Here is a 115343-nt window from a genome sequence, read left to right as displayed (position 1 = left end):
TCTTGTCGAGCGGATGGAAGAAAAAGGCATTGTTGGAGCCGCTAATCATGTTGGAAAACGTGAAATTCTACTCAATGAAGGAAAATAAACAAACACATTTAAAAATATGCAATTTTTAAAATATCTGACAGTCATTATTTAAATGTGCTTGTTTTATTTTTTTATATAATATTAAAAATTTAAATGGAGAGTAATAAAGCAAAAGCGATCTTTTGTATTAAGACTTCTGATGAGGTAAACAAGCTGATATCAAAGGAGATTATGAGATGTTTTTAACATTTCTAAATGATCTGGAATATAAAGAAATTAAACAAATCTTTATATGAAAACAGATAATTTGTGTTCTCTTTTTTACAGAGAAATTTTTTAATAAAATAGTGCGGTGGCATATTTTTTGTTTTTTCTTTTGTAGCGATTCTAATGAAAGAAAGATCTTTGGGAGATTATTGAGAGCATCATAAGAAAAATGCCCAATATGCAAGTTCTGTTGCATAGGATACTTTAAAGCGTCACGCTGAATTTATTATCATTTGATATTATTGGCTCAAGAAAGATGTTCTTACGAGAAGCTTTATTTGAAAAAGAGATTTTGATAATGCAGTATATTGATTTATAGTAATTTATCATTATTCACAGTGAATAAAAGTCTCAAACATTGTAAGATTTTCTCATTTCAAATCTGTTTCTGTTGAAACAATTAAAACCGTTTTCTTGCGTATCATAATAATGTAGGAGTAAAAAAGTTAAAAAATAAAAAGGCTGCTTATGAACGCCTTCAAATGCCGAGAACTATTGGTAACATTAGGGGCTGAAATTAGTATAATGATGGTACTAACCAGCTCTTTTATAAGTATAAAAATGGTAATGCACAATGCCTTGATATCCTCTATAGGGACTTTTACATTACACCATTTACAGATGACGTCGTAAAATAAGCTTGGGGATCTTGGGAGATATCTTTTCAAAAAAGGCGCATGAATGTGTAAAATAAGTGTATTCTTTTTGAGTACTATTTATGCGAGGGAGATGTTACCATTATTGTAACAAGATTTATTACATAATGGGTGAATAAGCAACAAGAGCTGGAAGCTTCTTTTTATTCTTGTTTTGTTGATGAAACAGTCAAAATTTTGCTACAGACAATTGATATGAGATATCAAGTTATTTTAACCAGAATAGATAATTGTAAACAAATTAGCATTATTCATTTGAGAGTAAATTCAACACTTTTTAGTTTTAGTTATGCCATTAAAAGCAGATGAGTTAAAGTTAAATACAAATGAATTAAAATGTCAGCAAGAAGCTTTTCGTTTTACACCAGAGCTTTTGCCACGGCCTTTTACGTGGGAAATCGATCACAATGGTTTGTTTTGTGAAGTCTCAAAAGAGCTAGCTGAAGTTGTTGGTCCTCTCTCTTCTTCTATTTTAGGGTGTAGTTTTCATGAGCTTGCTCATCAATTTAATGATGATCGATATCTGGTTCTCAGTCGTTTTATTGAAGCGGCTATGCCTTGGAGTAAAGAGATTGTTCAATGGCCTGTTGATGGTTGCTTACAATGGCTTGATGTTGAATTGTCGGCTTTGCCAATTTTTGATGTTAAAAAGCAGCTTAAGGGGTTTCGTGGCTTTGGTGTTTTAAAAATACAAAAAAAAGTCCAAGAAAAAAGAAATGAAAAGCTAGAAACAGAAATGCCATGTCTTACGGAGATAGAACGCTCAGCTTTTCGTGAAATTGCAGAGCAATTGCGTGATGAATTGAATTCATCGGTAAAAGAAGAAAATTTAGTTGAAGAAACAGCTATTCAGTTACCATATGCACAAACATTGCCGGTAAATGCTATAGAACAAGCTCTCGTAAAAGAGCCCGCTGCAGTTTTATCATTGTTGGATACAGCAACAGATGGTGTTTTATGGTTGGATGAAGAGGGCTTTGTTCAATCAGCGAGTAGGGCAGCCTTAGCATTAATGGGTTATGAAATAAATGAACTACGAGGACAACCATTCTCTTCATTATTTACTTTGCAAAGCCGACTTTTGGTTGAAAAGTATTTTAAATCAATCCGTATGGAGGAAAAAAATCAGGTTTTAAATCGCAGTGAAACCGCTGATTTAATGACAAAAAATCATAAAAATATAACCGTTTTGATAACGATTGTATTTTTGGTAAAGCAAGGCAATTATGCTGTTATGTTGCGTGATAGGACACAAACAGTTCCATCAGGAGAAAAAAAAGCAGAAGAGGATAAAATCGTTGGAGTTGTTCATGAAATACGAACACCTTTGAATGCTCTTATTGGTTTTGCAGAAATTATGAGAGAAGGCCGTTTTGGTTCGATAGAAAATGAGCGCTATCATGGATATTTACGCGATATTATTTCCTCTGGAAAACATATATTATTGCTGATTAATCAATTACTAGAGTGCTCGAAGATAAATTATTCTGGTTCCGATAACCAGATTGATTCTTCCCTTATTTCTGAAACATTTGATGTAATATCTTGTTTACGTGCGACGATAGCTTTTCTTGAAACTCAAGCCAATCAGAACGGCATTATCATGCGTATTGTTGCTCCACCTCACGTTCCATTTATTCCTGTATCACAACAAGTGTTTCGCCAGATTATATGGAATCTTCTTTCCAATGCTATTCGTTTTACACCTTTGGGTGGACAGATTATTGTTCACGTTTCTTATAGAAAAGAACGTGTAAAAATTTCAGTGAGTGATAATGGTATAGGGATGAACGAAGAAGAGATTATACAGGCACTGCAACCTTATGGTCAAGTAGAGCGCAAAGATGGACGATCTGGTGATAGCGCTTTTATGGGAACAGGTTTAGGCCTCCCAATGTGTAAAGCAATGGTGGAAGAAAGAGGGGGACAATTTTTACTGTTCTCAAAACCCAATCATGGAACAACTGTGGAAATGTTTTTTCCTCGTGTTCCATGATGTAAATCTTGCATAAAATTATTTTTTCTTAGCCAAAAGATCTCTAATTTCTGTTAAAAGTTGTTCTTCTGAAGACGTTTTTTTGGGGCTTTCTTCTTCTTTTCTACGAATTTTATTCATAGCCTTAACGAATAAAAAAAGAACCCAAGCAATAATGAGAAAATTGATAAGTAAAGTAATAAAGTGTCCATAGCTAATGGTTGCTCCAGCTGCTTTGGCGGCACTCAATGTTGCTTGTTTTTCGCCAGCAAGTTGAATAAACATATTAGAAAAATCAATCCCACCTGTAATCAGCCCAATGATTGGCATAAAAATATCATTGACAATTGAGTTGACCAAGCTACCAAAAGCACCCCCTATAATCACACCGATAGCAAGATCAATCATATTACCTTTTAGGGCAAATTCTTTGAATTCTTTAAGCATTGCATTTTCCCCTTTATATAAGCGATATACGGTAATTTACTTACCGCTTTTGATGAAAAAGGAAAGGGCAGATTTTATTTTTAGGATTATATTACGATATTAATATTATTTTCAAAGAACTTTATAAGGTTTAATAAAGAGCTTTAGGGCTCTATTTGAATGTACATAGAATATTTCCTAGAAAAAAGCTTTTTTGATAAAAACTATATCTGCTTTTTCAACAGAAAGTAGAAAACTGTAGCTTAATTTATATAATTGCCTCAAGATTTTTATGTTAACATTAAAAAGAGAGGTTTTTACACAATACCACAAAATAAGTAGTGTAGAAAGTTGAGCTATCAGAAAGCTTTTCAAATGAAGTACATATATTAGCATAACATTTTGTCATAAAAAGAGAATTTAGGAATAAAAAATATATTTCAGCACTGATAGAAGAAATAGATAGATGAGACAGGAGTAAAACTTATAATTTAATTCCTCTTAATTTAGTAAGCGATAATAGCAATTAGGAGGGCATTATGGCTTATCTAAAAGCTATTTGTATTGGGTTACATGAGCTAAAATGGCGATAATTCGGATGGAAGAAACACATTTCATCTGCTGGAAGATTGTATCAGTTTATAAATAGCAGAGCTCTAGGGTTTGCAAGATCATTTTGGTTTGGAAGTCGTTGGTATGATGTTTGAGTTCAATAATCAACTGTCATTACTTAAAATATATGTTAGGCAGAGCACTTAATAGATGCAAAATTGTATTTAATACATCAGAAATGGCAAAGAAAACAACGCAGATTATCAATAGAGTACAAATTGATTGAACATTCTGTTGCTCATAAATAGTGCAACAATAGTATGAATTTAGATGATTTTATGAACTATGTATCCTATAAATGCTAGGAAAAAATAGCTTTATAGAACAAGCTTTGTTTCTATTGAAAACAATATTACACAAAGGAACTTTGGGAATAGAGATAATTTGCCTGCATTTTTAAGAAAATTATGAGCGTGCCTGCATAAGGCGTCATAAAACCATGACTATGGTAAGAGCCATTGATGTTCCAATTCATGCTGAATTTTATAAGATTAGGATTCATATTTTAATCTTTAAAAAATGTCGAAAAAGAGAAACATTTTTTAAGAATAAAAAGTTCTTTACATAGTATAACCAATATAAACATGTATGGCTATTATGTGATGAGTTTTCTTCTAGAAGGGGAATATTATTTGGATAATATGCTTGCTTTGATTGGAAATCTTTTGTGTTAAAAGGTAGAGGTGAGGTGCGATGGATCATTTTTATGTTGTGGAGAAGAATTGATGAGTTTTTTTCGTTGTATTGGCCGTTCTGCCTTATTTATGTTGGATCCAGAGCAAGCACACGGTTTAGCGATTCTTGGGCTGAAAAGTGGATTAAATGGTTGTCAAAAGGTTATCGACAAACGTTTGTGTGTAACTGTTGCTGGTCTTGAGTTTGAAAATTTTATTGGTCTTGCAGCGGGGTTTGATAAAAATGCAGAGGTTGTAGATGGTATTTTTCGGTTAGGATTTGGTTTTACTGAAATTGGGACAGTGACACCAAAGCCTCAGATTGGAAATCCTAAACCACGGCTTTTTCGTTTAAAAGAAGATGAAGCGATTATTAATAGAATGGGCTTTAATAATGACGGACATCAAGTTGTTTACAATAGATTGCATGCGTGTAAAAAAACTGGTGTTATAGGAGTCAACATTGGAGCCAATAAGGATACGGTCGATAAGATTGATGATTATACTGTTGGTATTGCTCATTTTTATGATGTTGCTGATTATTTTACGGTTAATATTTCTTCTCCTAATACACCAGGTTTACGTGATTTACAGGCCCGTGACAGTTTGCATCTTTTGTTGAGTGCAATTTCGCAAGCGCGAAATGAGCAAGAGAACAAGCATGGATTCTCCATTCCCATTTTTTTAAAAATTTCTCCTGATTTATCAGAGAAAGAATTAGATGATGTTGCTGAAGAAATAAAACTTTCTGATTTTGATGGACTCATTGTTTCTAACACAACTCTTTCACGCCAAGGTCTTAACAATAGTCACTTCCGTAATGAAGAGGGTGGGCTTTCTGGACGTCCACTCTTTGAGCGTTCTACTATTATGCTTGCAAAAATGCGTCAAAAATTAGGGAAGGAGATTGCAATTATCGGTGTTGGCGGTATAAAGGATGCACAGACTGCTTTGGAAAAAGTAAAAGCTGGTGCAGATTTGATTCAATTATATAGTGGGATGGTTTATGAAGGTCCAAATCTTGTCATAACTATTCTGCAAGAGATTTTGCAGATGATGCAACAAGATGGAGTTGATAACATAAAAGGCTATCGTGATCATAGTCTTGAGCATTGGGCAAAATTTCCTTTGTAAAAAACGCTTTTTTCTTCACAAAAAATTGCGAGATTTTTTTAAAGGGGCTTGCAAACTTTGTTGATCTTCCTTATGTCACATAAGCAAAGAATAAATGTTTACGAAATCGTGAACAGTTATGATACATTTGATTTTATGCGGTTGTAGCTCAGTTGGTTAGAGCGCTGGTTTGTGGCACCAGAGGTCGTAGGTTCAAATCCCACCAACCGTACCAAAAAATTTTATTGAAAATACTGAAAATGGATATACAAGACGAACAAACGGCTCGCTGAGGATCTTTTATCAATGACTGTAGTTGCTTGGGGGCATAATATTGTACAAAAAAAACGCATGGCATAAAGTCCAAAAAACCAATAAAGGGGCATTGCGCTTCTTTTTTAAGAACTGGGCATCTCCTCTTACCTTAATGCGTTCTCATTATGCATCCTTTACACAAGACTTGTGATGGAAAGACTTTACGGAAAAAATCAATGTGTTTTGTTTAAAAGATCCGAGCTTAATATGCCCTTCAATATGGAAGGGTATTTCACAATGTTTGTTGTGATGAAGCAATTGCTCTCTCTTGGCATGCCACTGGCTGTTGGGTTTATCTCTCAGATGATGATTTCCTTCACAGATGCAGCGCTTGTAGCGCATTTAGGCGTGCAAGTCTTGAGTGGTACAATGTTAGCTCTGAGTATATTTAGTTTTGTTATGTTGTTTGGGCTAGGTATTATTACCGCGGTTGCACCAAAACTTGCGGAAAGTTTTCGTAGACAAGATAGATATGCATTGAAGGCATGGTTTGATCAAGGAATATGGCTTTCCCTTGTGATTGGAATGATGAGTGCGATCATTTTACTCAACACGAGAAATATTTTGTGTTTTCTCGGCCAAGATGGGACAATTGCCAATATAGCGCAGGAATATAATAGTGGTGCTGCTATAGGGGTGGTGTTTTTTTATCTTTATGTGAATAGCCGGGGATTACTGTCAGCAATTGGTAATCCAAAGCCGTTAACCTGGGTTATGCTTGCGGCTATCCTTGTGAATTTTCTTATCTCTTGGCCGCTTATTTTTGGTATAGGTTCTGTAAGCGGATTAGGTGTCTTTGGTGCAGGAATTGCGAGCAGTTTGATCCGTATTTTAATTGTTATTGCAGCAGCAATAATTTTGTCCCGCAATTCTGCTTTTCATTCTTTTCGCTTTAATTATTTGAGACCAAAGTTAGAGATTTCACGAATAATAAAATTGCTGCGAGTAGGGCTACCCATTGGTATACGTATTCTTATTGCGGAGGGCTTTCCTTCGTTCATTGCATTCATGATTACGGCTTATGGGGTCGAATCTTTGGCCGCGCATACGATAGGGATGCGTCTCGATATGCTTATTTCTGTGGTGGCTTTGGGGATTTCCAGCGCAGCCGCGACAATAGCAGCGTGGTATAGAGCAGATAGGAATAATATGGCTCTAAAACAGCTGCGTATGAGTGTCACTGTTTTTGCTGTAGCTTATGTCTTGTTTTTATCAGGGATTGTTTATCTCTCTTATGGATTCATCCTTACAACCATCTTTAATATTTCTTCAGAACGCGTTGTTGTTTTCTCTTGGAAGTTGCTTCCGTTCATTTTATTGTCTTTTGCTTTTGGCACTTTAGGTGCTATGCTCAATGGCATACTTGTGGGCTTGCTTGATACGTTTTGGTCAACAATTGTTGTAGCAATAAGTTATTGGGGGTTAGGCCTATTTGGGGGAGCACTAATGGCGCATTTTTTTGAATATGACTTTATTGGCTATTGGCTTGGCATGATTGGTGCAAGCTTAATCGTTTCTCTCTTTAATTATATGCGCGTGGGTTATTTAATAAAATGCAATCCTATATTTGGGGCAGAGTGAGTGTTATAAAAGCGCTTGTAAAGCACTAGCTGTGAAGGCTTAGCTACTCATCGTCCATAGAGGCTGTTTTACTTCTATGGAGATAACAATATAGGTTACAAAACTTGCTTAATATTGAAAAGAAGTGTCTTTGATTGTAGCCTCAATATTATTTGTTGAGTTTTTAAAATAATATGGGTTTATTAAAATCATTCGGCTACAATTTAAGAGTAAGTTCGGTAGATTGGAAGAGTTTAATACCTTAAAAAATGACGAGAAAAAACGTGCTTATATTCATACGCCGTTGAGGAGGCATTTAAAAAAGTTGTTGTTTTTATAAGTCATTACCATTGTGATGCTAAAACGCATGCATTTGTCAAAACAATCGCAGACGCTAACGATGTTATTCTTGCAAGCCCTGTTTATCACGGGTCTTATTCAGGGGGATTGAAGAATGCTCTTGATAATTTAGAGTATAATGCTTTTGGGATAAAGTTTTTGGTCATCTCTCTCATGACAATATAACCCAAAATGCGCACTGCCCTGTGTATATTTGGTACCAGTTGTGCATACGCTTTATAGACAAGCTCTACAATATCAAGTTGCTTCGGCTAAAGATGATTTTGTGTCTGAGAATGCAGGCCGTACATGGAGACTGAACAGCGAAGATGTACGGGCTCGCTGCGCACATCTTGTTGATGAAATGTATAAATTTTAAAATAATAAGGGTGGAGGATATGATCAAAAATGATAAGAAATACCGTTAGTTAGTCGTTGGTGGTACAGGAATATTGGCGCCCTTTTGCCGGTCATGAGGGCTGAACAACGTGATTATCGCAGCGCGTTTTCGTTCTCATCAATCCAGAATTGAGCTATTTCAGACAAGGGCTAAATGTATATTTTGGAGATTATTATAAGCCATAGACACAATTTTTAAAAGGGGTACCACTATGGACGGGCTTGAAATATTGCATATTATGGAGGGCATTCGCCTGCACATGCATTTTCGTGTAGGTTGAGATTGAGCGGTTGGCCTTCTTACCGAAGCCTCTGCGTATTGTTCATGTTTTTGGTTCTAATGCAGAGGATAAAATAATCTCTGGATGTGCGCATCATAATAAGATTGATTCTACATCTGTAAAATTAGGTCGGAAAAGGCGATCATAGGGCCGACGGTGGTCAATGAGAAAAGTATTTATGATCATGAGATTTGTGAGAGCCGTATTGAGAAAGAGTTTGCGCAAAATCTCGATAATGACTCTGATATAAGATTGTTTTTTAAACTGCCAAGAAGTTTTAAAATAGCCACTCCCATTAGTTCTTATACGCTTGATTGGGTGGTTTTTTTAGAGTGAGATGGCGCGCAAAAGCTTTATTTTGTACTGGAAACAAAAGGAACGAATAGCGAGTTTGATTTGCGCCTTAAAGAAATGCTGAAGATTAAATGCGGCAAGGCGCATTTTACCGCTCTTGAAACTGGTGTGGTGTTTAACGAGGCACCGGTGATGAGTTGGCGCGATTCTAAGCGGGGATGGTGGTAGAGAGAGTGGTGGCTGTGGTAAGAGTGGGCGGCACGAATGACGCTGTCTTTAGTTGCGTACCGCCCCAAGCTAATTTTGTGCTTTGCGAAATTCGCTAAGGCTTTTGGACGTACCGCGTTTACCGCGTAATAAAATCTTATGAATATCATGCAGAAGGCACGCAGAAATGGGTGATTGCGTGTCTAGCTTCCCAATGCCGTAATTAGGTACAGCTACATAATGAGATAGCTCTTCAATATCATCAGTTACACTGATACTTTTTCTTTATTTTCAAACAATAATAGGTCAGATGGTAACGATTATGTCCTTTCTATCTAAGAAAAGAGTAGCACCGCTTGCGTATATGTACGAGTAAAAGTCAATCAACATTGGTCTGAGGTAAAAACCGTCAATTATTTCTAATACACCTAAGGATTTCATAGCTTGCTCTAACGGTTTATATAAAGCCGCCCTTTTAAAAGGTGGATTGGGTGGAAAATTTATTGGAATATAGGCTTTATGAATCTCTCGAACTAAGCTTTCTACTATGCAGGCCCTAAGGCGTGATTGCATATATGGTCGCATCTGTTGCTGCGTTGTGTAGGCAGAGATCCTAAATGAGGAAAGGAGTGCTGCTCTTTTAATTACAAAGGAAGAATACGGCGCGTAAGTGCAGCAAAATGTATTTTGAGGAGCAGAGGGGTGAGGCATTTGATGTCCAGCGGGTAACGGATTAACTGGAGTATAAGTGGGTATTGCTAGGGCGGAGTTTTTGGTTAAGAATTGCACTTCGTACGCTATAAGCTCTCTACATCCTTCATATAGGCGTTGGATCATCGCCCAATCAACGTAAAGGGGCTGTTTTGTCTTTAGCGTTTGTTTGGCTGCTTCTATAGTGCCGCTGGCTCTATCAGCCATTATGGTGATAATTTTCTCGTCCAAAGAACAGATCAATCGATTGCGTAATAGGGTATGTGTGCCTTTTTGACCGTGTCTTTTTTTTAAAGCAGCTGTTACCTCGTGGAAGGATTGGGTGTGTCTATATGATCAGCCTGCCAAAGAAAAGGAAGCGTTATTGCGATAGCCACCAATAGTAGTCCAGCGATAAAGGTGGCAGCAAACTGCAATGATATAAAAGAACCAAGGACGCCGACCAAAAAGCTTCCGACCGGCGTTCCAGCATAGCCTATCACTCGAAAAGCAGAATTAGCTCGCCCGAGAAGTTGCTTTGGTGTGAGGCGCTGCCTGAAGGCGGTAACACCAATAAACCATAAGCTTGCTCCAACGCCAGCAATAAAGATGACGCCCCATACGACGACAGCACTTTTTGAAAAGGCTGGAATCAAAAGCAAGACAACAGTTCCTAAACCGTCAGTGAGAACAGCTAGGCGCACCGGTGCATAGCGTATACGCGACGCAAATAGGGCACCTGCCATTGTTCCAAGCGCGTAGGCTGCAAACATCACGCCATATTGGCTGCTATGTAGGCCCAGATACCGACTGTCGGTAACGAAGAAGATGAACGAGGTTAGGAATGCTCCAAATACCACCGATAGAAAGAATGTGAGTAATGTAAGGGAGGTAAGATGCCGATTTGAAAAAATGAAACGAAATCCGGCAATGATATAACGGAAAGTGATGTTTTCTTTATCAGGTGTTGGCGATATCGGAACAGCACGGCGAGCGGTAAAAATCAATGTGATAAAAAGCACGATTAACAGGCCGAGAAATAGCAGTGTGCTATGCGCTAAAATGCTGCTTGTTATGACAGGGGCAAGAAAATAGGAGACTCCGAAATCTAAGAACAAGACAATTGAGTAGAAGGTCATCAATCGCTCTCCCTCCATGATAAGTGGTGGAATCGTCATTATATAAGCTTCGGCAGAAACGACGATGAATCCAGCAATGGTTGCATAGAAGAAAATTTGTTCGGCTGGAGTAATCTGTATCATGAGCAGTATGAACAGGACAATATGCAGTAGCATGAAGATGAAGAGAGCTGAGGTGGCAAGTTTTATTTTGTCGCAGCGATCAAGTAAAACGCCTGCAAGGATGCCGAAAATTGGCCACGCTAATGAGAAGAGACCTTGCGCCCAACTTACTCCGACTACGCCATATCCAGATTGTCTTGCTAATAGCGGGATGGCAGTGCGCAAAGCACCGCTGAGTAAGGCGAGCAGACTAACGGTTAGGCAAAAATAGCGTATGTTCTTGTTGGAAAAAAGCCTGAACATTCTGTTCTCCTTAAGATGCCACACAGGTTTCCACTGTTCCATCAAGTACGGCGGTTGTATTCAGCATGTTTGAGACATAGCCGTCCAAAATATTCCTATCCGCCTGAGGTAGAAGAAAATACATAAGGTTGGAATACCATTGCCAACCACGCTGAGTCAGCTGGAGATTGTTATCACTTTCTGCGATGAGACCTGCATCTATGAGCTGTTGTAGGTTATTGTATACGAAAGAGGGAAGTGCGGTCCAGTCAATTCTTTCTTTTTCGGCATGGCCGTTATAAGGTAGCCGCATACAAAAAGCTTTGGAGGCTTGTTGCTCCGCTGATACCCAATTGTAGTATACTTTGGATTTTCCTTTAAGTTGTATGTCGGTAATGTATCCGCTTCGACTGGGATTGGCTCGTGTGACGAGTGAGCCGAGAATCGACAGTGCTGACGCCCCGAAGCCAACCACATAATCGTCATGATAACCATGCAAATATTTGTGATAGCGGAAATAATTAGCTGAACTCGTTTTAGCGAGCGTTAGAGGAGTGTTATTGGCAATTTTGATATAGGAATGCCCATTACACGGCGCATAGCCGCAGCTGCGCATAACGATGTCGCTAAATAATCGAAGCATCTGTCGATGCTGTAGGCTGGACGGTTTAAGCCCTTTTTGTGCGTAAGACTTATGCAGTTGCGACGTGATAGCCAGATTGTTGATTGCATAGAGGTTGATGGTTTCAGGGTGAAGCTCGCTGGTTTGCTTCAAATCGTATAATAGTTCTTCGGTTTGCTGGCTGTGCATGCCATATAGTAGGTCGAAACCGACATGTCCAATTATCTCTTGTGACCAAGCCACGGTATTGTTGATTTGTTCACGTGTTGAGGTGAGGTTAAACAATGATCGGAAACGCTCAATGAAACTCTGTATACCGAAGCTGATCCGGTTAACGCCGATCTCACGGGCAGCATAAAGTTTATCACGTGTGACGCTCTTCGATTCGCTTTCCAGTGTAAACTCGGCTAAGGAAGAGAGCTCAAATTCGGCATGCAATACTTTTCCGATGTGGCGGATATTATCTGCGGACAAGAGCGACGGTGTGCCGCCCCCTATATAGATGCTGCGGATGGGCCCTCTAAGCGAGCGAATGAAATTTCCTTTGGTTCTGATCTCTGTGGTAAGCGCTGACATATAAGATTCGATTTGCTTAACGTGCTTGTAGGCCCCTTTCTGAAAGGGACAGAAGGAACAGATGGTTTCGCAAAAGGGAATATGCAAATAAAGAGAAATGGTACGCGCTTGTGGAATCTGCTTACTTTGCGCTAGTTTATTAAAGTCTAGGTAATCGTAAAATTCATTTGAAATAGTGCGAAATAACGGATATGTGAAGTTGTAAATCGGCTTGAGTTGATCGAACTTCACAAAAGGATGATCCACGAGTTGCATAGTTTACTCCCCCAATTTCTTAACTCGCACTATATTATTGACGGGCGACTGGTGACCCAATCATCCGAGTGTATTACCAAAGATTTTCACGGAACATAATGAATCCTCCTTTTGTAGAAGTTATATGTATTATACATATAACTCATTATATGAACAGATGAGCTTGTTTAAGAGGCAATGTAAAGATAAAAATATAAAAGAACTTTCTCTTGCAGCCTTATGGTCTGATATTGTAATTGGTATCCTGTTTTACGTGGTCGGGCTATGAATGCCTAGGGCGAGAAAAAGCAGGGTATTTTAATGGACGTGCGGGGCATCTTTGTTATGTTGCTGGGATTTGGAATTTGCGTCTGGTTATGAAATATCATTAGCGCAAAAAGATGGTTTTAAAGGTAGATATATATTTTTTAATATCCCTGTAAAACTTCGAGAAGAGATAGAATTATCCTATTAGAAAACATATAAATGTCCAGTGTGATAATATTATCGAATTACATGACATCATCACTCGTGCACGCCATTTTGACATATTACCTAAAATCTCATTGAGATTGTGCCATGTACTGGAAAACGGGGATAGATCGTGTTTTGGTATGACTGCGGCGAAGTTACGTGCCGCATTATCTTTGCTAGAATCTAATAGGATTAGGCTTAATGGGGTGCATTTGCATGGGGGGCGTGTGCTCGGTCTGCACAGTATCACGAGATCATAAGTCAAAGTATGTGAAAGCAACTGATACAAAAAAGATTTTACGATGGTGGAAGATCGACGATGAAGGACGTTAGTTCAAAGAAAATTGATATTATTGTGTTTTCATATCCTGATTTTTGGGCTTTTGAGATATAAATAACACACCTCTTAGTGGGCTGGAGATTATCAAATGTTGAATCACGCATGGCGCAATTAGCAAAAAATCCTATCTATTGGATTTGGTATGCTCTACTGGATTCTCAGCTCTAAATATTGTGTGCGAAGTGCAATGTCAAGCGGTGGGAATTGATATAAGTGCAGAGTCGTACCATCCGCTCAGAACAAGGTTGATAGCTCTGTTATGCAGGCGATGGTTAAGTTTTATGTCGGAAATGTTGAGCGTATGACTTATCCTGAAAATACATTTACGCATATTATGGCGGGGTGAGTATTTGTAAGCACAGCTGTAAAGGCTACTCACCATCCTAGGGTGTTTACTTCTATGTGGATAACAATAGAGTTACAAAACTTGCTTCATATTAAAAGAAAAGTTTCTTTTCTTTTAATTAAGCATTGCTACAACCAAAAGGAAATTAAATATCTCGCCTTTATTATTCTCGCCAATGTTTGCTTATATATGATTATTTGAATCGGAATTAGGTTACGTACAATATGGTATTTCTCGCTGTTTTATATAAGGAGAAGGTTCGCACCGATGTATCGCGTGCAATATCAATTTTTTCACTATGGTGATAGGATAGCTTTTTGAGCGCAAAGTTCTTTTACCTTGATGGATCTTATAGTATTCTTCAAAAATATCAGTTGATAATTTTTTTTCGTGTCGTTTATGCATGGGCTGATACAATAAGAATAGGACTTGATTGTTTTTAAAGTTGGTATGTTATGGCTGTAAAAAATGGTGAACAAACGAAAAGTAAGAATTTTAAACCTGTCTCTCGTTTTCTCAAAAGTTTACGTGGTGTGTGCAATTGGGAACAAGTTTCACAATGGCTTGCTTCCCGTAAGGTAGAGGATATTGAATGTATTACGCCTGATCAAGCAGGGGTACCACGGGGCAAGATGATGCTTTCTAAAAAATTTACATCGGAAACATCATTGGCATTGCCTTCAGCAGTTTTTATGGCAACAATTTCAGGGGATTATCCGGAAGATGGTCATGGTTTTGAATATCCTAAAGCAGATGGTGATTTACGCCTTGAGCCTGATCTTTCTACGTTAAGCATTGTTCCATGGGAAGATGCTCCTACGGCACAGGTGATTTGTGATCTTGTGTATCAAAATGGTCAGGTTGTGGATTACACACCACGCAATGTTTTACGAACAGTGGTTCATTTTTACACAAAAATGGGTTTAAGCCCTGTTGTTGCACCAGAAATTGAGTTTTATTTGGTACAAAAAAATCCCGATCCTGATTATCCGTTAGTTCCACCAGTTGGTCGTTCTGGGCGTTCAATTGGTGGTGGACAGGGGTATTCCATTGCTGGTGTTAATGAATTTGATGATTTGATTGATGATATTTATCAATTTTCAGAGGCACAAGGATTGGAAATTGATACCCTCATTCATGAAGAAGGAGCAGGTCAGTTTGAAATTAATTTACGTCATGGTGATCCTATTGAGTTAGCGGATCAAGTTTTTATGTTTAAACGAACAATTCGTGAAGCAGCACTAAAACATAATATGTATGCGACATTTATGGCAAAACCCATTCAGGGGCAGCCAGGTTCTGCGATGCATATTCACCAATCGGTCGTTGATAAGAAAACGGGTATGAACATTTTTACACAGGAAAATGGTGAAGAAAGTATCTGTTTTCGCCATTTTATTGGTGGATTGCAAAAACATATGCCAGGGGTTCTTGTGATGCTTGCGCCTTACGTGAATTCTTATCGACGTCTTGTACCTGATAATTCGGCTCCTGTTAATTTGCGGTGGGGATATGATAATCGTACTACAGCTTTTCGTGTTCCTCGTTCTGCTCCTCAAGCGCGGCGTGTCGAGAATAGGCTTCCTTCATCAGATGCGAATCCTTATTTAGCTCTTGCAGCTTCTTTAGCGTGTGGTCTCATTGGTTTACAGCAAAAAATTGAGCCAGATGAGCCAACGACAAATAATGTGAATGCTGATAATATTGAGTTACCGCGTGGACTCATTGAGGCAGTTAATTTGTTTGAACAAGATACAGCAATACATGCTATTTTAGGGGATGTGTTTGTCAGTACTTATGCTGCAATCAAACGACAAGAGTTTGAAACTTTTATGGAAGTAATTAGTCCGTGGGAGCGTGAATATCTCCTGCTGAATGTTTAAATTTTATGACGATGATTGATGATAATTCAATTTCTCCAGGAATTTCTTGGTATGAAGATACTTTAAAAGAGCGCCCCTCTTATCCTTCTTTTTGTGAAAACAGACAGTGTGATGTTGCCATTATTGGAGGCGGATTTACGGGTCTTTCGGCTGCTTATCATTTAGCCAAGGCTGGAGTAGATGTTGTTTTATTTGAAGCATCACGTTTTGGTGATGGTGCTTCAGGGCGCAATGGTGGACAGCTGGGAACAGGGCAACGGCAATGGGTAGAAACATTAGAAAAAAAGTATGGTTTTGAGCGGAGTAAGGCTCTGTTTGATTTGGCAGAAGAAGCTAAAAGAGATATTTTAGCTTTATGCGCAATGCCTAATTGTCCGTGTGATTTGATAGGAGGACAGCTTTCTGTAACTCATAAAAGGCGTGAGCTTCTCTCTTATCAACGGCATATTGAGGCGATGCAGCGTTATGGCTATCACGCGCTTACTTTTATGGATAAGGCTGAAACATTTGAGCGACTTGGATCAACTTTTTATTGTGGTGGTATTTATGATGCGGATACCGGTCATATAAATCCCTTAAAATTGATTATTGGGTTGGCAAAAAGAGCACAAGATGCTGGTGCTAAGCTTTATGAGAAGTCACAAGTAACGACCATAAGGCGCAAGGGAGCACATTGGAAAGTAATAACAGAAAAAGGCAGTGTAACAGCAGAGCATGTTTTACTTGCAACAAATGGGTATAAACTTGGTCTGGAGCGTTTTATTGAGAAAAATATTGTTTCTATTCGCTCTTATATTGGAGCAACGGACCCATTACCAAAGCATAGTTCAATTCTTATAGGGGGGGAATCGGTTGATGATTCCCGTTTTATGGTTCGCTATTTTCGCAAAAGCATTGATAATCGTCTCTTATTTGGTGGTGTAGAAAGTTATGATAATAAGCATCCTCTAAATTTAGATGAACGTATAAAACGGCAAATTGTTGAAATTTATCCTCAATTACATTCTATCAATTTAAGCCATCGGTGGGGAGCAACGGTTGCCATCACAGTTGAACGCATGCCCTATGTTCGCCAACTTTTCTCAAGGATGACTTATTGTGGTGGTTATTCAGGGCATGGCGTTATGCTGGCTCCTTTCGTGGGAAAATTATACGCAGAATGGTTAACTGGAAAATATGAACGTTTTTCCTATTTCCAAGACTTAAAGATTTCATCTTTTCCGGGGGGACGCGTTTTGCGTTATCCGCTTATATTTTTAGCAATGCGTTGGTTTTCTTTATTGGATCGCCTTTAATGTAAACATTGCTTGAAATGAAGAAAATTAATGGCTTATTTAGTATCTGTCTGCTTTAATGATGAAAGCTTTTATAAGTGATATGGGATTTCATAATCGAATAGAAAAATAAACAAGTTCATGGTGCGTAAAATTATTCCAGTTTCTTCCTTTGATTGTATTGTTTTTGGTGGCAATGGTGATCTGGCGTTGCGCAAGCTTTTGCCGGCTTTGTATCATTGTCAGTGTGCTGGGCAATTCAGTGAGCCAACACGTATTATTGGGGTTTCGCGCACTTCCTTAAGTTGTGAAGAATATCAAAATTTTGTCCGCATTTCTTTAGAAAAACATATCCATCCAAAAGATCTCAATTCAACAGAACTCAATCGTTTTCTTGCACGTTTAACTTACATTTCTGTTGATGTTACCTCAAATCGAGGGTGGGAGGATTTAGCCCTCCTTCTGTCACAAGATTCAGCGGATATTCGAGCTTTTTATTTGGCTGTTGGTTCGTCACTTTTTGCTGATATTGCGATGAAGTTGGAAAAAAATGATTTGGTGACACCACAAACACGGATTATCATTGAAAAACCAATTGGTTGCGATGTAAAAACAGCTATTTCACTTAATGATGTATTTGCAAGCGCCTTTAATGAAGAGCAGATCTTTCGTATTGATCATTATCTTGGGAAGGAAACTGTTCAAAATTTAATGGCATTGCGGTTTGTTAATACACTTTATGAACCGCTATGGAACTCCAATTATATTGATCATGTTCAAATAACCGTTGCTGAATCTTTAGGGTTAGAAGGGCGTACAGAATATTATGAAAGCACTGGTGCTTTACGCGATATGGTTCAAAACCATATGCTACAATTACTTTGTTTGGTTGCGATGGAAATACCATTTACCAACAGTGCTAATGCTGTGCGCGATGAAAAACTTAAAGTTTTACATTCTTTAACACCGCTTGATGTCCATAATGTAGGGCAGCATACTGTACGTGGGCAGTATCTTTCTGGTCTATCAAATGGTATATCGGTAGAGTCTTATTTTGATGATCTGGGAAGAGTGAGTAAGAGTGAAACATTTGTAGCACTTAAGGTTAAGATTGATAACTGGCGTTGGGCTAATACGCCTTTTTATTTACGAACAGGTAAGCGCATGTTCACGCGAATGTCTGAAATTGTTGTGGTTTTTAAACCTATTCCTCATAATATTTTTAATGTGGATTTAGATGAAATTTTTTCTAATCGGCTTGTAATTCGTCTCCAACCTGATGAAGGTGTAAAACAATGGTTGATGATTAAGGATCCAAGTTATGGCGGTATGCGGTTTTGTCACATTCCATTAGACATGAGTTTTGCTTCTGCATTTTCTGAACGTAATCCTGATGCTTATGAACGTTTATTAATGGATGTTATTCGTGGAGATCAAACACTGTTTATGCGTCGTGATGAAGTTGAGGCTGCTTGGCGTTGGATTGATCCAATCATTGAGGGATGGGAAGCAATACAACAGCCTGTTCACAGTTATAACGCTGGTTCATGGGGGCCGTCTGCTTCGATGAGCCTCATGGAACGTGATGGGCGTATATGGAACAATTTAGTTTAGAGCAATAAGTATGTATAGAATGAATATTGATCGTTTAGACTTTGAAACCCCTCAGACTTTAGCTTTGGCATTAGCAGATCGAGTAGCCGCAGAGCTTAGTGTATCTGTTCTTGAGCGCAAGAGAGCAGTTTTAGCGGTGTCTGGTGGTAAAACACCAGAATTGTTTTTTCATTATTTGTCAAAAGCGGATATTGATTGGCAAAAGATTATTATCACGTTGGTCGATGAACGTTTTGTCCCTGCACACGATGAACGTTCAAATGAACATATGGTACGGTGTCATTTGTTACAAAATTTTGCCGCAAAAGCACGTTTTGTAGGGCTTTATCATAAAGCAATTACTGCTGAACTTGCTGCTTTTTCAGCGGCGAGTCGTGTTAATACTTTGCCTAAACCCTTTGATGTTGTTGTTTTAGGAATGGGGGAGGATGGACATACGGCTTCTTTTTTTCCTGATTCTGATCGTTTAAAGCAAGCGCTTGATTTACGAACACAAGCACTTGTTTTACCCCTTCATGCTAAGAGTGCTGTTGAGCCAAGACTCTCACTAACTTTGCCAGTTATTATGCAATCTCGTTGTATTATTCTCCATTTCGAAGGTTTTCAGAAACGCGATTGTTTTGAAGAAGCTTGTCAAGACGGGTCTGAAATAGAAATGCCTATTCGGGCAATTCTGCGTAATTCCCCTCATCTCGTTCAGGTTTATTGGTCGCCTGCAGAAAATGAAATAAGTGAATCAAAATATGTGACACAAAGTGAATAAAACGTAATCTCTCTCAATGAATGAGGGGAAGAAACAATGAAAGGGGGAGAGAAATATGGCACTTTCCAAGACAATTGCCACAGTTACACGAAGAATTTATGAACGTTCTCGATCAACACGAGAAATTTACTTAGATCGTATTGCGAAAGCACAAGTTCATCGCCCCAAACGGAGTTTTTTAGGATGTGCCAATCAGGCTCATGGCTTTGCTGCTTGTGGTGCAATAGATAAAGAGCGTTTGAAGGGAAATATCGTTGGGAATATTGGTATTATCACGGCATATAACGATATACTTTCAGCACATCAACCTTTTGAAAAATTTCCTCACTTAATTAAAGAGTCGGCCCGTATGGTTGGTGGTGTTGCACAGGTTGCAGGTGGTGTTCCCGCGATGTGCGATGGTGTTACGCAGGGAAATGCGGGGATGGAGCTTTCCCTTTTTTCGCGTGAAGTAATTGCAATGGCAACAGCTATAAGCTTATCACACGATGTCTTTGATGCAGCATTGTATCTTGGGGTGTGTGATAAAATTGTGCCAGGTTTATTGATTGGTGCCCTAACATTTGGTCATTTACCAGGAATTTTTATAGCTGCTGGTCCTATGACAAGTGGTCAAGGTAATGATGAAAAAGCAAAGATACGTCAACTTTACGCGGAAAATAAAATAGATCGCCAAACACTTCTAGCATCGGAAGCACGTTCTTATCATGGGCCAGGAACATGTACATTTTATGGAACAGCTAACTCTAATCAGGTGATACTGGAGATGATGGGGCTTCATATGCCTGGAGCTTCTTTTATTAATGCGAATACACCGTTGCGTGATGCTTTAACAAAAGAAGCTACGAAACGTGTACTTGAAATGACAGATCTTGGTGATCATTATAGTCCACTTGGTATGATCATTGATGAGCGTTCTTTTGTGAATGCCATTGTAGGATTAAATGCAACAGGAGGTTCTACCAATCATGCGATTCATTTGATTGCTATGGCTGCTGTTTGCGGTATTAAATTGACATGGCATGATATTGCAGAAATTTCATCCGTTGTGCCTCTTTTAGCGCGCATTTATCCTAACGGTTTAGCAGATATTAATCATTTTTACGCTGCGGGGGGAATGGGATTTATTATTCGCGAGCTTATCGAGGCAGGCTTGGTCCATGAAGATGTTTCTACGGTTTTTGGTAAAGATCTCAATGCTTATGCAATTGAAGCAAAGCTTTCTGCTGATGGTCATGTGGTGCGTGAAGCGGCTCTTAAGGAGAGTGGTGATCATAAGGTGTTAGCGGGGTGGAGAAAGCCATTTCAGCTTGATGGTGGTCTTCGTGTTTTATCAGGAGATTTGGGAACAGCTATTATAAAAGTTTCCTCTGTTAAACCAGAGTATTGGCAGATTAAAGCACCAGTCTTTGTTTTTAATGATCAAGAGGAACTACAAAAATCTTTTAAATCTGGAGTGTTGCATAATAAAGACTTTATCGCTGTCATTCGCTATCAAGGACCAAAAGCCAATGGTATGCCAGAGCTTCATAAATTAACAACCATTTTAGGCGTTTTACAAGATCGCGGTCAAAAGGTAGCATTGATAACCGATGGGCGTATGTCAGGAGCGTCAGGAAAAATTCCTGCTGCTCTCCATGTGACACCAGAAGCAGTGGATAATGGCCCCATTGCACGTTTGCAGGATGGTGATATTGTTTTTCTTGATGCTCATGAGGGTAAATTAACTCTTTTGGAGGATTTAGCAAAATTTAACGCGCGAAAAATCATACCTCCGGATCTTTCAAAAAACGAACATGGTGTTGGACGCGAACTTTTTCATGTTTTTCGTCAATCCGTTAATCGTGCAGATCAAGGGGCATCTGTTTTTATGACATGAAAAATGCAAAAATAAATAAGCTGAATCATATACAATGAAACCATATACAAGGAATTGTTACAATTTTTAGAATTTTGGTATCGGCAGATTGTGTGATCGCGCGGCGGCTTTGAGTGTATTAACCATAAGCATGGCAATTGTCATTGGTCCAACGCCTCCTGGAACAGGGGTGATCGCAGCAGCTTTTTCTTTTACGTTTTCAAAATCGACATCACCAACAAGACGTGTTTTCCCTATACCTTTTTCTGGTGCAGCAACGCGGTTAATACCGACATCAATAACAATTGCACCATCTTTTATCCAGTCTTTTTTAATCATTTGTGGGCGGCCTACAGCTGCTACTAGAATATCAGCGCTTCGACACACATCATCAAGGTCACGGGTACGACTATGGGCAATTGTCACAGTAGCATTGGCTGCTGTTAAAAGGGCAGCCATAGGTTTTCCAACAATATTAGAGCGTCCAACAACGACAGCATCAAGTCCAGATAAATCTCGTCCACAGTGTTGTTCAATCATCATCATGGCACCAGCTGGAGTGCAGGGAATAATTGCATCTTCAAGTGCATTTGCCGCGAGTTTTCCTACATTAATATAATGAAAACCATCAACATCTTTTTGGAAAGCAACGGCTTGTGTTATGCGATTTGTATTCATATGAGCAGGGAGAGGCAGCTGTACCAAAATACCATGAATTTTGGGATCAGAATTTAATGTTGCAATAAGTTGAAGGAGTTCTTTTTCTTGCGTTTCTTTGGAAACGACATGTTTGATTGAAAGAAACCCACATTCTTCGGCTTTTTTATTTTTTGAGGTGACATATACTTGACTTGCAGGATCATCTCCAACGATAATAACAGCGATACTAGGTTGTATATTATAGTGATGGCGGAGCTTTGCTGTTTCGGCCTTAACTTTCACAATAATCTCTTCAGCAAGTTTTTTTCCGTCGATAATATTATTCATTCAGAGATCCTTTCGGTAAGGCTGTTTGTTTTTTTTGTAAAGCATTTTCTAATAATACGATAGAGTTTTATAGCAATATTCATATGAGAACAGTAAGAATGGTTTTATAATGTTGTGGATTTATAGTTTTGAAGACTTTTAAATAATTGCTTTATAAAGAAGCAGCAACATTGCTGTTTGAATAAATTTTGGATAAAGAACAAAAATAATGAAGATACAAAGTGGATATAGTGAATTATAGGATTATAAAAACTTTTTATGATCATTTAAGTTTGTTTTTAATCTGTTATAGGGGGATAAGTATAGAGGGATAATGTGCGCATCAGAATAATAAAATTTTTGAGCGGAGTTTTTATTACAATTATCTTTTTATTTGGAGTGGGGATTCTCGTTTTACCTTATCTTATTTCTACAGATGCGATTCGTATTCGTTTAGCGCAGGATTTAAGTGCGTGGACGGGTTACAATGTGCAATTGCGTGATCCACCGCGGTTACATCTTTTTCCTTATCCTAAAGCATTTCTTTCTGGCGTTACTTTAACATCAAAAATGGATGATGTTGCGCCATTAATGGAAGCTGAATCAATAGAAGTTGATCTTTCTGTCGTCGATCTTCTTTGGGGACATATTTCTTTTTCAGAGACGCGGATTATGCGTCCTCAATTTGTTATGGAAAAGCCTGTTAAAACAATAGCAGATTTTTTTGATCGGTTTTCTCGCTCACAAGGTGCATTAGGGGTGGCAATACGTAATACGCGTGAAATATTAAAACATAATCCTGAGCATCCAGAGATAGAGCACCTTTTAAAACAACCTTTTGGACGGATTGTCATTAAAAATGGTGTTCTTGTGTATCACGATAGTTTTTCAGGAGTAGCAGAAAAAATAACAGGATTAAATGCAACTTTAGATTGGCCGGAATCAACTCAGGAAGTACGGTTACGTGCAGATGCGCGTTGGCGCGGAGAGTTTACAAAATTATCACTTGATGCTTCTCAAGCATTACTGCTTCTTGCTGGAGGCAAAAGTCATATTAGGGCAAGTCTCAATTCTGTACGTGGGGGAATAACTTTTACAGGAAAGGCTCGATTATCTGAATATTATATTTTTGACGGAAAAGTGTCAATGCGTTCTCCTGGATGGAATCAGACATTGTCTTGGGTTGGTGGAAATCAGTTTTGGGGACATAAATTAAAAATACCCATTGTATGGGAATCTCATTTTTTAGCGCAGCCAATGCATATCCAAATGAACAATGTTACATTTACGATGGGGAAAGCCAATGCGCGAGGAGCTTTAAAACTCGATTTTCAAGATTATGTACCAAATGTCATGGGCTCTTTAGCCTTTGATAATCTAGACCTTAGCCTCTTGGGTTCAATGTTTTTTTCAGGTAAAAAGAAAAATGCCTGCTTTGACATGAGAACTTTTGATTGTATTGGCGTGGATATACGACTTTCTGCGCCACAAGCTAAAATAGGAAATATTTCACTCACAAATTTAGCTGCTGCAATACAAATAAGAGATGGTCATGGTATTTTTGATCTTGGACATGCGAATATTTTTGGTGGATCTGTGCAAAGTAATATTGAAGTTACCTCAGCTGGACAGAAAGTGCGTATTGGAGGAAATATTTCAGGTGCTTCTATTGATATGCAGGAGACTTTAGAAATCTTGGGATTTATTCCATTTATACAAAGCAAAACGAATTTTACTGCAACGGTACGAACACTTGCTGATTCTTGGCCAGAAATTTTTACGAAAATGCAGGGTGAGTTAACACTGAAGATGTCTTCTGGTCGGCTATTAGGGTATGATCCGAATGAATTACAAACAAGACTTTCAAATAAACAACAATTTCTTTTAATGAATAATGATACTTTTTCAACAACATTTGATCACTGGGATATTCAGATAAGCTTTTCAGAAGGTATGATGAAGGTAACAGAGTCATTAATGCGTACAGCAGACTTGAGCTTATCCATTCAAGGAATCATTGCAACTGCTATTGCGCAAGGGAAGGAAAATGAACTGATATTACAGGCACAACTACGCAAAAACTATAGATCAGAAACTTTATGTAAAGATGTCCAATGTCTTGCTAATAGCCTTGCATGGCCTTTTACATTTTCTCTAAGCTCTAAAGGACAAAATCATGGCGATTTTTGGGTTACAAAAGATATTAACGCAGATTGAGTATCGTTTTTCATCTGTATAATATTCTATCCTATAATGGTAATTCGTCTTTTTGCAACTTAAAATTGTCTTTTAAATTTAAATCAGAGCTCCCATTATCGGAAGATTCTCTCATTTTAAATCCGTTCGTCGTGAAGCAGTAAAAACCATCCTCACCGTCATAATAAGTGAGGTTGGTATAGATAAATGACTGAAGAGAGGAATAAAAAACCTTCTTATGGAATCTTTCAAATACAAGAGATTCATAATATCAGTGCTAATCTTATAAAAATTGCTAAAAAACATTAAAATTTTAAGGAGGATGTTGGCCAGTGCTTATTGAATCGCAGAAGAAATACCATAGCCATCTTTGGTAATTGTATGCTTCCCGTCGGCTCCAACAGAACCAATTCCCACTGTAATCAAAATAAAGGCTAAGAGGGTTGTAATCGTAATAATTGTAGCTTTTTTAGCAGACATATTTTTCCTCCACGGATGCATCAATGACTGAATGCAAAGATGAATGGTGCATTATTTAAACTTTTATGAAAGCAGAATCACTTAAGGATCTATAAGTTCCTATTATTATCTCATAAAGCTAAAAAAACTCTATAATTCTTTAATATATTATAGTTCTATAGATATAATTTTTTCTTTTTGCTATATATTTTTCTTCATTTTCTCGATGACGATAGTGAGCATTGGCAAAATTTTTATGCGCATAAATTATAAACTTAAAAGATTATTTATCCGGCAGACATTGGCTTTGAATGAAGAAATAAAGATAGAGGGGGCACAAGCTTCTTATCTTATGCATGTTTTGCGTATGAAAGAAGGAGCAGAAATTTTACTTTTTAATGGACAGGATGGTGAGTGGCTTGCTAAACTTATCACTGTTAAGAAAAAATTTGTTGTGGTTCAGCTTATCCATCAAGAAAGATTACAAACGACGCATTCCAATCTTATTTATTGCTTTGCTCCACTCAAAAATGCGCGGTTGGATTATATGGTGCAGAAAGCTGTTGAAATGGGGGTATCGATTTTGCAGCCTGTTATAACGCATCATACGCAGGTTACGCGTATCAATATGGCGCGTATGGAAGCCAATGTTATTGAAGCTTCTGAACAGTGTGGAATTTTATCTCTTCCTAAATGCGTATCGGCTCTATCATTAGCAGAACTTTTAGCACAGTGGGATGAGACACAGCCTTTATTCTTTTGTGATGAAGAGCATAAATTGCATAATCCATTACCTTCTTTTAAAAAGCGTGACGTTACAACACCTGGTATTCTTATTGGACCGGAAGGTGGCTTTAGTGAAGAAGAGCGGAGCTTTTTAAAAAAACATCCTTTTGTGGTTCCAATATCACTAGGTCCGCGTATTTTACGCGCTGATACTGCCGCTGTTGCTGCTTTGGCTCTTCTTAATGCTACCGTGGGGGATTGGGCAATGGATTGAGAAATCTGTAAAATCATTCTAAACAATTTATTTAAGATGATGATACCAATTATAGGATACGGTAAGTTATGGCGCTTGATATAACTGATGAAAGTGAAATTTATAACTTAGATTCTTTGGTTAGCTATTTCCAAGGGGGGTATAAAGCAGAAGATGATTGGCGCATTGGTACAGAACATGAAAAATTTCCGTTTTATAGAGATGGTTTTCACCCTGTTCCTTATGAAGGAGAGAGGGGAATCCGAGCGCTTTTAGAGAGGATGCAAAGCGCCTTAGGATGGAAACCTATTTTAGATGAAGAGAATATTATTGGGCTCGTAGGATCAGTTGATCAGGGAGCCATTTCTTTGGAACCTGGGGGACAATTTGAATTATCTGGTGCACCATTAAAATCAGTAAGCCATACATATTACGAGTTGATGGAGCATTTAACTCTTCTCAAAAAAATTGCAGAACCATTAGGTATAGGTTTTCTAGGTCTTGGAGCTAGTCCAAAGTGGACTTTAGCTGAAACGCCGCGAATGCCTAAATCACGTTATCAGATTATGACTGATTATATGCCTAAAGTGGGGTATAATGGTCTTAATATGATGTATCGCACATCAACAGTTCAGGTTAATCTTGATTTTTCATCTGAAAGTGATATGCGGCGAAAAATGCAAGTATCCATGAAGTTACAGTCCATTGCAACGGCATTATTTGCAAGTTCGCCCTTTACAGAAGGGCGCCCAAATGGCTTTTTATCGTGGCGTTCTGAAATTTGGCGTAATACGGATAATCAGAGGACAGGCGTTCTGCCCTTTGTATTTTCTGAGCGTTTTGGTTTTGCTGATTATGTTGAATGGGCCCTTGATGTTCCAATGTATTTTGTTGTGCGTGATGGTCGTTATTATGATTGTACACACATAACGTTTCGTCAGTTTATGAATGGAGCATTAAAAGGACAAGTTGCAAATTCAATTCCAAACATGGGAGATTGGATTAATCACTTATCAACGTTATTTCCTGAAGTCCGCTTAAAAAGATTTTTAGAAATGAGGGGAGCTGATTGTGGTTCTTGGAAGCGCATTTGTGCGTTGTCGGCTTTTTGGGTTGGGCTTCTTTATGATAGGGAAGCACTTAATGAGGCAGAGGCTTTGACAAAAGATTGGTGTTTTGAAGAAGTTTTAGAGTTGCGCCAACGCGTTCCTAAAGAAGGGTTAAGAACTCCTTTTCGTCAAACTATTCTTTTAGAGTTAGCACGTCAAGCTCTCGCTATTGCTCGCAAAGGCTTAAAAAATCGCAAACAGTATGATACGAATGGTTTTGATGAAACAAATTTTCTTAATCCTCTAGAAGAGGTTGTTGCAATGGGACAAACAGATGCTGAAAAATTTTTGTCCCATTACTATTCTATTTGGAATAAGTCTGTAGAACCTTTATTTTTAGAATGTGCCTATTAAATTTGAAGCAAAGATACTTCCTACTTTTTTAAAAATACATATCACCGTGGTGGTTCATTCACTCATTTGCTCTAGAGAGCATATCCTATCTTTCTTTTAACATTTCTCATAACGGAAAGGATACAATACAAAAATTTCTTGGGGAGTGTGATTTTTATACCCAATAATATCACGATATTTCCGTAATCATAATGTTGTCCCTTTGTACAAAAGATAGTTCATAAGAGATAAAGCTTATTATCAAACATTTTTTATTCACTTGGCTAAGCCTACTTATGAATAGGTCTGAAAATTATATTTTTTACTTTTAAAAGGGATAAAAAATATAATTTGCGGTTAATAGTCAATTATTATAATTCAATATACGATGCTTATATGAAAGAGTATTTTATTATACAAAAATTACGATATCAATCTTTCAGTGCGCTAAAAAGACAGTAGAAAAAATACCGATAGATCTATGTATGTATAACTCAATTTTATTTTTATAAAAAAAATAAATATATTATGTAAATAGATAGAAATAAAGATTATTATATATAATGAATGTGTTAATTACATCATTAAATATTGATAAATAAAAAATATTATCTTCATAGAGTTATATGAAATTATAAGCTATTCATAGATAAGAAATAACTATTTGTATGCAAAGGGGTATTATATTAAAATACTATTATTCTTGATAAAGAGGCACGAGATAAAGAGATTGAGCTTGTAACGAATGAGTGTTTGAATACGCACAAAAATTCAAAAAAGCACAACATTTCTATAGCAGAATAATCTTTATCAGTATGAGCGCAACTTATTATAGGCAATTAATCATCCCCATACATTGTAAATCTACTGTAAGACTGCTTTTAATGCTTTAAACTATACTATTCATAAAATTTATAATATTTGTAGACTTAAAGCCTCTCATTTTAATCATATATCCTCAGTCTTTTCCATTGTTTTCATTATCTAGAAATTTGTAATCGTCTTTGTTATGCTCTCACTAGGATAAGCAGCTTTAAAATGTGCTCGTCCTTCATCCGTAATGGTATCACGCCTCTGTAAACCAGATGTTTTTCTTTCCTTTATTGAATTTGCAAACAAATGGGATTGTTTTTCATCATGAACAGTTACAGAGATTCAACGTTTTTATAAAGATACCGTGGAAAGCATTGACCTGTATCTATTGCATCTAGATTAGGCAAATTCTTAGCTATCAATACAGAAAAAACGCTTCGTGCTCCTATGCCTGTAATTTGTATCATCCTATTTTCAACTTTTTGTCCTATCAGGACTATACGAGGCATTTGGTAAATTCCATCGTTGAGATTCCGATTATAATAAAACCACTGTTGCGTAAAAGGATGATATGAACTCTGAGTGAGGCATGCCTCTTCAAATTCAAAAACCTTTCCTCTTATTAGTTCTTGCGTAACATTATAACTCCAACTTATCTTTTTTATATCTAAAGTGACAAAATTATCTATAGCACATGCACGTGTTGTTCGATCAGCATATGAATAGGTATCGTTAAAACGTTTTACTGCGCTATTATAAAAAGCAATCATATTATTTATATTTTCTGCTCAAGCTCCGCCCTCCAATGTTACGGCAACTCTTGCATTAAGATGTTTCATAAGAGGTCTTTCTACTTCTTTCTTATACATTTTTACTCATACGCCAGCCCTGCTTGTGACGTGCAAGCAAATGATTTTGATTGATTCAAGATAAACAGGTTTGAAATGAGAGAATCTTACGTTATTCGGGACTCTCATTTAATATGCAAAACAGTAAATTATGATTATAAATCAACATGTTGTATTTCAAAGCCTTTTTATGACTATAAAAAGAGTTTTGAAAAATAAAAAAGCTTTCATTGAGAGCAAAGAAAGAATGTATAAAAAGTATTTTCAATAAAATAATTATATTTGAAGTGCTGATCAAAGCTATTGAGAGTGCAGTCCATAAAATGAGCAGAAGTAGCTTGTTGGTGTATTTTCTAGAAAAATCATGAATGTTCGATTGTTAATTCATCCTTGCTTGGAAAGCTCGCTTCAGTTCAAATAGAAAAAGAGAGAGGTAAGGAGATTTATAGGATAAGATATGCTGGAATTATTCAATATTAAGATGCAATGAATGTTGTTTATATTTTTCTTATTTAACTATTTTATAAGAGCATAAATTTAAAGAATAAGAAAATAATTTTATTTATTTTCTTTAAACAGTTATTAGTAGATAAAAAATTCTCTTTTAATCTATAAATTAAAAAAATAATGATTTTGTAAAAGCCTTGTAAGCTTTATAGGTTAATTTTAAATATCATGCATTGATTTTGAATTATGCAGATTATTTATGTCAACCATAATAATAGTGAGCATAGACAATGACACTTAATTTTTTCGTCAATTTATTTCTATTTGTTATTTTTTTATTGTTGGTTTTTCAAAGTAAGAAAATGCAATGGAGTCTTTCACTACGTGTTATGCTATGGCTTATCCTTGGCTTGATTTTTGGAAGTGTTTTGCAGTTTATTTATGGAGAGGGTGAAAGCACTTTATTGAAATCCGTTGAATGGTTTAACATTGTCGGTGAGGGCTATATTTTATTGTTGCAAATGATTGTTATGCCATTGGTTTTTATCTCTATCGTTTCAGCAGTTGCTCATTTACATTCTGTTTATGCTGTTGGAAAGATGAGTATAATAACAATTTCAATATTGCTTTTTACAACGGCTCTTTCAGCATTGGTTGGTGTGCTTGTGGTTAATTTTTTTGGATTAACAACCGATGGTTTGGTGCATGAAGGGCAAAATGTTTCTGCTCTTCTTGAAGGTCATATTTCTAAACTTGGAGATATGAATATACCAAAGATGATTTTGTCTATGATTCCTAAAAATCCATTTGCTGAGTTGAGTGGAGCTAAACGTACGTCAATTATTAGTGTTGTGATTTTTGCGTCATTTTTAGGTGCATCGGTTCTTCTTTTAAAGAAAGATGAGCCAGAAAAAGGAGAAAAAGCGCTTTTATTTATTCAAGTGGCACAAGCTTGGATTATGCGGTTAGTCCGTATTGTGATTGCTTTGACGCCTTATGGTATTTTTGCACTTATGACGAAAGTAGGAGCAATATCGCGTATTACAGATATTTTAAATTTACTGGTTTTTATCATTGCCTCTTATGTCGGTATTATTTTAATTTTTGGAATTCATGGTGTATTGCTTGGTATTTCTGGGATTAATCCCTTTCGTTTTTTCAAAAAGGTTTTACCAGTTTTAACATTTGCTTTTAGCAGTCGTTCAAGTGCTGCAAGTATTCCTTTGAATATTGAAGCGCAAACACAGTGGATAGGTGTACCACAATCCATTGCGAGTTTTGCAGCTTCTTTTGGGGCAACAATTGGACAAAATGGTTGTGCTGGTCTTTATCCAGCGATGCTTGCGACCATGATTGCACCCTCTATGGGTATTAATCCTCTTGATCCTACTTGGATTGCTACGCTTATTGGTGTTGTAACGTTGAGTTCTATTGGTGTTGCTGGTGTGGGGGGAGGTGCTATTTTCGCTGCATTGATTGTGTTACCAATTATGGGGCTTCCTGTTACTTTGGTTGCTGTACTTATCTCTATTGAACCGCTAATTGATATGGGACGGACTGCTCTAAACGTGAGCGATTCAATGATAGCTGGAACGGTCACCAGTCAAATATTACGGACAACAGATAAAAGTATTTTTAAAAAATAATTTTAGATTATATTTTTGGGGGCTGTAAAACATCTGTAAGAGATATTTGCGCTGAACTAGGTTGTAGCGGTTTTTGTTGATTGGGATGAGGAGCCCAACCAGAGAGCCAGATGAAAGAAAAATGTGCACGAATACGTCCATCAGGATCACTAAATCGTTGTGCATAGATTTCAGCTGCGCGGAGAAAAAAACGTTTGGATACAGGGCGTCGTGAACGATTGATGAGTGCATTTTGCATTCCCATAGCTTTAAGATCGTGCATAAGGTCAAACATTGTATTATAACGTATTGTGATATCTTCAACGTCTGCTACAGGCAGGGCAAAGCCAACACGCTGTAAAAGAGCGCCTGCATCACGAATGTCGGCAAAAGGGTAGATTCTAGGGCTTGCTCCACCATAAATTTCACTTTCAGCTTGCAGCAGGCTTTCCCGCAATTCTCTTAATGTACCAGCTCCTGCCATAACAGCAAGAAATAAGCCATCTGGTTTAAGAGTATTTTTTATCTGGCTTAGAACACCAGGGGTATCATTGGTCAATTGTAATGAAAGAAGTGAAACAATAAGGTCACAGTAACTTTGAGGTAAATCAAGAAATTCTCGATGACGTAAATGAAATTTTTTATCATGGCTTTGATAAAGCGGATCGGTCTCAATGCGTTCTATGGAACAAACTTTTCCAGATTTCATTAAAGCTTGCGCAGCAAGGTCTGTATGGCTGTGTAAATCGAGAGCTAATGTAAAGAGGCGATCAACAGTGCTAAGGCGTTTATAGAGATCTTCTGCCATGTGAGAGAGTAAAAAGTCACATCCTTTTTTTGCTTTTTGAAAGGCACGTTTTCGGAATTTTTCAATGCGGTTATGATCAAAAATTAAAGGATGCGACATATTGTAGAACACTTTCGATCTATGAAAGAATATATTTTAAAAAGGTTCATTATTTGTGCAAGCTCTGTCAAGTTTATAATATGAAAGAAAATAAATTTATAGAAGGTAAGAGTTTTTAAAGGAATTAAAATTATAAATTGAGGAAATACAAAGGAACTTTTGTTCTGAGGGAAACTTGTAAAAGCCTAAATTTATAATGTTGTATTTTCGAGAAGCGGCGTTAAATAGCGGAGATATACTAAGTAAGTTCGTTGAACGCTTGAAAACGATGCTTTATCCACCAATTTGTCCTGGATGTAAGCAAAATGTTTTTACTTATGGTACGATTTGCTCCGAATGTTGGAAAGATCTTCAATTTATCACAAAACCTTATTGTCCTGTTATGGGGACTCCTTTTGTTTGTGATATGGGGGATGGTTTTCTTAGTGGTGAAGCACTCCGTAATTCCTATCCTTTTTCACGTGTTCGCTCAGTCATTGTTCATAAAGGGCTTGCACGAACTTTAGTAACGCGCTTAAAATATGGTGATCATATAGAATTGGCATCATTTATGGCCAATTGGATGATGTTTGCTGGACGCGAGGTTATTGATGATTGTGATGTTATTATTCCCATTCCATTGCATTTTCGTCGTTTTTGGGAGAGGCGTTATAATCAATCTGCTGAGCTTGCACGTTACATTGCAGCATCACAAAAAAAGCTTTTAAAACCGAGTTGGCTTGTTCGTTGTCGGCATACCCGTCCGCAGGTTAGTCTTTCTTCGAGAGAGAGAAAACTTAACGTAAAAAATGCTTTTAAGGTTTCGCATAAAGTTAAAAAATATCTCAAAGGATGTTCTGTTTTGCTGATTGATGATGTATTTACAACGGGTGCAACAGTTACAGCAGCAGCTGCTGCATTAAAAGATGCAGGTGCACGACAGGTTGATGTGCTAACATTTTCGCGTGTTCTCAAAGAAGATTCTATTTTTCCCTCTTCTTAAGAGGAATTTAAAATGAATATTATTAAAAAATATTGGAGGATAATACTATGAAAGAGGTAATAATTTATACACGCCCTAACTGTCCTTATTGTACAAAAGCACGTGATTTGCTTAATAAAAAAGGCGTAAAGTATACAGATATTGATGCTTCCACATCTCTTCGCCAAGAAATGGTACAGCGTGCAAATGGACGTAATACATTTCCACAAATTTTCATAGGTGATTATCACGTTGGCGGTTGTGATGATCTTTATGCTTTAGAGGCTGAGGGAAAGCTCAATTCTTTATTACAAGGCATATGATATTTGTAAATTACATATTCTTAAGACCGTTTTGCAAGAAGGAGATAGTTAACGCCCATGTCTTTTGAGCGATTCCAGCTGTCGTTTAATGGGTTATAAGTAATACCTATCTCATCAACGACAGTCAGAGCGTTTTTTGATAAGAAATTTTTAAGTTCTAGAGGTTTTAGGAATTTTTTATAATCATGGGTTCCTTTAGGAAGCCAACGTAGAATATATTCAGCGCCTACAATAGCAAGCCCCCATGCTTTCCATGTGCGGTTGAGTGTTGAGACAAACATCACCCCTTGTGGTTTCAGCATTTTTGCTGTAGCTTCTATGAAGAGATTAACGTCAGCGACATGTTCAACAACTTCCATATTAAGGATGATATCAAATTTTTCTCCTTCATTGGCAAGTACTTCTGCTGTCGTCGTGCGGTAATCAATGGAAAGATCATTTTGGGCTGCATGGGTTTTTGCGACTTCAATATTCGTTTGTGAAGCATCAACGCCTACAACTATAGCACCAAGACGTGCCATTGGTTCAGATAACAAGCCTCCTCCACAGCCAATATCAAGAATTTTCAAATTGTGAAAGGGCGTAAGTGAAGAAGGGTCACGATTAAACTCTAAACAGATTTTTTCTCTGATGTAAGCAAGGCGCGTTGGGTTAAATTGGTGAAGAGGTCGAAATTTTCCTTGTGGATTCCACCATTCTGTAGCAATACGTGAAAAATGATCAATTTCACTTTGATCAATAGTTGTTTGTGTTTCATCGATCATGTTGCCTTCCTTTATTTTTAATGATCAGGTCAAGTAGATTTTATACAAAGTCAAGAGAAATTAATATAATCATAATGAAACTTGCACAAATGATAGATATTCGCTATGTCGAGAAAATGGTTAGTTGATACAGCATCTAATTCTCATTACTGTTTGAGATAAGAGATGTAAAGGTAAGAGTGTTATTAATGGCGCGCATTGTCATGAAATTTGGTGGAACGTCTGTAGCAAACATTGAATGTATTCATAATGTTGCAAGGCATGTCAAAAGAGAGGTTGATGCAGGCAATGAGGTTGCCGTTGTCGTATCTGCGATGGCTGGTAAAACGAATGAACTTGTTCAGTGGACAAGTGATGCTTCCTCTATGCATAGAGATGCTCGTGAATATGATGTTGTGGTTGCTTCTGGTGAACAGGTTACGTCAGGTTTGTTGGCTTTGACACTTCAAGAAATGGGGGTGAATGCACGTTCATGGCTTGGTTGGCAAATTCCTATTCATACAGACAATGCGCATGGCCGTGCACGTATTACTAATATTGATGGATCTTTTTTAATCGAGTGTTTTCAGGAAGGTCAGGTTGCCGTTATTGCTGGTTTTCAGGGGTTATCTCCGGATAACCGGATTTCTACCTTAGGGCGTGGGGGATCAGATACAAGTGCTGTTGCTATAGCCGCTGCTGTACAAGCTGATCGCTGTGATATTTATACGGATGTGGATGGTGTTTATACAACGGATCCACGTATAGAGCCGAAAGCGCGTCGTTTACCAAAAGTAGCTTTTGAAGAAATGCTAGAAATGGCTTCTCTTGGTGCAAAGGTTTTACAGGTTCGTTCTGTTGAATTGGCAATGGTTCATAAGGTTCGTACCTTTGTGCGTTCAAGTTTTGAGGATCCTGATGCGTTAGGCATGGAGGATCCAATGAGTTCTTCTGGAACACTTATTTGCGATGAGGATGAAATTGTGGAACAACAAAATGTTACTGGTATTGCTTTTGCTAAGGATGAAGCACAAATTTCCCTTCGTCGGCTTGCCGATCGTCCAGGGATTTCGGCAGCAATTTTTGGTCCCTTGGCTGAAGAAAGCATTAATGTTGATATGATTGTGCAAAATATTTCTGAAGATGGCTCAAAAACTGATATGACTTTTACTGTACCATCATCAGATGTAGAAAAAGCCGTTACACTTCTTGAAAAGAATCGCAAAGAAATTGGATTTGATGTTCTCCAGTTTGAAAGCGATCTCGCCAAGGTATCTGTGATTGGTATTGGAATGCGTAGCCATGCAGGTGTTGCCGCTACAGCATTTAAGGCTTTGGCTGAAAAGGGTATTAACATTCAAGCAATTACGACCTCAGAAATTAAAATTTCTATTTTGATTGATAGTGCTTACACTGAACTTGCGGTTAGAACATTACATGCTGTTTATGCACTTGATAAGGGATAAGTATTTTTTAGTTTCAACAGAGTTTCAATAACGTAAAGCTTTAATATATATTAATAATTTTTGTTAAGGATATTTATATTTTAACTTAAATGGAATATTTAATACAGCAGGACTCTCTCATTTTAAACTTGTTCATGATGAATTTAAAATGGTCACTTATACATTACAAGAGAAAGATGTTTGGGTAAAAAACTGTTTAAGAAGGGATATAAAATATGCCGTCTATAAACGTTTTAGGGCCTATAGAGTGAGATGGAGAAGACTTTACGATAAGCCTTAATAGAACTAAGGAACAATGCACTGCGTTTATTCAAAGAATGCATGTTACATGAGGGACAGCCTCGTGAATACAGATTTAATATTATAAATCTTAGAGAAATGGGAGCTCATTGGATTAGTGACGGAATTACCAAAATAGAATTGATGATGTATTTTCTAGAGATGTTTAGTTTGTCATCAAATGATTGTTTATGACTTTATGTATATCTTGAAAATTTAATTTTTTCCGTATTACGAGGCAATAAAAAATATATCTCTATAGATAATATTTATGTTGCACTATAAGTTATAAAATTACCATGTCTTATGCGTTTATAGCTTCTTCAGAAGTACTTTTCATAAAATAATGATAATGTTACAGTGTGTTTCTTTTATGATTTTATTACTTAAATTTTTTTCATGTCTATTTCTCTTTTTTGAATTATGATTAAGATTTTCAAAGTTTTTGATACCTCCATATGTTCTTTAGGTTAACTTTCTTCCCTTAACTACTCTATTATAAGTATTTTCTGTGTCATACTGCCAATCACACATGAAATACATTCTTTCGTTTTTGCAGTATATTGTGCTAGTTTCTTATCATGTTTACATATTTTGCAAATGGTGGTCTTTGTAAGTAAAGCTCTTCTTGTGAGAAATATAGCCATATTATTTTACCCTTCTTGTATTTTATGTGGCGTTGTACAATTTGAAAGTCTCGGAAATATTGCTTTTTAAATTATCTATGAAGAGTATTTTATGATATCAAGAAATATAGAGCGTGCTCTTTGAACAAAAAGAAAATAAATATCAAATAAGAGCGGAAAAAGGGGAGAACAACGATATATATGCTCTATTTTTCCACCAATCATATGTTTTAGAATAGTCTAAATGACTAGGATTTTCTTTTTTTCCGCGAGTTAATTACGTAAACTAGAGTGCTCCCTATGGAAGCATGCTTCAAGTTTAATTCTTTCATGGAGTGAGACAAGCGATGTGTCGATGATAAAAAACGGGAATATTTTTCCACTCCATTGTCAATTTAATAGTGATGTTATGACGTTGTTATTCCAAATAAATCTTTTGTTTTTTGTTACCTGTATCAATATCTAATGTCAGAGCAGATGCATATTTGATGGTATATTGAGACGGATAAGGGGCCTACGAGCAACTCCTGTTTTTGTATGCCAGATAGGAATAAGGATGTTGCGTATACCTGGTGGGGTAATTTCTGAAATGGAGATAAAACCTAATTGGGTGAGAATATGAAGCCATAAAAGTGAAAACCAACTTCCATTTTACAACTTCCTTTTAATTCTGCTTTACAATTTTCAAAGGTATTGACAGCAATATCTTTTAAATAATGGATATTACACATTGGTTCACGTTTTTGTTTATTGCGTTATTTAAATCGTATATACCTTTCACGTAAAACAAAACGCTATTATAGTGCCAATTTACGTGCTTGTTTTGAAAAAATATCTCTCAAGTCCATTTCACGGCACCGACCATGAATGGTATAACGGTAAAGCCATTGTGCGCCCCATCTCCTTCTTAGATCAAAGGTGTCAGTTGGCCGTCATCATTTAATTTTTAGTTTTTGTGTTGAACAACTCTTGTATGGATATGGTGAAGCAGTCTTCTTTCTTCAAATAATCCATATTTCTCATCGGCTTGTGACGTGTAAGAGAATAGTCTTGATTGATTTATCATGTACAGATTTGAAATGAAGAAATCATACGATATTTGAACTCCATTCAAGATTTATAATGATAAATTAAATATTTTTTATCCAAAAATAATGTGCTTTTAAGCAGATAAAAATTAAAGTTATTTAGAATACCGCAATAAAATCAGTAACGAGGAGGGTGGTTTATTGAAAAAAAATAAACCATGGAATTACTTAACTGATTATTGAATTTTGCTTATTCTTATCTGTTTCGTATGATTAAACATAAGATATTGATTCATAATAATTAATTTTTTTATAGTGAATAATAGTCCTGACGAAAGGCAGCTTTTCTGAAACCACGAAGCCTTTTATATTGAAACAATTAAAATCATTTCTGTGCATATCATGAGTGGAGCTGGTGCATGAGTAAAAGAATATTGAAGAAAGGAATAAAAATATCTCTTATAAGTCTTTTTAAGAGTCAAAGGTGTTGTAACATTAGAGGCTCGTAAATAGTATGATGATGTTAGTTTTCTCCTTCATAAGTGTAAAGATGAGGCGAGACAACAGCTTTTACATTAAATATCGTCCGAACCCAACAAATGAGCGAAATCGCTTTTTAAAAGTTCTGCATAAAAATGTATTTTCAGTTAGTTTGTTAGGAACTATGAGAAATTCCTTTATTGCGCTTAATATAAATAAATCCATATCCCAGACCGATAAGGGCAGATAAACCTGAGCCACAAAGGACCCCAATTTTTGCCGCATCAAGCAGAATAATATCTTTAAAAGCGAGCATTGAAACAAAAATAGACATTGTAAAGCCAATTCCTGCTAAAAAACCAATGAGTAAAACACCTGTCCAAGTCATATGAGGGGGTAGGCGGCATAGACCTGATTTTACAGCTATATAACTGGCAGTGATAATACCAAGAGGCTTACCGATGAAAAGACCAATGACAACACCCAGAACAATCAAGAATGATTTGTCAGAAGAAAGATCAAAGTTTGCAAAACTTACTCCTGCATTTGCGAAGGCAAAAACTGGCATGATACCGTATGCAACCCATGGATGCAATGCTTTTTGAACACGTGTTACTGGGGCAATCATGTCCCGTTGTCCTTTGCGCATCTTTTTCAATGCTGTTGAAATATGATGCAGATCTGTTTTTGTATTTTTTTCTTGAAGAATTTGCATAGCGTTACTGAGCATGGTGAGTGGCGCTACAAGAGTACGGGTAGGAAGAACGGGAGTCATCATCCCTAAGATTACGCCAGCAAGCGATGGGTGAACACCTGTTACCATTAAACCCCACCAAATGATTGCACCAGGTAAAATGTAAAGCCATGCTGATGCAAGCCCGATCCACTGAAAAAATAGTACCAAAGCAATACCTACTCCTGCAATCATTAAACCGCTAGGATCAATGTTTGTTGAGTAGAAAAAAGCAATAATAAGAACAGCGATAATATCGTCAATAATTGCTAATGATAGAAGAATAATATGAAGATTAGAAGGAATTTTTTTTCCTAGAAGAGCAAGAATACCTAGAGCAAAGGCAATATCTGTTGCTGTTGGCACAGCCCAACCGCGGATATGTCCCTCGTTAAAATTGAAGATAAAGTAAATAATTGCAGGAACACAAACGCCCCCTATTGCAGCAACAATTGGTAAGATTGCTTGTTTAAAATCGGCAAGAGCACCTTCATGAATTTCGCGTCGAATTTCCATTCCTGCGACGAGAAAGAAAATAGTCATAAGGGCATCATTAACCCAGAAATGTAAATCCCATGAAAGAGTGAAATGACCCAAATTAAAGCCAAGAGGTGTATGCCAAAAAGATTCATAGAAAGCAGCATATTTAGAATTGGCAAAAATAAGTGCAGCAGCAGCAGCTAATAAAAGAACAACACCACTAAGAGCTTCAATATGGAGAAAACGCTCGATAGCAGAAAGCGCTTGATTGGTGACACGAGAAGCGCGATTAGGCAGGCGATTTGAAGATAAATCAGACATGAACAACTCCAAGAATCGACAATTTTAGATTCTATATTCTCTGTATAAATGACTCTGTGTGATACCTTCTGTATCATATAAAAGAAAAAAGAGGAATAAAGTTCTTAATTTATAGGTAAGATCATCATGTTTAAAGCACAAAATGTTTAAGGTGATGTTTCATTTTTAATAGTGAGATGTACTTTGCTTAAAGCCTTGGATAGATCATTTTGTAGAGCAGATTCGAGATCAACTATTGCGAGACCTTTATTATCGTTTGCTTTAATTTTAACGATCAATGTTTGTGAATTTTTAGCAAATTCTCCTAAGGATTTTGAAATTTTTTCTGCTTCGTCATGATTTTTTATCAGAATTTTTGGGGTCTGCGTCATCATTAGATAGAAATCGTCATAAAGTTCCTTTTTTAGATCATGTTGGCTGTCATTAAGGTTTTGCGCAAGATAAGAAAAAAGCTTATCAATGAAACCTGCATCCGTATATTGTATATTAATTTCATTGATGCCAAGGTCTTGAGACGCAGCAATCATTATATTTTTCTGACCAGAAAAAAGCTTTTCATCAACATCAATAACCTTAGCAGATATGTTCCCAGATCCAACGTTTTTCATATTGAAAGACATTGTATCAAGAAAGAGCATACGTTTTTTTTCATCGTAAGAAATATCAATTTTTCCTGAAACATTAAAGCGCTCAAGATTGATTTTTTTAAGCAAATTTAAGTCTTTTTCATTCATTTTTTTAGGTAAAACGGAAAGGTTATTGAGAGAAAGAAAAAGCTTTTTAGGGATAGGCTGTTTCCACAAACTTGGTTTGAATTGGAATGATTCGAGCGTTGCTTTCAACTGCGGTATATCAACAGTGATATTATCAACTTTGGCATCCGCTGAGGTAATGGCGAGCAGTATGTTTAGAAGAAGACCATTTTGTGCTACTTTTTCAGCGATTTTATTATTCTCTTTTCTTGCATTAAGATAAGCTTTGATTAATTTTTCAGGAGTTTGTTCAAGCGGTTTCATCTTTAAACCAGATGTTTTAAACTGTCCAAGGAAGAAAGAGCTGTTTTTTTCTGCCTCTTCAAAAATATCGACACTTATATTATTCAAAGAAATGGGGCCAGTAACGGTTTTACCTTGATTGAGAGCATTGTTTTTTCCAAAAATGATAGAGTAGGCATAGTTGATATCGATATCATGGGCTTTTATTGTATCACTTTTAGCCATAAGTTGCATCTGTTTGGCACCATTTGCTACGACCGTTTTAAGATCCATATTTTTGATACTAACTGAATGGATATGGTTATTTCTAAAATCAGAAAGCTGGAAATTCTTGATTTCAACCGTTTCTGTTCGGTTATTTTTATTTTCTATAGAAAGTTGTATATTGGGAGCAATAATTGAGGAAAGCTCAATACGCATCATTGATTGTAAAAGACGTGATGTTATCGTTCTATCCTTTTCTTTTAAGGATACATTCCGAAGAGAAATTTGGGGAATTTGCACATGAATATTATTATGCTTTAAATCAACATTATAAAATGTAAAAGTTCCGGGAATAAAGGAAAGAGGAGGACGGGCAGAAATGGCACCAATTTTAAGTGATGTACCAGCTGGAACAGGTAATGTCACATTCTTCAAATTGATTTTACCTAGAATGCTTACTTCAGATGTTTTGGCTTTTATGGAATGACGGGCTATTTCTTTTCTTACAAAACTGTCAAGATAGGGTTTTGCAATATAAAATCCACCAACAATTATAATTGCCAAGATAGCAACAAATCCAATAATGCAAGTGAGCCAATATCTGAGGTTACTTTGATACCCACTATTAAGATTGACCATTCTTTCTTCTTTCATTTTTACCACTCTTTGAATTGAGAGTGAAGATAAATTCTTTTAAGCAACGACAAAGGTTTAAATATAGCGTGTACCAGTTTCAACAATTATCTACTCTCTATATTAGAGTTATTCTCATCTTTTTTACAATATAGCTTTATCAACTTTTATCAATTTTCTTTGGGTTCAGCACTTTATAGAAAAGCACGCATAATAAGGAGAGGCAAGTTTATGCGCATCATAATTTTTTATCACTTTAAAATTATCCTAAAATATTTCGATGTCTGCTTTTATCTTGCTGCTGTTTATAGGAATATTTAAAACATAAAAAATATGTTCTTGTTCATTATAATTTAATGGGGAGAGGTAAGTGTTATGACAGAAAATCAAATAATGGCTTTTTCGATCATTGGTCTCATGATGGTTGTTTTTATTTGGGATCGATTTCGTTATGATCTTGTTGCTATTTGTACTTTATTAATAGCTTGTGCCCTTGGTCTTGTCAGTCCGAAGGAAGCTTTTAGCGGTTTTAGTAATGATATCGTTATTATCGTGGGGAGTGTGTTTGTTGTCAGTACTGCTGTATCTCGCTCTGGTATAATGGAATTTATTATCCAACGGATATGGCCAGACGTGAAATCGGTGCGTCTTCAATTAGCTTTTTTGGTTCTTTCTGTTGTCGTATTATCAATGTTTGTTAAAAACATTGGTGCTTTGGCGATTATGCTTCCGATAGCTTTTCAGTTTGCACGTCGTTCTCAGGTTTCTCCTTCTGTCTTTTTGATGCCCATGGCCTTTGGTTCTTTGTTGGGGGGGCTTATGACACAGATAGGAACATCTCCCAATGTTGTTATTTCAGCGATGCAAGAACGTTTAGTAGGAACACCTTTTACTATGTTTGATTTTACACCAGTTGGTGCGGTTGTTGCGACGGCTGGTGTTGTATATTTGGTCTGTTTTTATTGGCTTTTGCCTGTGCGTGTGCGTTCAGGTGTATCGTTTGATGATGCCATTGATATTCGTAATTATGTTGCAGAAGTACATATTCCAATAAATTCACCGATTGTGGGAAAAAATATTGTTGATTTGGTTAAGCCATCAAGTGGTGATGTTATGGTGATTCAAATCATCAGAAACAAAGTATCTATTTCACCATTACCAGATTTTGTTTTGTCTGAAAATGATATTATTTTGCTGGAAGGATCACATACAGGGTTAGATAGCGTGATGAACTCTGCTCGTTTAGAGTTTTTTAAGGGGGGAACTATTGTTGCAGGTGATAAGGACAGTGATATTATTGAAGCAGTCATTACCCATAATTCACCTCTTATCGGTATTAGTGCGAAAGAGTTTTCTTTATTTGATCGCTATAATGTAAATTTGCTTGCGTTAAGTCGTCAACATGAAAGGGTGCGGGGAAGACTTGATGATATTATTTTCCATCTTGGAGATGTGATTGTTTTGCAAGGACAGGATGCAGTTATTCCAAATTTATTAAGAGAATTGAAATGCTTGCCCCTAGCAAAACGAAATATTGTGTTTGGAAATTTACGACATGGTTTCATCTCTTTAGCTGTTTTATTTATAGCAATTATTTTTACAGCTTTTCATATTGTTCCAGTTGCTTTTTCTTTCTTTTCTGCTGCTGCTGCAATGGTGATCTTTCGTGTTTTGCCCGCGCGTGATCTGTATCAGGCATTAGATGGCCCAATATTAGTGCTATTAGCGGCTCTTATTCCAGTGAGTGAAGCGTTAGAGAAAACAGGATGTACGGATCTCATTGGTCAATGGCTGAGCCAATTGGCAATATTTTTCCCGCCATCCGGTGCTTTAGCGCTTATGTTGGTGACAGCTATGTTGGTTACGCCATTTTTGAATAATGCAGCAACAGTGATGATGGTAGCACCAATTGCGTCAAGTTTTGCTCATTCCCTTCATTATAAGCCTGAAGCTTTTTTGATGGCTGTTGCAATTGGTGCGGGCTGTGAGTTTCTTACACCTATTGGACATCAAAGTAATATGCTCGTGATGGCGCCAGGAGGATATCGTTTTAGTGATTATCCACGTTTAGGTGCTCCATTGGCGGTGTTGATCGTTATTATTGCTGTTCCAATGCTTATGTGGGTTTGGCCTTTACAATAGGATATTTTTAGAAACTTTAAGAATCAATTATAAAAGGTTGTTAATCGTATGAAGATAAGTTGAAGGGATATACTTTATATAAAGAGCTTTAACTGAAGATTTGGAATTATACCACACTGTAATCATGGCGCTTCGGTATTTTTGATACAGATAAAAATTTATCTATTTGGTTTTAGTAGATATTCATGGAAATTTACTGTTTATTCAAGTTTTTTCAAGAATTGGTTTTTCTATTATAATTGTATAATCCAATACAACCAACGATTGCGGTTGAAGACTTTAAAAGATTATTCCTCTATATAATGGAGAGAAAGTTCGCTTGAGATGATAGGCAATCATGATAAATATTAAGGCAGTGAATTTTTCATAATATGTAAAAGCTGTAATGTGAACAAACAGGGTGCTTACATCATTTTCGATTAAGACTGTTGCAAAAATCTGATTGAATTGGCTACATGTTGATTTAAAATAAATAAACGAGCAATTTAAAGATTTTTAGTTAATTAGGGCTACCATCTTTATCCATTTATGCGTAAAAGCACAGGTGAAGTAACTTTTTTCAAGGTATGATATATGTCGTATGATAGTTTTATTGCTGAAGTGAATGCAGAATTTCGTCAGGAAAAGGCGCTTGCTTTTTGGAGACGGTATGGTTTTTCAATTATTGGAGCGGCTGTTCTTTTTATATTCATGATAGTTGCTTATCAAGTTTATCATCATACACAAATAAAGAAAGCTGGTTATATTGGTGATGCATTTGTAAAGAGTCTTGATCTTGCGGATACACGTGATTTTGATAAAGCGATAAAGCAATTAGAAACTGTTAAAACCTCTCATTTTGGGGGGTATCCTTTTCTTGCTCGTTTACGTGAGGCTTCTTTACTCATGGAGAAAGGTGATATTATTAAGTCAGTGGAGATCTTTGATTCTGTTGCAGCGGATGAGAAAGCACCGCAGATTTTGCAGAAAGTTGCAAAAATTCGGGCGGCTTATATTCTGGTTGATACAGGGACATTAGCTGATGTTGAAAAGCGCATCAAAGATATGGCAAGTGATACCGATCCTATGCGTATGTCTGCAAGAGAAGCTTTAGGCTTAGCTGCTTATAAGGCGGATAAAATGGATGAGGCGGTTTATTATTTTAAGAAAATTTCTGAAGAAGGTTCTTTGGGTTTAAAAATAACAGATCGGGCTCGAATGATGCTTGAGCTTATACAAGCTGAGGGCAAGGCAAATAAGGAATAAATCGATGAGCCTTACCATTGCTATCGTTGGTCGTCCCAATGTTGGGAAGTCAACACTATTTAATCGTTTGGTTGGGCAAAAATTGGCTTTGGTTGATGATAAGCCTGGTGTAACACGTGATCGGCGTATTCATGCGGCAAAACTTCAAGATCTACGTTTTGATGTGATTGATACGGCTGGGCTGGAAGAAGCAGGTGATCATACACTTGAGGGGCGTATGCGTTCTCATACAAAAGTTGCAATTGATGAAGCGGATCTTATTTTATTTGTATTTGATGCAAAGAGCGGAATAACACCAAGTGATTTAAATTTTTCTTCATTGGTTCGCAAATCAGGAAAGCCAATTGTGCTTGTTGCCAATAAGTCTGAGTCAAGAGCGGCAACAGGAGGAGAGTATGAGGCGTGGTCATTAGGTTTGGGAGAGCCATGCCCAATATCGGCTGAACATGGTTTGGGACTTAGTGATCTGCGTGATGCAATTATAGATGCTGTTGGGTCAGAGCATGTTTTTGGCAACAACAAAGAAGAAGATAGAATGATACAACCTGCATCTGTTGGTGATGATGTAAAGGATTTGGAAGAAGAAGAGCTTATTTACGATGAAAGTAAGCCCATTAGGATTGCAATTGCGGGGCGTCCCAATACAGGAAAATCCACTCTTATCAATAGTATGTTGAAACAAGAGCGATTGTTAACAGGACCAGAAGCAGGACTCACGCGTGATTCTATTTCTGTAGATTGGGAATGGCGTGGTCGTCATATTAAACTTTTTGATACTGCAGGTTTACGTCGAAAGTCGAGAATTCAAGAAAAATTAGAAAAACTATCTGTTGCAGATACTTTGCGTGCTATTCGTTTTGCAGAAGTGGTGGTCATTGTTTTTGATGCAACGATACCTTTTGAAAAGCAGGATTTACAAATTGCTGATCTTGTGATTCGTGAAGGGCGTGTTCCAGTTATTGCTTTCAATAAGTGGGACCTTATTGAAAACAGTCAGACCACATTGATTGATTTGCATGAAAAATGTGCGCGATTTCTTCCTCAAGTTCGTGGTTTGAGAGCTGTTCCTTTATCAGGACAATATGGTCAAGGGATTGATAAACTGATGGAAAATGTCATGATGATGCACCGTGTATGGAATCGTCGCATTTCGACGGCTAAATTGAACCAATGGCTTGGAACTGTTGTGGCACATCATCCACCTCCTGCGGTTTCTGGACGTCGACTTAAGGTTAAATACATCACACAGGTTAAGACACGTCCTCCTGGATTTATGATTTCCTGCTCGCGCCCCAAAAGTATGCCTCAGTCGTATTTGCGTTATCTTGTCAATGGGTTACGTGAAACATTTGATATGTCTGGTATACCCATTCGCATATCATTACGAGCCTCTGATAATCCTTTTGCGACACGTTCTAAGAAGAAATGATAACTCTTTAATTTTTTAAGTGAATGAAATCTATACTTAAGAATCTTAAAAATAAGTTTTTTCAATGATCTTTCTTTTCATAAAAGAAAAAGTTTTATTTGCTAAAGTTTTAATTTTATTGATAATCATTTCATGAGAAGAGTTTAATAGGGAGTATTTAAGAAAGAGTACATAATCCTCTTAATGGGTCATTAAAGTGCAAGAATAGATGCAATATGAGGGTAGGGGAATGTAATTATGATGCTTGTTTGAAAAGCAGCATTAGATTATCGTTTCATAAAAATAAAGCTTATGAATAAGCGCTTTTGCTTACGATAGTTTGTCTGAATAAAAAGCAAAAATATTTGCTGAATCTACGGATATTCAATTGTAAAGAGCGAAATTCATAAAAGTGGATTAAAATTGTATAAAGTAGTATGGTAATCGTATTTAAATTTTATTGTGTTCTATTGGCTTAATCTATTTGAAATTTTGGATTTATTAATATCTTGTATTTAAAGGACCTTCTCTTAATACCCTCAAGCTCATTTCGTGATGAGGCCTGTAATGGCGGATGTAAAATACTTTGCGAATAGGATCATATAGAAACCATTGATTATTTCATTTTCATAAAATAAAAAGTGCAAGTTTATTCGAATAAAAGGAGAAAACCAACGCTCTCATACTGTTTTTAGCTTTCTATGTTCTCTTTCAAAACTAGGACTGATATAACATTGGGAGTCGGAAAATAAGATGGTATTGGTTTACACCTTTTGTTAAGTGTAAAAATGGTTGTTCTATGAGTTTTATATTATTCACGTGAACTTTTCGTTATACATTCACGGGTGCTGTCGTGAAATCGGTTTAGGTGCTTGGAATATCTTTTTAAGAAAGCATGTAAATTGAAAAATACGTTATTTCTGCAATAAAATTTATACGATAACTTGTGATAGATTTCTTTTAGTATCTTGACGAATAAATTCGGGAACAATATGATGCACACGGTTTTATGAAATGTATTCTTACGTTGCTTTTTAATTAAGGAGCCAATGATGGCGATGGGCGAGAAACCCGTTATGAGCCGTAAGGAGGCTGAAGAGGAAAAGCAAGGAGAGTGTCTTCATTCAGAGGATTTGGAATGTCGTAGTAGGAACTTAAGCGTAGCTTTAGTGCGCAAGCAAGCATTAAAGAAGCGGGAGCATAGGAATAAGCGGGAAAAATCACAAGGAAGGATGGCAGGTGCAATTAAGCTTTCCAGTGAGTTTCTGGCAAGTATTATAGTTGGTATTGTTTTGGGGTTGGGGTTTGATAAGTTAGCAGGTTCATGGCCTTGGGGATTGGTATTTTTTCTCTTCTTTGGATTTGCTGCTGGTGTATTGAGTATTCTTCGGTCTGTGGGGTATGTTTCCTCCAGTCAATTAGGAAAAAAAGGCGTATTGCGCCAAGATAAACAAAATAAAGGGGCCAATGAGAGGTCCGATAAATGAGGTTGAAGTGACAGCGCACGCTCCAGATCCTATTCATCAGTTTGAGGTTTTAAGGCTGATTAAGATTTCCATAGGAAATATGGATTTATCGTTTACAAATGTATCATTGTTTACAGTTCTCACGGTTGTTGTAACTTCTATTTTTCTCTTTATTTCATCATCGAGTCGTGGATTGGTTCCAACGCGGATGCAGTCTCTTTCGGAAATGGCATATGAATTTGTAGCATCGACTCTGCGGGAATCATCTGGTGTGCAGGGAATGCAGTTTTTTCCTTTAGTTTTTTCTCTGTTTACTTTTATTTTGGTTGCTAACTTTATTGGTCTCTTTCCTTATTTTTATACGGTTACGTCTCAAATCATGATCACGTTTTCGTTAGCAATGGTGGTAATTTTGACGGTGATTGGTTATGGCTTTTATAAGCATGGGGTCAGTTTTTTGAAACTGTTCGTTCCCAGTGGAGTTCCTGTTGTGGTTTTACCTCTGGTGACAATGATTGAGGTTATTTCTTTTCTCTCCCGTCCAATTAGTCTTTCTCTTCGTCTTTTTGCGAATATGCTTGCTGGTCATATTACGCTTAAAGTGTTTTCTGGGTTTGTTGTTTCAATGATTGGGGTAGGAATTGTAGGTGTGGGTGGTTCGATTTTACCGCTTATTATGACTGTAGCAATTACTGCTCTTGAGTTTTTGGTCGCATTTCTTCAGGCTTACGTCTTTACGGTTTTAACTTGTATGTATCTTAATGATGCAATTCATCCAGGACATTAATAGAACTGGCGGTTTTCCGTCGAATAATGCAATTTCGCTTTAAAGGAGAATAACATGGAAATGGTGCTTGCAGCAAAATATATTGGCGCTGGTCTTGCTTGCTTTGGTATGGCTGGAACAGCTTTAGGACTTGGTAATATTTTTGGTAGCTATCTTTCTGGTGCATTACGAAATCCATCAGCAGCAGATAGTCAGTTTGGACGTCTCGTCTTTGGTTTTGCTGTAACAGAAGCTTTGGGAATTTTTTCATTGCTCATTGCTTTATTACTTCTTTTTGGGGTTTAATCATTATCAAAAGGGTATATCTGTTCTTGCATGAGGAAAGATTTACCCTTTTAGGCTCTTAACTAGAGAGATGCCAGAGAGATGTTTGTCAGTTATCATCGGTTATAGAGGGCTTTAATAAGCTATTTAAAGGATGAAAGAAGATGTTTGTTTCAAGCGCTTATGCACAGAACACTGAAACGTCGATAGAACATATTAAAAAGGTGGCAGAGCATGCAAATCGTGTGTTTCCGCCTTTTGATTTTGTGCATTTTGGTTCGCATTTTTTCTGGTTGGCAATTTCTTTCGGACTGTTTTATCTTTTTATCTCCCGTGTAATTGTACCACGTATTGGCGGTGTTATTGAAACACGGCGAGATCGAATCGCATCTGATTTAGATCAGGCAATGCGCATGAAGCAAGAAGCAGACATTGTTGTTGAAACTTATGAGCGGAAATTAGCAGAAGCGCGTTTGAACGCGCAGGCTATAGCGCAGGTAGCTAGTGAAGAATTAAAAGAAAAGGCAGAGCTTGAACGGAAAGAAATTGAAGAGAGTTTAGAGAAAAAACTCGCAGATGCTGAAAAACAGATAGCAAAAATTCGGGATAAAGCGATGCAAAATGTTGGTTCTATCGCTGAAGAAGTAGCTCTTGAAATTGTGAAAAAATTGATTGACGTTGATATCAGCAAAGAGGCTGTTCGTTCAGTTGTTAAAACTGCGGATTATTGAGGAAGACAAAGATGACTGATACTTTTTGGGCATTTGTTGGGTTAGTTCTTTTTTTGGCTCTTTTAGTCTATTTCCAAATTCCACAGAGGGTTATACACCATCTTGATGCGCGTGCGAAACGTATCAAAGATGAACTGGATGAGGCTCTGCGTCTTCGTGAAGAAGCACAAGAAATATTGGCTGAATATCAACGCAAACATGCAGAAGCAGAAAAAGATGCGCAAGAAATTATTGCAGCAGCAAAGCATGAAGTTGAATCTGTTATTGCTGAGGCACGTGCAAAGGCAGAAGAATATGTAAAAAACCGCAATAAATTGGCAGAACAAAAAATTGCCCAAGCAGAAGCGGATGCAATACGCATGGTTTCTTCATCAGCGATTGATTTGGCAATTTCTACAGCACGTACCCTTATTGCAAGGGAAATAGATTCTAACAAGGCAGATGAACTTATCAAAGAGTCTCTTGAGAAAGAATCATTTATCAAAATGAAAACATATCTTAATTAATGATATTTGAGAGATAAAGAACAGTCTCTTTGGTTGCATAATTTTCTCAATATTAATTAATAAAAGTCATAAAAAAGAAAAAATTATCTTCATTGTTTTTATCAGTTAATAGGGTATTTTGATTTTAAATGACAAGTTTTGAGAAGTCTGCAACCGATTGTGTAACAATGTGAGTATGTTTGAGAAGAGCAAGACGGTTAGCACGAACATCAGGTTTTTTATCATTCACCAATACTTTTTCAAAAAATATATCAATCAATTTTCCAAGTGGCGCTAGCACACTGAGTGCAAATGATAAATTTGTTGCATTGATGGGAGCAAGAACCTTTCTTTCTACTTCACAGATTGCATGATAGAGCTGCTTTTCTTCTTTCTCGATAAAGAGCTCAGGATTAATTTCATTCGCTATTGTTGTGCTTTTTTGAAATTCATTTTCAAGAATATTGGCAGTACGTTTTACAGAGGCTACAAAGTTCATTCCATCATGGGTATTGATAAAAGCGATAAGCGATTCGACACGACGTGCAACCAATAAAAAATCATCAGAATCTTTATTTAAAACGGCTTCAAGGGCATCGTAACGAGCGCCTTCCTCTTTTAGATGGATTTTCAGACGGTCATGAAAAAAGAATAACAGATCTGATAAAATATATTCTGTTTTTTCTGGAAGCAGATTCTGCAATTGTGAATTTTCTCTTTGAGAGATTTCATATTTATTTTTTTGTTGTAAGAAAAGATTCGTTGCTAACTGGAACAGCGGCATAAGATTGATTTTCCAATCTCGCGAAAGTACAAGCCTAATAATTCCCAATGCTGCTCGTCTTAACGCATAGGGATCTTTTGAGCCCGTTGGTTTTTCATTAATGAGCCAAAAGCCAACGAGCATGTCAATTTTGTCGGAGAGCATAACGGTTATAGCAAGTGGTTCTTGTGGAAGACGATCTGTTGGTCCTTGAGGTCTATAATGGTCTTCGATTGCTACAGCTACGCGAGGATCTTCCCCTTGAAGAAGGGCGTATTTTTGCCCCATAACACCTTGTAGTTCAGGAAATTCTCCGACAATTTCTGTTTGCAAATCAGCTTTTGCAAGGATGGCTGCACGTTTTGCTAAAAGAGGATCTGTTTGTATCAAAGGGGCAATTTCTTGTGCGAGTGCAGCAATGCGTTCTACCCTTGCTCCTTGTGTACCTAATTTAGCATGAAAAGTTACATTCAAATGATCAAGTCGCGCCATTCTTTGATCGAGAGGTTTTTTTATATCAAGTTGAAATTTTTTTATAGAAGATTCCAATTGTTGAAGATCAGGCAAATCACGCTGATCGGTTTGCCAAAAATGAAGTGCATCAGAAAGACGGGCACGGACAACCTTACTATTTCCTTTCGAAATTTCTTTGCCTTCATCATTTGCAAGAATATTAGAAACGAGAATAAAATGATGAGAAAGTTTTACTTTTTCTCCTTGTTTGCGGGTGACAAAACATTTTTGATTGGCTCGAATGGTCAAGCGAATAATTTCTGGAGGAATATCAAGGAATGATTTGTCAAAATCACCCATCAGGATAACAGGCCATTCAACAAGACCAGCAACTTCTTCTAGGAGGGGATTATCTTGAACCAGTTCTAAACCGTTTGCAAAGCAGAGATTTTGGGCATCAGCTAAAATAATATTCTTTCGTCTTTCGGCATCCAGAATGACTTTATGGGTTTCAAGTTGAGTAACATAGTCATCAAAGCGGCGCACTTGAAATGGCTCTCCATCACTTAAGAAACGATGACCATAAGTTAAATTATTGCTTTTAAGAGAACCAATTGTAAACGGAATAACATGTGTTTCACCAATTTCTGGTCCGAAGATGCAAAGAATGTTTTGTAAAGGTCTAATCCACTTCAAAGTACCACTTTGTGCTGAATCTTTTCCCCAACGCATAGATTTCGGCCACGGAAAGTTGCGGATAATATCCGGTAAAATATCGGCAATAATTTCTTCTGCAGCTCGACCTTTTTTAACAATTTTAGCAATATAAAAATGACCTTTTTTATCATCATGTCCAATATGCGCTTCAGAAACATCATTTAATCCTGTTGCACGTAGAAAACCATCAATTACATGCTGTGGTGATTTTATACTGGGACCTTTGCGTTCTTCATGGACATCTTTGGAGCGTGTGGAAAGTCCGCGTATGTCCAATGTTAGCCGACGAGGTGTCCAATATTCACGAGCAGCTTCATAGATCAATCCAGCATTCACAAGTTGATCTGTAACAGATTTCTTAAGATCAGCAGCAGCTTTTCGTTGCATACGTGCGGGGATTTCTTCACTGAAAAGTTCAAGAAGAAGATCAGACATTAGGCTTCTCCAGTATATATTTGTCCAGCTTCTGTGAGTAAGAAGGCTTCCCCACAACGGCGCGCGAGATTACGAACGCGAAGAATGTAATTTTGTCGTTCGGTTACAGAAATAACGCCACGTGCTTGCAAAAGATTAAAGATATGGCTCGCTTTAATACATTGATCATAGGCAGGAAAAACACAGCGATGGAATACATTTTCTTTATTTGGTTTTCCAGCATCAAGAAGTGCGCTGCATTCGCGTTCTGCATCGATAAAGTGCTGATGGAGCAGTTTTGTATCAGCAAATTCGAAATTATAATATGAGTATTCCTGTTCTGCCTGTAAAAAAATATCTCTATAACTTATTTTGTTTTCTCCCTCCAAACCATTAAAGTTAAGGTCATAGACGTTATCAACCCCTTGGATATACATCGCTAGACGCTCAAGACCGTATGTGAGTTCCCCTGAAACAGGAGCGCATTCAATGCCGCACACTTGTTGAAAATAAGTAAATTGAGAGACTTCCATTCCATCGCACCAACATTCCCATCCAAGCCCCCAAGCACCAAGAGTGGGACTTTCCCAATCATCTTCAACAAAGCGAATATCATGCAGTTTTGTATCAAGCCCGATAGCTTGTAGCGACTTTATATAAAGTTCTTGTAGATTGAGCGGAGAGGGTTTGAGAAGCACTTGGAATTGATAATAGTGTTGTAAACGATTTGGATTCTTACCATATCGGCCATCTGTTGGACGTCGAGAGGGTTGGACATAAGCAACTTTCCAAGGGCGTGGCCCTAGAGAGCGTAATGTTGTTGCTGGATGAAAAGTCCCAGCTCCGACTTCCATATCGTAAGGTTGCAAAATTGCACATCCATAGTGTGCCCAATAATTTTGCAAAGTTAAGATTAGTCCCTGAAAAGAACGTTTGGGGTTAAGATGTTCAGGCAGTTTCACGCTTTATACTCTTTATATTGGACTAAACAAAAAAACAAAGTAATTTTAGTTTCTCTATTTATTATTCATGTGGTTTATGGTTAAGCATCGTTTATTGCAAACCAAATTTCAACTTTTCTTGAATTTGTTCAGAATTTTCTGGTTTTCCGTCAATTGCGTGGTTCCATTGAAAGATTGCTTCACGTTTACGTCCAACTTTCCAATAGGCATCCCCTAAATGATCATTCAGTGTTGGGTCTTCAGGTTGTAATCTGACAGCATTTTCTAATATTTGCACTGCTTTATTATATTCTTTTAGTTTATAATAAGCCCACCCTAAAGAATCGAGAATATGACTGTTGTGAGCTTGCAAAGCAGAGGCTTTTTGTAGCATACGGAGCGATTCTTCAAGCTTCTCACCACGTTCCACAAGGGAATAGGCTAAATAATTAAGAACCTGCGGTTGATTTGGAAAAAATTCAAGTGATTTTCGCAAGTCAAGTTCTGCTTTTGGCCATTGCTTTAAACGTTCAAAAGCAATACCACGCTGATAAAAGAGTTTCCAATCGTCCTGCTGAAAGTTTTTTATCTTTGTAATAGCGTAGTCTAGAGTTTTAATAGCCTCAAGAAATTTATTGTCCTGCATATAAAAAGCAACGAGCGTTATCAAAATATTACGATCATTGGGAAATTTTTTATTTAACAATGTGAGTAATTTTATTGCTTCTTTGTAATTGTTGTTATTGGCAAGAAGGAATGCAAGATGAAGTTGTCCATCTTTATAATAAGGAGATTTAGGGGATAAAGCGCGATAAAGTTTAATTGCTTGATGTGGATCGTTCAATTTAGCAGAAATGTGTGCGAGCTGAAACAGTGTTGCGTCATTTTGAGGGTATAAGGCGAAAGATAATTGCTTAAAAATACGTGCAATTCGCCCTGAGTTTTTGTAGTTGAGGGCTGTTCCAAAATTATATAATACCTCGGCTGCTCCTTGTTGAGGTGTTTTAATAACTCTCTCTAAGAAAGAATTTTTTTCAATTTTTTCTTGAAAGTTTTTAAGGACTTCTCGACCTGACAACATTTGTTCGCCATGCTGGATTGTTTGAAGAGCTTGGTTGCGCATATTATGGCGCAATTGGAATGAGGCATAGGCTATGATAATACGCTCATAAGTATTAGGAGCGATAAGAGTTCCCTGTTTGTTACTCAGTGCTTTAATGAAATATTTTTTTGCATCCTTTGGCCGTTCTGCAAGGTCGCTCATAAGTGCTAGATGATAAGATATAAAAAGATCATACCAGACAGGACCTTTGAGTTTCTTAAGATCATCGATTGCCTGAGATTTTTGTCCAGATCCAAATGTAATCCAAGCGCCGATGAGTTCAGGTATTGGATTATTGGACGTAGGCAGTTCCTTTAATTTCAGAAGAGCCTTGGCATTCTTATAATCTTTTTTGATGAGACTTTCTACTGACAAAGTTAAGGAAACAAAGGGAGTTATAACATCGTTCTCTTTGAGTTTTTGGGCTTGTTGGACAGCTTCTTTAAAGTTTCCGACCGAGAGCATAGCTTCAAGGAGCTCTTTTTGTGTTTCAATGTTATCAGGTTGATAAACCAGTGCTTGTTTAAAATAATTGATAGCAAGTTCTGTTTTATTTTCATGATTTGCAACCCTTCCAGCTAAATAAGCACCTGTAAATGAGCTTGTATGAGTTGCTGCACTTATTTTACTGTAGGTGAGGGATGGCATCAGCATGATACCCACGATAAAGAGGGCAAAAAGTCGAGATACCGTTGCAGAGCACATGGAGCTAATCCTTTTCAAGATAATCAATTGATGGTGTTGTTTATAGATCATATCTTATTACTTTGTTGAGAAATACTGCGATTCTTGCAAAGAATTCAATTTACGCGCGCAATACAAAATTCAACAGTCTCAACGAGAGCATTATAAGCAAGATTTTCATTCATGGGAACAAGAGCATCAATTGCATATTTTCCATAGATGCGTGCTTGTTCTATTGTATCTGTGATACTATCATACTTTTCCATTAAGTGTTGTGCGTGTGCGAAGGATTCATCATTATTATTGTCATCTTCAAGCGCTTTTTTCCAGAAATCTTTTTCTACCATATTTCCACGCTCATATGCGAGAATAACAGGCATTGTGATTTTTCCTTCTCTAAAATCATCCCCTATATTTTTTCCTAAGTTTTGAGCACTACCGCTATAGTCAAGTGCATCATCAATTAATTGGAAAGCTAAACCTAAGGATGTTCCATATTCACGTAATGAAGAACGCTCTTTATTTCCATAGCCAGCAATAATGGGTCCTACTTCAGCGGCTGCTGAAAAAAGTGCTGCTGTTTTTGCATCGATGATTTTGAGATATTCTGAAGGGCTGGTTTTTATATTTTTTGCGGCAGAAAGTTGCATAACTTCTCCTTCAGCAATAATTGCAGCAGCGTTGGCTAGGACAGAGAGCGCTTCTATGGAACCGACATCGACCATCATTTTAAAGGCCTGCCCCAATAGGAAATCACCAACAAGTACACTTGCTTGATTCCCCCAAATCATACGTGCTGTAGATTTTCCACGTCGTAAATTACTTTCATCAATCACATCATCGTGTAGTAATGTTGCTGTATGCATAAATTCAACAGCTGTTGCGAGTTTTATATGCCCGTCACTTTGATAACCGAACATATGAGCAGAAGCGAGCGTAATCATTGGGCGTAATCGCTTTCCACCTGATGAAATAAGATGGTTAGAAATTTCAGGGATCATCTCAACCTCTGATTTTGCCATAGAGAGAATAAATTGATTTACGCAATCCATATCTTTTTGAGTAAGATTGACAAGAGATTGAAGAGAAATTTGATTATTTCTTATTTGTTTTGGTTTGATAGCTGCACTCAATGTGTTTACTCCTAGAGTATTGCAATGGACATATATAAAATTTACTTTATTCATTAGCATAAAGGGGGTTTGGTTTTGACTCAAGCTTTTGATGTCGTTTAAAAGTGTTAGCTTGGAATGTTATTGGCAAGAAATGTTCTTTAGCGAGTGTAATCTTATTGTTATAAAATAATAAAAAATTTAAAATAGCAGCTGAATGGCAAAAATGCAGTTTATAAAGGTGAGCATTAGGCTTTTAAATGGATAAAGCAGCGAATCAGAGTGGTGAAACAATTGACAGTTTTCACCGCGGGAAATTTTATTTGGTTCAACCCCATAAATATGGTCATCGTTCTGGAATGGATGCGATGTTATTAGCTAGTTTGGTTCCAAGTGATTTAAAGGGCAAGGTTGTTGATTTAGGTGCAGGTGCTGGAGCTGCGGGTTTGGCTGTTGCTTCGCGTTGTCTGAAAGTTCATGTTACCTTAGTTGAACGTTCAGCTTTTATGGTATCTTACGCTCAAAAAACGCTTATGCTAAAACAAAATAAACAATTTGCTAGCCGAATTTGTTTGCTAGAAGCAGATGTTACCTTCAAAGGGAATGCCCGTATAAAAGCAGGTTTGATAGATAATAGCTTTGATTTTGCGATTATGAATCCACCTTTTAATAATCCCACCGATCGTAAGACACCTGATAAACAAAAATCTGAAGCACATGTTATGTCTGAAGCGATGTTTGATAACTGGTTGCGGAGTGCAGCAGCTATTGTTAAGCCAGGTGGATACTTAGGGCTCATTGCACGTCCACAATCGTTGACAGATATCTTGCATGCTTTAGAAGGGCGTTTTGGTGGTATTTGTATAATTCCTGTGCATGCCCGTGCGAAAACAGCAGCAATTCGTCTTTTATTTTACGCAAAACGAGGAAGCAGAGCAGCTTTATCTATTTTACCGGCATTGGTTATACATGAAGGTAATGACCATACTTTTTCACCCCGAGTTGATGCAATTAATAATGGATATATAAGCTTGTGGGAACTTTTCTAATAGTATCTTGTGTTTTTTAGTTTATTATTTAAAGTCTACACTTTGTTGTTAGGGAGGTTTGACTTTGGGTGAAATTATATTTCTGCTTGTAATGTGGGGATTGATTGGCGCTTTTGGATGTTATCGCGTTCTTCCTTTTTGTTGTCCTTGCCTATTTAATTGTTCTTAATTTATAAGGAGATTTTGTTTTGATGGATTTTATTAAAAGTTTTATTCCACGCCGTTTTTCTTCCGATAAACTTGAAATTCCTGTGGTGCGCCTTCAAGGAGCAATTATGGATTCATCAGCATCTATATCTCGTACCCTTTCCCTCAGTAGGTGTGCAAATCTTTTAGAGAAGGCTTTCGCACACAAAAAGTCACCGGTTGTTGCACTTATTATTAATTCTCCTGGTGGTTCGCCTGTACAATCGCGTTTTATCTTTAAGCGCATTCGTGACTTGGCAGAAGAAAAAAATAAAAAGGTTCTTGTGTTTATTGAAGATATTGCAGCATCTGGTGGTTATATGATTGCTTGTGCAGGGGATGAAATTTTTGCAGATCCTTCTTCAATTGTTGGTTCCATTGGAGTGGTTTCAGCTTCCTTTGGTTTTCCGGAACTTTTGAAGAAAATTGGTATCGAACGGCGTGTATACACAGCAGGAAAGAACAAAGTTACATTAGATCCATTTCAGCCAGAAAAAAAGGCGGATATTGAGCATTTGAAATCTCTCCAACTTGAAGTGCATCAAACTTTTATCGATTTGGTTAAAGAACGGCGTGCTGAAAAATTATCAGATGATTCGAATCTCTTTACAGGAATGTTTTGGAGTGGAAAACAAAGCGTTGGGCTTGGTCTGGTTGATGGATTGAATGATGTACGTTCTGTTATTAAGGAGCGCTTTGGTAATGATGCAAAACTTCGACTTATTATGCCTCCAAAAAGTTTTTTAGGACCTAAAACGCCTTCAGGAGTGACTGCACATACGGTTTATACAGTCGTTGATAGTGCATTGATGGCAGCAGAAGAGCGAGCTCTTTGGCAGCGTTATGGTTTGTGATGGAAAGGATCATTCAAGCCAGAGAGATTTTTATCTAAAAACAGATACTAGAAGAAAAAAGGCTTGAAATGATACGAATGAGAACATGTCGTTTATTTTGTATGAGAACTCTTTATATTTATTGTTTTTTAGAAAACGATTAAGAATATTCCAAGCTGTTTATAGGGCTCGTGCTAAAAGTATGGGTAAAAGGGGGAAATTTTTAAAAGAACCCTATGTAAGTGAATATTACGTCATATGATATCAAATGTACAAACTTCGTTCCAAAGACATTCCTATTTATTTACACCTATTAAATTGAATTTAGCTCTACATGTTGTGGGGCAACGTGCTGATGGGTATCATTTAATAGAAAGTTTGGTTTATTTTAGTCTTAGCGGTGATTGTCTACACTATGCACCTTGTGAAAATAATCAGTTTGTTTTGACGGGGTCGTTTGCAAAAGGGCTTGTTTCTCATTTAGACAATTTGGTTATTCGCGCAAGGGACTTTATGCATAAGACTTTTCCGGAATGTGCTCAACCTGCTTTTTTTCGGCTTGTAAAAACATTACCTGTTGCTTCAGGCATTGGTGGTGGCTCAGGTGATGCAGCTGGGGTTATCAGCATGTTGCGTCGGCAGTGGAATCTTGATTGCTCTTACGAAGAATTAGCAAAAATGAGCTTAGTTCTTGGTGCTGATGTTCCCATGTGCCTTTGTGCATTAGAGTATCAGCAGCCGCTTTTGGTTAAAGGAATTGGTCAAGAGATGATACGACTAAAAGAAGCTTGTTCATTAGCAATGGTATTGGTTAATCATGGACAAGAGATTTCAACACAAGCTGTTTTTAAAGCGTTAGAGAAGCGTCATAATCCTTCTTTAAAAATTAATACAGACGCTTTAAAGAGTGTTGATTCATTAGTTGAAGTTTTACAAGAAACGCGTAATGATCTTTTTTCTCCTGCATTAAAAATAGCACCTCAGTTAGCTGAAGTGTTATCTATATTAGATGAATGTGGGGCTCTTTTTTCCCGTATGTCTGGAACGGGAGCAACTTGCTTTGGCATTTTTAAAAATAAACAAACGGCGCAACAAGCAGCTCTTTTTATCAAATCAATGTACCCAAATTGGTTTGTAAAACCTATCATGACTTTAGGAAATATTTGATAAATAAATATAAAAGCTTTCATTTTATCATACATAATAAAAGAGGGTAACCAAAGAAATGTGTTTTTTTATTTTTTGTGCAAGAATTCGTGGAATGTTTGAAGAGCCATTTAAAACTGTAATGCTTGCAAAAAATGATCAGGCTACAGAAATAGATGTATGTTTGTTGTATTTGTGCTGTATCAAAGATGTTTAATTTGCCGCTTCAACCAAATTTTTCGTGCGAATTGGATTTGCAAAAACAGGGTTTTTTTCATATAGCAGGTGTTGATGAAGTAGGACGGGGGCCTCTCGCTGGACCTGTGGTAACAGCAGCCGTTATCTTGGATAGAGATCGTATTCCTAATGGGTTAAATGATTCAAAAAAACTTTCTTTTTTCCAACGAAATAGACTTTATCATGAAATTTTGCAAAGTGCATTAGCGGTTTCAGTCGCCAGTCTTTGTGCTCGTACAATTGATCAATCTAATATTAGAAAAGCAACGTTAGAAGCAATGCGTCGCTGTATTATAGGATTAGCCATTCCAGCCCACTATGTCCTTGTTGATGGGCGTGATATTCCTTCTGAGTTGTCCTGTCCTGCAATGGCATTGATTAAGGGCGATCAGCGTTCAGTTTCAATTGCAGCCGCATCTATTATTGCGAAAGTAACGCGTGATCGGATGATGGAATGTACAGGACAAGTTTATAAAGGGTATGGGTTAGAGAAGCATGTAGGTTATGCAACGCTAGCGCATCGTACAGCTCTTGATAAATATGGACCAGTTATAGGATTACATCGTTATAGTTTTGCACCACTAAAAGAGTGTAAAAAAGGTAATTAAAATCAGTGATTTACTACAAGAGTAAAGGGTTTTATAATTCATTGATTCTATTATGTTTTTTGAGTGTCTATCCCTAACCTTTTTGAAGCTTTTTATCACTTATTCCTATCTATTTTTTCCAGATATAGAATCAGATATTTCTAACATGGGCTTAACTCTTATTTGTTATTAACCGTATAGCAATGATATACGACAAGGGGCGGTAATGGCAATTGTGGGTTTTAAATATAAGGGCTTAAAATTATTTTATACAACAGGTTCCACAAAAGCTATTTGACCAGATCACTTAAAAAATTACGCGTTATCTTAACGGCTTTAACAAGTGCTACTACGCCTGAAATGTTGAGAGCGCCTGCCTTTAAAATACACCCTCTTAAAGGTGAACTTACAGGGTACTATTCTATATGGATGAATGGAAATTGGCGTGTTACTTTTCGCTTTATAGGAACAGATGTGGAGCTTGTTGATTATCAAGATTACCATTGATGAAAGGAACGAAAATAATGATGCATAACCCCGCACATCCGGGCGAAGTTCTAAAAGTAGCTTTCTTAGACGAAATGGGGATAACAATACAAAAGTTAGCTAATCATCTCCATATGACAAGAGCTTCTCTATCAAGAGTGATTAACGGACATGCCTCTATGAGTACCGAGCTTGCAGTGAAATTAGAACTAGCTGGTTTTAGTAAAGCGAAATTTTGGCTGGATATGCAAACAAATTATAATTTATGGCAAACAATGCAACAGACACAACCACCTATTTCTCCTCTGGTTTCTGAAGCACATCAAACGTCGCTTTGATTTCGTTTATAATTTTGACGGGGCTTTAGTTTTTTAGCTTCCGCCCGTTGCTCTAACCTTTTTGAAGTTTTTTAATGGCTTCTATTGCAAGGCGTTTTCTATCGGCTGTTTTGGTATAAAGAGATGCCATTTTATCTTCTGTCCAGCCAAAAAGCGCTTTCATTTGCGAAACCGTAGCACCAGCATTGGCTGCACGTGTTGCTGCTAATTTTCGCAATCCGTGCGCTGATTTTTTAATACCCGCCGCATTACATGCTTCACGAAAGAGGTTGCCAAAACTTTCTTTGACAAGCTTATTTCCACCTTTACCACAAATGAATGTTTGATCACCTATGGGACCAATTTTAAGGGTTTCCTCTAGTTCTGGTAAAATAGGAAGAAAAACATCTGTTTTAAATTGGCTCTTTTCTGTTTTGAGATAAATGATATTATCTTTGACGTCTTTCCAGCCGATACGAACGGCATCACCACGACGCAAGCCTGTATAAAGAAGAACATCAATCCAGACGCGTTCATGTGTACCATGTGACCAACGGTGATAATATTTGTCTATGTCCTCTTCTCGCCATGGTAGTAATCCCTCACTGTTTAAAGATTTTGGTGCTTTTATATTAAAGGCAGGATTTCTATTTAAAAGGGCATTATCAACCGCCCAATTAAAGAGATCGTTTAAAGAGGTCAAAAAATATTTTGCCGCTGCGAGAGTAGCTCGCCTTCTGTCTACGGCGTCAAGGATGTGGTGTTTTTCTATGCTTTTATGTGCACGATCAGCAATATTTTTAGAAACATTGTTCAGAATTCGATATTTAACTTTTTAGTAGATTCTAATTGATTATGCCATTGCATGCTTTGTAAATACTGATGCAATAACCAATCGAAAGAGCCTTTTGTAAGTCTGTTTATTTTCTTGGAGATGACATTTTGCGCTTGTTTAATAGCCAGCGTATATTTGCTCTGATGGAAATCAATGGACTGTCATAAATTTTAGCTTTTCCACTAATAAATGTACCACCGAAAACTTGTGCATTGGCAAAAACACGAGCGTTTCCGTAAACATGTGCATCCCCAAAAACTTTGGCATAACCATAGACTTTTGCATCATCACTTATCCAGCAATTGCCATCATGACCTAGATTGTCTTCTTTTTGTATAAAAGCGCCAAGATCACCTGCCTTTACATCTCCAAAGTCTCTCAAAGCAAGGATGCAGTAAAGTGTAATGTATCCACCAACCTCAATTGTTTCATCAGTCAGTTCATATTTCTTTTCCTTGATTTGCGCAGAATTCACCCGTAGCGTGAATCATGCATCACTTAAAAGTTATTAGGAATGGGTAGGGGGCTGGGAGGCATATGGGCACTCCCATTTTTTAAAAATATGCAAATTTATTTTTTTAGATGTGCTTAATTTCATATTTCCAATCAGGCAATGGAATGAGAGCTAATGCGAGTTGTCCTCTATGACACATGCATACATTAGCTTCAAAACAGGCGATTGCAACGCGCTTTTTGTTTAAAAAAATTTGATATAATTTGTTTATTGCACAAGAATTATCCTTGAGAGTTGTATTTTGATAATCTTCAAAAAGGCGATCATAATCTTTTGTGTTTTCAAATTTCTTCGTTTTTCAGAGGCAATTCCAAGTTCAGGCATATGCCATATATTCAATATCAATGTTGTTTACAACTTTCTCTAATTGTCTTTTTGAAAATCCGTATTTTCTGCTTATTGGATTTTTACGAATATCATACAAAAGTTTAATATTATTTTTGATAAGTTGATTGAAATAGTCCTCAAAGGATTTTCTTTCATAGCCAATGGTAAAAAACAAAGCTCTCATCTTTAGCAGGCTGTATGATGATATGTTTGATGTTACACACGTTTAATTTCCTTAGTAAATAGGTGGGGGCTCTATGAGCGCCTCTTTCCAAAAGGGATAAATCCTCTAGCGATTATCATAGTGTTGTGGAGCAATCAGGTATCAAAGCGGGTGATGGCGGCTTTAATATCATTGTTAAAGACAAAACGACCCTAACCGGAGGCATCATTGCCAGCACCGCGCCGGCAGATAAAAACAGCCTGACTACAGGAAGCATTAGCACCAGTGATATCAGCAACAGTGCCCATGCTAAAGCCAGCAGCCATGGGTTTAGCATTTCTGGGAATGACACGATAAAGAACATTGCCAAGAATGTTTTAAATCACGGCAAAGCCAAGGATGCAGTAGAAGGGGAAACCAAATCTGCTATCAGTGATGGGACTATCATCCTTACTGATACAACTGGACAGAGGGCGATGGGGCAAGATGCTGGACAAATCATTGGCTCTCTCAACCGCAACACCGCAGCAGCACACCAAGCAGTAGTGACAGCTAGATGTCGCACCGCTTGAGGGGGTAGTGCATAATCGCGTAGATATGATCAATAATTTATCGGATGAAGGATTGGGATACTGGGACAAAATACGCGAATTCGCATATCTCAAAGAGCATCCTGAGGGTGAGGTTGCGCATGATGAAAATGGCAATGTCCTCTATTTAACCGATGAAAATGGAAAACCTATAAAAGGCAGCTATGGAAGAAAAATACCTCTGTATCACTATTTAACACCAGAAGAAGAAAAACATTTACAAAAAGGTTCTGATGGCAAGGTTCATATGTTTTACAATGGTATTTTTACCTCACCAGATGATGCTGCGCGTTATACTGTCCAGTTTGCTGACAATGATCATGGTCCCCTTTATTTTACATACTTCCCAGAAGCTGAAGACTGGGAAGTGGAAGTAGGGATAGCGATTTTTCAGAAGTTTCTGGAAGGTAGATTTTTTTTGGATTGACCAATTCAACCAAGAAATTCCAGGATATAATGTATCTTTATGGCAATACAGGATGGCATGATGATGCCCATAGTCGTGGTACCATAACAGCAGGAAATGGATCATATAATTTAGTAAAGCATGGTGTTCTCGGTATAGCAAAGGAAACAACGGTTAATTTCTTTGGTCCAGCTTATAATACTCAAGACATGGCTGATACGTTATATATCTTAAAGGATGGCAAGCAAACCACTGTCGGCTTGGAAAACCATGCAGATGATTTTGTTGGTGTAGTATTTGGTGGAAATTCCGCTACTTTTTACCAAAGACCCTTTGGTAGTAACGCAGTTAAAGAGGCAAAGAAAGTACTATTTAGTTATCCCAGCCCTCATGTTTGTTATGCAAATGTGGATCGAGCATGTAGACATGATTATGGTTCATCTCACCGTATACAAATTGATTCAATTAATTCATGGAGCAAAAAATGAAACAAACCTTAAAATTATTAAGTGTGATAACTCTATTGAGTATAGCTGGGTGCCAGTTTAATAAAACTCCCATATCTTCTATAGGGGCATGGGAGAAGCCAGGAGCAGATTTTACGGAGATAGGAAAAGCCTTGTTAGAATGCGGTATGCCAACCCCTTATGATAAGGATCCAGAAAGTAGAAAGCTCAGTAATAATGCAAATGCAACCATTGATGCTTGCATGCTCCAAGCGGGATTTCGCTATAAATATGATGTGGGGGGAGGCTGGTGTGGAAATCATAAAGCTGAAAACTTGCCCATTTGTCGTCCAGGCGCTGTTGTTCCACAGCGCAGTGTCAAGAAGCGCTTAAACAGCCCTTATTGTAAAAAATATAAAAATGCACCTGAATGCAAACCTTAAGTCTTTCTTGTGATGATTAACAATCCGCCATCCTTGCCTTTGCTTGGAATGGTGGGATTGTTTTCTCAACCAATCATCTCAATATTGTTCACCGTTGTTTTAAGCAGCGATGACAGAAAATATCAACAAGCTTATGAGCTGTTTATTGTAAATAAATCCATTGAAAGAGGGGAATAATGAAGAAAATCTTAAAACTATTGAGTTGTATAGCTCTGTTAAGTATCACTGGATGTGTTAACTCAATTCCCTCACTTTCTCCAGCATTATGGAGAAATAAAATACTTTTAGAATGTGGAGTACCGGACCTTAATAAGGTTGTGGCGCTAGATTTGAATCAATTTGCCAGTATTGAAATGTGTATGGCGCAATCAGGTTTTCGCCCTAGCTTTACAATACAAGATTGGTGTGAGAACCATAAATCAGACAACCTTCCCATATGTCGTCCTGGTGCTGTCATGCCTCAGCGAAGTGTTGAGAGACGCTTAAATAGCCCTTATTGTAAAAAGCATTCAGAACAACTTGAATGCCAGCCTTAAGTCTTGCTTCAGCAGAGAAAGCCTTGTCCGTCCTTACGAAAATTTCGCTTGTAACGTGCAAGCAAGTGATTTTAATTAATACAACATGGAACAGATTTTAAATGATAGAATCCTACAGAATTAGTTTTTTCATTCAACATGAAAACAATAAGTTATCTTTATAAATCAATGTGATGTGGCAGGATGAAGATGTTTATGCAAAGAATCTAAAAGTTTTTTTGCGAGTGTTTGAATAATTTCTTTGTTTTTCTGAATTTTAGATACAAAATACTATTGCTAAAGTACTAAAAGTAGATCATGCTGGTAAATAGATGAAACTTTGATGGCGCTTGGTTTTAAAAAAGGCAATATTTGATTTCACTGTTTGCGCTGGTATTGATTTTGCAATAACAGATAATAGTTTATTGTATGCAGAATACTGTTATTTAGATTTTGGTAAAAGAAATTTATAAAGAATATTATCATTAACAGTTATGCGAAACTTTAATGAAAATGAATCCAACTTTAATACACATAATTTTAGTGTGATTTAGTTTACAAATTCTTATTGAATGCAAAATTAAAAGTTTAAGAAGCCTTATTTGCAAAAATTCTTTATTTTTTTGTGAGTGTGTCATTTTTGCTACAGATCTTTCAGAAAAGATGCTCTATATGAATTTCATTTTGGATATTTGGAGAGATTTTATGAATACAAAACGTTTAATAACAGCGTCTATTTTTTCTTTAATTTCAGCGTCTACAGCACTAGCTGCTGATGTTATGATTCCTCATCAGCCAGCATCATCGACTGCTTCTACCATTGTTGCACCTACTTTTTCATGGACAGGTCTTTATTTAGGTGTCCAAGCTGGTGGTTTTTCAAGCAAAGCTGATATGGCTCTTGTTGGTCAAGAAAAGAGTTTACCACTGGATAAAGAGTTCTCTCCTAAACTTTCAGGGTTTGCAGGTGGTTTTTATGCAGGTTCTAATATTGATCTCGGTGACAACTTTATTTTTGGCATCGATACGGATTTAATGGTATCTGGAAAAAAACACACAAAGACCATTACCATAGGAGCGGCTGATAACACTACAGTAGAAAATGCAGTCGTAAGATCCCGCAGATCCGCAAAACCACAAATATCTCCAACCTCACAAGCAACAGAAGGAGTACAAACGCAAAAAGACACCTCAAGAGCACCTGCAGGTACAGGAACTACAACAGTAGGGACTCCAACAGCAGGATCCACGTCAGAACAATCTGTTGCAGCGCAATCCAGTCAAGCACTAACTAGATCAGTAAATACAGTTCAACAACCACAAACAGGAGCAACACAATCAAATAAAGCAGCAACAACTAGAAGTTCTGGCAATGTCAATTCAACAGCAGAAAAAACAGTGGTAGTGGGAAGGGAAAATTCAGGAGTTTCAACACCACCATTAAAAACGCCATCTGCATCGCCAATACCACAATCAGCATCCTCTAGACAGACGGTGAGTTCAGTGCAATCGCCATCGTCCTCATTGGAAAGATCAGGTACAGGACCGACATTGGTAAGCAGGGTAAATGGATTAAAATCACCTGCACCTAAATCAATATCCTCTACCACAGGAGCAAGCTCACCAGAGCAGTCAACGCTCCTATTGGCAAGATCAGACACAGGAGATCAACCATCAGTAGGAGGAACAAATGGAGTAACTGCGTCTGCAAAATCTGCAGAAACATCATCTGTATCAGCAGGGGCTGTACAAGTGCAAGCTAATCCAATAAAATCGGTTGCTGTAAAACCCGCGCCCTCTATCTCATCAACGGGAACAGAATCAAGTCAGCCAGCAGCAAAAGCACCTGCATCGGAACAATCATCATTAAAAGAAAGAACAGTACCGAGCGGAGGGACATTTGTCCTCGCGAGATCAGGATCATCTTCTGAAACAGCAAAAGCTTCCAATGGAACAAGCGGAGCCCAATACGGAGGTCATCATGGCACCCATGGTAGCGGAAATGCTAATCCACATGCTTCTCGTTCTCATGGTGGACAGAATATGGCTGGACACGGTGCACAAAGTACACAAGCGGTGGATAAGAACGCTTCCAGTGTATATGGTATAGAACAAATAAAAAAGATGGCTTCTGAACTTGGTCTTGATCAAGAGGATGCAGTTGAAACTTTAAGTCATACTTTCAAACAAAATTGGGGTGGTGCTACACGGGTACGTATTGGTTTTGCTGCTGATCGCTTTATGCCTTATCTTGCTGGTGGTATTGCTTATGGGCAATTCCAAGACACTGTATCAATATCTGTTAAGGATGAGGATGGAAGAGTCGTTTCTTCTAAGAACTTAGCTGATGAAACAAAAACCATGATTGGTTACACACTTGGTGGTGGCGTTGATTTCTCGCTTCTAGATAATGTGATTGTACGTGCAGAATATCGTTACTCTGATTTTGGTAAAAAGAAATTTGCAAAGGAAAAACTTGAAGTTAACTACAAAACCAATGATTTCCGTGTTGGTGTAGCTTATAAATTCTAATTTTTTAAAGAGTAAATTTCTAAGAGGCTCCACTGTCAGTGGAGCCTTTATTTTTTTTTAAGATCACTTTTTGGTTTCTTTTCTTGTGAATTTCATGATAAAGCCCATAGAGTGTGATGATATATTTTCCTGATCGCTGCTTAATACGAATGATAAGCTCGGCTTTCCCTATAGATAAAAACCAGAGTTGCAGGGTTCAGGGAAGTTATGCAAAAATGAAATCGTAAAAGTGGACAGGGATATTTCACAATGGCTGTGAAAAATGAAACAATAGATTATTCAAAAACTCTTTATCTCCCACAGACAAATTTTCCTATGCGTGCAGGGCTTCCGCAAAAAGAGCTTGAATTGATGGCGCGTTGGGAAAATATGGGGCTTTATGCGCAATTGCGTCAACAAGCAAAAGATCGTCCATTTTATATTCTTCATGATGGTCCGCCTTATGCAAATGGTCATATTCATATCGGGCATGCTTTAAATAAAGTTCTAAAGGATGTGGTTGTTCGTTCATTCCAAATGCGCGGTTTTAATGCAAATTATGTACCTGGTTGGGATTGCCATGGGCTTCCAATTGAATGGAAAATTGAAGAAAAATATCGAGCACAAGGAAAAAATAAGGATGAGGTACCTCTTAACGAGTTTCGTCAAGAATGCCGTGAATTTGCACAGCATTGGGTAACTATTCAAAGTGAAGAATTTAAACGCCTTGGTGTTGTGGGAGATTTTAATACGCCTTATACTACAATGGCTTTTCATGCAGAAGCACGCATTGCCAGTGAATTGATAAAATTTGCTATGTCAGATCAGATTTATCGTGGTTCCAAGCCAGTGATGTGGTCTGTTGTGGAACGTACGGCTTTGGCAGAGGCTGAGATTGAATATCATGATCATGAATCAGAGGTGCTTTGGGTTAAGTTTCCTGTTTTTGAAGCAAATTCTGATGATTTATATGGTGCTCATGTCGTCATTTGGACAACAACACCGTGGACGATTCCAAGCAATCGTGCAGTGAGTTATTCTTCGCAAATTTCTTATAGTATTTACGAAGTTGAAAGTGCTGAAAATGATTTTGGTCCTCAAGTGGGAGAAAAGCTTCTCTTTGCAGACGCTTTAGCGATGAGTTGTGGAGAAAAAGCCAAACTTGTTTTGAAGCATTTGCGTGTTATTTCTTCTGAAGAGTTGAAAGCTCTTGTTCTTTCTCATCCACTCAAAGGTTTAGCTGGAGGGTATAATTATAAAATTCCATTGCTTGATGGTTCGCACGTAACAGAGAGTGCTGGTACAGGTTTTGTCCATACAGCACCAAGCCATGGGCGTGAGGACTTTGAAATTTGGAATGATTATAAGTCCTTACTGGAGCAAGCGGGGATTGATTCATCTATACCGTTTCCTGTTGATGATGCAGGGTTCTATACGAAAGATGTTCCAGGTTTAGGACCAGATCGTGAAGGAGGACCTGCACGTGTTATTGATGATAATGGAAAAATGGGTGATGCCAATAAAGAGGTCATTAATGCTTTAATTAAAGCAGATCGATTGTTTGCACGGGGGCGTTTAAAGCATTCCTATCCCCATAGTTGGCGTTCAAAAAAACCCGTTATTTTTCGCAATACACCGCAATGGTTTATTTCAATGGATAAAGATTTTGGGGATGGTTCAACTTTACGTAGTCGGGCTTTGGAAGCTGTTTCAAAAACGCGTTTTGTGCCATCTTCTGGACAAAACCGCCTAGCTTCTATGATAGAAGATCGTCCTGATTGGGTTCTTTCTCGTCAGCGTTCTTGGGGTGTTCCTATTTGTATTTTTGCAAATGAGGATGGTGTTATTCTAAAAGATGAAGGTGTGAACGAGCGTATTTTACGGGCTTTTGAAGCAGAAGGGGCAGATGCATGGTTTGCTGAAGGAGCACGTGAACGTTTTTTAGGTGAGCGTGCACATGAGCCTTGGGTACAGGTTTATGATATTTTGGATGTTTGGTTTGATTCTGGAGCCAGCCATAGCTTTGTGTTAGAAGATCGGGCTGATTTGAAATGGCCTGCTGATGTTTATTTTGAAGGTTCAGATCAACATCGCGGATGGTTCCAATCTTCTCTTTTGGAAAGCTGTGGTACGCGTGCTTGTTCTCCCTATAAGTCCGTGATCACACACGGTTTTACTTTGGATGAGAATGGTAAGAAAATGTCTAAATCTTTAGGCAATACGGTTGTTCCGCAAGAGATCATTAAAACATCTGGAGCTGATATTTTTCGTCTCTGGGTTATGACAACCGATTATTGGGAAGATCAGCGTTTAGGCAAAAAAATACTTCAAACAAATGTGGATTCATATCGTAAACTACGCAATGCAATTCGTTGGATGCTAGGAACTTTAGCACATGATGATGGAGAAGAAATATCTTATGGTGCACTGCCGGATCTTGAAAAATTTATATTGCATAGGCTTTTTGAACTTGATCAGTTGATTAATCGCGCTTACGATGAATTTGATTTTAAAAAGATTATGCGTGCATTATTGGATTTTTCAATCATTGAGTTATCGGCATTTTATTTTGATATCCGCAAGGATTCTCTTTATTGTGATGCACCTTCATCAAAAAAACGCAAGGCTTCCTTGCAGGTTGTCCGTGAGATTTTTGAGCATATGGTCACATGGCTTGCTCCAATGTTACCTTTTACTATGGAAGAAGCTTGGTTAGAGCGTTATCCAGGAAGCCAATCGGTGCATTTGGAACAATTTCGCTCTGTACCAGAAGAATGGCAAAACCAATCTTTGGCTGAGCGTTGGAAAAAAATTCGGCAGGTCCGTAAAGTTGTGACAGGTGCTTTAGAGCTTGAACGTGCTAATAAGCGTATTGGATCCTCTTTGGAAGCTGCGCCTATTGTTTTTATTTCCAATCTGGTTTTACGAGAGGCATTAGAAAATGTGGATATGGCGGAGATCTGTATTACCAGTGCGCTCACAATTACGCAGGACACGATACCTTCTGATGCTTTTACTTTGAATGATGTTGAAGGTGTTGGTGTATATCCAGAGAAGGCATTAGGAAAAAAATGTGCTCGATCATGGCGTTATACACAAGATGTTGGAAGTGATCCAGCTTATCCGGATGTATCTGCTCGTGATGCAGCTGCTTTGCGGGAACTACAGATTCTTGGTAAGATTTAAAATTTTAAATCAAAGGAAAGAAATGCAAGTATATTTCTCATATTGATGAATATAGTTTTTTGTGGTACAAAGTAAATTCCGTTATTTTGTCTGCAGGGGGGAAATTTGTGTATGGACCGTTCTCTCATAAATAACGGGAATATTAATCAGCCATATACTTAGGAAATGGAATAGGCAGTGAGAAAACGTGAAATAAAAATATTTCCAATAGGAATTTTAGGGATGTGCTTTGTTTTAACGGGATGCAATTTATCCGCTCCTACCTATGGTACCAATAAACCGGTTTCGATACAGTTTTTTGAAGATGTTGCTAATATTACTTCATTAACACCAACAAATAATAGCAGCCAGATTGCTATGAAACCTCATCCAAAACTTGTAATACCAAGCCCTAGTTCACGCAGATTTTTGCCGGTACCACAACAAGATAGATCTGTCAATGAAATGGCAGCATCGAAGCAGCATCAAGGAAATACTCCTTTTCCTCACAAAGGATCGTCAGTTAATGGCGTTGGTTCAGAAAATCCTTCACAGTTGAATGCGAAGCAACGACAGGAATATTTACGTCGTCAGAGAGCACAAGTTGGAAGTTCAAAATACCGTCGCTATCTCACTGAACCACCTTTAAGTTATCGCCAACCGGCAAAAACCGCACCTATTGGTCGATAGGGGAAAGACAAAATATTTAAAGTAAAGTATTTTTCCAATTACTTATGATACCAAGCTCTCATTCGCGCGCAGTTATAATGCTGCTGTAGGAGGGGGTATTCTCATGAAATAGCAATATGACAACAGCATCGAGAGACTCCTTATGCGTTTCCTTAACACGAAACATTTCTCAAGCTCATTTTACAACATTGCTCATGTGGCTAGTATAACGTAAAATCTATTGTGCTCCAATACTTTATGCTTAGGAAGGAGAAAGTGGATACCATCATTTTATTTTACAGACTCCAATGTTGCGATAATTCTTGCATTTGAGAGCTTTCATAAGAGACATTTTTAGTCTTTTCTAAAACGTTCTTTATCCAGACGATAATTCCGCTTATGATGTGCAAGAAAGTGATTTTTACTGTTTCAATGTAATTTGAAATGAGAGCATATCTACGATATTTTGGACTTTATATTTTATATACAAAATAATGAATTATTCTTTTGAATGAATGTATCATCTAATAGAAACAATATGCAGAATTAAAAGAGAGAAAAAATGCTTCGAAATAGCTTTTGCTATATATATATCAGAAGAATTAACAGTCTTTTTTGAGAAGTAGGATAGTTTTTAAAGAGTGAAAGTTATGGAAGAAGAATTATTTTTAGTATCGCTTTTGTATAAAAAAGTCTTTAAGTAATTGAGCAGCTTCTTTTTCCTTGAAACCAGAATAAATTTCAGGTTTGTGATGGCAGGTTGGTTGCTGATAAAAACGTGGGCCATTTTCTATAGCACCTCCTTTGGGATCATTTGTTGCATAATAGAGACGTCGTATGCGTGCAAATGAAATGGCAGCGGCACACATAGCACAAGGTTCAAGTGTTACATAAAGATCGCAATCAGGAAGCCTTTCGCTTTGCAATGTTTCGCAAGCCATACGGATTGCGCGTATTTCTGCGTGTCCTGTAGGGTCATATGCAGATTTTATAAAGTTACCAGCGCGTGCAATGATAGCTTTTCCACGTGTAATGATAGCACCTACGGGAACTTCATCTTTTTTTGCAGCCTCTTGCGCTTCTAAAAGGGCTATTTCCATGGGCGTCAAGGTCATAATATTCTTTCTACTGAAGGTATAGAAAATCTAAAGGTTATCTCGATAAGGAATGCTATGGAATGAATGATTTATTACGCTTTTATAATGAAAAGAATACCTCTATTTTTTTTAAGAGTTTAAAACAAACTTGCAAGTCAACAGATACATTATTGTCGTTAAAGGATAGAAAATGATAAATGATTATGCTACTTCATTTTTCAGGATAAGCGGTATGGTGCATGTGAATAATTTTCTGAACATACTTGCAAAGATTGGTTTGAAACGCAAATGAATGAAAATAATGAGAGTGAACGAATTGCTAAAAGGTTAGCGCGTGCTGGTATTGCTTCGCGTCGAGATGCAGAAATGATGATTGTTGCAGGTCGTATTTCTGTGAATGGTAAAGTCGTGACAACGCCTGCTTTTAATGTTAGCCGCTCTGATGTTATTAAAGTTGATGGCAAACCTTTACCTCCTATAGAACGAACCCGTTTATGGCTTTACCATAAGCCAGCAGGTCTTGTCACCACGAACCGTGATCCTGAAGGCAGACCCACAGTATTTAGTAATTTACCAAAAGGAATGCCGCGTGTTCTTTCTGTTGGAAGGCTTGACATTAACACGGAAGGGCTTTTGCTTTTAACCAATGATGGTGGCTTAGCGCGTGTATTAGAGCTTCCTGTAACGGGGTGGGTCCGCAAATATCGTGTCCGTGCTCATGGAAGAGTCAAGCAGAGCGCGTTGGATAACCTTAAAAATGGTATTGCGATTAATGGTATTTTTTATGGTTCGATTGAAGCATCAATTGAACGCGAACAAGGGTCGAATGTATGGCTTTCTGTCGCTTTGCGAGAAGGAAAAAATCGTGAAATAAAGAATGTTTTAGGGGCATTGGGATTATCAGTTAATCGATTAATACGTGTATCTTATGGTCCATTTCATCTCTCTGATTTAGAAGAAGGAGCCGTGCAAGAGTTAAAAGGGCGGATGTTACGAGATCAGTTGGGGGAGCGTTTGATTATGCAAGCCAATGCAGATTTTGATGCTCCTATTCTTAAGCCATTTTCAAATTCTGCAGTTGTTGCAGAAAAGCAAAGCCAGAAAGATCTTTCTATTGCAAATGATGGTTGGGTTTTCTCAAGTGAAAGGGCAATACGACGCCGACCAAGAGATGGTTCTGTTGAACATAGTCGCGCACGATTAAGTACAAAGTCTCATGAGAATGTAAAGAAGGAGAAAAGTGAAGAAGGAAAAGCAGAGCGTTTTCTACCGCGTTCTCGCCGTGCTAATGTTTGGATGGCTCCTGGTGCACGTCCGCAAAGTGCACGTAGAAAGCCTTCTTATAGTGAGGAGAAATCGCATGGTCATAAGAGCGATTTGGATGGTAGAAAATCATTTCATCGAAGCAAGGAAAAACTAAAAGAAAATCCGTCATACAAAGAGAAGAGGGAAAGTTTTGTTCAAAAATATGGCAAAATATCTTATGAAGAGACGCATCCCTTTGGTAAGAAAGATCGCTTTTTAAAGGATAAAGAGAAAATGATAAAAGGTAGTCATGATGAGCATTCTTTTGAGAGAAAGAAAAAGGTAAAATCGTTTGGTGGTGCTATGAAAAAATCTAAACCACATAGGGACGGTGCAAAAACTTCGAAGCGATTTGGAGGTCCACGTGCGGATCATAGGCGGTAAATTTGCTGGGCGTGTTTTGTTTTCGCCTGTTAATCAGTCGATTCGCCCAACGAGTGATCGTACACGTGAAAGCCTTTTTAATATTCTTTCTAGCCGTGAAGAAGAATTTTGGACCAATAAACGCATTCTTGATCTTTTTGCTGGTACTGGTGCTTTAGGCATCGAAGCACTTTCGCGTGGAGCAAAGGCTGCTGTTTTTGTTGAAAACTCGGTTGAGGGGCGTGGGGTAATTCAAAAAAATATCGAAGCCTTTGAATTACAGTCAATAGGGCGGATTTTGCGTCGAGATGCAACCAAACTTGGTAATATTGGAACAATGCTTCCATTCGATGTTATCTGCGCTGATCCTCCCTATAGCCGTTGTTTAGGTGAATGCGCTTTTGTAGAAGCTTTGCGAGGAGGGTGGGCAAAAGCTGATACACTTTTCATACTTGAAGAAAAGAAAGATACAATGATTGATTTACCTGACGTCTTTTATCTAGATGATGAGCGTTTTTATGGTGAAACAGCAATACGTCTCTATAAATTACGATCGCTTACATCTTGAGAAAGTTTTTGTGTTTATCCGATAGGATGAAAAAATGCTTTTTCACAGTTTTCTTCATTTTATATGTTTTTTAAAAGGTTAAGCAGAAAATCAATAAAAGATTCTAATGTTAAAGGAATTGATGAATTTTTATTAGCTTTACTACAGAAGGATTTTTTTCTCCAATAGGATATATATTCCTCGATAATATTTATGATCTTTTTTGTCTAATTTCTTTCTGCTATACCTTAATCATCACATTTCATCAACAGTTGAAAGCTTTAAGCTATGCAGTCTGCATTGATATCTTATATGATGCGTAACTTCTATTTTTGCTATTGTATAAACTTAAAAAAGATATTTTGTTTAGTATTGAAAATATTGTTCATTTATCCTGAATACTTGTGTGTTTAGTTTAGTAATATCGCTTGTTGAGTTAGTCATTACATATTAAGTAAATCTGAGAGTATTAAGTATCTTATCGTGGTGCAGCTTTAAGGATACTTTTTTATATTATTCTTTATCACTAAAGATAAGTAATTTGTAAAAAAGGGGAGATTATCGTGTTTAATTGGATATATAGTGAAGAGATTAGTACAGAAGCAAGTGCTGAGCAAATTTGGGCTATATGGGAAGATGTGGCATCATGGCCTTGCTGGGATAGTGAACTTGAGTGGGTAGAACTTTCTGGTCCTTTCAAAGAAGGCGCTATAGGACGCATGAAACCTAAAAAGGGACCTACAGTAACTTTTACACTTGATAAAGTTATAAAAAATGTTTGTTTTTCTGATTATGCTAAACTTCCTTTTATACGTATGAGTTTTAATCATGAATATATTTGTTCAACAAAAACTGGTTCTTCAAATAACAAAATTCGTCATACTGTAATCATGTCTGGTTTACTTGCTCCTTTATTTGGAATGATTATTGGATCAAAAATTAAGTTACATCTTCGGGATGCAATGATTGAAATGAGTAGACGTGCTCTTACTGAAAACAAAAGCATTTTGTAAGGGGGTACATTTATAAAGAAGTTAATACCTTAAAAAAGGTGCAGAACTCTTAGCCTTGTTAGAATGAAATCAGTTATGAGTATATAGCAAATTGATGAGCTATGATTTGGTTTTAGTTAGCTGTTGAAATCGTGTCAAAGCATCTTACGGGATTAATTTTGCACTAAAAATCTTATGAAATTCATTGAATTTTTTATATATAAAAGCTTATAAGATGCTCTCTTCGTTGAAAATGAGAAAGTTTCAGAAGCTCATTGCTTCTCTTATGATGTAGGCCCATATCGTCATGATATTTGCTGGTTTCTAATGTTGCGATAGCTTTTGCATTTAAAACCTTCATAAGAGACATTTTGATTTCTTCTTAAATGGTTTTCATTCATACGCTCCTTACTTATGATTTGCTCGCAAATAGTTGTGATTGACTCAACATGAATAGGTTCGAAACAGAGAGAATTTTATGATATTAGGCTTTTTTATACAAATTACAAAACAATAAATTATAATTATAAATCAAACTGTTAATTTTATTGAAAGATTACAAGATAATTTCTTTGATTACTTTTAAATATAAAAAATGAGTTCTTTATGATATTACGTCCATTAGGGTAAAGAAGTTTATGACTGCTCATTTTGTTGAAACCATAACGGAAGGAAATATTTTTTACTCTGTTTAAGTTTTGTTTCATTTACAAGAGTGCCGTCTCATTATGAGAGAGTTTATAGAAGCAAAGAAGTGTATACAAATATAAGGCATTTTCTTGATTCTTGCTTGGAAATTAAAGAATGCTATAGGAAAGAGATGAGGTAAGTTTTTTACTACCCAGAGGAAGGAAGACCTGTGATTTAAATCATTTTATGCTTTTCGAATTTTTGAGGATTTTGGCTTAAATTCAAGTGTTATTGCTAAGACTTTTGTTAATTGTCAATTGTTCTGTTGATTTGATTATCAGTGGAGATTTGGCTCCTAAAATGATAAGGGCCCCATGAGAAATCTTGAAACTAAAGAGATTTTACGGCATATACGGCATATTACGTCTTTTCATAAAGAAGCTAAAAGGGAAATGATTTAATGCATTAAAAGAAAAAGAATGCATGAATGTGCATAATCTTATGAATCAATACACAAGAGTTATATTCTGATTTGTATAAATTTGTCAGAATGCTTATCAATGTAAATAATAAAATATTTTAGGGAGTCTATAATGACTGACAAAAACCAGATTGAGAAAGCTGTTTCGCTGGTTGAAGCAGCAAAGCGTTCTGGGGCAGATGCTGCTGATGCTGTTATTGTTCATGCTCATTCTACCAGTGTATCAGTTCGTTTTGGGAAAGTCGAATCGACAGAAGCAGCAGAGAGCAATGATTTTACTCTAAGGGTTTTTGTTGGAAAAAAAGTAGCAAGTGTTTCTGCTAATTTAGGATCTTATCCGCAAGAATTTGCGGAACGTGCTGTTGCGATGGCTAAAGCTTCTCCCGATAGTTTATTTGAAGGTTTGGCAGATAAAGAGTGTTTGGTTAAGTATCCTAAAGATCTTGATCTTTTTGATGATTTTGTACCCAGCAGTCATTTTTTAACAGAAGATGCTTTAAAAACGGAGGCAGCAGCTCTTGATGTTAAAGGTGTAAGCAATTCTGGTGGCGCTGCAACAGCTTATGGCCGTAGTGGGTTTATTCTTGTGACCAGCGATGGTTTTTGTGGAGCCTATCGCTCAAGTTGTTTTTCACGTTCTTGTAGTGCTCTTGCAGGTGAAGGAACACAGATGGAGCGGGATTATGATTATACAACAGCCTTACATTTTTCTGATTTAGAGGCAGCAGAAACTGTGGGAAAGAATGCAGGGCTTGGTGCTGTTCGACGTTTGGGTGCAGTTCGTGCGGCGACTGGGAGCGTTGATGTTATTTTTAATCCGCGTACGGCTCGTGGAATTGCAGGGCATATCGCATCTATGGTCAATGGAGCCTCTGTGGCTCGAAAAACGAGTCTTTTACAGAATTTCCTAGGCAAGGAAGTGATGAAGCCTAATGTTAATGTAACCGATCAACCTTTGCGATTACGTGGAAATGCTTCTCATCCTTTTGATGGAGAAGGGGTAGAGGGGCAAACACTCAATATTATTGAAAATGGTATTTTAAAAAATTGGCTTCTTTCATCATCTACAGCACGTGAATTGGGACTTAAAACAAATGGACACGGTATGCGTTCGGCATCATTAGTGCAGCCGACCAGTACAAATTTTGCTATTGAACCGGGTTTAGTATCGCCTTGCGATATGATAAAAGATTTGCGAAATGGATTTTATGTGACCGAATTATTCGGTCATGGCATTGATTTTATTACTGGTCAGTATAGTCGTGGGGCTTCCGGTTTTTGGATTGAAAATGGTGAAATTGCTTATCCGGTAAGTGAAGTAACGCTAGGTTCTGATTTGCTTCATATGTTAGCACATTTAACACCTGCCAATGATATTGATCGGCGTTATAGTACAGCTGCTCCAACATTGTTAATTGAAGGGATGACACTTGCAGGAAAATAACACGCATCATTCTTCTGATTTAAATCTTTTGCGTGATGTTTGTCGAGAGGCAGGAGATTTAGCAATGCGGTATTTTGGATGCACGTTGGATGTCTGGATTAAAGAAGGTAATTCCCCGGTTAGTGAAGCAGATTTTGCTGTTGATCATTTCTTGAAAGAGAGGCTTCTTGGAGCTCGTCCAAATTATGGATGGATTTCAGAAGAAACAAAAGATAATCGAGAAAAACAAGATTATTATGAGCGCTCTTTTGTTGTTGATCCTATTGATGGAACGCGTGGTTTTCTTTCTGGCAATCCTTATTGGTGTATTTCGGTTGCTATTATTGAGAATGGGCGTCCTATTGTGGGCGTTTTACAATGTCCGGCTCAAGGAGATGTTTATACAGCTGTAACGGGTGGAGGGGCAACATTAAATGGGATAAAACTTCCTCGTTTAGCCTTTCAGGTTCATCGAAAATATAAAATTTCACTTGATAAATCGCTCGCACAAAAATTACCAGATGATTTTCTCAATCAAGTCAGTCTTTACCATTATCTTCCTTCTCTTGCTTATCGTATTGTTCTTGTTGCTCAAGATGAAATTGATATCGTATTAGTTCGTCCGAATTGTCATGAATGGGATATTGCCGCTGCTGATCTTATTTTGCAGGAGTGTGGAGGGTGTTTTTTATCGCTTGATGCCCCTTTACTATCTTATGGAATTGAACCTTACCAGTATGGACTTTTAATTGCTGGTAAAAATAATTGCTGTCAAGATATGATAGATGTTGTTCGTCAAACAAAGTTAGTTTAATCATGTAAAAGCGCGCTAAAATAATCTAAATGATATGGAGGCACATATGACTGAAACCAACGAAAAAAAACAATATTTACATCTTGTATTTGGTGGGGAATTAAAAAATCTTAACAGTAATCAATTTAAGAATCCTGATGATTTAGATGTGGTTGGTATTTTCTCAGATTATCAATCCGCTCAAGAAGCATGGCAGGCAAAAGCACAAAGCAGTGTAGATAATGCATTACAACGTTATTACATTGTAGATTTGCATCAGTTTCTTGATGCTGAGTTAGGCGATGCAGAATAAAGCTTGAATATTGGGTCATTATAACCTGTAGATTGCTTCATGCTTTTGTTTAGTCGTCCTTTTCATAGGTACGTTCTTTGGGTAAAATAGAATGCCGTAAAAAAGAATATGCTTGTTGTTTAAAATTCATATGTTTTCTTAAGAAAACATCTCCCAAAACACCCAAGCCCATTTCATAATAGTGTCTGTGCAAGGTATAAAATCCATTATTGCACCACCATCTTTACGCTTAATAAAAATGCAAGACAGTTTCTATCAACCTATTTACAACAGCAATATTATCATGACAGCTATCACTCGAAGTTTATGATTATATTGTGAATAGTCACTCTGCTTTTGAATGGGGTATGAGACACTAATGCGTTAAGATTAATAAAAAGAGTAGCATTATTAATGATAGCAATTATTACTCTGTTGAGATTATTAGCACTCGTTACTTATCTATTGGAATTTTTTCAACGAGTTATTACGATAAGCTTAGAAACCATGAAAGTCGTTAGAAACTTTACCAAAATTAGAAATTTAGAGAAACTGAATAGATTTATGAAGTTAACTTACCTCATAAGGATTTCTTGAGTACTCATTTAAAACTAAAATCTATAAGTTAATCATTTTGTGTTGATTATATACAATCTTAAAAGGAATAATATATCATTGCGACCTCCTGAAAAGAGAGGATTTAAAATTTTGAAAACTCTTATTTAAATTGCTTTAAGACTTTTAAGAAATTCTCTATTAAACAAGATTAGATTTTTCTGGATTACCTTTAAGAGATTATATCACAATTTAAAATGAGAACTCTATACTATTCAAAAGTTTTTAAGATTAGTTTGACATATTCATTTTATTGAAATGAAATAATAGAGATTGAGCTTTCTTTTAAACACATTTTATTTGTTGTATTTATATTAGGTTGTAATGTCTATATGGGTTATTTTTTGAAAAATTGACAATACCTAACATATGTAAAAATAAGCTTTTTCTCTAAAATACCAACGTGCAAAATTCAAAGTCTCATTAAAATCATAAGAAGTATTTATTCAGTGAGTTGAAAAAATTGATACAATCTATGTCATAGGTTTATCATTTATATTTTAAAAATTATAATCGACTGAAATGTAGTTTTGTTATTTTTGAGTAAGATTTTTTATAGGGTGCAGAATGAAGTGATAAAATCGATATAAGTTACAAAATTTAATTAAAAGAGATTTAAATAATGTGTATATGTATTGAATTTTCTCATGGATTAAGCTTTTTTTATTTAAGATATCGATGATATTAAAAAATATGGATGCAACCAATAGTGTTGATGAATTTTTTAACAAAATAAGTATATAGATATCTTAAAATAGCTGGATGAGGTGATTTTAAATGGTAGAATTAAAGGCACATACGGCTCTTTTAAGCTATCGGATAATTGGTTTTTGCTTATGTCCTGTTATTCCTTTTTATTTGTTCTTTCGTGCTATTCGTGGAAAAGAAGAGTGGTGTCGCAAAAAAGAGCGTTTAGGTAAAAGTTCTCATGTACGCCCCCAAGGTTCATTAGTTTGGTTGCATGCAGCAAGTGTTGGAGAAACACTTGCACTTTTTCCACTTGTAAATTATATTTTATCATTGAAAATCAATGTATTAATGACAACAGGGACTGTGACCTCTTCTATTCTTGTGAAAAAACATTTTGGTGATAGGTTGATTCATCAATATGCTCCTTTGGATTTAGATTTTGCAGTGCGCCGTTTTATTAGTCATTGGAAGCCTGATCTCGTCTTGATTTGTGAATCAGAAATTTGGCCCCTTCGTATTAAAGAACTTGCAAAAATGCGTATTCCGCAGATTTTGGTTAATGCCCATATGTCTGAACGTTCTTTTAAAGCTTGGCAAAAACGACGCGTTCTTGCCAAACATATTTTTAAGGATATTGATTTGGCGATTGGTCAAAACGAAAGAGATGTAGCTTATTACCATACACTTGGCGTAAAATCTGTTACGTTTTCTGGTAATCTCAAGGCTGATGTTTTTCTGGTTGAAAATCAAGAATTGCTTGCACGTTATCGTAATGCTATCGGCAATCGCCCAGTTTGGGCAGCTGTTTCAACGCATGAAGGGGAAGAGGAGATTGCTTTTGAGGTCCATAAAATTGTTAAAAATTATTTGCCAGATTTATTAACAATTATTGTACCTCGTCATCCTGAACGTTCAGAAGATCTTATCAGAAAATGCGATAATAAGGGGTTAAGTTTTATTCGTAGGAGTAGAGACGTTGTTCCAAACATGAATACCGATATTTTATGGGGAGATACCATTGGAGAAATGGGACTTTTTCTTCGCTTATCGAAAGTTTCTTTCGTTGGTAAATCGTTATGTGGAAATGGTGGACACAATCCATTGGAATTGGCTTTGCTTGGTTCCGCTATTTTGACAGGGCCCCATGTTTCAAATTTTCAAGAGATGTTCAAACAATTTCTAACGCATGATGCAGCATATATGGTTCAAGATACAAAACAGCTTGCTATTCAGGTGTATAAGCTTTTAACAAATGAAACATTGCGGCAAGAAATGGTTGATAAGGCTCATGAAGTGGCGACAGGTATGGCAGGTGCATTTGAGCGCACATTAAAGATTTTAGATCCATTTTTACAACCCCTTGTAATACAAACAGGTTTACGTCAGCGTCAGGGTAGATATGCATATTAGCGCCCCTCGTTTTTGGTGGAAAAATAAAAGCTTTTTGCGTTTTGTGTTAGCTCCAGTTTCATGGGGGTATGGTTATTTTTCAAGTCGTTTTATGACAAGACAGCCTCCCGTGATTGATCTGCCAGTTTTGTGTATTGGAAATTTTACATGTGGTGGTGCGGGTAAAACGCCGGTTGTTATTGCTTTTACAAAAGTGGCTAAAGAACTTGGTTTCGTACCTGGTATTATATCTCGTGGTTATGGTGGATCAGTTAAAGGGGTACATCTTGTAAATGAAAAATATGATACTCCATATAGTGTTGGAGATGAGGCACTTTTACTTGCACGGCATGCTTTTGTAGCTGTATCACCTAATCGTTATGCAGCGGCACAACGGCTTAAACAAGAGGGATGTAATCTTATTTTAATGGATGACGGATTTCAAAGTCGCCGTCTTTATATGGATTATGCGTTACTCGTTGTTGATGCGATGCGCGGTTTTGGTAATGGAGCTGTCTTTCCAGCAGGACCTTTGCGCGTACCATTAAAAACGCAGTTTTCTTTTATGGATAGTGTTTTATTGATTGGTCACTCCGATGCGCCTGATAATGTCGCTTTTCTTGTTTCGCGTACTGGAAAGCCTTTATATCGTGCTCATCTTAAAGCCAGTGCCTCTGATGAGGTTTCAGGAAAATCATTTTTGGCATTTGCTGGTATTGGCAATCCAGATAAATTTTTTAAATCTATTAAAGAATTGTCTGGTCATGTGGTGCAAACTTACATATATCCAGACCACTATTTTTTCACAGATAAAAATTTAAAAAGCCTTATACAAAAGGCTAAAATGCACAATTTATGGCTCGCAACAACAGCTAAAGATTATACCCGTATACAGACAATTCACATGCAAAAAGATTTGAAAAATCTTATTATCTTTGATGTGAATGTCAATTTTGTTCAAAAAGACTTCTGTCGTATGGTCCTTGAAGAGGTCATGACCCGCTTTAGAAAACGTTCCCTTGAATTTTCTTGTCTAAAAGGCAAAGGCTAAATTTATAGCTTTCGAGGGGTTATTTTTCTTTTGTTTTTAACAATTGCTTGAGATATGGGTTGCACTCAAGTTCGCGCTGATAGGAAATTTCACAACTAGCATATGCTTCTTGGCGGTGATGATTCCAATATTTTAAATCATCTATAGGGATTTTTTGCCCGCTAACAGCACAAATGGTATAGGTACCATATTCTATAATGTCATATCCATTATTAGAATAATGAATTTTTGCTTCGCGTTCACCATTGGGAAACATTATAACTCCTTTTTACTTGATACAAGAGATTCAAGAAAAGTGCCATAAAATATATTATAAAGTCGAGAGTTAATTTTAAAATATTTTTCTTGTAAAAATGATGAAAGGCTTATTTTCTGCCAAAAAGCCGTTCTATATCTGCCAATTTGAGTTCAATATAAGTAGGGCGTCCATGATTACATGTACTTGTATTAGGTATTGCCTCCATTTGTCGTAATAGTGTGTTCATTTCTTCGGGGCGTAAAAGGCGCCCTGACCGTATTGAGCCGTGACAGGCCATCGTTGCTGCAACATAATCAAGCATTGCTTTTAAATTATTTGTTGTATCATACTCAGCAGCCTCATCTGCGAGATCTTTAATAAGGGCTTGGACGTTGATCTCTCCTAACATGGAAGGTGTTTCACGCACAACAATTGCTCCTGGTCCAAATGGTTCTATTCCTAATCCAAATTTCTGCAAAGCATCTTTATGCGTTAAAAGGCATGTTGCATCCTCTTCAGAGAGTTCTACAATTTCAGGAATAAGTAATAACTGTGAAGGAAGTGGTTTGGAATAAAGTGCATTTTTGAGTGCTTCATAAACCAATCGTTCGTGAGCTGCATGCTGATCGACAATGATCAAACTATCTTGTGTTTGGGCGATAATATAGTTTTTATGGATTTGTGCTCTGGCCGCTCCTAATGGATAAGATAACTCTTCTGATGAAGATGTCGTGCTTGGAATGTATGCATCCCCACTTGGTGTATTTAAGCCCTCCATAATAGGAGCGGCATCTTCTTTTAAATCAAAAGAGTGAGTACTATCCAATGGTTTTTGGACCATTGGAGCGCTGGTAAAATGATGAGGTTGTGAACTGTAAGAAGAGAACTGGTGCGTGTTCTTAAAACTGCCTAATGGTTGTTGTGCCAATGATTGTTGTGTTTGAAATGCAGCAAGCATTGCTTCAGAACGGGTTGAAGTAGGACGAATACCAGATTGCTGCAATGCTTCACGAATAGCTCCAACAATCAAACCACGAATTAATCCTGGATCACGGAATCGTACATCAGCTTTGGCTGGGTGAACATTAACATCTACCTCAGCAGGTGGGAGGTCAATAAAAAGAATAGCGACAGGATAACGATCTCGTGTCATGACATCAGCATAAGCGCCTCGGATAGCGCCCCATAGAAATTTATCACGCACGGGACGTCCATTAACATAAGCAAATTGATGAAGGCTGTTATTTCGGTTGAAAGATGGCAAACAGGCAAAACCTGTTAAGCGCACCGCTTCGCGTTCAGCATTCAGCGCAATGCTATTAGGGGCGAATTCTTTTCCCATAATCTGCGTAATACGTTGTAATTGTCCTTGAATATTATTTTCTGTAGCAGACAATTCCATAGATGTTCTGTCTAGTCCTGAAAGAGAAAAGCGGATATGTGGAAATGCGATAGCAATTCGCTTAATCATATCGCTAATAGCATTTGTTTCAGCCCGATCAGTTTTCATAAATTTTAATCGTGCTGGCGTGACAAAGAAAAGATCACGAACTTCAACAATTGTTCCAAGATTCGCAGCAGCTGGTTTGGGTCCTACAATTTTTCCTGCAGTAACGGAAATTTCAGCAGCGCTCTCAGCATCTTTTGTTCGTGAAATGAGTTTAAGTTTAGCAACAGAACCAATAGAGGGGAGGGCTTCTCCTCTAAATCCAAGGAAGCAGATATTGTGTACGTCATCGGTAATCTTTGAGGTACAATGGCGAGAAACTGCTAAAGTTAATTGATCTGCAGGAATTCCATAACCATTATCACTCACCTTTATAAAATTTTTTCCACCATTTGCTGTAATAATTTCAATGCGTGTTGCACCAGCATCAATAGCGTTTTCAACAAGTTCTTTGACAACATTTGCTGGTCGTTCAATAACTTCACCGGCGGCGATTTGATTAATAATATTTTCGCTAAGATGGCGTATAATCATAATAAATTCTAACAGGAATCTTAAGGGTTCTATAGAAAATTATGATAACATCATTTGCGAGACATTCAAGAATAAGAGAACATGAGAGGTATTATTTTTACAATACCTCCTATTTTATTTTATGTTAACAAGTCGGTTGGAAAAAACATAAAAATAGTTTTTATCACTTTAAAATAGCTTGCACCAATTTATCATCTAGGTCAAAAAAGAAACAATGTAAAAAGGGAAGGCAATATATATGGCGCGTATAAGCGGTATTTTAGCAGATAGTGATATACAAGCTTTGATTGAGAATAACTTTCTCAAGGCTCAGTGTCCATTTGATAGATCTCAAATACAACCAGCAAGCCTTGATCTTCGTTTAGGGGAGAAAGCTTATCGTATACGTGCTTCTTTTATGCCGGGACCTGATACAAAAGTTTTGGATAAGCTTGAACGGTTAAAGTTGCATGAGTTTGATTTACGAGGTGGAGCCGTTTTGGAAACGGGGTGTGTTTATATTGTTCCTCTTTTGGAAAGTTTAGCTTTACCAGAATTTTTATCTGCTGTTGCCAATCCCAAAAGTTCTACAGGCCGATTAGATATTTTTACACGTGTCATTACGGATAATGCTCAAGAGTTTGATAAAGTTTGTGCTGGTTATCATGGTCCACTTTATTTGGAAATTAGTCCACGCACATTTCCAATTTTGGTGCATACAGGCTCACATTTATCACAGCTTCGGTTTAGAAAAGGGCAAAGTTATTTAAATGAAATAGAGTTGCACACTTTGCAAAGGCAAGAAACACTGATATCGGATGATTTTCCTAATATTAGTGTTGGTGGTATTGGTCTTTCCATTAATTTAAAGGGAGACGAAAACGGGCTTATAGGTTATCGTGGTAAACATCATACAAGTGTTATTGATATTGATAAACGTGCCGTTGCCCACGTTTTAGATTTTTGGGAACCTCTTTTTGATCGTGGTCAAAGGGAGTTGGTTCTTGATCCTGATGAATTTTACATTTTAGTTTCACGAGAGTCTGTTCATGTGCCTCCGCTTTATGCCGCAGAAATGACACCTTTTGATCCTTTAGTGGGCGAGTTTAGGGTGCATTATGCAGGCTTTTTTGATCCAGGATTTGGGCATAAGGAGGCGGGGGGAAAAGGAGCAAGAGCGGTTTTAGAAGTGCGGAGCCATGAAGTTCCTTTTATCTTAGAGCATGGTCAAATTATTGGCCGTTTGGTCTATGAGCATATGCTTAATCAACCATCAACCCTTTATGGACATGATGTTGGATCACATTATCAAGCACAGGGTTTAAAGTTGTCCAAGCATTTTAAATGAGTTGGGAACCACGAATTTTGATAACATGTATGCAGAAAGCGTATTTTAGATAAAAGAAAATTTTGTGCTTCGCAAAACCGGCGTCATGCATTCTATTTTTAATTTCCAAGGTTATCTCATCTCTTGCATTTGAGAGGGGATGAGAGGCATTTTTACTTCTTTTTTCAAGAGGTTCTATCTATACGAACTCCATTTATGATGTGCAAAAGAATAGTTTTGATTATTTCATCATGACAAAATTTACAATGAAAGAATTTTACTATATTCAATATGTTGTTCATATTTATGATAATAAATCAATAGGTTAATAAAATTCAATATAACAGTAGCTACTCACTTTTCAAAGTAAATATGCGAGATTGGATGCTGCAATTGACTCAATTTTTCTAGAGTGTAATAACCAGTATATTTTATTCCGCATAAAAATTATCCTTAAGCGTTAATAAATAAGTTTCACTCCAGTTTAGTAACAATTATTTTCAATAAACATTGTTCTAATTTTAGTAACTCATTTATAGCCTCAAGATATAATATTGCTAGAAAATTATTCAATTAAATATGAAGGTTTCTATTGGTATGAACATTAAAAGTTTTTATGCTTTATATGAATTAGGCACTATAAACTTTCATGAATAAGTAACAGATCTCAGTTTTGAATATTGATATAAGAAGATTTCTGCATGTATGCGACAGCTTTATTTCCAGTATTAATAAAGGATTTTTTCATCTTTTGGGGGAGATTATGATTTATACTTAATGACACTCTATATTCTTAATAACTGATAATGTAAGGATCTTTGGAGGGAGAAGCGACTTTAAATTATAACTAATTAAGCTACGGAGCAATCGCTTTCGAAAAGGGATTGCTTTAAAGAGAGTATAACATTTTAATTGCACATGAAGAATATATGAGTAGATACGTTATTAATGATACTTCATACTGTGAGATTTTAAATTTGGATAAGAGCAATAAAGACGTTGTTTTTATCAATTAGTTTTTTTAGAAAGTTGCAGTCTCTGTTGCTTCTATCTATTCAATAGAGTGCTTTGGGAGAATAGCGAATAGGTAGGTACATGGATTCGCTTTTATGCGTTTTAGGATGTTTTCTCTTTTCATTTAGAAACAATGGTGCCATCAATGATTATTTCTTCAACACTTGATTATCGTAAGGCAGCAAAGCGTCGTCTTCCTCCCTTTCTTTTTCACTATATTGATGGTGGGGCTTATGCTGAAGAAACGATGCGACGTAATTGTACAGATCTTCAAGCACTTGCATTGCGTCAAAGGATTCTAAGGCAAGTTGGTGAAGTTGATCTTTCAATCAAGCTTTTTGATCAGACACTTGATTTACCGATTGTACTTGCGCCTGTTGGGCTAACGGGCATGTATGCACGTCGTGGAGAGGTAAAAGCAGCGCGTGCCGCAGCGGCAAAAGGGATTCCTTTTACTCTATCCTCTGTTTCAGTTTGTCCTATTGCGGAAGTGCAAGAAGCGGTTGGAGGTGCATTTTGGTTTCAACTTTATGTTCTCAAAGATCGCGGTTTCATGCGTGATGCACTAGAACGGGCTTGGTTGGCTGGTGTACGCACGTTGGTTTTTACAGTTGATATGCCAATTCCTGGTGCACGTTATCGTGATGCGCATTCGGGAATGTCTGGTCCTTATGCTGGTTTACGTCGTTTTTTACAAGCTTTGACTCATCCATATTGGGCTTGGAACGTTGGTGTTATGGGGCGCCCTCATGATCTTGGAAATGTCTCTGCTTATCTCAAAAAGAAAATTGCATTGGATGATTACGTTGGTTGGCTTGGTGCAAATTTTGATCCATCAATTGGTTGGCATGATCTACAATGGATTCGCGATTTTTGGAAAGGAAAAATGATTTTGAAAGGTATTCTTGATCCAGAAGATGCTCGAGAAGCAGTAAAATTTGGTGCGGATGGTATTGTTGTTTCTAATCACGGCGGACGTCAGCTTGATGGTGTATTATCAACAACACGAGCATTGCCTGCAATTGCGGATGCTGTAAAGGATTATTTGACTATTTTAGTGGACTCAGGTGTTCGTTCTGGTCTTGATGTTATACGCATGATAGCACAAGGTGCGGATGCTGTTATGATTGGCCGTGCTTTTGTTTATGCGCTTGCAGCAGCAGGTAAGAAAGGTGTTATGCATCTCCTTGATCTTTTTGCCAATGAAATGCGGGTAGCTATGACACTGACTGGTACTCAGATAATCAAAGATATTACACGCAAGAGTTTAGTAAATATAGATGTTTTTAAGCAATGAAAGCAATATGTTATACTTCTTTCAGAAAAAGAAAGTCTTTTTATAGAGGAGCATAATTATATATTTTAAAAATATGTTGACAGTTAAAGTTAAATAGAAAAGATCAATAAGCTCCTCTATAAAATCACAGAAAATACTCAGTAACTACAATAATATTAAATATTATTGATAATAATAAACACGAAAAAAAACAATAATAACATTGCATACATATTTTATTTACTTTATTAAAAGCTCATTCTACGGATAAAAAGGAACAAGTGCTGATATTAAAGGTAAAACAACTGTTGATATAGAAAAAATAGCTATAAATAATGCTGTGAGCATTTTTCCCTCCTGTATATAAAAAACATTAAAATATAATATATTAATTATTTCTTTTCCACATTGGCATAAAACGTAAATTTATAAAATCCATTTAGTTTTACTTTAATATAGAATAATATTAATTATTATATATAAATAAAATTATTAAAAATGTCAATATGTATTTATTTTAATCTATAATTATAATAAAAAATGTATCTAATAAATAATATTTCTATAATCTATATATTATTTATATTAAGTTCATTGGATAATATATTATATGGATATGATATTGTTTTTATGGAGTACGTTTTTAAGCAATGAAAAAATATCCGTACTATCTTTAAAAAGCTCGTTTACTGAGAGCAAAACTGCGTGAATTAATGTGCTTTTCTTTCTTATTTTCTTGTATTCTCAATGATTTATGATGTTTTTGAACTGGCGAGCATATTAGGAAGCAGTTGAATATTTTTTGTATAGTATGTCATTTCTAACACTATTTATGCGTTCTCGATTGATTTTATAACTTGTTAAAATATCCAGTTCGTTTTTATTGCAGAGGGGGATTGTGGGGGCCTAATGATACAAATTGGCATAGAATGTTTTGTTCCATAAGCGATTTAACAATTGCATCTCCAAGCTTCTCCTTTGATACTATGCTCTTCACAGACAACAACAGATTGGTGAGATTGGCATAACTCTAACACTGATCTATTATCTCAAAGTTGAATTGTTGGCACACTTGTAAGCGTTGGGATAACTTCATGTTTTTTGAAGCTCTTCAGCAACATCAAGACAAATCTGAACAGTTTCTTCAGTAGCAGGTAAGAGGACATCTTTTCCTTTTTAAAACAGAAGTTTTGCTGATATCAATTTTTGAAGCATTTTTATGAATATTCATAACAGCACGCTTTCCTAAACCTATATAAATGGGTACAAGATTACTTAGAGTAGAAAGAATTACAGTTTCCATTTGATCCAATTACTTACTCATAAGTAATTGGATAATATTTACTTTATCGCTGAATAAAAAAGAAAAGTTTTTCTCTCTTTAAATAGAGGATGGATTGCCATCTAGCCAATAGGGATAGTTTGCGAGAAATTTGTTCGATGCAAAACGACTTAACATTGCAGTTACTTTTTATCATTTGAAGCTGTGAAAAGAAGGCTAAGATAGATGAAAGAATGTAAAAAATGATGGATACATTTTAAGATAAAAAATTATAATTTTGTTAATGCTACACCAGTTGCTGCTGATATTGGTGACAAAAGAAATTCGATCAAAAAAATATCAAAATTATTTGAGTATATTCCTCATGGCATGTAGAACAAACCTTTTTGTTGGTATGAGTGATATTTTCTTTGAACAGAAATTGATTCTATCCCCTGAAATCAGCAATAATCTCTCAGGTTATGTCGTAAACTTTTTAGGGATGTTACAACGCCACTATCGTCCTTTTATGAAAATGTTAGCATTTCAGATGAGCAGTTGTGAGGAATTTCAACGTTTAATACAGCAAGATCCAGAAACTCTCACGGATTTAGAACGGGCGTCAAGATTTTTATATTTACAGCGATTAAGTTTTAGAGGGAATGTAAATCTTACGATGAGAGTAGAAACCCATCGTAGCGCGCGGGGGCTTAAGCCCTTCCAATTTGAATGCGTGCTAAAACTTATTTTCCACTGTTTAGCAGGTGTTAGCATTGAACATTTAGACTGGTCTGATTTTATTGTGCGTTATGATTGCCTAAAAATCTTGTTTTATCTTTCACCACTTTAATTGTGGTTTTGAAGGTTATTAAAGAAAGGCTTTTTATAAGCGGGAGGACTATCAGCCGATGTCTAAGCTGCTTGCATAATAAGAGGGAGTTTTTTGTCTTTAAACAATATGCTAGAAATTCAAAAAACTTTAGTTAACTTTATAAAAGAGGTTACATCATCTTATATAGACTGCTCTGCAAATAACACAATTGCTGGTGAGGAATGGGGCATCACCAATTTTGATTTCTAAAAAAGAAACAATACGTATTAAATAGTCTTTAACTTTGCAGATTTTTTGAGAATCCTTTCAGAATCTTTTGAAAAAAGTGAACTGATAGAAGATATTTCTATCAAAATATAAAAACTTTTCTAACAAGTTAGGAATAAATATAAAAATATATATTAAATATAAAAACAGTACGATATGTAGGCAATCTGGGCTTTAGAAACAAGAATCAAAGCGTATAAAGATGCATAGAGGTGAGATTGAGACATATCATTTTTATGATTCAATAAAAAATAAAAATTAAAGAAAAAATTTTATATCAAAAATTTAAGGTGGTTTAAAAGGTGGATGGGCAATGCATGGAAGGATGAGTGAGAAGGTGAATTAGGGGAGAGTGATTTATAGATTATCAGTATCTTTGTAAAAGTATCTTCTCAAGATAAATATTGGGATGAAATAAGATTGTGGTTGAATGTTCGAAAAGATAATACGCGCTCTTAACTTTTCCGTTATACACATCACAATAAACGCCGTGAAAGACACGGTCCTATTACAAACTTTCTCTAAAAGCAGTACATGAGTTTACAAGCTATTACAGTAATATTTTAAAAGAAAGATTTTATTTCAGGAAAAAATTATCTTAAAATAGTAAAGCAATATTTTTCAAGAAATTGCTAGGCAACTTTTGAAAGTAAAAAAGCTAAGTTAAAAAATAAAAGAAAAAATGGTTATTGGTTTTCTCAATTGGAGTTGCATGTCATTTCCCACATAGGGAATTTACCTATAGAAAAATTAACAGCCAAGATTATTCACAATGTTTTCCCGCCACTTTAGCATGAAAAAGCAGATACAGTGCGAAAGTATTTTCCTTATCGTCAACATCATTATTATAATTAGGAAGCTGAAGCAACGTCATTTACAAATCACATAAAAGCCTTACCATTATTCATTATATAGCTCCGTAGATTGCTTTTCTTCAAGCATGCAAGCTTCTAGATGTTATTTTTGTTGAAAACAGAACCTTTGTGTATGATCAGTTCTTTGAACGACGATAGTAGTGCAATCCATAAAATCTTTTCTCATCTTCTTTTGATAGGATAACAAAGATGCCCATAGAATACATCAATAGACTCAATCATTTTACACAAACATAATCTGTTGAATCCTTTCGCTTCAACTCAGACATCTCCGTTACTCTAATTAAAACTAATCGACCACCAGAGTGTTTTAATCCTTTAAGTGCTTTTACTTTTAATCTGAATGTATCCACCTCTTTCAAATCTTTTCATTGATTGATGTTTCAGAGGAATTATATTTTTATCACTTTATTTTCCGTTTATCTCTCCAACCACATAAACGTTCACCTTGTTCGTTATGTTTTAAAATATCTCTCGCCAAATTTGGACTAATGACATTGATATCTTGTCGATTCAAATAAATTGGCAGCCATCCAATACAAGAAGTTCGTTCATTGGTCGCGCAACCAGCTAGAAAGCTTAGTGCGCACATCAGCATCACTTTTCTTATTAATTTCATTTTCTACCTCAAGCCGTGTTGTCGCTATCTTGAAATCTTCTTTTGTTTGCTTTTGCTTCTCAACTTTTTTCCCAAGAAAAAAGGCTTTGACTAAAGCTATAAGAAAAGCTGCTATGAGCGCTGACGTCATTGTCAGATATTTTTTTATCCATAAAATCATAGGCGGTGTTCCTGAAAACGTTTAGCAATGTATATCATAGCTGTACAAGCGGCTAAAACCATAATGCCTGCTAGAACCCATTGAACAGGACCATTTCCTGCAAAAAGACCTCCAAGCCCTGAAAAAGAACCTATGATTGGGGCAAGAGCTTCTACTTTGCAAATACCTGTTACGCCTTCTGGTTCTACTACATGATAATTGGGGGCAACATGAGCTCCTTTTGCCCATAATCCTGCTTCGGTTGCTCGGCGATTGACAAGACCTTGGATACGTTTTCCTCCCACTCTTGTCCATTTTTGCAATTCGGTTGGTATCGCTTCATATTCACCTTTATTAAGCTTTTTTAAAAGTGTAGAACTGCGAAATGCTGTGATTCCTACATTATAGCAAAATGATACTAATGCCGCGAATTGTTCATCGTTTAAAGGAACGGTAACGGCTTTTTCAACAACAGCTTCATACTCCCTCAAGTCCTGACAAAGGATTTTTTCAGCTTCTTTTTCCGTAATTTGCATATCTTTGTGAACGCTTGGGGCACCAGCAGCACTTGTATGTCCATAACCAATTGTCCAGACACCACCAGAATCTTCATAAGCTGATAAACGCAAGCCTTCCAATTGCTTAATCAATACAAGCCCTTCTTTTGATATTTTTCGCATTATTTTTACCTATAAAAAACTACACAAAGCAGGATATGAATTAAAAACTTACATCTACTCATTTTTAAGAACAGAACAGCGAAAGGGCATAATAAATTCAAAACATCCATAGTGGATTATTTTAAGATCCATATCATTTTTTTGAATAAAGGTTATGCTAAATACTATTCATTTCGCAGCAATTGATCTCCATCTAAAGACAATAACTTTATAATAATTCCATTTATAATCAGATAGATTTCACTCATAAATTCTTACATTTGATCCAGAATGATTTAGAAGAACTTTACTTGAAAAAACTTCAATAATTCCGATGACAAAAAGCATTTTTAACAAAAAATAAGAGACATAATAATTAATGAAATAATTAGGTGTTAATTTTTAAGTAATTTCAAAAGTCATAAATTGCACCACAGAATTTTTTTATAAAAACAAAAAAACATTATAATTTAATATTATATATCTAAAAATTATCTTAGAATCAATAAGACATATACATAACGTGTTATACATATTTAATAAAAAAATCTATAGTTAATTTAATTATTCTTTGTTTTTTTTCCTAATTGCTTAATTTCATTAAAAAATACCTTTATGAAGGATTTTAAATAAACTGTTATATAAAAAACATAATGAATGTTTCTCCTCTCTTACAGTCTGTTTCCAACTGAAACAATATATTAGTGGAGCATATTCAATATATAGACCAATGATATTTGATAGTTTTTTAAAGAATATTGTACTGTAATAAATTTGAACAAGTAGTTCGGTTTCATATATTTTCTTTTTCATATGAAGCATTTAGTGGGGCGTTCGGGTCCAATGGTATCATCTTTGTCTGGTGTTGTATTGGCTACGTTTCCAGCAGCCTCTTAAACAAATCAATCAAGCTATTGAAATCTTTTTAGAGGCAATAGCACAAGAGACACAAAAGATTTTGACAAAAAGCTGCTTGACAATATAGGAAGCTCTCTCCTCCTAGCATCCCAGTCCATTCACATAACATAAAAAATAAAAAGGCAATGAGATGATATTTGATGATGGCAATAGATATGTAATAATACGTGAGTGTGCACAGCTTTTTAGTATATCCACAACAACGATTCGCAATTGGATGCTTCAAAGGGGGCCGGAGCCATATAAGCTAGGGTGAGCAGTGAGGTGGAGAAAGAAAGAGATTTTAGCATTTACTCCAGAGAAAAATACGGAGCAAATAACAATAGATTAGATAAAATTGCATAAACCCTAGAAGGTGGTCTTCAAACAGATAATTAATTAAAAAAAATATATATTTCAATATGTTTAAGAAATAAAATGGTGCCGCATGCCGGATTCGAACCAGCGACCCCATCATTACGAATGATGTGCTCTACCAACTGAGCTAATGCGGCATAGGTTTGTAAGTCAATGAGACAAAACTAATTTGAGGGTAATAGCTAAAAGTACGTATAAAAGCAAGAATGCATTTTTTCAATAATTTATACATATGATAATAATTTGAAGGAGAATTATGTAAAAGTCAGAGGAAAGTATTCTTTGACCTTAATGCTATAAAATGCTTTTCAATTTACGATAGCACTTAAATTAAGAAGCTGGGAATGTAGATCTTTAGGATGAAAAATGGTGTCAAGATAACTTAGTAAAGATAAAAACATTTTCTGATTCTTAAGAAAGAAATTTGTTGCATAGAGTGATTGGGAAAATAAAGATCATCATAAACCTTTTATAATGTGCAAATAGATGAGTAGAATTAGTTGAGAAGTTACTTCTCATTTTTATGGGAAGAAAAAGGGAGGAGGATTAATAAAATTAATCACGTTTTTTATTTTAGAGGGAGTAAAAATCATGTCGGATGAAGATCGGCTGATAGAATTAGAAATGAAGCTAGCTTACCAAGAAAAATTCATTGAGGAACTTTCTCGAGAGGTAACTAATCAATGGAAAAGTTTGGATGAGATATCTAAAAAAGTTGATATTTTAGCGAGACGATTTTCAGATTTAAAAGAACTAGAGTGTTACTGAAGCTGTTATCTTACCATTTTCTCAATAGGGAGAAGGTGCGAAATATTTTTTATCACAATTGCAATTATTTACAGATGAGTCTTTATTTCACGCATTTTGTTAGACTTGTAGAATAATTTTTATAAGCTTCTTCATTAATTTTAATAAGTTCCAATCTTATAAGGAGAGCTGATATTAGAAGACGTTTTTTTATGTGGGGTTTCTAGTACGAAAATTAAGAAAAGTTTTTGTAGAGTATTAAAGAAGCAGCTATAGAAAAATATATGAACTGCAATATTTTAAGTTTTTTCTGTACAGAGTTTTCTTATAGATGGGAGGTAGATTTATTCGCTAATTTTTTTTTAAAATTGATACAAATAAAGTGATGTTATCGTTATCTATAGAAATCATAAGTGAGCGCCTATATTTATAATGAAGCGTTTTAATTTTTTCTGATGATCAAGTGATCTTCAGTTGTTTTAATAGAGTGAGGGGTTTTAAGCGACATCGATTATGTTATAGTACAGAGGGCTCTAGAAGTTTTTTTAAAGATCAAATGTACTCTTCGTTATATGTATATGATATTTTGTGAAAAGGCTTTTGTTTTTCGTAATTTAAGATACAAAATACTATTGCTAAAGCACCAAAGATAGACCATGCGGGTAAATAAGTGAGAGTAATGCAAATTGAGGACAGAAAATCAGGCATTACCTTGCATAGAGATTGATTAAGGTGATAGATATCTGTTTGCAGAAGGCTTGTTAAAATTTTATTAAAGGGGGTTGTTGTCCAATGTGATGTGATTACAGAGTGTGCGTTATCAATGACCAATGCTATAATGGTTAGTGTAACGAAAATGAAGGACATTAATTTAAATAAAGGGTGGAGCATATTTTTTCTTAAAACTTCAACGGGACATACGTATAATGCACAAAAAAATAAGGAGTTGCATTATGATAAGAAAATAAGTTTACGTTTGTTTTGTGTTTTTTGAAAGAGGTGCCTAATTTTTCAATAAAAGTTGAGGTTAAGTTCAACAAAAGTAGTGAGGCATGATGTCTGAAAAAAAGCACGAGGAATTGAAGCGTAGCCTTCAAAATCGCCATATTCAAATGATTGCTTTGGGTGGGGTTATTGGGACAGGACTTTTTTATGGGTCAACCGAGGCAATTCAATTAGCTGGTCCCTCAGTTATTTTATCTTATCTTGTAGGCGGGCTTATTATGTATTTCATTATGCGAATGCTTGGTGAAATGTCAGTAGAAGAACCGTCTTCAGGAGCATTTAGTTTTTTTGCTTATAAATATTGGGGGAGATTAGCTGGTTTCATAACAGGTTGGAATTATTGGTTTCTTTATATTCTTGTGAGTATGGCTGAACTTACAGTGATAGGGTTTTACCTTGATCATTGGATTTTGATTGATCATTGGAAGACATCTTTCATTGTTCTTTTATTTGTTACATTTGTTAATTTGTTTAATGTTCGTTTTTATGGAGAATTTGAATTTGCTTGCGCTTTGATCAAAGTGGCTGCTGTTATTGGTATGATTATTTTTGGAATTTTTCTCATTGTCACTGGACTAGGGGAAAATCAAGCGAATATTCATTATCTTTGGGACCATGGCGGTTTTTTCCCTTATGGAGCAGTAGGGGTTGTTTTAGCAACTTCTGTAGTAATGTTTTCTTTTGGAGGAACGGAGCTTATTGGTATTGCTGCTGGAGAGGCATCTAATCCACAAAAAACAATTCCAGCGGCTATTCGTCAAGTTATGTGGAGGATTATAATTTTTTATATTGGTTCTATCAGCATTATTATGATAATCAGCCCTTGGAATATGATTGGAAAAAATGGTAGTCCTTTTGTCACAATTTTCGAGACTATAGGAATTCCTGCTGCTGGTCATATTTTGAATTTTGTGGTGATTATGGCTGCTATTTCTGTTTACAATAGTGGCATTTATTCTAATGGCCGTATGCTTTATAGTTTAGCTGTACAAAAAAATGCACCACATATTTTTAGTAAACTGAGTGCTGCTCGTATTCCTTATATTGCTATCCTTTTTTCATCATTATGTACGGCGTTGATTGTCGTTGTTAATGCTCTTATTCCTGATAATAGTTTCATGCGGATCATGGCTCTTGCAACTGCAGCAGCAGTGATTACTTGGGCTATTATTGTTATTGTTCATTTGAAATTTCGCAATGCCCATAAGAACAGAAAGGGCGATTTTATTTATGCGTTTGGTTTATATCCTTACGCTAACTATCTTTGCCTCTGCTTTCTTGCTTTATTATTTTGCATTATGTTTGTCAGTGGTTTTGGGAAAAATGGATTGATGACTCGACTTTTTGATATGATAGGAATAAGCGTGCCTTTCCTTGAAGCATATATTCCTGTACAGATGCCTGATATGAGTTTGGCAGTCATTATTATTCCTCTATGGTGCTTGTTATTACTTTTAGGTTATAAACTGAAGCGATAGAGAAAGAAGAGCTAATAAAAGGGATTGATTGGAATAAGCCTTGGGGATTATAAAATTTGATGAGGTAACACAAGTTTTTGGTGATTTGTGTGTTTTAAGAAATATTACTGTACAGCTTACCGAAAGACGAGTTGCTATTATAGGTGCGAATGGTTCTGGAAAAAGTACATTTGTTCGCCTTATTAATGGGCTCCAATTACCATCTCATGGTTTTGTAAGCGTTGATGGGCTTGATACCAAACGCGATGCAAAAGCAGTAAAGCGTAAAGTTGGATTTGTTTTTCAAAATCCCGATAATCAGATTGTTTTACCATTAGTTGAAGAGGACTTATCCTTTGGTCTCAAAAATTTAAAGCTTAATAAAGATGAAATTAAGGAGCGTGTAGATGAAATTTTACAGCGCTATGAACTTCAAGATTTCAGAAATCACGCTGTCCATTTATTAAGTGGTGGGCAAAAACAACTCGTTGCTATTTCTAGTGTAGTTGCAATGAAACCAGACTACATTATTTTTGATGAGCCGACGACATTACTTGATTTGCGAAATAAGCATCGCGTTACGCAAGTGATAGAAGAATTACCACAAACGGCAATAGTTGTATCGCATGATTTAGAGTTTTTGAAAAAGTTTGATAGAGTGCTGGTTTTTGATAAGGGGGAGATAGCAATTGATGAAGTACCTTTTGTTGCTATAAAGGAGTATATAAGAAGAATGTCATGATCGGTTTATATATTCCGAGGGATACATTTATTCATAGGTTAAGTCCTGGAGTTAAGTTATTATTTCTTACGGCCTGTGGAACTTTTATAATAATGGTTTCTTCCATAGCGCTTCTTGGTTTATTTTTGTTGTTTGTCATCTTATTCTATAGAGTCGCCAAGATCCCTTTCAAAACTGTGATAAAGCAATTTAAATCGATGGGATTGCTTTTAGTTCTTCTATTTGTATTTCAAACTATTTTTAGCGGTTGGCTTACGGGGGTTGAGGTCATATTACGTCTTGTTATCCTCTTTTCTTTATCATCAGTTATTTCATTCACAACAAAAGTGTCAGATATGGTGGATGCAATTGAAGCAGGCCTCCAGCCCTTTCGTTGTTTTGGTATAAATCCATCAAAAGTGAGTATGGTTATCTCTATGGCGATCAGGTTTATTCCTCTTTTGAGTGAAAAGTTTAATGAGGTACATGAAGCACAGCAAGCACGAGGACTTAATACTAACATTGTCGCTCTTGCAATACCTTTAATTATACGGACTATAAGAATGGCGTCAGAAGTGGCTGAAGCATTGGAAGCGCGTTCTTATGATGCTGATACTATTGATACAGCATCTCGTAATAATCAGAGTTTTTATAGTAAAAAAAAGAAGAATTAAATGAATACAAAAGATTTAGTTTATATTGCTTTATTCGCCGCTATTTATGCTATTTTGGGCCTTTTTCCTTCTATTTATCTTCCTTTTCTTCTAGGGGTACCTATTACAGCTCAATCGATGGGACCGATGCTAGCAGGGTCTATTCTTGGGGCAAAAAGGGGTGCTTTAGCGTCACTCCTTTTTCTTGTTCTTGTTTTGATTGGATTACCTCTGTTGCCTGGTGGTCGCGGTGGGATCAGTGTCTTTTCAGGAATTGCAAGTGGTTATTTAATAGGTTTTCCATTTGCCGCATTTTTTATTGGTTTAATGGTAGAGTTGTTTTGGCAGCGGTTAAATTTTATAACATTATTTATGATAAATACTTTTGGTGGCATTGGGATAGTTTATTCTTTTGGTGTTCCATGGACAGCGTATATGATCAAAGTTTCTTTACTGAAGGTTTTAATGGCTTCATCAGTTTTTTTGATAGGCGATTGTTTAAAAGTGTTGATTGCATCCTTTATTGCACTCGCGATTAAAAGATCTGTTCCTCTCATTCATTCAAAGCATAATAACTAAAATAAATGTATTATTTTGTTATTATATAATATTCATATATCACTATTATTGAATTTAAATATAGTAATTTATGATGTAATTAAACATTGTAGAATCTAATATGATTCATATAAGTGATGTTATTAAAATAAATTATTATAGTATTTTTCTCTATATCTAAGGCATTTAAAGTGTACTTTTATAAATATGATACTTTTTATTAATTATACAACAATAACGAAAGCTTTTCCCTAGTGAAGGAATAATTCAGTGAATACAAAAGATTTAGTTTATATTGCTTTATTTGCCGCTATTTACGCTGTTTTGAGTCTTTTTCCTCCTATTTATCTTCCTTTTTTGCTGGGTGTCCCTATTACAGCTCAGTCTATGGCTCCGATGTTAGCAGGCTCTATACTTGGAGCGAAAAGGGGAGCTTTAGCATCACTTCTTTTCCTTGTTCTTATTGCGATTGGGTTACCTCTATTGCCTAGTGGTCGTGGTGGAATTAGTGTTTTTTCAGGAGTTACGAGTGGTTATCTGATTAGTTTTCCATTTGCTGCATTTTTTATTGGCTTTATGGTAGAATTATTTTGGCACCGGTTAAATTTTATAATATTATTTGTGATAAATACCGTGGGTGGCATTGGGATAGTCTATTCTTTTGGAATACCATGGGTGGCTTATATGACACAGGTCCCTTTGCTGACAGTTTTAATAAGTTCATTAGGTTTTTTTGTTAGTGGTTTCTTGAAAGTGCTGATTACATCCTTTGTAGCGTTGACCATTAAAAAAACCGTTCCTCTCATTCATTCGGAAAAAGGGGCAGTTTTGTACTGAAGAACAAGTTTTTCCAAATGTATGTAGATTAAAAAGCACTACGGAATATCATTCTGTTTTGTTTACTTTTTTATTGGTATTTTTATCTGCATAGCTCTCAGAGGTAGCCATACAAAAATTGAATGTTGCGGCACCAAAATTCTTTTTTCTTTCAGGAGCAGCTCTCAAATAGCCAATTAATATCATTTTATTCAACATGCTTGTAAGTTTTATTCGATTTGCATATTATATGCATAAAGGCTTAGAATAATTTATTATTTTTTTAATATTTTTAGTTAATTAATCACTAATTTTTAAATTATATTAATTGTACAAAAACATGGATAATTAAGTGTTCATCTAAAACTCTTGATGTATATAATACCCTTATAAATGTATTAATATAAGGTATAAAAATGAGATTTGAATGGAATGAAGCTAAAACAAAAAGTAATCTTAGAAAGCACCGTGTAAAGTTTTGAAATAGCTGCATATGTTTTTTCTGATCTATTCTCCATAGCTAAACAAGACCGTGTTGAAAATGGAGAGTATGGTTAGCAAGCTTTAGTGCTTGTGGAGTTTTTTTTATTACTATTCGTAGTGCATACTGTCCATGACGATAAAGATGGCATAGAGGTAATCCGTATTATTTCAGCACAGAGAGCCAACTCGAAAGAAAAGAAACGTTATAAAGAAGAAAGTTCGTTATAAAATCGAGGTAGGTAACTTATCGGCTTTGACAGATGAACAGAGAGTTGAAATTGATAAATTGGCTGTAATGTCGGATAGTGCAATTGATCATAGAGATATTCTGTCACTCAATGATGAGTTCTGGAAAGACGCCGTTTTCAATCCATTCTGTAAACCCATGAAAACTGTCACAACTGTGCGTGTGGATTCAGACGTACTAGCGTGACTTTAAAAGTCAAGGGAAAGGATATCAAACGCGGATTAACGCCATTTTACGTGATGCCATGCTTTGTTCAATGCACTGATTTCTCCTCCACTTAAAAGCAGGGAAGGGGGAGCCCATATTCTAAAAATCTAACTAGCTCTCACTGCAGAGTTCTCTAAAGTTCGTATTGCTTTTGCAATTAAAATTTTATAGCCTTAATTTTCAGCCAAACGATTCTAAATGACCCAGTATATTTGCGATACACTACACTCACATAGTCACTAAGATAACTTAGACAACATCTACCACCCGCTAAGACTATAGACATTGTAATTATGTTAATTTTATGAATACCCTTAACTTTCTTTCTTATAAATATAAAATAGATCCAGCCTCAGAATTAGTTAATATCAATGATGCTGATAAATTTTTAGAGGAAGGAACATACCGTTTTAACCGTGATAATCAATGTGTTACCTTAATAATTGAAAAGTTTTCTGTGAACTCGAAGATCTGCTATTGGATTTATGTTTTAACGGGAGAAAATAGTCCTTATAATCCGGAAGTGATTGATTCTGAAAATGACTTTCAGAATATTCCTAACCCACGTCCTAGAAAATATGTTGAACAGAATAAGCAATATTTTGGAATTTTGATTCCTATAGAGTTAACTCTTTTTTCTTCAAATAAAGAGTTAAACAAATTCTTGCAGCTACACTACAAAAAATCTTTTCCCCCGAAAACGATTGATATCTCACCTGATATTGTTGGTAAGGAAGAGTTCGAAAAAAAATTGCTTTTAATTAAAGAAATAAAACTGAAATATACACAACCAAAACAACTAGATTTTTTTGCAATGCAATCAGAAGACAACTTGCTAAAGATGGCTAAACTTTTGTTGGGTGAATTTCCCACGGATGATTATTCTGAAATGGAACTTGACTTGGGTATCAAATTTAAAGAAAAAAATAATTTAAAGAATTATTTTTTGAATCTTTTTAAAAAATATAAATTAAATCCAGCATTTAAAAACATAAGTTTTGTTGGAAAGACACATAATAATTTTGATATAATATTTAATACTGAAACTTTTCAACATAAATTTGCTATTAAAACGAGTAAAAATGATAATGGTATGTATAATGAAGGTCATATAAAAGAAAAATTAAAGCATGAAATCGTAAGTTTTACTGTATCTATTTAATAGAGCACTGTAGCGTGTAAATAGATATATTTATTAAACTGCGTGTACGCAACATAAGGAAGAATACACAGAATAAAAAAAAGTACCAAATTATAATATTTGAATATCCAAGAGCAATATCTAAGTACCAAAGTATGGTATCCAATGAAAAAGAAAACTTGTGCTCCACGTACTTAGAAATGACAGGCAAAGAAACAGTTTCTTTATAACTACTTGGGAAAATTAAAACGACAAGCGCTAAAATTATTAACTTTAGGAGACTGTGCATATACTGATGTAACTCACATGTTAATTTCTTCCAACCTGTTGTATTGCCGCATTTATATTGTGGGTTGTTTTGCAACTCAGAAGGGATATTAGAATTGCATAAAATTGCAAAAACAGTTGTTACGATCACCAAAGAAATAGACGCGAATGTCAAAATACCCTGAATAAAGTCAAGATTTTTTCTTATTCCTAAAAAACATAAAAATATAAAAATTATAACGCCAAACAAGGCTTTTCTCTTCTTATCTGTAAACATATTTATTTCCTGTGAAAAAATTATGATTCAATTTCTTAAATTATTTTCTGATATAAAAACACAAACTACCTTTTAGTCTTTTTAGCATTTGCTTTTCTTTTAATAGCAATGTCTTCTACTGCATCCAGTTGCTTTTAATATTTTAGTTAACCTCGTCTATGATTTATCTATAGTTGATGATAGCTTTAAACACAAAGCTCCATAATTACAAACTCTTGCTTGCATTTTGATACCCAAATCCACCTTTCAAAAAAGCCCATCGCACTGGCAATCCTTTCATAAAGATTAAAGAAAAGCTCTGTTATTTCAAAAGTACACGAAAGGGAATCATAATTGCCGCAACATTTTTTGCGCTGATGCTGGCGACTCATGTTTTAAAAAACAAATATTTTGAAATTCGTGTATCCTAAAATCCTTAATTTGTATTAATGGATTTATTTACTTTATAAATTTGATACTATAGAGCCATTTTGGCTTCTAGAAATATATTGTACATTAAAAAAACTTTTTAATCACTCTTTAAATGCATATCCAATCCAAAAGTGATCAGCACTTTTCACTATTTTGCTATTTTTTAGAAATCTATTTTAAATTCTCCTGTCATTAGTTCATGAAGAGTTTTGGCTCGTGAAAGAAGATCTTTTTCAATCTCTTCACAATACTTAGAAAAATCTGTTGCTCTTGGAATGATTTTTTTAGACATGCTTTCTACGTTGCTCTGCAAAATGCGTTTAAAGGACTCTTTCAAAATCAATAAGGAAATACCTTTGAGTTCAGTTTGATAAGCTTGAGAAGAGGTGTTATCGTCCATATCTTTTCGCTTGTGGAAGCTACCACAAGAGAACAAGCGAAAAAAGTATTAGAGATATCATCATTTGAAGCTTTTACAGCAATAAACCTGTGAAGCCATATGCAAGTCTCAAGTGCATTTTCTTCATTCGGTTTTTGTTTTTAATTTTCCATACAACACACTGCTATTTCAGGCTATTACTTTGGGTTGATTAAGATTTGTAAGGAAAGTTGATTGGCAAGCAGTTAAGGCTGAATTTAAAGACTGGGATTATAAAGCCCAAGGGCTGACAGAAGCCGGTGCGGCTCTCGTGGCATTGGCTGTCACGGCGGTTACGGGTGGAGCAGCCTCGGGCGCTGCCAGTGCCATTACCGGTGCTTTGGGGCTTGGCTCTCGAGCACCGCCATGAATGCGGCGATACAGGCTGGTGTCCAAGCGCTGATTAACAAAAGCGCTGTGGCTCTTGTCAATAATCGCGGCAATATTGCCGGCGCCTTGCATGAGCTTGGCTCTTCAAAGAATGTTCTCAGCATTGTCTCGTCGATGTTGACGGCGGGCTTAACCAGCCAAATAACGGAAATGGCAGGTGTTGGACAATCTTTGCCTAAAACGGCTCCTTTTGTCGATCGTATCGCCAGTGAAGCGGAAAAGAACCTGATCAAAGCCGCCATTGGCACGAGCGTTCAAACGGCTCTTGAGGGTGGCTCTCTTGACAAGAACTTTTTTAACAATCTGCGCATCGCCCTGTCTGATACGGTTGGCAAATCGTTGGCGGAAGAAATCGGTACCGCCAAGGCTGAAGGCAAAATAGACACGGTCACGCAGATCGTTGCCCACGCCGGTCTTGGCTGCTTAAAAGGCGCTGTTGCGAGCGGTGCTTGCTCTGCCGGTGCTGGGGGGTGCTGTGGGCGAAGCCACAGCCATGCTCCAGTTTCAATTGTGGGTGCAAGGCATTGTGAAAGAGGAAATGGGGGATCTAAACGGTCGCACCCCAACTGCGGAAGAGGAAGCGCGTATAAACGCAAAGATTGATGCGCAGTTTGCTGACTTTAGAGATCACACCATTGATGTCGCACGGGCTGCCGGGGGCGTTGCTGCTGCCATTGCCGGTAGCGATGTTGATGCCGGTGCCGATGCCGCAGGTAATGCCGCTGCAAATAACTACCTCAGCAGTGCTCAACAAGCTCAGATGGAGAAAGAATTAAAGGAGTGTCCTGACTTTTTATGTGCAGCAGAAGTGTCTGCGAAGTGGACTGCGATTAGTACAGGGCAAGATATAAGCTTTGCGGCAGGTATGGTAGCTGGTGTCCCGGCTGAAATATACGATACGGTTGATGGTTTTTTGCAAATAGCCAAACATCCTAAAGAGACTTTGAAAGCGCTCAAAGATTTTTTCAGCAGTGGTGAGATTTTGGCGACAATTGGTCGGACCCTTGGACAGTCCTATGTAGATCGCATTAATAAAATGGAGGAGGAATATGAGCGAGCTGGTGCTGGTGGTTCCTTTAATGCTGGACTTGAATTTGGAAAATTATTGACTGAAACAGCATCCCTAATGACAGGAGTTGCTGGAGCAGCCAAGGGAGGCATAAAGCTTGGCGAAAAGGCTTGGATTAAATTCATGGCTAGGAAAGATTTTGCCCAATTCGCTTCCAAGAAAAATCTTGCAGAACTTGCAGCTCAAGGAGATCCTGACAAATTTGCGGCGAGGAAAGAACTGACCAAACTTGCTGCTAAAGAAAAAAAGCTTTGGTTAAAAAAGAAACCCACTAAATTTACCGATAGCAAATTTGGACAGACTAACAAAGCCTATCAGAGAGATGATTTGTTTGATCCTGACAGAATTTCTAAATGGACAGTAAACAAAAAAGAAGTGTGGGGCACCAATGTTGAGAGAATGGAAGCAGGAAGAGCACCGATAGGATTTGATGGAAGGTCTGTTGAATTGCATCATTTATCACAAACGCCTGAAGGGCCCATAGCAGAAATGAGCAGGGAATCTCATAACAAATATAATTCCGTGATTCATGCTCCTTCCAAAACACATCAATCGCTTATAGAGAGAGACAAGTTTGGTAATTGGAGAGAGGAATATTGGAAGGAACGTGCTAAAGGGTATAGAGAACAAACAATAATTTAGGAGGAATAATCGACATGAAATGGAGTATCATAGGGATAGATTTTGACAGATGGGGACAGGAGCACCGGCAGTAATTCTCTACGGTTGATGAAAAGAGAAAAAAGAAACTTATAAAATAATTTATGGAGGATAATTGATGAAAACCTATACCTTAGATGATGTTGTAGAATTAGTTGATAAATATAATGATATTATCAATTTTCGTACTGAAGAAAATGCGGCTGATGATCTACGGATTGAAAAGGCGGAGAAAGCTCTCGATTTGCAATTCACATCTTCTTATAAGAGCTTTTTAAAAAAATATGTAGGAGGAGAAATTGGTGGTGAAGAAATCTTTAGCCTTTATAAGGAGTGTGGAGCAGATATCCCTGGTGGTGATATTGTTTTCCAAAACTTAAATGATAGAAGAGATGGTTTTGCAACATCAGAACAGCTTGTCGTGTGTTACGCTGATTTTGATGAAATTTTTTATTTTGATTATACGCAGTTTCGGGATGGAGAATGTCCAATCTATGTTATGTATCCATTGGATAATTGCGAATATTACGCCAGTAATTTTTATGAATTCCTTTGCAAAAGAATTAAAGTACACGCGGGAGAAGAGATACTTGATGGTGACCAACCGATTGAAAAGACTGAGAACACTCCCACTCCGCAACCTATCCCTTTTTACAAGAGTTTTTGGAAAAAACTATGTAAGAGGTGAAATTGATAGAGGGAATATGGAGCGTTTATAACGCAAGTTTTGAGGATCATCTATGAAAACCTATACCTTAGCTGATGTTGCAGTACTAGTTGATAAATATAACGATAGTATCGATTTTGGCTCTACAGATGAAGTAGTTGATGATGCACTGATTGAAAAAGCAGAGAAAACTCTTGGTTTGCAGTTTACGTCTTCCTATAAAAGTTTTTTAAAAAACTATGGAAGAGGGGAAATTTGTGGTGAGGAAATATGTAGCGTTTATGATACAAACTTTGAGATTGTTCGTAGTGATGATATTGTTTATAAAAACTTAAATTATAGAAAAAATGGTTTTGCAACGCCACAACAACTTATTGTTAGTAGAACCGATTTTGGAGAGACATTTTTCTTCGATTATTCTCAATTCCAGAATGGAGAATGTGCACTCTATTTTGATTTTCCACCCAAAGATCCACAATATTATGCAAGTAACTTCTATGAATTCCTCTGTAAAAGGATTACAGATAATTTGAAGTAAATTTCTTTGTATGGTGGTTTTATTTTCAAATTGCAATGTTAAACCACCATTATTTTTTTTAAATGAGAGAAAATTAAAATCAATATATTTCAATATGTTATTATTTTAATGATACAACCTTTTAAATAGTAACCCATAAATTCAACTAACAATATATATTTGTCAGTTATGTGTCAGTAAATTGAACTGACAAAATAGATTATTTTAGTGAGTGATTAAAACATGTCTTATGAAAAGCGTATGATCCTGTAAAGCCTTTCAAAAGATAGCTTGTAACTCATATGAAATGCTATCAAGATCATTATAGTTATGAGTTTTGAAGGGGTTTTGAGTTTTGAGGGTTGCCCCTTTTAGATAAAAAAACGATAAAAAGTAAAAACGTTATTTTTCAATAGGTTAAGATTTTACAGATCTTAAAAAAACAACTCATATTGATAACACAACCTATAAATTCAACTAATAATATACGTTTTGAGGGGGGGTGACGGTTTTTACACCTTCAAAACCTATAAGCAAAATGAATATACATAACTCTCTTTAAACAAAGCTTTTGATAACAATAAAGCACTCATTTTAGATTACGGTATAATCTCTTAAAGGCAATGTAAAAAAATCTAATTCACTTTAAGAGTGGATTTCTTAAATTTTGCAAAACAATCTAAAAAAATTATTTAAAAGTTCAAATCGTATCTTTAATTTGAATTATAAATACATTATTAGACTTTTGCATTAATCAAAGGTTTATGATGATGAAGTTTTTTATTTTACTTTGTTTGTTAATACTCACAGCTTGTGGTCCTATAACACATTTGAACGGAATTGTTGATCCAAACTACAAGGGACGATTTCAAACGAAAAAGGTGGTCATAGGAGGTGTTGGCATGTCTATTTCTGAGCAAAAAGAACTTGAAGACACCTTTGAGAAATCCCTCGTTAAATACAATGTACAGATATTGAGAGGATTAGAACTTTTCCCTCTAACTCGTAATTATTCCTATAACGAGAAAGAGGAAATTATAACAAATAAAGGCGCAGATGCACTCCTAATAGTTAGCGTTGATAATCGTGCTATATCACAGACGTATATCCCGCCAACATATCATCCGGGAACCTCTACAAGTACTATTTCGGGATTTGGAAACTTTGCTACCATAAAAACTGAGACGACACCAGGTTATGTGACCGGTGGATATAATATTAGTAAGCCCGCCATAAGTGTTAGTGTTTATCTTATTCACCATACAAAAAACAAAGAAACCATATGGCTAGCAAAAGGCTATAGCGATGGAAATGCTTTTGCATCATTTTCTAATCTCATAGTAAGCGTTGCTGAAACAACTGTTGAAAAACTAGCCAAAGAGGGGCTTATAGTCCCAAAGTAGAGTTAGGAAAATAGCAGCATAATCACGAATTTTAGCCACAAGGTCGATGTTAATAAAGCTATCATTTTAGATTACGGTATAATCTTTTAAAGGCGATGTAAAAAAATCTAATTCTATTTAAGAGTGGGTTTCTTAAAAGTCTTAAAGCAATCCCAATAAGAGTGTTTAAAAGTACAAAGCCTTATTTTTAGAATAACGCATATTAGGATTGTATCTAATCAACTTAACAAAAGAGGTATAGATTATGGTTATAAGCTCTATACCCCTTATGCGTTTATCATACCCATTATATGAGCATCTTTATAAGTTATTCAGTTTCTCTTAATACCAATTTGGGTAAGTTCTTAACGATTTTCATGGTTTCTAAACTTACCGTAATAACCCTTTGAAACAACTCCAATGGGTAAGCAGGGTTGCCAACGGTTTCAACAGCATAGCGATTGGCATCATTCACAATACCACTCTTTTTATCAGTCTTTACACATTGACGCTCCATAACCCATTCAAGAGCGGGTTTACCATTAACGATATACTCATAAGCTTCAAGAGGAATATCTGTCATGATGATATTGCTATTATAAAAAACAGTCGATTTATCCTTTTCCTTACTATTCCCAGAAAATTTCATTTCAGTCACGTAATAGAATTTTTCGGGATTAGAGCTCTCTGTAACTTTTGGATTACCCTTTTTAAAGGTCACTGGATAAGGTTTTACATCTTCATAATTCATGTGCAAATGACCGAGTTCACGCCCTGCTGTTACAAACTTCCAAAAATCTTCAGCAGTTTTTACACAAGGGATACGAGGCAATTCTTTAGAGAGGTTATCAGCATAACGGGCACGATAATCTTCCGAATGAAGTAGACCATAAATATAATAGAATAAATCATCTTTCGTGATAGTTATCATTCGGATAAGCAGCTTTAAAATGTGCTAATCCTTCATCAGTAATGGCATCACGTCTCTGTAAACCAGCTGTTTTACTTTCTTCTGTAGAAATTAAAAATAAATGAGATTGTTTCTTGTTTTTATCTTTTGAGACCGTAGTATCTTCGTAAATATAGCGTGGAAAGCATTGACCAGTATGCACTGCATGAAAATTAGGTAAAGCCTTAGTCATTAAAGTAGAAAAAACTGTTTGAGCTCCCGTACCTGTAATTTATATTACTTGATTTTCAACCGCTTTTCCCATTGGGAATATACGAGGCATCTGTAAAACCAATTCATTGAAAATGCGATTATAATAAAGCCATTGTTGTGTAAAAGGACGATATAAACTTTGCGTGAAACATGCTTCTTCGAAGTTGAAAGTCTTTCTTTTTACCAATTCTTGTTTAAGAGCGCGACTCCAACTTATTTTTTTAGCATCTGAATTTACAAAATTGTCTACAATATTGGTACGTGTTTTACGGTCAGCATGTAAATAGGTATTATTAAAACGTTTTACCTCACTATTATAAAAGGCTACCATATTACTCATATTTTTTGATAAAGCATCACGGCTAGAGTTGTATGTCCAAGCGTCACGATTGGTTTTTATACCACATGAAGAAGCTTCAAATAGTTTTTTATTATGCCCTTTTTTATCATCTAAGGCGAGAAACGTTTCAAAACTTTCATTACGTTGATGAATCCAATCACCATGCTTATCTGGTGTAATTATTTGCCAGCCTTGTTCACGTGTAATACTACCAACACTACCAAAGTCTTGAATCATTCCAAGTTTTTTTCGGTAGAAAGATTATTGCCAATATCATGATAGTAAATTTTACACTCTCCAGACACATAGGGATTTTTGATAAATATTGTAACAGCAATACCAGTCATACTACCACTACCAAAAACATTCTCTCCTTCTTGAGTTGCTCCATTGCTTAACATGTTTTTACGGATATCTCCCCGTAAATTAAGCACATAAATACTTGTAAATTCATTGGCTAAAGATTTTCGTAAGCTGTTCATTGTTGGCTTGTCTATGTAACCAGAACCAGAAACAAAGCCGATTACCCCAGCATTATCAATACGGTCACTAGCCCAGCGAATGGCACGAATATAACTGTCATAAAGCGCTTGTATATTCGTAACTTTCGATTGAGCAGCATAAGTTTCACGAATACGTTGATCTAATATGGGATAAGGAGTATTCTTCGCGTTATCATTGGCACTTTTTTGACCTGTGGAATAAGGAGGGTTACCAAGGATAACTTTGATATCCAGTTTCTTTTGATGCTCCAAATATTCACTGTTTTTTTTAAATAATTTTTGCAGCAGATTCTTCTCTTCAAGCATCCGAAACGTATCAGTCAAACCAATATGTTTGAAAGGAATGTACTCTCCTTTCATGATACTATGATAGGTCGATTCAATGTTAATCGCTGCTATGTAATAGGCTAGCAAGACAATCTCATTTGCGTGGATATCATAACGGTATTTATATTCCATATCCTCTGGTTTGATGAGATTGGATTGTAATAGCCGTGTGATAAAGGTCCCAGTACCCGTAAAAGGGTCAAGAATAGAAACACCACGTGATCCTAGACTTTTTCCAAATTCATGACGCAACACATCATCAACAGAATGAATGATAAAATCAACAACCTCAATGGGAGTATAAACAATGCCTAATTTTTCTACTGTACGCGGAAAAGCATAACGGAAAAATTCATTGTAAAGCTCTACAATTAAACTTTGTTGTGCTTCAAGAGTGGTAATTCCACGCGTGTAAAATTGTACACTCTTAGAAATATTTTTGAGATCTTGAGATTCTTCTTTAGGAGTAACTTTATCAAGGGCATTGAGTACACGTTGTAAAGCGCAAGATACGGGATTTTCTTGAACAAACTGATGCCCCTCAAATAAAGCATTAAAGACTGGACGCGTCACAAGATGTTGCGCAAGCATTTCAATCGCATTTTGTTCGGAGATAGTTGTATTTAAATTACTACGTAATTCGGTCATAAAATCATTAAACACCTGCCGTGTTTCAGTTTCTGATTTCGTCAAAACCTCAGTTAAGCGTGTGATATGAGTTTGAGCAAGATCACCAACATTTATTGCCCATTTTTTCCAATAGCTAGGGTCGTAAAATCTATTAACAATAGCAGTTTTAATGACATCTTTACATTTAGAAAAAAGGGGGAGTTCTCCTTGTTCTTCACATGTGTGAGAGGATTCATAAGTTGCTAACCCAATATTAAGTCCTGAATACTCTAATTTTGAGCGTATAGGTAAATCATCAATAACCGTGGTCGTATCTTCTAACGCAAGTTCTTGAGAAGCAGCAACAATTTCAAGAGCATCGCTTACGTCTTGTTTTTTGTGCATATGGTGAATTATTTTATTAAAGTTATCATCATGAGCACGTAAAGCATTGAGAACTTGCCAGATGACATTATACTTTTGGTTGTTTTCTAAGGCTATTTCCGGCGGAATGTCAGCGGGTATCCCAACGGGTAGAATGATATAGCCTCTTTTTTTACCCTCTGCTCGACGCATTACACGTCCTATTGCTTGAATAATCTCAATTTGACTTTTTCGCGGGTGTAAAAATAGAACGGCATCAAGAGCAGGAACATCAACACCTTCAGAAAGACAGCGTACATTGGTAAGTACACGGCAGGTATTTTCCCCCGCATCTTCCTTTAACCATTCAAGTTGTTTTGTACGCTCTTTAGCACTAAAGGTTCCATCAATATGGGCAAGGGTACAGTTAAGAGGAGGAGTATCTTTATAGTTCTTATGAAGAGCGCGCAAAGATTCTTGCACTTTTTCTTTTTTGAATCTCTTGCATATGCGTTTAGAAGTCTCAATATCTTTGCAAAAAGCTAAAGCTCTACGCATGGGCTTGGGGTCATCTTCAAGATCAAGTTTCAGATCCATTTTGGTAAGGGCTTGATAACAGCCTATGATCTTGGTTTTATCATCAAGAATAAGTTCATAATTCTCATCGGTCATCAAATGCTGAATAGATTCAGCAACTTCCTCTTCATTAATACCCAAAACAATAATCTTATAAGGTGCTAAAAGTTCATTCTGAACGGCTTTTGAGAATGTATAAGTATAAAGCTCTTTTCCATAGAGCTCTTTATCATCCATAGAGGCTAGAACGGCATTGATCTCATTGGCTTGCTTTTTGGCATCATCGGTAAAGATCTTAGGCGTTGCTGTCATATACAGACGTTTTTTGCCTCGAATGATGCTGTTATCATGAACCTTGATAAATTCAGATTCATTGTCTTCAGTTCCCAATGAAGCCCCAGTGGTACGGTGTGCTTCATCGCAAATGATCAGATCAAATTCGGGTAAATCATACTTTTTTTGTGCATCCGAAATCACTTGGATGGAATGATAAGTTGAAAACACCACGGTCATCAGATCATGTGAAACCTTACCCGCTTTGCTAGCCAGTTCTTTTGCATCCGTGGTAGCAGGCAAGGCAAGATCAGAGCTATCAAATTCAAGAGCATCATTTTTATTATTCTTACGACGCTTACCCACTTGTGTATCGGAACACACGGCAAAGGAACGCAAAGGCACTTCTGTATCTTCTGTCCATTCACGAATTGTTTGAGAGATAAGAGCAAGAGAGGGCACTAGAAACAATACGCGCTTGCCTTGACCTGCTATGGTTTCTGCTATCTTAAGACTTGTAAAAGTCTTGCCCGTACCACATGCCATAATCAGCTTGCCACGGTCTGCTTCTTTTAAACCTTCACAGACTTTCTCAAGGGCTTCTTTCTGATGATCTAAAAGCTTTTTCTTTGATTTCTCTTTAAGAACAGCTTGTCCTTGTTCTTTATAAGCCCCCCAATCGGTTTGACTGTTTTCTAAATCAAAAAGGTTTATGCGTTGAGGGCGGATTTCTTGCCCCTCACAAGTCAGTTCAACATTATCACTCCAATCTGTTTCGGTGCTATCAACCAGAATACGACGGGTGAAGATCTTTTTGCCCGAGGCAGCAATAAAACTATCAATATCTTTTTTACTGATCTGATGGTCAGCTTTATAAAACTTACATTGAATAGCCACATATCCCTCTTGATGACGAAGCTTTGCCATCAGATCAATGCCGATATCATTTTTATTCCAACCTTCACGCTCTTTAGCCCATTCATAATAGCTCTCAACCGTTTCATATCGTCCAAAATGGAGAGGGTCATGCATAAGATAAGCCATGACAAGGTTTTCAAACAGCGTTCCCAATTCACGGGGTGATTTTGCTTGTTGACGATAATATTCCAAGAGAGAGCGTAAAGAGACATGTTCATGATCATAATGATGAGGGCGAAGCATAAAGAATAAACTCCATGACAATATATTCTATTGATTAATTCTCTTCAAAGGAATCAAAACGAAGCTTATTAAATCCATTTTGAGTAAATGGTGAAAAAAATGCAGAAAAATGCGAAAAAACGGATAAATTTTTTTCAAAAGGGTTTTTAAAGGTACTTATCCACAGCCCATGACATGGAATAAGATCAGCAAAGTAGTGAAATTTTCTGTTTATTTTATGGAAAAAAGACAAATTTGATATGTGCTTTTAAGATATCATAATGAGTATTTTGATAGGTTTTATGAGTCACTAAAATAGTCTATTTTGTCAGTTTAATTTACTGACACAAACTGACAAATATATATTATGGATTGTATTTAAGGTTGTATTGTCGATATAGGTTGTATCATTAAAATACTAACATATTGAAATATAATGTTTTTAATTTTCTCTCATTTAAAAAATAATATAGGCTCTAAAAAGAACTGACAACACTGACAGCACTGGAGAAAACTCTTCTGTTCAGATCATTATCTTTGGAGAAAGGTTGCTTAATGCGCTGTACAGAGAGTTTTGCCTATTTGAGTAGAAAGTTTTAAAAGAGATTTCTTATTGTTTTCTATGATGGTTTTTGACGACAGAATGTGCTTGATAGCACGATGTCTCGTTTATATGCGTGTTGAGTGGTTTAGAGGAGCTGGAGAGTGAATTTATCTCTAATTATTGATAAATATATTGTAGCATTAAACTGGGGATATTGATGTATTAACCATTGACGGGCTAAACAGTTTTGTTTAGAGGTTTTTCCATAGAAATGTGGGGGAGAGATCTTCAGCAGTTAAAATAAAGTGGTTTTTGTAAAATAAAGCAGTTTTTGGGTGTCACTTTTTGGGTCACAGAGGCATGTGCTTTTGTTAAAAGCGTTATAGGGCAGTGGCTGTTTTGAGTGGATTTATTAGCGGTTCCATGAAGTTCTTTTAAATCATGCTTCATGAATAGTGCAAAGCGGGGGCAATCTGTATTGTTTTGTGTATTTTTACGCCAAAGTTCTCTTTTGAGAATTTTTCGTGCCATTGTTGTTTTCTTTGGCTTGTTTACAGGTGTAAAT

83 protein-coding genes, 2 tRNA genes and 9 pseudogenes (1 of these 94 running past the window's edge) are annotated in these 115343 nt (G+C 36.5%); 66 read left to right on the top strand and 28 right to left on the bottom strand.

Annotated features, from left to right (window positions below):
- On the top strand, positions 1 to 88 hold the 3' end of the coding sequence (locus tag ACFINS_RS04295; protein WP_375650662.1) for a DNA translocase FtsK. Its footprint begins 2486 nt before the window's first position; only the last 88 of its 2574 coding nucleotides appear in the window; the start codon falls outside the window, past its left edge; its stop codon occupies positions 86 to 88.
- Between the two features lie 1154 nt (positions 89 to 1242).
- Positions 1243 to 2949, top strand: coding sequence for an ATP-binding protein (locus tag ACFINS_RS04290; protein WP_375650666.1), 1707 nt, complete (start codon positions 1243 to 1245; stop codon positions 2947 to 2949).
- A gap of 18 nt (positions 2950 to 2967) precedes the next feature.
- On the opposite strand, the gene mscL is transcribed toward ACFINS_RS04290, so the two are convergent.
- On the bottom strand, positions 2968 to 3375 hold the full coding sequence (mscL, locus tag ACFINS_RS04285; RefSeq protein ID WP_026500234.1) for a large conductance mechanosensitive channel protein MscL: 408 nt from the start codon (positions 3373 to 3375) through the stop codon (positions 2968 to 2970).
- 1316 nt (positions 3376 to 4691) lie between these two features.
- On the opposite strand from mscL, the gene ACFINS_RS04280 reads away from it, so the two are divergent.
- The 6 genes and pseudogenes from ACFINS_RS04280 to ACFINS_RS04255 all read left to right on the top strand — a co-directional run bounded on the left by ACFINS_RS04280 (position 4692) and on the right by ACFINS_RS04255 (position 9169).
- Positions 4692 to 5774, top strand: a complete 1083-nt coding sequence (locus ACFINS_RS04280) for a quinone-dependent dihydroorotate dehydrogenase (RefSeq protein ID WP_375705920.1) — start codon at positions 4692 to 4694, stop codon at positions 5772 to 5774.
- Between the two features lie 137 nt (positions 5775 to 5911).
- Positions 5912 to 5988: transfer RNA gene (locus ACFINS_RS04275), tRNA-His, on the top strand.
- 317 nt (positions 5989 to 6305) lie between these two features.
- On the top strand, positions 6306 to 7649 hold the full coding sequence (locus ACFINS_RS04270) for an MATE family efflux transporter (protein ID WP_375650673.1): 1344 nt from the start codon (positions 6306 to 6308) through the stop codon (positions 7647 to 7649).
- 315 nt (positions 7650 to 7964) lie between these two features.
- Positions 7965 to 8153, top strand: a complete 189-nt coding sequence (locus ACFINS_RS04265) for an NADPH-dependent FMN reductase (RefSeq protein WP_375612108.1) — start codon at positions 7965 to 7967, stop codon at positions 8151 to 8153.
- A 40-nt stretch (positions 8154 to 8193) separates the two neighbouring features.
- Complete coding sequence (locus ACFINS_RS04260) at positions 8194 to 8346, top strand: hypothetical protein (protein ID WP_375650676.1); 153 nt, start codon at positions 8194 to 8196, stop codon at positions 8344 to 8346.
- A gap of 457 nt (positions 8347 to 8803) precedes the next feature.
- A pseudogene (locus tag ACFINS_RS04255) lies at positions 8804 to 9169 on the top strand (hypothetical protein).
- Between the two features lie 285 nt (positions 9170 to 9454).
- Here the strand turns inward: ACFINS_RS04255 and ACFINS_RS04250 are convergent.
- The 3 genes from ACFINS_RS04250 to ACFINS_RS04240 form a co-directional block, all read right to left on the bottom strand.
- Entirely contained in the window at positions 9455 to 10066 is a 612-nt protein-coding gene (locus ACFINS_RS04250; RefSeq protein ID WP_375650680.1) for a hypothetical protein, read from the bottom strand.
- Positions 10067 to 10161: 95 nt separating this feature from the next.
- Positions 10162 to 11382 (bottom strand): MFS transporter, encoded by a 1221-nt coding sequence (locus ACFINS_RS04245; RefSeq protein WP_375612067.1) that lies wholly within the window; start codon positions 11380 to 11382, stop codon positions 10162 to 10164.
- A 10-nt stretch (positions 11383 to 11392) separates the two neighbouring features.
- The gene (locus ACFINS_RS04240; RefSeq protein ID WP_375650683.1) at positions 11393 to 12814 is read right to left on the bottom strand and encodes a coproporphyrinogen-III oxidase family protein; all 1422 of its coding nucleotides are present in this window, start codon (positions 12812 to 12814) and stop codon (positions 11393 to 11395) included.
- 1594 nt (positions 12815 to 14408) lie between these two features.
- Here ACFINS_RS04240 and ACFINS_RS04235 point away from each other — a divergent pair.
- The 5 genes from ACFINS_RS04235 to edd all read left to right on the top strand — a co-directional run bounded on the left by ACFINS_RS04235 (position 14409) and on the right by edd (position 21366).
- Positions 14409 to 15836: a glutamine synthetase family protein gene (locus ACFINS_RS04235; protein ID WP_375612069.1), complete on the top strand. Its 1428-nt coding sequence runs from the start codon at positions 14409 to 14411 to the stop codon at positions 15834 to 15836.
- Between the two features lie 11 nt (positions 15837 to 15847).
- Positions 15848 to 17131, top strand: coding sequence for an NAD(P)/FAD-dependent oxidoreductase (locus tag ACFINS_RS04230; RefSeq protein WP_375612109.1), 1284 nt, complete (start codon positions 15848 to 15850; stop codon positions 17129 to 17131).
- A gap of 120 nt (positions 17132 to 17251) precedes the next feature.
- Positions 17252 to 18724 (top strand): glucose-6-phosphate dehydrogenase, encoded by a 1473-nt coding sequence (zwf, locus tag ACFINS_RS04225; RefSeq protein WP_375705919.1) that lies wholly within the window; start codon positions 17252 to 17254, stop codon positions 18722 to 18724.
- A gap of 10 nt (positions 18725 to 18734) precedes the next feature.
- Positions 18735 to 19487: a 6-phosphogluconolactonase gene (pgl, locus tag ACFINS_RS04220; RefSeq protein ID WP_375705918.1), complete on the top strand. Its 753-nt coding sequence runs from the start codon at positions 18735 to 18737 to the stop codon at positions 19485 to 19487.
- A gap of 55 nt (positions 19488 to 19542) precedes the next feature.
- A complete protein-coding gene (gene edd / locus ACFINS_RS04215; protein WP_375638021.1) occupies positions 19543 to 21366 on the top strand; it encodes a phosphogluconate dehydratase in 1824 nt (607 codons plus the stop codon).
- A 66-nt stretch (positions 21367 to 21432) separates the two neighbouring features.
- On the opposite strand, the gene folD is transcribed toward edd, so the two are convergent.
- Positions 21433 to 22332 carry a bifunctional methylenetetrahydrofolate dehydrogenase/methenyltetrahydrofolate cyclohydrolase FolD gene (folD, locus tag ACFINS_RS04210; protein ID WP_375629801.1) on the bottom strand — a complete coding sequence of 300 codons (900 nt, stop codon included), beginning with the start codon at positions 22330 to 22332 and terminating at the stop codon, positions 21433 to 21435.
- Between the two features lie 315 nt (positions 22333 to 22647).
- Between folD and ACFINS_RS04205 the strand changes: the two genes are divergently transcribed.
- Positions 22648 to 24528, top strand: a complete 1881-nt coding sequence (locus ACFINS_RS04205) for an AsmA family protein (protein WP_375705917.1) — start codon at positions 22648 to 22650, stop codon at positions 24526 to 24528.
- A 315-nt stretch (positions 24529 to 24843) separates the two neighbouring features.
- Here ACFINS_RS04205 and ACFINS_RS04200 read toward each other — a convergent pair whose 3' ends face one another.
- Positions 24844 to 24987, bottom strand: a complete 144-nt coding sequence (locus ACFINS_RS04200) for a hypothetical protein (protein WP_273790383.1) — start codon at positions 24985 to 24987, stop codon at positions 24844 to 24846.
- A 235-nt stretch (positions 24988 to 25222) separates the two neighbouring features.
- Here ACFINS_RS04200 and ACFINS_RS04195 point away from each other — a divergent pair, with 235 nt between their 5' ends.
- Together ACFINS_RS04195 and ACFINS_RS04190 are read left to right on the top strand one after the other, a co-directional pair.
- Entirely contained in the window at positions 25223 to 25966 is a 744-nt protein-coding gene (locus ACFINS_RS04195) for a 16S rRNA (uracil(1498)-N(3))-methyltransferase (protein ID WP_375629795.1), read from the top strand.
- Positions 25967 to 26034: 68 nt separating this feature from the next.
- Entirely contained in the window at positions 26035 to 27408 is a 1374-nt protein-coding gene (locus ACFINS_RS04190; protein ID WP_375681149.1) for a glutamate--cysteine ligase, read from the top strand.
- A 1124-nt stretch (positions 27409 to 28532) separates the two neighbouring features.
- Here ACFINS_RS04190 and ACFINS_RS04185 read toward each other — a convergent pair.
- Complete coding sequence (locus ACFINS_RS04185; protein WP_375612077.1) at positions 28533 to 28970, bottom strand: type ISP restriction/modification enzyme; 438 nt, start codon at positions 28968 to 28970, stop codon at positions 28533 to 28535.
- A gap of 815 nt (positions 28971 to 29785) precedes the next feature.
- On the opposite strand from ACFINS_RS04185, the gene ACFINS_RS04180 reads away from it, so the two are divergent.
- Positions 29786 to 31141 carry an L-cystine transporter gene (locus tag ACFINS_RS04180; RefSeq protein WP_375638025.1) on the top strand — a complete coding sequence of 452 codons (1356 nt, stop codon included), beginning with the start codon at positions 29786 to 29788 and terminating at the stop codon, positions 31139 to 31141.
- A gap of 7 nt (positions 31142 to 31148) precedes the next feature.
- On the opposite strand, the gene ACFINS_RS04175 is transcribed toward ACFINS_RS04180, so the two are convergent.
- Complete coding sequence (locus ACFINS_RS04175; RefSeq protein WP_375705916.1) at positions 31149 to 32027, bottom strand: methyltransferase; 879 nt, start codon at positions 32025 to 32027, stop codon at positions 31149 to 31151.
- 196 nt (positions 32028 to 32223) lie between these two features.
- Between ACFINS_RS04175 and ACFINS_RS04170 the strand changes: the two genes are divergently transcribed.
- Both ACFINS_RS04170 and grxC read left to right on the top strand, forming a co-directional pair.
- Positions 32224 to 33009, top strand: coding sequence for a ComF family protein (locus tag ACFINS_RS04170; protein ID WP_375612080.1), 786 nt, complete (start codon positions 32224 to 32226; stop codon positions 33007 to 33009).
- A 47-nt stretch (positions 33010 to 33056) separates the two neighbouring features.
- Entirely contained in the window at positions 33057 to 33311 is a 255-nt protein-coding gene (gene grxC, locus ACFINS_RS04165) for a glutaredoxin 3 (RefSeq protein ID WP_375612081.1), read from the top strand.
- Between the two features lie 20 nt (positions 33312 to 33331).
- Here the strand turns inward: grxC and ubiG are convergent, their stop codons facing one another.
- On the bottom strand, positions 33332 to 34075 hold the full coding sequence (gene ubiG / locus ACFINS_RS04160; protein ID WP_375612082.1) for a bifunctional 2-polyprenyl-6-hydroxyphenol methylase/3-demethylubiquinol 3-O-methyltransferase UbiG: 744 nt from the start codon (positions 34073 to 34075) through the stop codon (positions 33332 to 33334).
- Between the two features lie 188 nt (positions 34076 to 34263).
- Here ubiG and ACFINS_RS04155 point away from each other — a divergent pair, with 188 nt between their 5' ends.
- The gene (locus ACFINS_RS04155; protein WP_375612083.1) at positions 34264 to 35520 is read left to right on the top strand and encodes an aspartate kinase; all 1257 of its coding nucleotides are present in this window, start codon (positions 34264 to 34266) and stop codon (positions 35518 to 35520) included.
- A gap of 2588 nt (positions 35521 to 38108) precedes the next feature.
- Here the strand turns inward: ACFINS_RS04155 and nhaA are convergent.
- Both nhaA and ACFINS_RS04145 read right to left on the bottom strand, forming a co-directional pair.
- Entirely contained in the window at positions 38109 to 39467 is a 1359-nt protein-coding gene (gene nhaA / locus ACFINS_RS04150; protein ID WP_375650707.1) for a Na+/H+ antiporter NhaA, read from the bottom strand.
- Between the two features lie 146 nt (positions 39468 to 39613).
- Positions 39614 to 41320, bottom strand: coding sequence for a hypothetical protein (locus ACFINS_RS04145; protein ID WP_375612085.1), 1707 nt, complete (start codon positions 41318 to 41320; stop codon positions 39614 to 39616).
- 354 nt (positions 41321 to 41674) lie between these two features.
- Between ACFINS_RS04145 and ACFINS_RS04140 the strand changes: the two genes are divergently transcribed.
- The 8 genes from ACFINS_RS04140 (at position 41675) to ACFINS_RS04105 (ending at position 49848) form a co-directional block, all read left to right on the top strand.
- Complete coding sequence (locus ACFINS_RS04140) at positions 41675 to 43441, top strand: SLC13 family permease (protein ID WP_375612086.1); 1767 nt, start codon at positions 41675 to 41677, stop codon at positions 43439 to 43441.
- A gap of 573 nt (positions 43442 to 44014) precedes the next feature.
- A complete protein-coding gene (locus ACFINS_RS04135; protein ID WP_375612087.1) occupies positions 44015 to 44686 on the top strand; it encodes a tetratricopeptide repeat protein in 672 nt (223 codons plus the stop codon).
- Positions 44687 to 44690: 4 nt separating this feature from the next.
- Complete coding sequence (der, locus tag ACFINS_RS04130; protein ID WP_375612088.1) at positions 44691 to 46115, top strand: ribosome biogenesis GTPase Der; 1425 nt, start codon at positions 44691 to 44693, stop codon at positions 46113 to 46115.
- A 1031-nt stretch (positions 46116 to 47146) separates the two neighbouring features.
- On the top strand, positions 47147 to 47581 hold the full coding sequence (locus ACFINS_RS04125; RefSeq protein ID WP_375612110.1) for an AtpZ/AtpI family protein: 435 nt from the start codon (positions 47147 to 47149) through the stop codon (positions 47579 to 47581).
- A gap of 7 nt (positions 47582 to 47588) precedes the next feature.
- The gene (locus tag ACFINS_RS04120) at positions 47589 to 48347 is read left to right on the top strand and encodes a F0F1 ATP synthase subunit A (protein WP_375612111.1); all 759 of its coding nucleotides are present in this window, start codon (positions 47589 to 47591) and stop codon (positions 48345 to 48347) included.
- A gap of 54 nt (positions 48348 to 48401) precedes the next feature.
- Positions 48402 to 48632, top strand: a complete 231-nt coding sequence (locus ACFINS_RS04115) for a F0F1 ATP synthase subunit C (protein WP_005773968.1) — start codon at positions 48402 to 48404, stop codon at positions 48630 to 48632.
- A gap of 143 nt (positions 48633 to 48775) precedes the next feature.
- On the top strand, positions 48776 to 49342 hold the full coding sequence (locus ACFINS_RS04110; RefSeq protein ID WP_273790398.1) for a F0F1 ATP synthase subunit B: 567 nt from the start codon (positions 48776 to 48778) through the stop codon (positions 49340 to 49342).
- Between the two features lie 11 nt (positions 49343 to 49353).
- Positions 49354 to 49848, top strand: coding sequence for a F0F1 ATP synthase subunit B (locus tag ACFINS_RS04105; protein WP_375612090.1), 495 nt, complete (start codon positions 49354 to 49356; stop codon positions 49846 to 49848).
- A gap of 124 nt (positions 49849 to 49972) precedes the next feature.
- On the opposite strand, the gene glyS is transcribed toward ACFINS_RS04105, so the two are convergent.
- From glyS to ACFINS_RS04085, 4 genes are all read right to left on the bottom strand, one after another.
- Entirely contained in the window at positions 49973 to 52195 is a 2223-nt protein-coding gene (gene glyS / locus ACFINS_RS04100; protein WP_375700870.1) for a glycine--tRNA ligase subunit beta, read from the bottom strand.
- Positions 52195 to 53136, bottom strand: coding sequence for a glycine--tRNA ligase subunit alpha (locus ACFINS_RS04095; protein WP_375606430.1), 942 nt, complete (start codon positions 53134 to 53136; stop codon positions 52195 to 52197). Before ACFINS_RS04095 ends, glyS begins: the two co-directional genes overlap by 1 nt.
- A 91-nt stretch (positions 53137 to 53227) precedes the next feature.
- Entirely contained in the window at positions 53228 to 54922 is a 1695-nt protein-coding gene (locus ACFINS_RS04090) for a tetratricopeptide repeat protein (protein ID WP_375612092.1), read from the bottom strand.
- Between the two features lie 95 nt (positions 54923 to 55017).
- Complete coding sequence (locus ACFINS_RS04085) at positions 55018 to 56094, bottom strand: polyprenyl synthetase family protein (RefSeq protein WP_375612093.1); 1077 nt, start codon at positions 56092 to 56094, stop codon at positions 55018 to 55020.
- Between the two features lie 179 nt (positions 56095 to 56273).
- On the opposite strand from ACFINS_RS04085, the gene ACFINS_RS04080 reads away from it, so the two are divergent.
- From ACFINS_RS04080 to ACFINS_RS04055, 6 genes and pseudogenes are all read left to right on the top strand, one after another.
- A complete protein-coding gene (locus tag ACFINS_RS04080; RefSeq protein ID WP_375612094.1) occupies positions 56274 to 57062 on the top strand; it encodes a tRNA1(Val) (adenine(37)-N6)-methyltransferase in 789 nt (262 codons plus the stop codon).
- A 191-nt stretch (positions 57063 to 57253) separates the two neighbouring features.
- Positions 57254 to 58102 carry a S49 family peptidase gene (locus ACFINS_RS04075; protein ID WP_375612095.1) on the top strand — a complete coding sequence of 283 codons (849 nt, stop codon included), beginning with the start codon at positions 57254 to 57256 and terminating at the stop codon, positions 58100 to 58102.
- 237 nt (positions 58103 to 58339) lie between these two features.
- Entirely contained in the window at positions 58340 to 59248 is a 909-nt protein-coding gene (locus ACFINS_RS04070; protein WP_375629755.1) for a 4-(cytidine 5'-diphospho)-2-C-methyl-D-erythritol kinase, read from the top strand.
- Positions 59249 to 59436: 188 nt separating this feature from the next.
- A complete protein-coding gene (locus ACFINS_RS04065; protein ID WP_375629754.1) occupies positions 59437 to 60072 on the top strand; it encodes a ribonuclease HII in 636 nt (211 codons plus the stop codon).
- Between the two features lie 205 nt (positions 60073 to 60277).
- Positions 60278 to 60558 (top strand): annotated as a pseudogene (locus ACFINS_RS04060) (type II toxin-antitoxin system RelE/ParE family toxin).
- 17 nt (positions 60559 to 60575) lie between these two features.
- Entirely contained in the window at positions 60576 to 60875 is a 300-nt protein-coding gene (locus tag ACFINS_RS04055) for a HigA family addiction module antitoxin (RefSeq protein WP_183194585.1), read from the top strand.
- A 52-nt stretch (positions 60876 to 60927) separates the two neighbouring features.
- Here ACFINS_RS04055 and ACFINS_RS04050 read toward each other — a convergent pair.
- From ACFINS_RS04050 to ACFINS_RS04040, 3 genes and pseudogenes are all read right to left on the bottom strand, one after another.
- Positions 60928 to 61823, bottom strand: a pseudogene (locus tag ACFINS_RS04050) (tyrosine-type recombinase/integrase); the annotation flags it as partial.
- Entirely contained in the window at positions 61775 to 62164 is a 390-nt protein-coding gene (locus ACFINS_RS04045) for a hypothetical protein (protein ID WP_375650729.1), read from the bottom strand. The pseudogene ACFINS_RS04050 and the gene ACFINS_RS04045, both read right to left, overlap by 49 nt.
- 103 nt (positions 62165 to 62267) lie before the next feature.
- Positions 62268 to 62714 (bottom strand): annotated as a pseudogene (locus tag ACFINS_RS04040) (DUF488 family protein).
- Between the two features lie 125 nt (positions 62715 to 62839).
- On the opposite strand from ACFINS_RS04040, the gene ACFINS_RS04035 reads away from it, so the two are divergent.
- From ACFINS_RS04035 to ACFINS_RS04000, 8 genes are all read left to right on the top strand, one after another.
- Positions 62840 to 63265 (top strand): hypothetical protein, encoded by a 426-nt coding sequence (locus ACFINS_RS04035; protein ID WP_375650732.1) that lies wholly within the window; start codon positions 62840 to 62842, stop codon positions 63263 to 63265.
- 7 nt (positions 63266 to 63272) lie between these two features.
- Complete coding sequence (locus ACFINS_RS04030; protein WP_375650735.1) at positions 63273 to 63710, top strand: hypothetical protein; 438 nt, start codon at positions 63273 to 63275, stop codon at positions 63708 to 63710.
- Positions 63707 to 64177: a hypothetical protein gene (locus ACFINS_RS04025; protein ID WP_375650738.1), complete on the top strand. Its 471-nt coding sequence runs from the start codon at positions 63707 to 63709 to the stop codon at positions 64175 to 64177. Before ACFINS_RS04030 ends, ACFINS_RS04025 begins: the two co-directional genes overlap by 4 nt.
- A complete protein-coding gene (locus tag ACFINS_RS04020) occupies positions 64174 to 64578 on the top strand; it encodes a hypothetical protein (protein WP_375650741.1) in 405 nt (134 codons plus the stop codon). Before ACFINS_RS04025 ends, ACFINS_RS04020 begins: the two co-directional genes overlap by 4 nt.
- 176 nt (positions 64579 to 64754) lie before the next feature.
- Complete coding sequence (locus tag ACFINS_RS04015) at positions 64755 to 65114, top strand: hypothetical protein (protein WP_273724680.1); 360 nt, start codon at positions 64755 to 64757, stop codon at positions 65112 to 65114.
- 684 nt (positions 65115 to 65798) lie between these two features.
- On the top strand, positions 65799 to 67625 hold the full coding sequence (locus ACFINS_RS04010) for an outer membrane beta-barrel protein (RefSeq protein ID WP_375612102.1): 1827 nt from the start codon (positions 65799 to 65801) through the stop codon (positions 67623 to 67625).
- A 249-nt stretch (positions 67626 to 67874) separates the two neighbouring features.
- Positions 67875 to 70790: an isoleucine--tRNA ligase gene (ileS, locus tag ACFINS_RS04005; RefSeq protein ID WP_375612103.1), complete on the top strand. Its 2916-nt coding sequence runs from the start codon at positions 67875 to 67877 to the stop codon at positions 70788 to 70790.
- A 177-nt stretch (positions 70791 to 70967) separates the two neighbouring features.
- Positions 70968 to 71459, top strand: coding sequence for a hypothetical protein (locus ACFINS_RS04000; protein ID WP_375650745.1), 492 nt, complete (start codon positions 70968 to 70970; stop codon positions 71457 to 71459).
- 647 nt (positions 71460 to 72106) lie between these two features.
- On the opposite strand, the gene ACFINS_RS03995 is transcribed toward ACFINS_RS04000, so the two are convergent.
- Positions 72107 to 72553, bottom strand: a complete 447-nt coding sequence (locus ACFINS_RS03995; RefSeq protein WP_375613519.1) for a nucleoside deaminase — start codon at positions 72551 to 72553, stop codon at positions 72107 to 72109.
- Positions 72554 to 72823: 270 nt separating this feature from the next.
- Here ACFINS_RS03995 and ACFINS_RS03990 point away from each other — a divergent pair, with 270 nt between their 5' ends.
- From ACFINS_RS03990 to lpxK, 8 genes are all read left to right on the top strand, one after another.
- Positions 72824 to 74224, top strand: coding sequence for a pseudouridine synthase (locus ACFINS_RS03990; protein WP_375650749.1), 1401 nt, complete (start codon positions 72824 to 72826; stop codon positions 74222 to 74224).
- Entirely contained in the window at positions 74205 to 74771 is a 567-nt protein-coding gene (gene rsmD, locus ACFINS_RS03985) for a 16S rRNA (guanine(966)-N(2))-methyltransferase RsmD (protein WP_375650754.1), read from the top strand. Before ACFINS_RS03990 ends, rsmD begins: the two co-directional genes overlap by 20 nt.
- 542 nt (positions 74772 to 75313) lie before the next feature.
- A complete protein-coding gene (locus tag ACFINS_RS03980) occupies positions 75314 to 75763 on the top strand; it encodes a hypothetical protein (protein ID WP_375650758.1) in 450 nt (149 codons plus the stop codon).
- Positions 75764 to 76965: 1202 nt separating this feature from the next.
- Complete coding sequence (locus ACFINS_RS03975) at positions 76966 to 78297, top strand: TldD/PmbA family protein (protein ID WP_375705915.1); 1332 nt, start codon at positions 76966 to 76968, stop codon at positions 78295 to 78297.
- Positions 78284 to 79090, top strand: coding sequence for a 3'(2'),5'-bisphosphate nucleotidase CysQ (locus ACFINS_RS03970; protein WP_375700873.1), 807 nt, complete (start codon positions 78284 to 78286; stop codon positions 79088 to 79090). The genes ACFINS_RS03975 and ACFINS_RS03970 overlap by 14 nt, the downstream gene beginning before the upstream one ends.
- A gap of 46 nt (positions 79091 to 79136) precedes the next feature.
- Positions 79137 to 79382 carry a DUF4170 domain-containing protein gene (locus ACFINS_RS03965; protein WP_375616897.1) on the top strand — a complete coding sequence of 82 codons (246 nt, stop codon included), beginning with the start codon at positions 79137 to 79139 and terminating at the stop codon, positions 79380 to 79382.
- Between the two features lie 1371 nt (positions 79383 to 80753).
- Positions 80754 to 82076 carry a lipid IV(A) 3-deoxy-D-manno-octulosonic acid transferase gene (gene waaA, locus ACFINS_RS03960; protein WP_375612378.1) on the top strand — a complete coding sequence of 441 codons (1323 nt, stop codon included), beginning with the start codon at positions 80754 to 80756 and terminating at the stop codon, positions 82074 to 82076.
- The gene (gene lpxK, locus ACFINS_RS03955; RefSeq protein WP_375705914.1) at positions 82066 to 83106 is read left to right on the top strand and encodes a tetraacyldisaccharide 4'-kinase; all 1041 of its coding nucleotides are present in this window, start codon (positions 82066 to 82068) and stop codon (positions 83104 to 83106) included. The genes waaA and lpxK overlap by 11 nt, the downstream gene beginning before the upstream one ends.
- A gap of 19 nt (positions 83107 to 83125) precedes the next feature.
- Here lpxK and ACFINS_RS03950 read toward each other — a convergent pair whose 3' ends face one another.
- The gene (locus tag ACFINS_RS03950) at positions 83126 to 83362 is read right to left on the bottom strand and encodes a DUF2093 domain-containing protein (protein ID WP_375608064.1); all 237 of its coding nucleotides are present in this window, start codon (positions 83360 to 83362) and stop codon (positions 83126 to 83128) included.
- A gap of 109 nt (positions 83363 to 83471) precedes the next feature.
- A complete protein-coding gene (gene mutL / locus ACFINS_RS03945) occupies positions 83472 to 85325 on the bottom strand; it encodes a DNA mismatch repair endonuclease MutL (protein ID WP_375675103.1) in 1854 nt (617 codons plus the stop codon).
- 238 nt (positions 85326 to 85563) lie between these two features.
- Here mutL and ACFINS_RS03940 point away from each other — a divergent pair, with 238 nt between their 5' ends.
- The 3 genes from ACFINS_RS03940 (at position 85564) to ACFINS_RS03930 (ending at position 91032) form a co-directional block, all read left to right on the top strand.
- Positions 85564 to 86652: a 2'-deoxycytidine 5'-triphosphate deaminase gene (locus ACFINS_RS03940; RefSeq protein WP_375645986.1), complete on the top strand. Its 1089-nt coding sequence runs from the start codon at positions 85564 to 85566 to the stop codon at positions 86650 to 86652.
- Positions 86653 to 87790: 1138 nt separating this feature from the next.
- Positions 87791 to 88942: an FMN-dependent L-lactate dehydrogenase LldD gene (gene lldD, locus ACFINS_RS03935; protein ID WP_375612383.1), complete on the top strand. Its 1152-nt coding sequence runs from the start codon at positions 87791 to 87793 to the stop codon at positions 88940 to 88942.
- A gap of 1625 nt (positions 88943 to 90567) precedes the next feature.
- On the top strand, positions 90568 to 91032 hold the full coding sequence (locus ACFINS_RS03930; protein ID WP_375650773.1) for a hypothetical protein: 465 nt from the start codon (positions 90568 to 90570) through the stop codon (positions 91030 to 91032).
- A 1675-nt stretch (positions 91033 to 92707) separates the two neighbouring features.
- Here ACFINS_RS03930 and ACFINS_RS03925 read toward each other — a convergent pair.
- Together ACFINS_RS03925 and ACFINS_RS03920 are read right to left on the bottom strand one after the other, a co-directional pair.
- A complete protein-coding gene (locus ACFINS_RS03925; RefSeq protein WP_375612386.1) occupies positions 92708 to 92935 on the bottom strand; it encodes a hypothetical protein in 228 nt (75 codons plus the stop codon).
- A complete protein-coding gene (locus tag ACFINS_RS03920) occupies positions 92932 to 93594 on the bottom strand; it encodes a lysozyme (RefSeq protein ID WP_375612387.1) in 663 nt (220 codons plus the stop codon). The genes ACFINS_RS03925 and ACFINS_RS03920 overlap by 4 nt, the downstream gene beginning before the upstream one ends.
- Positions 93595 to 94621: 1027 nt before the next feature.
- Here ACFINS_RS03920 and ACFINS_RS03915 point away from each other — a divergent pair.
- Positions 94622 to 94822 (top strand): annotated as a pseudogene (locus ACFINS_RS03915) (helix-turn-helix transcriptional regulator).
- A gap of 87 nt (positions 94823 to 94909) precedes the next feature.
- On the opposite strand, the gene ACFINS_RS03910 reads toward ACFINS_RS03915, so the two are convergent.
- Positions 94910 to 94985: transfer RNA gene (locus ACFINS_RS03910), tRNA-Thr, on the bottom strand.
- 454 nt (positions 94986 to 95439) lie between these two features.
- Between ACFINS_RS03910 and ACFINS_RS03905 the strand changes: the two genes are divergently transcribed.
- The 6 genes from ACFINS_RS03905 (at position 95440) to ACFINS_RS03880 (ending at position 100826) form a co-directional block, all read left to right on the top strand.
- Positions 95440 to 95616: a SlyX family protein gene (locus ACFINS_RS03905; RefSeq protein WP_375612388.1), complete on the top strand. Its 177-nt coding sequence runs from the start codon at positions 95440 to 95442 to the stop codon at positions 95614 to 95616.
- Between the two features lie 1034 nt (positions 95617 to 96650).
- The gene (locus ACFINS_RS03900; protein WP_375612396.1) at positions 96651 to 98078 is read left to right on the top strand and encodes an amino acid permease; all 1428 of its coding nucleotides are present in this window, start codon (positions 96651 to 96653) and stop codon (positions 98076 to 98078) included.
- 40 nt (positions 98079 to 98118) lie between these two features.
- Entirely contained in the window at positions 98119 to 98799 is a 681-nt protein-coding gene (locus tag ACFINS_RS03895) for an energy-coupling factor ABC transporter ATP-binding protein (protein WP_375612389.1), read from the top strand.
- On the top strand, positions 98796 to 99452 hold the full coding sequence (locus tag ACFINS_RS03890) for an energy-coupling factor transporter transmembrane component T family protein (RefSeq protein ID WP_375612390.1): 657 nt from the start codon (positions 98796 to 98798) through the stop codon (positions 99450 to 99452). Before ACFINS_RS03895 ends, ACFINS_RS03890 begins: the two co-directional genes overlap by 4 nt.
- Entirely contained in the window at positions 99453 to 100010 is a 558-nt protein-coding gene (locus ACFINS_RS03885) for a biotin transporter BioY (RefSeq protein WP_375612391.1), read from the top strand.
- Positions 100011 to 100259: 249 nt separating this feature from the next.
- Positions 100260 to 100826 carry a biotin transporter BioY gene (locus ACFINS_RS03880; protein WP_375612392.1) on the top strand — a complete coding sequence of 189 codons (567 nt, stop codon included), beginning with the start codon at positions 100260 to 100262 and terminating at the stop codon, positions 100824 to 100826.
- 51 nt (positions 100827 to 100877) lie between these two features.
- On the opposite strand, the pseudogene ACFINS_RS03875 reads toward ACFINS_RS03880, so the two are convergent.
- A pseudogene (locus ACFINS_RS03875) lies at positions 100878 to 101024 on the bottom strand (single-stranded DNA-binding protein); the annotation flags it as partial.
- A gap of 725 nt (positions 101025 to 101749) precedes the next feature.
- Here ACFINS_RS03875 and ACFINS_RS03870 point away from each other — a divergent pair.
- Positions 101750 to 101800, top strand: a pseudogene (locus ACFINS_RS03870) (hypothetical protein); the annotation flags it as partial.
- 246 nt (positions 101801 to 102046) lie between these two features.
- Complete coding sequence (locus ACFINS_RS03865) at positions 102047 to 102904, top strand: hypothetical protein (protein ID WP_375651367.1); 858 nt, start codon at positions 102047 to 102049, stop codon at positions 102902 to 102904.
- Here ACFINS_RS03865 and ACFINS_RS03860 read toward each other — a convergent pair.
- Both ACFINS_RS03860 and ACFINS_RS03855 read right to left on the bottom strand, forming a co-directional pair.
- Positions 102897 to 103427, bottom strand: coding sequence for a hypothetical protein (locus ACFINS_RS03860; protein WP_375612394.1), 531 nt, complete (start codon positions 103425 to 103427; stop codon positions 102897 to 102899). The genes ACFINS_RS03865 and ACFINS_RS03860 overlap by 8 nt on opposite strands.
- Before the next feature lie 574 nt (positions 103428 to 104001).
- The gene (locus ACFINS_RS03855) at positions 104002 to 104238 is read right to left on the bottom strand and encodes a hypothetical protein (RefSeq protein ID WP_375612395.1); all 237 of its coding nucleotides are present in this window, start codon (positions 104236 to 104238) and stop codon (positions 104002 to 104004) included.
- A 202-nt stretch (positions 104239 to 104440) separates the two neighbouring features.
- Here ACFINS_RS03855 and ACFINS_RS03850 point away from each other — a divergent pair.
- The 4 genes and pseudogenes from ACFINS_RS03850 to ACFINS_RS03835 all read left to right on the top strand — a co-directional run.
- Positions 104441 to 106431: pseudogene (locus ACFINS_RS03850) on the top strand (DUF637 domain-containing protein); the annotation flags it as partial.
- Between the two features lie 62 nt (positions 106432 to 106493).
- The gene (locus ACFINS_RS03845; protein ID WP_375700876.1) at positions 106494 to 107063 is read left to right on the top strand and encodes an SMI1/KNR4 family protein; all 570 of its coding nucleotides are present in this window, start codon (positions 106494 to 106496) and stop codon (positions 107061 to 107063) included.
- Between the two features lie 52 nt (positions 107064 to 107115).
- Positions 107116 to 107580: an SMI1/KNR4 family protein gene (locus ACFINS_RS03840; RefSeq protein WP_375647426.1), complete on the top strand. Its 465-nt coding sequence runs from the start codon at positions 107116 to 107118 to the stop codon at positions 107578 to 107580.
- A 743-nt stretch (positions 107581 to 108323) separates the two neighbouring features.
- The gene (locus ACFINS_RS03835) at positions 108324 to 108962 is read left to right on the top strand and encodes a hypothetical protein (protein ID WP_375612592.1); all 639 of its coding nucleotides are present in this window, start codon (positions 108324 to 108326) and stop codon (positions 108960 to 108962) included.
- Between the two features lie 307 nt (positions 108963 to 109269).
- On the opposite strand, the pseudogene ACFINS_RS03830 reads toward ACFINS_RS03835, so the two are convergent.
- Positions 109270 to 114255, bottom strand: a pseudogene (locus ACFINS_RS03830) (DEAD/DEAH box helicase).
- Positions 114256 to 115343: the final 1088 nt, after the last annotated feature.

Origin of the sequence: Bartonella sp. AA2SXKL (assembly GCF_042197205.1) — a bacterium.
Taxonomy (GTDB): Bacteria; Pseudomonadota; Alphaproteobacteria; order Rhizobiales; family Rhizobiaceae; genus Bartonella.
The sequence above is the reverse complement of the archived record's forward strand: the minus strand, read 5'-3'. Positions and strand labels throughout refer to the sequence as shown.

Bases quoted from the DNA above. Each gene is read 5' to 3' on its own strand.
- der (WP_375612088.1), top strand. From the start codon at position 44,691: ATGAGCCTTACCATTGCTATCGTTGGTCGTCCCAATGTTGGGAAGTCA.
- ACFINS_RS03840 (WP_375647426.1), top strand. From the start codon at position 107,116: ATGAAAACCTATACCTTAGCTGATGTTGCAGTACTAGTTGATAAATAT.
- ACFINS_RS04250 (WP_375650680.1), bottom strand. From the start codon at position 10,066: ATGGCTGATAGAGCCAGCGGCACTATAGAAGCAGCCAAACAAACGCTA.
- ACFINS_RS04280 (WP_375705920.1), top strand. From the start codon at position 4,692: ATGAGTTTTTTTCGTTGTATTGGCCGTTCTGCCTTATTTATGTTGGAT.
- ACFINS_RS03890 (WP_375612390.1), top strand. From the start codon at position 98,796: ATGATCGGTTTATATATTCCGAGGGATACATTTATTCATAGGTTAAGT.
- ACFINS_RS04140 (WP_375612086.1), top strand. From the start codon at position 41,675: ATGACAGAAAATCAAATAATGGCTTTTTCGATCATTGGTCTCATGATG.
- lldD (WP_375612383.1), top strand. From the start codon at position 87,791: ATGATTATTTCTTCAACACTTGATTATCGTAAGGCAGCAAAGCGTCGT.
- ACFINS_RS03885 (WP_375612391.1), top strand. From the start codon at position 99,453: ATGAATACAAAAGATTTAGTTTATATTGCTTTATTCGCCGCTATTTAT.
- waaA (WP_375612378.1), top strand. From the start codon at position 80,754: ATGGTAGAATTAAAGGCACATACGGCTCTTTTAAGCTATCGGATAATT.
- ACFINS_RS04190 (WP_375681149.1), top strand. From the start codon at position 26,035: ATGGCGCTTGATATAACTGATGAAAGTGAAATTTATAACTTAGATTCT.
- ileS (WP_375612103.1), top strand. From the start codon at position 67,875: ATGGCTGTGAAAAATGAAACAATAGATTATTCAAAAACTCTTTATCTC.
- ACFINS_RS03990 (WP_375650749.1), top strand. From the start codon at position 72,824: ATGAATGAAAATAATGAGAGTGAACGAATTGCTAAAAGGTTAGCGCGT.
- ACFINS_RS04245 (WP_375612067.1), bottom strand. From the start codon at position 11,382: ATGTTCAGGCTTTTTTCCAACAAGAACATACGCTATTTTTGCCTAACC.
- ACFINS_RS03920 (WP_375612387.1), bottom strand. From the start codon at position 93,594: ATGCGAAAAATATCAAAAGAAGGGCTTGTATTGATTAAGCAATTGGAA.
- ACFINS_RS04065 (WP_375629754.1), top strand. From the start codon at position 59,437: ATGTTTAATTTGCCGCTTCAACCAAATTTTTCGTGCGAATTGGATTTG.
- mscL (WP_026500234.1), bottom strand. From the start codon at position 3,375: ATGCTTAAAGAATTCAAAGAATTTGCCCTAAAAGGTAATATGATTGAT.
- ACFINS_RS04090 (WP_375612092.1), bottom strand. From the start codon at position 54,922: ATGTGCTCTGCAACGGTATCTCGACTTTTTGCCCTCTTTATCGTGGGT.
- ACFINS_RS04115 (WP_005773968.1), top strand. From the start codon at position 48,402: ATGGAAATGGTGCTTGCAGCAAAATATATTGGCGCTGGTCTTGCTTGC.
- ACFINS_RS03950 (WP_375608064.1), bottom strand. From the start codon at position 83,362: ATGTTTCCCAATGGTGAACGCGAAGCAAAAATTCATTATTCTAATAAT.
- ACFINS_RS04145 (WP_375612085.1), bottom strand. From the start codon at position 41,320: ATGAAAGAAGAAAGAATGGTCAATCTTAATAGTGGGTATCAAAGTAAC.
- ACFINS_RS03925 (WP_375612386.1), bottom strand. From the start codon at position 92,935: ATGATTTTATGGATAAAAAAATATCTGACAATGACGTCAGCGCTCATA.
- ACFINS_RS04195 (WP_375629795.1), top strand. From the start codon at position 25,223: ATGCGCATAAATTATAAACTTAAAAGATTATTTATCCGGCAGACATTG.
- folD (WP_375629801.1), bottom strand. From the start codon at position 22,332: ATGAATAATATTATCGACGGAAAAAAACTTGCTGAAGAGATTATTGTG.
- ACFINS_RS04240 (WP_375650683.1), bottom strand. From the start codon at position 12,814: ATGCAACTCGTGGATCATCCTTTTGTGAAGTTCGATCAACTCAAGCCG.
- ACFINS_RS04270 (WP_375650673.1), top strand. From the start codon at position 6,306: ATGTTTGTTGTGATGAAGCAATTGCTCTCTCTTGGCATGCCACTGGCT.
- ACFINS_RS03860 (WP_375612394.1), bottom strand. From the start codon at position 103,427: ATGTTTACAGATAAGAAGAGAAAAGCCTTGTTTGGCGTTATAATTTTT.
- ACFINS_RS03845 (WP_375700876.1), top strand. From the start codon at position 106,494: ATGAAAACCTATACCTTAGATGATGTTGTAGAATTAGTTGATAAATAT.
- ACFINS_RS04135 (WP_375612087.1), top strand. From the start codon at position 44,015: ATGTCGTATGATAGTTTTATTGCTGAAGTGAATGCAGAATTTCGTCAG.
- grxC (WP_375612081.1), top strand. From the start codon at position 33,057: ATGAAAGAGGTAATAATTTATACACGCCCTAACTGTCCTTATTGTACA.
- ubiG (WP_375612082.1), bottom strand. From the start codon at position 34,075: ATGATCGATGAAACACAAACAACTATTGATCAAAGTGAAATTGATCAT.
- ACFINS_RS04175 (WP_375705916.1), bottom strand. From the start codon at position 32,027: ATGTCGCATCCTTTAATTTTTGATCATAACCGCATTGAAAAATTCCGA.
- ACFINS_RS04170 (WP_375612080.1), top strand. From the start codon at position 32,224: ATGTTGTATTTTCGAGAAGCGGCGTTAAATAGCGGAGATATACTAAGT.
- ACFINS_RS04105 (WP_375612090.1), top strand. From the start codon at position 49,354: ATGACTGATACTTTTTGGGCATTTGTTGGGTTAGTTCTTTTTTTGGCT.
- ACFINS_RS03965 (WP_375616897.1), top strand. From the start codon at position 79,137: ATGACTGAAACCAACGAAAAAAAACAATATTTACATCTTGTATTTGGT.
- ACFINS_RS03865 (WP_375651367.1), top strand. From the start codon at position 102,047: ATGAATACCCTTAACTTTCTTTCTTATAAATATAAAATAGATCCAGCC.
- edd (WP_375638021.1), top strand. From the start codon at position 19,543: ATGGCACTTTCCAAGACAATTGCCACAGTTACACGAAGAATTTATGAA.
- zwf (WP_375705919.1), top strand. From the start codon at position 17,252: ATGGTGCGTAAAATTATTCCAGTTTCTTCCTTTGATTGTATTGTTTTT.
- ACFINS_RS03855 (WP_375612395.1), bottom strand. From the start codon at position 104,238: ATGGACGATAACACCTCTTCTCAAGCTTATCAAACTGAACTCAAAGGT.
- ACFINS_RS04290 (WP_375650666.1), top strand. From the start codon at position 1,243: ATGCCATTAAAAGCAGATGAGTTAAAGTTAAATACAAATGAATTAAAA.
- ACFINS_RS03905 (WP_375612388.1), top strand. From the start codon at position 95,440: ATGTCGGATGAAGATCGGCTGATAGAATTAGAAATGAAGCTAGCTTAC.
- ACFINS_RS03975 (WP_375705915.1), top strand. From the start codon at position 76,966: ATGACTGACAAAAACCAGATTGAGAAAGCTGTTTCGCTGGTTGAAGCA.
- pgl (WP_375705918.1), top strand. From the start codon at position 18,735: ATGTATAGAATGAATATTGATCGTTTAGACTTTGAAACCCCTCAGACT.
- ACFINS_RS04080 (WP_375612094.1), top strand. From the start codon at position 56,274: ATGGATAAAGCAGCGAATCAGAGTGGTGAAACAATTGACAGTTTTCAC.
- ACFINS_RS04070 (WP_375629755.1), top strand. From the start codon at position 58,340: ATGATATCAAATGTACAAACTTCGTTCCAAAGACATTCCTATTTATTT.
- ACFINS_RS03900 (WP_375612396.1), top strand. From the start codon at position 96,651: ATGTCTGAAAAAAAGCACGAGGAATTGAAGCGTAGCCTTCAAAATCGC.
- glyS (WP_375700870.1), bottom strand. From the start codon at position 52,195: ATGTCTGATCTTCTTCTTGAACTTTTCAGTGAAGAAATCCCCGCACGT.
- ACFINS_RS04075 (WP_375612095.1), top strand. From the start codon at position 57,254: ATGGATTTTATTAAAAGTTTTATTCCACGCCGTTTTTCTTCCGATAAA.
- lpxK (WP_375705914.1), top strand. From the start codon at position 82,066: ATGCATATTAGCGCCCCTCGTTTTTGGTGGAAAAATAAAAGCTTTTTG.
- ACFINS_RS04110 (WP_273790398.1), top strand. From the start codon at position 48,776: ATGTTTGTTTCAAGCGCTTATGCACAGAACACTGAAACGTCGATAGAA.
- ACFINS_RS04020 (WP_375650741.1), top strand. From the start codon at position 64,174: ATGAAACAAACCTTAAAATTATTAAGTGTGATAACTCTATTGAGTATA.
- ACFINS_RS04235 (WP_375612069.1), top strand. From the start codon at position 14,409: ATGGCTGTAAAAAATGGTGAACAAACGAAAAGTAAGAATTTTAAACCT.
- ACFINS_RS03835 (WP_375612592.1), top strand. From the start codon at position 108,324: ATGATGATGAAGTTTTTTATTTTACTTTGTTTGTTAATACTCACAGCT.
- ACFINS_RS04200 (WP_273790383.1), bottom strand. From the start codon at position 24,987: ATGTCTGCTAAAAAAGCTACAATTATTACGATTACAACCCTCTTAGCC.
- ACFINS_RS04085 (WP_375612093.1), bottom strand. From the start codon at position 56,094: ATGCTAATGAATAAAGTAAATTTTATATATGTCCATTGCAATACTCTA.
- ACFINS_RS04180 (WP_375638025.1), top strand. From the start codon at position 29,786: ATGACACTTAATTTTTTCGTCAATTTATTTCTATTTGTTATTTTTTTA.
- ACFINS_RS04155 (WP_375612083.1), top strand. From the start codon at position 34,264: ATGGCGCGCATTGTCATGAAATTTGGTGGAACGTCTGTAGCAAACATT.
- mutL (WP_375675103.1), bottom strand. From the start codon at position 85,325: ATGATTATACGCCATCTTAGCGAAAATATTATTAATCAAATCGCCGCC.
- ACFINS_RS04185 (WP_375612077.1), bottom strand. From the start codon at position 28,970: ATGATTGCTTTTTATAATAGCGCAGTAAAACGTTTTAACGATACCTAT.
- ACFINS_RS03940 (WP_375645986.1), top strand. From the start codon at position 85,564: ATGGCGCGTATAAGCGGTATTTTAGCAGATAGTGATATACAAGCTTTG.
- nhaA (WP_375650707.1), bottom strand. From the start codon at position 39,467: ATGTCTGATTTATCTTCAAATCGCCTGCCTAATCGCGCTTCTCGTGTC.
- ACFINS_RS04055 (WP_183194585.1), top strand. From the start codon at position 60,576: ATGATGCATAACCCCGCACATCCGGGCGAAGTTCTAAAAGTAGCTTTC.
- ACFINS_RS04230 (WP_375612109.1), top strand. From the start codon at position 15,848: ATGATTGATGATAATTCAATTTCTCCAGGAATTTCTTGGTATGAAGAT.
- ACFINS_RS03995 (WP_375613519.1), bottom strand. From the start codon at position 72,553: ATGACCTTGACGCCCATGGAAATAGCCCTTTTAGAAGCGCAAGAGGCT.
- ACFINS_RS03930 (WP_375650773.1), top strand. From the start codon at position 90,568: ATGGCATGTAGAACAAACCTTTTTGTTGGTATGAGTGATATTTTCTTT.
- ACFINS_RS04015 (WP_273724680.1), top strand. From the start codon at position 64,755: ATGAAGAAAATCTTAAAACTATTGAGTTGTATAGCTCTGTTAAGTATC.
- ACFINS_RS04010 (WP_375612102.1), top strand. From the start codon at position 65,799: ATGAATACAAAACGTTTAATAACAGCGTCTATTTTTTCTTTAATTTCA.
- ACFINS_RS04125 (WP_375612110.1), top strand. From the start codon at position 47,147: ATGGCGATGGGCGAGAAACCCGTTATGAGCCGTAAGGAGGCTGAAGAG.